This is a genomic window from Gorillibacterium terrae, assembly GCF_051594785.1.
GTDB lineage: Bacteria > Bacillota > Bacilli > Paenibacillales > NBRC-103111 > Gorillibacterium.
In genome coordinates this window covers 170,111-285,453 of record NZ_JBPPGI010000003.1, presented here as the reverse complement: position 1 = coordinate 285,453, position 115,343 = coordinate 170,111, and the positions used below count along the sequence as shown (strand labels likewise).

Genomic DNA, 115,343 nt, shown 5'->3' with positions numbered 1-115,343 from the left:
TTCACCTCGCGGAGCCAAACCATGTGAGCGGAATCCGGTCCCCAGAAGTCGGGGACGACCCGATACGGCTCGCCGAACTTTCGCCGCCACCGCTGCTGTGCTTCCTTGTATCCGCTGTCCAGGCAGAACCGCCGGATTTCGCGCGCCTTCAGCAAAGCGATCAGCTCGCCGATCAGCGCGGAGCCGATCCCCCGGTTCTGTTCGCTCGGACGCACGTAGAGGCTGCCGAGTTCCCCCACTTCGTCCAACTCATGATCGGTACAGACCTGAATTTCATGCCCGCAGGGGCCAAACGAAATCGTGCCGACGACCTCCCCGCCGCGCTTGGCGACCAGAAAGGCAACGGGGGCATCCGGTTCCAGCGATTGCCGGACCAGCCGCTTCTTCTCTTCGATCTCCCCGGCGATCCACTCCTTATCGTCGGCGAGTCCCTGCCGCGCGAAGGCGTCGGGAATCGCCTCTTCAAATACCCGGAAGGCGGCCGGCTGATCTTCCGGAGCCAGGGGATGAACGGTAATCGTTGGTTGCATAATCGAGTCCTCCATCAAAAAACAGCAGCGGACCGCCGACTCCGATGGCGAGGCGGGCCGCTGCTGCTGAGTAGTAAATCCGCTTGGCGGGGACGCGCTCCGAAGAGGAAGCGCTGCCTTGCCGCCAAGCGTTGATCGCCGGGTAAATCGGCTGGCGATCGGCCACCGGTCATCGGCGGAGCGTCCGCAGCGCGATTAGCGGTCCGTCTCAGGCAGAGGCGTAACGGACGGAGCCGGAACGACCGGAGCGGGAGCCGCCGGGGCGGGTTTGCTTACCGGCGCCGCGGCAGGAGCGGGAACCGCAGCCACCGGGGCCTTCCTGTGCATGAGGCCTTGGATCAGGCCGTTCACGTCGATGCCGGAAACATCCTTCAGCATCGCCGGGGCGGTCGCCATCAGCTCGGTCACGTAGTTGCTGACGCGGGCCGCGCCTTCGCCCTTGCCGGTATCGACGACGGTCAGCGTGTCGATCGAGGCGATCGGCTGGGCGATCTTGCCGGCCAGCTCCGGCAGCATCTTCACGATGATGTCGAGCACGGCCGCTTCGCCGAACTTCTGGAACGCTTCGGCCAGCTTCTCCTTCGCCTCGGCCTCGGCCAGACCGCGCAGCCGGATGACCTCCGCCTCCGCCGTACCTTTGGCCCGTTCCGCGTCAGCGGTAGCGACGCCTTCGAGGCGCTTCTGCTCGGCATTCGCCTTCGCTTCCCGCTCGATGGCGTAGGACAGCGCGTCCGCTTCGCGCATCTTGCGCGCCTTGTCCGCTTCCGCCGCCTGCTCGACCGCGTAACGGTCGGCATCGGCCTTCTTCTTCACTTCCGCGTCGTACTGCTTCTCGCGGACCTGAATTTCTTTCTGCTGCAGGTCGATCTCCCGTTCCTTGCGGACGAGTTCGACCTTCATCTGTTCCTCGACGGCGATCTGCTTCGCCTTGGCTTCCTGGATGAAATACGCCTGGTCGGCTTCCGCCTTCGCCGTATCCTGCTCCTTCTTGAAGGCCGCGACCTTCAGCTCGCGCTCCTTCTCGGCTTCCGCGATGTTGGTGTCGCGCAGCAGCTCGGCCTTCTGGCCTTCTTCCGACGCCTTTGCCTTCTGAATCCGCGCATCTCGCACGGCTTCGGCTTCGGCGATCTCGGCGTCGCGCTTGACGGCGGCGATCCGCGGCTTGCCGAGCGCGTCGAGGTAGCCCTGCTTGTCGCGGACGTCCTTGATCGTGAACGAGACGATCTGCAGGCCCATCTTCTTCAGGTCCTTGGCTGCAACGCCCTGAACTTCCTGGGCGAACCGGTCGCGGTTGCGGTACACCTCTTCCACCGTCATCGTCCCGAGGATGGCACGCAGATGGCCTTCCAGCACTTCCTGCGCCTCGCCCTTCAGGGCTTCGATCGGCTTGCCCATGAACTGCTCGGCCGCCGTGGCGACGTCTTCCACCGAGCCGCCGATCTTGATGATTGCCACGCCGTCGGCGATGACCGGTACGCCCTGCTCCGTATACACTTCCGGGGTCGAGACGTCGAGCTTGTGGGACAGCAGCGATAAGTATTCCGCCTGCTGGAAGATCGGCCAGATGAAGGCGCCGCCCCCGCGGACGATCTTGATTTTGCGGCCCGTGTTGGTGGCTTCCGCCGTATCGGTGGTGACGTTCTTGCTGCCGAGGAAGGAGCCCGTGACGATCATCGCCTCATCCGGTCCCACCGTCTTGTACCTCGCCATGAAAGCGATACCAAGCAACACGATGACCGCGACGACGACGACGGGAATCACCCATACCCCGCTGATTGCAAAATCCGGCATTCTCTTACTCTCCTTTAGGTTTATTTTCAAAACGGGAGACGTACACCGCGCCATCCTTGACTTCCACGATGACCACCCGGTCTCCCGCCTGAATGTCTGTCCGGTCGAAGCTGGCGGCGATCTGATTCGAATTCCCCGCGCTGCTGCGCACCAGCACCTCGCCGTAGCCGCTCGCCGGAATCGGCACGAGCACCTCGGCGACCTTGCCCGGTAGGCCGCTCATCGAGTAGCCGGTCGAATTCTCGCTGTTCTTCATCGGCTTCACGTAGAAGAGATGAATCAGCGTCCCCCCCGCCGCCCCTGCTGCGATCGAGAGAATCAGCGCCGCCGCCGTTCCCAGGCCGGAATACCAGCTCAGCATGATGCCCGCTCCGCCGAAGATGGTGATGAAGGTGGCGAGCACGGTGGGATTCAGGTAGTCGGCGGACAGGAAATCCAGCGCTCCGTCCAAGGCAGTGCTAAGCACATCCCCGATTAGAACCGATACAACCGCAAATAGGGCGCCAAAGATCAAACATCCGGTATAAAAGGGCAGCATGCAGCGTCTTCCTCCTCTTCTCTCGGGATCGCTCCGACTTGCGCTCTCGGTTCTTATCCGGTAGTACGCAGCAGCATCCCAAATGTTTCATAAATTGCAAATCCGCTTACTTTCAGCATACCCCATTTCGCGGAAGGCCGGAACCCCCTATCCGGCGTCCGATTCGGATGCCGTCTCTGGTTCGACGGCAGGCATGGCAAATAGAGCCGGGTCCCCCCGGCTCTCAAACGTACCTATGCCCATTCCTGCAACGAACGCTTGTGCTGCTCCTGCAACAGATCACCGTTTGCTGCAGCTGCCGTCTCCAGACGCCTGGGTTCGAACCGCTTGGGGCCGCTCCTGCGTCTGTCGCGTCCTAGGCCTTGCCCTTTACTTCCCGCGGGCCTCCGTCGGTTCAAAGGCGGGTTCCCGGCTCATCCGCTTCCCGGTCTCCCGGGGCGGGGCCGGACTTCTCCGCCGGTTCCGCCTCCAGATACCGCCCCAGCGCCGCCAGCTTGTTGTCCCAGAACCGCTCGTAGAAAGCGATCCATTCCTTCACCTCGCGCAAGGGGTCGGGATCAAGCCGGTAGCGGGTCTCGCGCCCGGCCTTGCGCTCGCGAACGAGCCCTGCGTCGGCCAAGACCCGCAGGTGCTTGGAGACCGCCGTGCGGCTGATCCCGAAGCGGCCGCTCAAGGCGTTCAGCGGCCGCTCCCCTTCGGCCAGCAGCTCCAGCAGCCGCCGGCGCGTCGGGTCGGCAAGCGCCTGGAAGACATCGGGCTTAGGGGCGTTCGGGTCCGAAGTGGCGTGAGCCGCCACCCTAAGCCTCGAACGAGCGGGCCAGTTTGGCGACGATGCCGCTCCAGCCGCCCGCCATGTTCTCGCGGATAACGGTATGCGGTTGGCCAAATTCGGTGACCTGGCCTTCCGACCAGCCGGAATGAATCACCGTAAACTCGGTCCTGGCGGCATCCAGCTCGCGCAGCTCGAAGGTGAGCTGCCAGTCTTTGCCCCAACGGAAGGACAACCGGTTGGGCGGCTCCACTTCGGTGACCCGGCAGGGAGACTTGCCGAACGGGCCGGCCTCCAGGATGAATTCGTGGCCGACGACCGGCTCGAGGCTGCTCGGCATGAACCAGGCCGCCATGCCTTCGGCGGTGGAGACGGCTGTCCAGGCCCGGTCGATCGGGGCATTTAACGTGACGGTGCGGCGAATATCGGGCAGCGGCTGGCCGGCGGCACCGGCAGCGGAAGGGTTCGGAGAATCGGTTGGCTGCATCTTCGTTGCTCCTTTTCATGGAATCCCGTTGCCGGGGAATAGCGAAAACACTCGCAATAGGAAACCATTAGGTTTCCTATTGCGAGTGTAAGTCAGACGGTCCGCCGCGTCAAGCGGTTGAGATTGGTATGCCCCGGCGGAGCCGGTTTATTCCCGGTTCTGCGCTTGCGGCCGATCTTTTCCCATAGGAAGGAAGGCGCGCCTTTTTAGCGTTCTCAGTCCCCTAGGAAGGACGGCAAGCCCTTTTAACCGTCCTCAGCCATGGCCGCTTCGTCCAGAGCCGAGCCCGCTTACTTCTTCCACTGGTCGAGCGACTTGTCGTACGTCCAGGTGCGGCCCGAATCCTCGCTCGTCAGATAGACGGTGGCGACGATGTTGTCGGCTCCGTCCCGGCTGAGCTGAACCGGCAGGGTGCCCTTCTTCCCATCGAAGACGGGCGACAGCGGCGTTTTGCTGTAGGCTTTCAGCTCCTCCGGCAGGTTGACCGTCAGCTTGCTCCAGGTCTTGCCGCCGTCCTCGGTCCGGATTAACGCCGGCTGGAATTCCGTCTCATAGCGGAACCCCATGAATCCGATATCCTTCGTGGCAAAACCCGCTCCCGTCGCTACCCGCGGGTAGACCTCGTTCAGGTTGCCGTCCACGCGCGCCCAGCTCTTGCCGCCGTCCTCCGTGGTATAGAGCAGATGGTCCTCGCGGCCCATGCCCATAAAGCGGCAGACGACGAGCCAGCCCTCCTTCCGGGTGCGGAAGCCGATGAACTCGGGAGCCCCGTACGAGTTCTCGTCCAAGCGAACGGTGCGCCAATCCTTGCCTTGGTTCTCGCTGATGCGGACCTCCACCGGGCGTTTTCCCGGGCCTCCCGAGGCGATGGCCGTCAGCCGGTCGGCGAGGAAAAAGCCGCTGTCGTATTCGGTGGGATCATCGCTGCCAGGGGTGCCTTCCCCGCTTTCCGGCCGGAGCCGCTGGGGAGCCTCCACCTGGACGCGCCCCCCGTCGTAGCGAACCTGCACCAGGCCGTCGGCACCGATGGCATAGGAATGGCCCGCATCGTAAGCCACGACCGGCTTGCCGCCGGAGGTGCGGGAATAGACGGTGCCCTTTAGAGTTCCGGACTCGTCGCCCGATGGGGCGCAGGCGGTCAGCAGACCGGCCACGGCAGCATGAATCAGAAGCCGCTTGAAGGCTCCAGTTGATTTCATATTCATTCTCGCTCCTCTCCCGACGGGGCCCGGCCGCGAAGCCGAATCACCGCCGTCCCAGAGAAGACGGATGGGCAAGCGCAGAAGTTGCCGCATTCATCCCGAACTGCCGGACAGAGCAGAAGGGCGAATCCGATTCATCTGCAAGTACATTACCGCTGCTGCCCGACGATGTCCGTCAGGTACGCCATCAGCTTATCCTTCAGCTCTTCGTTCTGCAGGGCATACGCAATCGTGGTCTCGATGAAGCCGAGCTTCTCGCCCACGTCATGGCGGGTGCCGGCGAAGTGATAAGCCAGCACCGGTTCCTCCTCGGCCAGCCGGGCGAGTGCGTCGGTCAACTGAATTTCCCCGCCGACCCCCGGGGTCTGCTCGCCCAGGATGTCGAAGATGCGCGGGGTGAGGATATACCGGCCCAGGATGGCCAGGTTGGAGGGGGCGTCTTCCCGCTTGGGCTTTTCCACGAAGCGCTTCGCCTTGAACACCCGCTCGTCTATCGGCTCGCCGTCCACCAGCCCGTAGCGCGATACTTCATCCCACGGAACCGGTTGAACCCCGATGACCGAAGCCTCATGCCGGTCGTAGACGTCGATCATCTGCTTCAGGCAGGGCGGCTTCGCCTGGACAATATCGTCGCCCAGCATCACCGCGAACGGCTCGTTGCCGGCGAACTTGCGGGCGCACCAGATGGCGTGTCCGAGCCCCTTCGGCTCCCCTTGGCGGATGAAATGGATGTCCGCCATTTCCGACGGACGCCGTACCTCGTCGAGCAGCTCCCACTTGCGTTTTTCCGCCAGGGAGTGTTCCAGCTCGAAGAAGTTGTCGAAATGATCCTCGATTGCCCGCTTGCTCTTGCCCGTCACGATGATGATGTCCTCGATCCCGGACGCTACAGCTTCTTCCACAATGTATTGAATCGTCGGCTTGTCGACGATGGGCAGCATTTCCTTCGGCATGGCTTTGGTGGCCGGAAGGAAGCGGGTGCCCATGCCGGCGGCCGGTATAATCGCTTTGCGTATTTTCATGTACCCGTTCTCCTCTCTTCGTCAGGTGCCCGTCGGGCGGCGGTCCGCCGCTTGCTGCTCCGCTGTTCCGGCTTCGGCCAGCTTCTTGAGCAACTGCCGCAATTCTTTGTAGGACTTCAATTGATACCGTGCGCCGGTTGAGCCTTTGCCTACCTTGATGGAATACGCTCCTTCCGGCAGGGCCGCGAACAAATCCTCGTCGGTCAGGTCGTCTCCCGCGCCGAGAATGAAGTCGTACTCTTCGTCCCGGGTCATGAGCTGCACGCCGCTGCCCTTGTTGACCCGGCTGTCCTTGACCTCCAGCACCTTGTTGCCCTCCAGGACGCCGATGCTCATCGACCGGGTGAGGGACAGGAGCGCCTCGCGCAGCTCGTCCTTCTTCATCGCCACCATGTCGGGCTCGCATTGCCGGTAATGCCAGGCGAGCGAGTATTCCTTCTCTTCGATGAGGGAGCCCGGCATGCGGTCCGTGTACATCTCGAGGATGTGGCGCACCGGCTCCATCCATTCCTTGTCTACCTTGATGGCGCTCTGCCAGTCGCCGCCCGGCTTGCGCAGCCAGAGCCCATGCGAGGCGACGATCGGCAGGTCCAGCTCGCCCAGCCACTGCTCGATCACCGGGCGGTCGCGCCCGGTCACGATGACGACGGTGTTGCGGGGATCGTCCCGGAGAGCGGTCAGGAGCTTTTTCAGCTCCGCGTCCGGCTTGGCGAGTCCGGGGACGGATTTCAAGCCGACCAGCGTCCCGTCGTAGTCCAGCAGCAGAAGCCGCTTGCCCGCCTGCCGGTAGGCCGTCTGGATCGCCGGAAAGTCCGAAGCGTTCGCGAGCGGCTTCGACGGGGTCGGCTCCGATTCCGCGTTCTGCAGCGTCTGAATGAACTCTTCCGCCCAGAACTTGACGTTATAGCGAGACAACCGGCGGTGAATCTGCCGGTTGCGTTCGATCTTCTCGTGATCCGGCATGTCGAGGGCTGTTTTGAGCCCGGCCGCGATGGCCCCGTGGTCGTTGGCGTTGACGATGACCGCTTCGCCCAGCTCGCTCGCCGCGCCCGCCGTCTCGCTCAGCACGAGCATGCCTTTGCAGTCGCTGCGGGACGCTAGGTATTCCTTGGCCACCAGGTTCATGCCGTCGCGAAGCGGGGTGACGAGCAGCACGTCGCTGTGCCGGTAAAAGGCGATCAAATCTTCCTGGCTGAACGACCGGAAGAAGAACCAGATGGGCATCCAGTTGACCGTTCCGAATTCGCCGTTCACCTGGCTCACCAGCACCTCGATTTGCTTTTTCAGCCTATCGTAGGTCTCGACCTCGACCCGCGAAGGGGCCACGATCAGATTCAGGCGGACCTTCTCCCGGTATTCGGGATAGGCGGCGAGGAACCGCCGAAAGGCCTTGATCCGGTCGGGAATGCCCTTGGTGTAATCGAGCCGGTCGATGGAGAGGATGTTCTGAAGATGGCCCGTGTTGGCGATAAAGTCGGCCAGCTCCGCAGAGAGCCCGTCCGCGGAGGGGCTTTTGGCGAAGAAATCGTAATCGATTCCCATGGGAAACGCGTCCACGCGGACGGTGTGCGTCTCGCAGTTCACCCGGTACAAGTTGTGCTCGATGCCCAGGATGCGGCTGACGCTGCTCATGAAGTGGCGGACGTAGTCGTAGGTATGGAAGCCGATGAGGTTCGCTCCCAAGAGACCCTGCAGAATTTCCTCCCGCCAGATCAAGAGCCGGAAGATCTCGAAGGACGGGAAGGGGATATGCAGGAAGAATCCGATCTTCGCTTCGGGGAAGCGGTCGCGGATGATCTTGGGCAGCAGCATCAGCTGATAGTCGTGAATCCAGATGGTGTCGCCGGGCTCGATCACCGGCTCCAGCGCGTCGAAGAACGCATGGTTGACCCGCTTATAAGCCTCCCAGGTCTCGGAGCTGTATTCGGTATGGTTGGTGAAGTAGTGGAACAGCGGCCAGATTGTCTCGTTGCTGAACCCGTGATAATACTGGTCGATGTCCGCCTTGGTGAGAAAAATGGGCAGGCAGTTGTAGGTATCGCGCAACTCCTGCTCGACCGTTCCGGCCTCGCCTTCTCCCAGCTCTTCCGAGGAAATGCCCGGCCAGCCGGCCCACACGCTGCCTCCTTGCTCATGGTAGCTCTTGAGCCCGGTGGCGAGCCCTCCGATGCTCTTCTGATACTCGAGCTCCGAGCCGGCTTTCTTGACCGTTACCGGCAGGCGGTTGGAAACAAAAATGAGTTTGCTCACGGGAATCTCCTTTCCTTACCGTATTTGGGAACACAAAAAGAACCATGGAACTTGGGGCCATGGTCCCGCTTGTTTGTATTTACCCAATTTGGGCCCGGTGAAGCAGCGCCGTCCCCGGTCGGAGGCCACTGAAAACGACAGCGCTTCGCAGACGGATCGTCCTTCCAATCGCTGTTGCCCCCGAATTTCTTAGATTTCGTTAGCGGTCCAAATCCGGGGGCAAAGGCGACCGCTGCCGCTTTTCCAGGACGATTCCGTCCCCTTCGCTTCGTTTATCCGTTGCCTTTCCCGCTTCAGACGCCGATATCCCGCCTGCGGTAGCCCCGGAACGCCGCCAGCGTGAGCAGGAGGATCAGCACGGCGGCCAGTGCGAGCGGCCAGACCGAAAGTCCGCCGCCGCTCAGCACCCGGTGGGCATCCACGTATTGAAACGGCGTCAGCGCCCTCAGCGCGCCGATCCGGCCGCTCAAATCGACCAGCAGGGACAGCAGGAAGGTCGCGAGCATCGCGCCTGACGATAAGGACACCGCCCGTTTCGGCCGGCGGCCGACTGCGGCGAAGCAGGCTCCCGCCGCCAGGAAGACGAACTGAACGAGCAGCATGCCGAGCATGAGCAGCGCGATCCGCCCGCCGAGCGCCTCCTCCTTGGCATACAGCGCCATGCCGAGCGCGGAGCTGAGCCAGGAGGCGAGCGTGAAGAGAAGCGTCTGCGCGGCCCCGGCCGCCAGCTTGCCGGCCATGACGGCTTCCCGGCTGACCGGCTTCGCCAAGAGGAACTCCGACGTCCTATCCCTCTCCTCCTTGGCGACGAGCGCCGCGCCGAGCAGGCTCGCATGCACCGCCCCCATCAGCAGCACATAGAAGAACATCGCCCCGTAGTACCCGCTTCCCGTGGACAGGTCAAAGCCGTTGGTGCCGAAGATCACCTGGAGCGACTTTGGCATTTTGTCCAGCAGCTCGCTCGTGGCCTGACCGCCGCCCTTCAACATTTGGAATTTGTTCATGCCGGCGATCATCAGGAAGAACACGCCGACGCACCAGAGAATGAGCCCCTTGCGGGAGGCCCTCATTTCCCGCCAAAAAATCGTCATCGCTAGCCGCCCCTTTCCGAATTTCAATCGCCTTGCGGCTCGGCTATACCGCATGAATGTCCTTCCGCCGGTAGAGAAGGTATGCGCCTGCCGTAAGCAGCAGGACGAGCGCCGCCGTAAGCAGCGCGAATTCGCTCTCGTAGCTGCCGTGCCCAAGGATATACGACCGGTCGTAATACCGGAAGGGCGACAGGTATCGGCCCGCCCGTTCGCCGACAATGGAATCGACCATGCCGATCACAAAGAACCCGAGCACCAGCCCGAGCGACAGCGTCAGCACGCTGCGGATTCGGGGCAGCGCCGCGGCGAGGATGAAGCCGAGCGCGAAGAAAACCAATTGAATCAGCGGCAAAGTAAGCGTGAGCAGCGCATAGGTGCCATAGTCGATGCGGTCGGCGACGGACGCGGCCATGGCGAGCGCTGCCGCCTGGTAACCGAGGTTGGTGACGAGGAGAGCGAGTAGCGCCGCGCCGAGCTTGGCCGTGACCACGCGACTCCGCGTCACCGGCTTCGTCAGGAGGAAATCCGCCGTCTTCTCGCGGGTTTCCCGGGACAAAAGGCCGAGGCCGAGGTTCATCGCCTGGATCGCTCCCGCGAGGCTCACGTAGAGCAGGACGAACGCATAATAGCCGGTCAGCGTGGTCATGGTATCCACGGTTACGCCGAGCGCCTTGCGAACCGCTTCGGGATACGAGTCGAGCATGCGGCTGAAATCGGCCGCGTCCCGGGAGAAGCCGGGGAAGAGTGCGAGCAGCAGCACGGCCGTGGCGGCAAGGGACAAGGTCCAAGTCAGCGTGGACCGGCCGAGCGACCGCCATTCCTGGCGAAGCATATTCATGCCCGCACCTCCTCCGCGGAATCCTTCTGGTAATAATGGAGGAAGATTTCCTCCAGATCGGGTTCTTCGATGTACAAGCTGATCAGCTTCATGGCGGCGAGCTTGGCCGTAAGCGCCGCCAGGTCGCCGCGGAACAGGAAGCGGATCTCGCCGCCCTGCCGCTCTTCGCGGCTCGCGCCGGGCATCGCGAAATAATCGGCGGGAACGGGAACCGCCGACTCCAGCCGGACGCGCTTGTTCGCATTTGCCATGAGCGAACGGATCTGCTCCAGCCGGATGAGCTTGCCCTCCCTCAGGATCGCCACCCGGTCGCACAGCCGCTGCACCTCGCTTAAGATGTGCGAGGAGAAGAAGATCGTCGTCCCCTTCGCCCGCTCCTCCTCCAGCAGCTCGAAGAACCGCTGCTGCATGAGCGGATCAAGGCCGCTCGTCGGCTCGTCGAGGATCACCAGCTTCGGCTCGTGCAGGAGCCCCTGAACGATGCCGACCTTCTTCTTGTTGCCGAAGGACAGGTCGTCGATCCGCCGCGACAGGTCGAGCTCCATCCGCTCGGCCAGTTCCTTCATCCGCTTCGTGCAATCCTTCTTGTAGAAGCTGGCGGAATAGGCGAGCAGGTCCTTCACCCGCATGTTGTCGTAGTAGAACACCTCGGACGGCAGGTAGCCGATCTCCCGCTTGATCGCCGCCGATTCGCGGATGCAGTCCTTGCCGAATATCGACGCGCTTCCCCGGGTCGGGTAGATCAGCGCGAGCAGCGTCCGGATGGTCGTCGACTTGCCGGCCCCGTTCGGACCGATGAAGCCGAAGGTCTCTCCCTCCTCCACCGAGAAGGTGACATCCTCGATTCCCCGCGCGCTTCCATAGGTCTTGGTGAGCCCGTTCAATTCCATGATCTTCATCGCCGGCATCTCCCTTATGGCTTGGTATAAAACGCCTGCCTCAGCAGGTCCAGATACGTCTCCGCTTCCGCCGCCATCTCCTCGTAACGGGGTTCCCCGGCTTCCGTCGGCTTGTAGTTCTCCAGCAGATAATCGCCCAGCTTCTCCACGGACCAGACAATCACCTGCAGCGTCTTTCCGGTATCGAGCTCGGGGCGAAACGGCGACAGGTCGAGCCCTTTGAACAGCAAGGGCTCCCGGTCGGCGTACAGGCGCTTGATCCGCTCCTCCATCTCCGGCTTCACCTCGCCCGCCATCTCCAGATAGGCGGTCTCCATGAAGCGGAACAGCTCCGGATGCCGCTTCCAGACGACCAGCTTGGTCTGCATCGCGAGCCGCATCCGCTGAAACAGATCGGGTTCGCTCCAAGCCGGAGCCCGGGCGAACTCCTCCATCACCAGAGCGGCCCCGTAATCGAAGAGATAGAGGAACAGCTGCTTCTTGTTGGCAAAATAGTGAAACAGCAGCCCCTTGGAGATCCCCGCCTCCTTGACGATGGCGTTGGTGGACGCCCGCCCGAACCCGTTCGCGGCGAATTCCTTCATCGCCGCGTTGATGATACGGTCCTGCTTTTCCCGTTCCAGCGCGTGAAATTTCTCAAACATCACATTCCGCCTTTCATTGACCACGGTGGTCAATACGATTGTAGGAGAAGGCGTCCTCCCCGGTCAATTGGCCGCTGCCCGGTTAACGGGCGTTATCGCCGGTTTTGAGCCCTGGGGACGGATTTCGCCGCATGCGGCCGCCTCGCTCCGGGCTGTTTGCTCCTTCCGCTCGGGCGGGCGGAGGATTGCGCGGTGGGAGTAGTTGGCGCAGGGAGCGGTTGCGAGCCCGGTGGCGCAGGAGGCGGTTGCAGTGTCCGGTGGCGCAGGGGATTATGCTGCCCAGGTGAGGCACTTACCGCAATACCGCCTGGCTCCCTGTCGGTTGAACCAGCATCTGTCCAGCGCCCGATACTCCCGCCCGCTTGCCTTGCATGCCACTCGCCGGTTCATGCTACAATAAGGGAAAGAAAGGGAGATGATCTTGCCGCATGAAACAGGAACTGATTGAACGCTTGATCCGCTATGCCAAAGTAGAGACCCAATCCGCCTACGAAGGCGAGACTTGTCCTTCCACGCCGGGACAGCTTGACCTCGGCCGCCTCTTGGTCGAAGAGCTGAAGGAGCTGGGGCTGTCCGACGCCGCGATGGACGCGAACGGCTATGTCATGGCCACCCTTCCCGCCAACACGGACAAGCCGGTGCCGGTGATCGGCTTTCTCGCCCATGTGGACACCGCCACCGATTTCACCGGAACCGGCGTGAATCCGCAGGTGGTGGACTCGTATGACGGCGGGGACCTCGTCCTGAACGCCGGACTGAACGTGGTCCTCTCGCCGAAGGAATTCCCCGAGCTGGCCGGCTACAAAGGGCACACCCTCATCACCACCGACGGCACCACGCTGCTCGGCGCAGACGACAAGGCCGGAATCGCCAATATCATGACCGCCCTGCACCACCTGACCCGCCACCCCGAGATCAAGCACGGAGCGGTTCGGGTCGCTTTTACCCCGGACGAGGAGATCGGGCGCGGTCCGCACAAATTCGACGTCGCCGCCTTCGGCGCCAAGTTCGCCTACACCGTGGACGGCGGACCGCTCGGCGAGCTGGAGTACGAGAGCTTCAACGCCGCCTCCGCCAGCATTGCGATCAAGGGCAAGAGCGTCCATCCCGGCACCGCCAAGAACAAGATGGTCAACTCGCTCAAGATCGCGATGGAGCTGAACGCCAAGCTGCCGGTGAACGAAGCACCCGAGCATACGGAAGGCTATGAAGGCTTCTATCACCTCAACCAGCTTCAAGGCGACGTCGAGGACACCAAGCTGCGCATCTTCATCCGCGACTTTGACCGCACGAGCTTCGAGGCCCGCAAAGCGAACGTTCAGCGCATCGTCGCCGAGCTGAACGCCGTCTACGGCGAAGGGACGGTCAACCTCAAGCTGGAGGACCAATACTACAACATGCGCGAGAAGATCGAGCAGGTCATCGAAGTGGTCGACATCGCCAAAGAAGCGATGAAGGGACTCGGCATCGAGCCGGTGATCAAGCCGATCCGCGGCGGCACCGACGGCTCGCAGCTCTCCTACATGGGCCTGCCGACGCCGAACCTGTTCACCGGCGGCGAGAACTACCACGGCAAGTACGAGTACGCCTCCGTCGACGTCATGGAGCAATCGGCCAAGACGATCGTCGAGATCATCCGGCTGTATGCGGAGAAGGCTTAACGCTTAACGCTTCACGTTTAACGCTTCACGCCAAACAGCCCCTTTCGCCTCTCCGTCATTCGTGGAGCCGGGCGAAGAGGGCTGTTTTTTTATGGACTTACCGCCGAACCGTTCAAATCTGCCTACCTATGCTCATACTTGTATTTCAGCCACTCGTCGATCTCCGCCTTATTGAATCGAATGGCTCCTCCAAAGAGCTTGATGTAAGGAATAAGAACGTATTTGTCGTGGATGCCGGGACCGAATTGCTTCTCGAGTTCCCCATCCGCATTTAACTGATTCTGAATCTCTTGGGGAGAGACTTGCAGGTACTCGGCCAAGTCCTCGATCGTCATAACGGTGCGTCCCGTATAGGAACCGGAGGGTTCCTGGGAATCGGTCAACGAAACAGGACGGTTGGACGCTGGGGCATTTCCGTGACGTTCAATCGCTCCTTTCAAAAGATAGGCGGAACCGACGAACGAAGCGCAAATCAACAAACAGCAGAGCAGCACGGTCGCATGGATTTTTTGCAAAAAGAACCCTCCCACCAAATTCGGCTACAAACTAGTTGAATTATATCCATATAAATCCAAGATGGGAACCCTTATTCGGGAACACTCGACTGCTTGAACCTATTGACTATTTCCCTTAATCCGTGATAATAATGGTAATCTTTACTGGGAAATCTTCTTCGCCAATTCAAGCCAACGAATCTACCAACGGACGGGGTGGCTCCTATGCTTCAAGCGCTTGATCGGAACATCGGTACGGACTCCTTGATGTGGCTGTTCCTCGCCTTCTTCATCCTCCACGATTTCGAAGAGATCCTGGCCATCGAGCCGTGGATGAAGCGGCACGCCCAGGAGATTGCCGGGCGGGTGCCGCAGCCGCTTCGGCCGGTATTTGCCCGCATGAGCGGTCTCAAGAGCTACCAATTCGCCGTCGCGGTGCTGTTCGAGTTCCTGGTGTTCATCCCCGTCACCTATGCCGCCGTGGAGAAGGGTTGGATGGCCGCTTTCCTCGGCATCAACATCCTCATGTTCCTGCATGTCTTCACCCACCTGGGGCAGAGCTTGCTGCTGCGCCGCTATACGATCGGCGTCATCACGGCCGTCCTGCTCGCCCTTCCCTACTCTCTGTATCTGTTCTATCGGCTGACCTCGGAGCACCTGGTCACTTGGCATCAGCTTTACGCCAGCCTGCCTTACGCCCTGATTCCCCTGCCGCTCGTCCTTCTCGGACAGGTCGCCGGGAAGAGGTGGCTCCCCTGATCCGCCTGAATCCCGGTATCGACATAGGCGGCTCCCCCCCCTCGCGAGGAGCAAAAAAGGCGGCAGTCCGGAAGCTCCGGGCTGTCGCCTTTTGAATGGGTTAGGGTCAAGAATGTCCACCGGGTGATAACCGCCGGTCAGAATTCATCCGGCACGTACTCGATGTTGGACCGGGCGTAGATGGTGAGCTCCTCCGTCTCCGCATTGTAGCGGACCGCATTTTCCCGAATATAGAACCAATGCTTCTCGGTAGGCTGGTCGCGGTATTCATAGAACCGGAACACGTTCAGCTCGTCCTTCCAGCGGAGAATGTTCTCCAGAGCCTCGGCGGGCGGCTTTCGGATCACGAACAGCCAGCCGTCGCCCTCCGGCACCACCTCGTAGTACACGGGCGTCTGGCTGCTGTCGAGGAAGGTTCGTCCTCCCACCGCGTGCTTGATCAGCAGCTTTTCCTGCTCGGGCACGCCCTCTTCCTGCATCGCATGTTCGTTCGGCTCGCTCATTGCACGGTCTCCTCTCCGGGTAGGTCGATCAGCATCACATAGCTGTCGGTGCGGCTTGCCAGCGTGAGCTCCGGGGTATGGCTGATTCGGGCGGCATCTCCCCGCTCCAGTTCCACTCCGTTCGCCTTCAGTTCTCCGTCGATGACGAACAGGTAGATCAAGCGGCCGGGCTCCTGACGGAAGACGAGCTCGCGGCCCGCCCGAGGGCGTCCGAGGCAGAGCGTCAGGTCTTGATGGATGGATACTTGGCCCGGCCCGCCCTCGCGGGAGACGACGGGCACCAACCGGTCCGTCAGCTCCTCCTCGCGGAACCCGCAGGTTTCAAAGGACGGCTCCCGTCCCCGCTCGTCGGGCATGAACCAGAGCTGGAGGATTCGCATCGGTTCGGAGGCCGACGCGTTGTATTCGGCATGGACCACGCCGCTGCCCGCGGTCATCCGCTGAATGCCGCCCGCCTTCGTCTCCACGGTATGACCGAGGCTGTCCTGATGGCGGATCGCCCCCGCAAGAACGACGGATACGATCTCCATGTCGCAGTGGGGATGCGGACCGAAGCCCTCGCCGCCCGCGACGGTATCGTCATTCATCACCCGCATCACGCCGAAGCTCGTGTTGTGGGGATCGAAGTAATCGCCGAAGGAGAAGCTGGCATGGCTTTTCAGCCAGCCCCGGTCGACGAAATGCCGGGAATCGGACGGATACACATGAATCATGGTTCTCCCTCCCTCTGTCTGCTTCCTCCCCCAGTGTACCACTGCCGCCCTACGGGTTCAAAATCCCCGGACGAATCCTTGGCCTAATCGGTTTTCGCCCTATCCCCGATGCAGAGTGGGGCGTTATGATGCAGGTAGAGTATGAGGACTGCGGAGGGATTGGGATGGACGTGTTTCGCATCGCCGACCGTTTGATCGCTTATGTAAAGGAGCGGTATCCGGACGACATCGCGCTGGTTGCTTATTACGGTTCCTATGTGTCGGGCAAGCAGACCGCCCGGTCGGATTTGGACCTGTTCTTTATCCCCGCGACCCCTCGCGGCTATGAAGCGGCGCGCACCTTCCTGATCGACGGGCTGTCGTTCGATTTTTGGCCGATGGGGTGGGACCGGGCGGAGCGGATCGCCGCGTTTGAAGAGCCGCTGGCTTCGGTTCTGGCCGATTGCAGGGTGCTGTATGCGCACTCCGACGCGGACCGCAGCCGCCTGGACCGGCTTCGGCAGACCATCGCGGAGGGGCTGGCGCCGGAACGCAAGGGAGATCTGCTGAAGAAGGACCTTCGGGAGCTCGAGCGCTGTTATCCTCCGCTCCACCGCCTCGGCCGCTCCCCGGCATGCTCTCTGTCTTCTGCGAGGCGGGAGGTTTATTCACTCGTCACCTCGCTCTTGTACAGTCTGTCGCTGGCCAACCGGACGTATTATCGCCGCGGCTGGGGTCAAAACATGAACGAGGTGGAGGCGCTCCGCTTGCAGCCCCAGAATCTGGCGGACCGAATCCGGCAGTTGGTGACCGAGCGGAACTTAGATCGGTTGGAGTCGGCCTGTGCCGGGCTGGTGGAGGAGACCCGCCTCCTTCTGCTCAAGGAGAGAAGACCTTCTTCCCCGAGCCGTCTGTTTGCGGATGTGTTCGCCGGGTTTTATGAGGAGTGGAAGGGACTGATCAACAAGGCGCTCACCGCTTGCGAGCGCGGAGATTCAGCCACGGCCTTCTTCGCCGTCCTGAGCGCGGACGACGAGCTTCGCCGCCACCTGCTGCTGGCGGAGGAGGGAATCTGGCCGACGGCCCTGCACGAGCTGACGGCGGCGGAACCGGACGGGGACAGCGCGGACCTCGTCGATCGCTTCGGACAGGACGACCTGGGCGTCATTCACGCCGCGATCCGGGAATGGGACCGGCGGGTGAGGCACCAGCTGCAAGCCCGCGGGGTTCAGATTCGGGACTATTCCACCGTAGAGGAGTTTGCGTCCAGCCTGTCTTAGGACCATTAGACCGAACCGGAAGGGCGATGCCGACTCGCAAGCGAACGCCCGGTGCAATAAGCGTTTCTGCCGAAAATCGGGTATCATGAAAGGTGAACGCCAATTCGCGGAAGGCTATCCTCCCGCACCAGGAGGTCACTGTTCATGTACCCATCCGTCATCCAATCGGCCGACGGCCGTTACCATGCCCCCTTCTCCGTGCTGGATCTTGCGCCCATCGTCAAGGGGAGCAACGCTTCCATCGCGCTCGCCCGGTCGCTCGAGCTGGCGCGCAAAGCGGAGGAGCTCGGCTACCTCCGCTTCTGGCTGGCCGAGCACCACAACATGGCCGGGGTTGCCAGCTCGGCGACCGCCGTCGTCATCGGCCACATCGCCGCCGGTACGCGCACGATCCGCGTCGGCTCCGGCGGCATCATGCTGCCCAACCACGCGCCGCTCATGGTCGCTGAGCAGTTCGGCACGCTCGAGTCGCTCTTCCCCGGCCGTATCGACCTCGGCCTCGGCCGGGCGCCCGGCTCCGATCAGCCCGCCGCCCGGGCGATCCGCCGCGGCCTGACCAGCTCGGGCCAGGACTTCCCCGAGCTGCTCGCCGAGCTGCGCACGTACCTCGACGGCACGAGCGCCGGCGTGCAGGCGGTGCCGGGCCGCGGGCTCGCCATCCCCATCTGGCTGCTCGGCTCGAGCGGCTTCAGCGCCGAGCTGGCCGGCCGGCTCGGACTGCCGTTCGCCTTCGCCAGCCATTTCTCGCCGGAGTACCTGCTTCCGGCGCTGGAGCTGTACCGGTCGAGCTTCCGGCCCTCGGCCGTGCTCGACAAGCCGCATGCGATGGTGGCGATCAACGTCTTCGCCGCCGACACGGACGAGGAGGCGCGGAAGCTCGCCACCTCGCAGCAGATCCAGTTCCTCCGCCTGATCCGCGGCGGAGGCGGTCCGCTTGAGCCGCCCGTCGATACCATGGACGGGCTCTGGCCAAGCGAGCAGGAGCGGACCCTCGTCGAGGGCCAGCTGCGCTTTGCCGCCATCGGCTCGAAGGAGACGGTCCGCGCCAAGCTGCGCGAGTTCCAGGAGCTGACTCGGGCCGACGAATGGATCGCCGCCGGCCAGATTTACGATCATGCCGCGCGTCTGCGCTCCTACGAGCTCTTGGCCGAGGTCGTGCGCGAGGGCTATTGATCGGACGGAGTCGCCCGATATGCCGCTTTAACGCAGGCGCATCTTCGCGGCACCGTCTTGCCGACTCGCGGTCGTCTGGAATATAATGGTTATAGGATTGGACAATCCTTTTGCCATGACGGAGTAAAGTAAGCGGAAGACGCCCTGACAGGGACGGCCAGCCACCGATTGAGAGCTGGCCGAAGCGAGCGATCCGCCGAAGTTCCCTCCCGAGCTGACCTCTGAACGGCTGCCAACAGGAGCCCGGTAGGAAGGTCCGGCGGCACGCCGTTACCCGTGCGGAAGCGAGAGGCTTGGAAGCAAGCCGTCTAACAAGGCTGGTACCGCGGTGTTGAAGCCGTCCCTTGGTGGACGGCTTTTTTGGGTTCCATCCGGTATTATTCGATCAGAGCATCGCCATTACACGAAGGAGGGGTTGGCATGGAAAACCTGGAGACGCTCCGGGAACGGCTGGACGAGGTCAATTCGCGGCTGCTCGGCCTGCTGAACGAGCGCGCTTCGCTCGTCCGGGACATCGGCAAGATCAAAGAAGAGATGGGGGTGCCGAAGTTTGACCCGATCCGCGAGCGGGAGATGCTCGACGGCCTGGTTCGGCAGAACCGGGGTCCCTTCGAGGATGCCGCCATCCAGCACCTCTTCAAGGAAATTTTCAAGGCCTCCGTCGGCTTGCAGGAGAAGGAGCACAAGAAGCATCTGCTCGTGAGCCGCAAGAGCCAGCAGGAGAACACCGTCGTCACCGTCAAGGGCGTTGCCATCGGCGGCCCGTCCCAGGTGATGATCGCCGGGCCCTGCTCCGTGGAATCCTACGAGCAGGTGCGCACCGTCGCCGCCGCCCTGAAGGCGGCGGGCGTCCGCATCATGCGCGGCGGGGCTTACAAGCCGCGCACCTCGCCCTATGACTTTCAGGGGCTGGGCGAAGAAGGCCTGCGCCTCCTTAAGGAAGCGGCCGACGAGTTCGGCCTGATCACGATCAGCGAGATCGTCAACCCGGCGCATCTGGAGATGGCTGCGAAGTACATCGACATCGTCCAGATCGGTGCCCGCAACATGCAGAACTTCGAGCTGCTGAAGGCGGCGGGCGAAGCGCGGATTCCCGTCGTGCTGAAGCGCGGCCTCTCCGCCACCATGGAGGAATTCGTGTTCGCCGCCGAGTACATCTATTCCGGCGGCAACGGCCAAATCATCCTCATCGAGCGCGGCATCCGCACCTACGAGAAGTGGACGCGCAACACGCTCGATATCTCGGCGGTGCCGATCCTGAAGCAGGAGACTCACCTGCCCGTGCTGGTCGACGTCAGCCACTCCACCGGGCGCAAGGACATTCTCGTCCCCTGCGCCAAAGCCGCTCTCGCCGCCGGCGCCGACGGCATCATGGTGGAGGTGCACCCCGATCCGCCCACCGCCCTGTCCGACGCCGATCAGCAGTTGACGATCGAGCAGTTCAACGCCTTCTACCGCCAGGTCGCGGAATCCGGGCTGCTGAAGCCGGCCGAGTGATGCCGGGGAACGGGCGGATCTGCCGGAAACGTCCGGCTTAAATCGGTGCAACCGGGCCGCAGCCGGCCGAGTGATGCCGGACAGACCGGCGATAGCCGCCGGATCGTTAGCGCCGGACAGCCGGCCGATCCCTGCCAAAAAACGCCTTTCCCGCCCGCACCAAGCGGAGGAAAAGGCGTTTTTGCTTAGATAGAGGATTCCGCTGCCTGCATAGCAGCCTCGGCGGGCCATGCCGAGAAGATGGCCTTCCGGGATAGGGCCGCGAAGCAGGATGCCGGCTTACCCTCGTCTTTCCATTGCGGCCCCGGATGCCGTTCTACACGTCGTATTCCAGTTGCCGCTGTGCCTGGGCGACGAAGTCGATGGCCGATTCGACCTTGCTTTTGTCATAGGCGACCGCACCGATCTTCAAGTTCAGCTGTACCTTGTACTTGTCTGCAAAATCCTGCGTATTGAACTGCGTCAGGCTCGAGCGGATGCGCTCCATGACGACCTTGGCCCCCTCGCGGTCGGTGAACAGGAGCAGGCCCCAGGTGACGTTCTCCCGATCGAGCAGGTAGAGCGTATCGTTCGTGCGAATGCTGGCCTGGCTGATCTTGGAGATGTCGAGAATCGCATCCGAGAGCTGATCGGCGCGGATGAACCGGCGCATCTCGTTCCAGTATTTTACCCGGATGACGACCAGCGTCAGCGGAATGCCGTAGCGCTCCGAGATTCCCGCGAAGACGCTGAGGTCCTTCTGAAACGCCAAGGTCGTTTTCAAGTCCGTGCTTTCGTCGAGGGTGGCCAGCCGTTCCTTTTGCTCCTTCAGGTCGTCGTTCTCCTCCTGCAGCTGCCGGCTCTCCCAGGTGAACAGCCAGACCGCGAGCGTGAGCAGCGGCGCCAGCAGCATCCAGTAGTAGCTGCCGGTTCCGATCGCCTCGCCCCCCGTCACCGAGCGGTAGAGGATATAGCCGCCGTACGCGAAAATGAACGCCACGTTGAGCACGAGTCCCGCCGTCACGTTGGTAAAATACGTGATGACGGCGAGCAGGAAGGCGATGTTCAGGAAGAACAGGTTCTCCATGTAGCGGTTCGGGTCTCCCGCCACATACAGGATCGTCACGTAACAGAGCACCAGGAAGAAGAGAAAGGCGACGTCCGACCAAAGGCTGCTGCGTCTTCTTCTCATGCTATCTCCTCCTCTTCTTGCCGTGCTTGCGGATGAGCAGCAGGAGCGCAACGAGCACCAGCGCCAGGACGGTTACGGCGGCCAGGGTGAAGGTCAACGCGTCGGGCCGGTTCAGGATCTCCCGAACGACGGAGGTCTGCTCGCTTCCGGTCTCCTGCTTGAAGCGAAACGCCTGAACGGTGCCGTCCTTGTCGGTCAGCACCCCGTCCCCCCAGATCCGCCAGCGCATCCGGTCGCTGCCGAGCAGCTCGGCCGCGAGAACGTAGCCCTCCGGACGGGGGCCCGTTACCGCCAGCATCCCCTTGCCCGCCCCGAAGGGCGAGTCGATCAGCTGCAGCGTGCCGACGGTTTCGCCGTAGCCCGCTTCGATGCTCAGCTTCTCGTTCGGCTCGATGCGCTTGCCGTCGGCGCCGAATTTGAAATACAGTTTGTCGTTCGCGCTGCGGATGAGCGGGTTGTCGGCATAGGTGCCGATGGCGATCAGGTTGCGGTCCGCCAGCTCCTTCTCGCCCGCATCGGGGCCGAATACCCGGATTTCTCCGGCATTGCCCTGCGAATAGCGCCCGAGCAGGTGAAACAGCTCGGATACAGCCGCGTAGACCGTGGCGGTCCGTTCTGCGGGAAGCACCACGCCGACTTGGTTGAAAAGGCCGTCCCGCAGGAACGGATAGGGGTAGCTGTTGAACAGCAGCTCGGTGTTCTCGCGGGTGTTCAACTGCAATACCGAATCCGGGCTGACGTAAGCCCAGGGCATCTGCTGCTGGCCCTTGATGCAGGAGGAGCCCTTCAGCTCCAGGTCAAACGCGATGGTAAAGCTTAAACTGCCGGATGCCGTCAGGTTCTTCGGAATCGCGAAGGTGGCGGTATCGCCGTTCGCGAGCGCGGCGGTCAGCTTCTTGCTGCCGATCGGCGTGCCGCCTGCGAGCACCGTTACCATCGATCGGTCAAAATCAAGGTTCGCCGCATAGCGGAAATCGAGCCGCAGCTTGCCGGAATCGGCCAAGGCTCGCCCGGCGGGCAGCGGAATGGAATACGCCAGCTCCTGGTGACGGCTGCCCGTCACCTTGTCTCCCTGCGAAGTGAGGGCCGTGAGCCGGATATTCGCGACCGCCGGCGTCTCTACCCGCGTGTCCGCCTGGATAGTTACGGACGCACCTTGCGATTCCTGCATGAGCTGAGGATTGGCGAGGAAGCGTCCGGCCTTCACCAGGAGCTCGGGGCTCTTCGAGGTCGCGACGAGCACCGAGGCCGATCCGCTCTGCACGACTTGCAGGCGGGCCGCCCGGTCGAGGCCGTCCGCGCTGATGCGGGACTGCCATTCCGTCGGAAGCTTGTCGTAGAGCGCGAGGAACACGGCGCTGTCGGCCGAAGCTTCCTTGCCCGCCGTATACGGCTGCAGGGGGATCGCCTTGTCGGCGCGGGTGTCCGCCCGCGAGAAGCCGGCCACCGCGTGCAGCGCCGCTTCCCACTCCTCCGCGCCTGCCGCGGAAGGAAGGAAGACGAGGCTGCGCCCGTTCTCCAGCTTGTCGAAGCCGGTGAGCCGCTCGTAAAAGTCCCGGATCGAGCCGTCCGGCTTCGCTTCGCGGTAGGCGATCTTGAGGCTCGAGGTCGGATAGAGGTGAATCCACTCGGCCGGGCTCGCCTCTTCATCCAGGCAGATCTCCTCGTTCGTCTCCGTCCGCAGCGATCCCTCCAGGCGGAGCAGGTTGTCGCCTGCGATCAGCAGCTCCTTGGGAACGGACACGGTAAGCCGCTGCTTGCCGGAGACCCCGGCCTTCGGCCGCATGGAATAGAACGGATGGCCGTTGACGGAGACCGTCAGGGTAGCGGTGCCGGGCAGCGCCAGTGGAGTGAACCGGTAATCGAGCGCCAGCGTGACGGCGTCCGTGCGCCAATAGGCCGGCAGGTTAAAATAATCCTGCCGGATGGTCAGCGGACCCGTGAGGGAGACATCCGCGCGAAGAAAGCGGACGTCCTGCACCTGCAACGGGCCGGCCGGATCGGCGACGCCGGTCGTCGACCCCGGCGTCATGGTCTTCTGGACCGCGGCGCCGGAGCCGGCGCTTCCCGTCGGCGATACGGACGGGGTGGCCGAAGGCGACGCGGACGGTCCGTCCGATTTCCCCGGCTGAGCGCTGGCGGACGGGGACGTTCCCGCGGCGGCGGCCTGCAGCCCGCCCATTCCCGCCGCGGCAGGACAAACGATTGCGGCGACCAAGAGGATGGTGAACAGTTTGCGGATTCTGCGGATCATGATGCACCCCTTTTTTTATCAAGTACCGATGAAGGACAGGCCCTAAGGGCTTTACCCCGAACGTCCCGACGGGCCGGCGGCTTTAGAAGCGCTCGGTCTTGTACCATTTGGTCTCGCGCTTGAACAGCGCATCCTTGGCATACTGGAACAGGCCGTTCGCTGCTACCACCATCCAGAGCTGACAGTACGAGATGTACATCAGCACGATCAGCCAGGCGTTGGAGAGCGTGAGCTCGCCTTTCTCGGTGGTGACCGTCACGAAGGTGCCGACCACGAACAGCAGGATGGCCAGAATCCAGAGGAAGGTGCTGAGACCGGCAATGGACGTATGCACCAGCCCGAGCGCATGCAGCACGAGCAGCGTGTCCGAGGTGACGAGCGCGGTAACGAGCAGGAAATAGATCGAGACGTAGTACAGAATATCGAAGCTGATCCGCCGCGCCGACCATTTGAACAGCAGCGGCAGGTTTTTGATGATGACATAAATGTTGCCCTTGACCCAGCGCGTCCGCTGCTTGAACCAGACCCGCAGGGTCTGCGGTTCCTGCTCCCAGGTAACGGAATGCGGCTGGAATTTGATCCGGTAGCCCATCAAGTAGATGCGGAAGCTGATCTCGGTGTCCTCGGCGATGGCTTTGGTATCCCAACCGCCGATCTTCTCGATGATCGAGCGGCGGAGGACAAAGTTCGTCCCCGGGATGGTGCACAGGCGGAACAATTGCCAGCGGCCCGCCTGAGCCATCCACTGATACGACAGCGTCTCAATGTTGATGAAGCGCGTCAGCCAGCTCGCGTCGCGGTTGCGGGTGCGGAACTTGCCGATCACCGCGCCGAGCGACGGGTCGTGGACGATCTCCGCCACCAGATGGCGCAGGGCCGGCTTCTCCGGCGTATTGTCCGCGTCGTAGATGGCGATCAGTTCGCCCCGGCTCTGGGCGAAGCCGAGGTTGAGCGCATTGGACTTGCCTTTGCCGCCGGTGACGGCGTCGGTGTTCAGCACGATCAACTGCCGGTGCGGATGGCGCGCCTGCAAATCGGCGAGCAGCCGGGCGCTGTTGTCCGAGGAGTTGTCGTTGACGACGATGATCTCGTACCGGTCTTGAGGGTAGTCCAGCGTCAGCAGCGCCTCGACCGTCTGCCCGATCACCTTCTCCTCGTTGTGCGCGGGCACCAGCACGGAGACGAACGGTACCTCCGGCCCAAGCTGCGGCGGACGTTCCCGCTCGCAGCGGATGTAGTACAAGTATCCGGCAATAATAAGTGCCACATTCACCAGCAGGAGCGACCAGATGCTGACGACGGCGATGACCATAAGCAGGTCGGCTGCTTCCATCGGGTTTCCCTCATTTCAGGAATTTCTTCTTGTTGAGCCGCCGGCCTACGGCGATAAACAGGGCGAACACGACGAGCGCGGCCGAGATGATGTACAAGAAAAACCGGTTCTGCGCGCGGAACAGCTTGGCGAAGCTGACGGGATCGCGCCGGGTGTATTCGAACCCGCCGCTTACCGTCTTGGGCACGTAATCGGTGCTGAGCGTCCTGCCGTCGATCACGAGCCGCCCGCCCTCCGAGGCGGAGGTATGCTTCGCAGTCCGCACCGTATGGGCGGCATCCTTGTAATCGGCGAAGGACAGCCAGGAGGAACGGAGCTTGTCCAGCAGCGAATTCATGTCCTCCTCCGTCTCCGGCAGGTCATAGACTAGCGCGAGGTCCGTCGGCGGCGCAGCGGGGGCTTGCTCTTCGAGCGGGTACTCCCCGGGAAGAAAGGCATACGGGCTGGAGGCAAACCGGGCGGACCGGGCCATCCGGTCCTGGTAAAGCGGGTTCTCGTCCGGCAGCAGCACGGCGGAATCGAAGAACCCGAGCCCGTCCGCCGAATACACACCGTCGAAGCTCCAATACGCCTCCGAGACGATGCCGAGCGGAGCTAGACCGCTGTCGATCAGAACCTCGAGAAAGCCGTTCATCTTGGCGCGCAGGCTTGCATCCGAACGGGTAGCCGCCAGCTTGACGACCGGCGTCTGCACGAGCAGGGAGGCTCCGTCGGATTGAGCCTGCTTGAGCGCCTCCAGGTAACGCAGCATTGCCGGGTAATCGGTATTGCTGAACACGGGACGGGTGGCGAGGGCAAACGGAAGGCCCGCCTCCTGCAAACGGCCCGAGAAGGCCCTCAGCAGATCGAGGTCCGAGAACGGATAGACCTCCTTGAAGACGAGGTAGACCTTCCCGCTCGGCTGTTTCCCGAGCCAAGCACCAAGAGCCTCGCCCAGCGGGAGCACCCCTTCCGTCCCCGCAGGCGGAGCGTCGATCCGGCTGCCGCCTGCCGCCCACTCGTCCAGCGGGTCGGCGGCCCTATTGTCCCGTTCGGCATAAGCGCTCCCGGTCTCGAGGAAGCGGTCGCCGCGGTAATCGGTCAACTCGGCGAGCAGCCCGGCCGGGAGGGCCAGATCGGGCCGGTTGCGGAGCACGACGAGGCGCGGATGCTGCGCAAGCGTTCCCGGCTCGTAGCGGTCGAAGCCGACGGCCTCCACCGATTGCCCGAAGCTCGCCAACAGCCGCTCCAGCCTCGGCAGGCTGCCTTCGTCGGCCGTGCCTTTGGCGAGACTGTCGTAGAGCACGAGCACGGAATCGCCGGGCGTCCCCGCCTCGGCGGCAAACGCCCGGGCCGCCGGAGTAAGGCCGGCCAAGAGCAGGACCACGCAGAGCCCCAGCCTCACCGCCGAACGGACCTGCCAAATCGACTGCCTCTTCATCTCGCCTCCTCCCCCTTCCGGACGGGGCTTCCCGCAGGAGCCGGAGCAGGAGTAGGCGCAGGTGCAGGAGTCGGAGCAGGCGCGATAGGCGCCCCCGGCCGGACCGCTGTGCCCGGCTGCAGCAGGCGGCGGGCGATCGCGTCCGCCAACGTAATGAACGTTACCAGGTCGAAGGACAGCGTGAAGAGGAACTCGTGCTTGGCCAGATCGGCGTCGCCCGCGCCGATGATCGAGACCACGATGCCGGAGAGGCCGGTCAGGATGAGCGCCGCCATCAGCACCAGCTTTTGCACCCCGCGCATGTCCCGCTTTTTCCAAGCGGAGACGAAGCCGGGCAGATGCAGGCCGACGATCAACGCCGCCCACAGCCCGATAAAGCCGAAGGTTTTCGGCGTTCCTTGCTTTTTCAGCAGGCTGTACACGGTAAAGAAGCGCGTCTGCGCCCCGAAGGGCTTGCCCGCCGACAGCTCGTAGTTGCCCATCGCCGCCGGGCGGATGGTAAACGCCTGCTTGGCCGCCACGTTGAGAATCTGGCCCAGCTTGTCGGGGTGGGTCAGGTAGTAGCCGAGCACGGAGCCGAAGCCGTAGCGGCTGTAAAAGTCCTGTTCCAACAGCGGCGAGTCCACGTCGACGGTCGAATACTGCTCATAGTAGATGCTGTCCTTCAGGATGGCGTACTGCTTGTCGATACCGAAGGCGTCCAGCGTTTTCTCCGGTTCCGAGGAATTCAGCAGCACCCCGCGGGTCATGGCGTGGTACTGGTTGATGTGCACGAACTGCTGGGGAATGAGCACGTACGTCCCCACCCCCGCCAGCAGCATGGCTCCGAGAGCCGCCAGCGTCAGCTGCCGGAAGGGCCGAGGCCGATCCCGGCGCAGGAACAGGAGCGAGAGGCCGAACAGCCCGAGCAGGACGCCGACCGGGGCATTCTGCTGCTTGGAGGTGGTGAGTAGAAGCGAGGCCGCCGCGAACAAACCGAGCATGGCGTAATCGTTGAACCTGCCCCGGCAGAGCAGCAGCCAGGAAGCGGCCGCCGTCAGCAGCGAGAGCAGCACGACGCTCTCCCCGAAGAAGGATTGAAAATAGGCCGTATACGCGGTATCGGCAAAAATGAACACGGCGAGCGCTGCGATGATCAGCGCCCGGGTCCGCTCGACCTTCCAGGTCAGCCCTTCCACCAGCAGATAGACCGCGCCCGAATACAGCACCGTAAAGAGGCCGGCCTGAAAACGCAGGTCGAACACCGTCCGGCTGTAGATCCATTGGTTCAAGGCCAGAGCGGCTCGAATGAACAGCGACTGCGAGGTGAAGATCATCTGGCTGTTCTCGTTGTAATAGTGAAAGATGCCGTACGTCCGGACAAAATAGCCGAAATAGCGGCTGTCGTAATCGGGCAGATGAAAGTACAGCCCGCTCGGATACAGGATGCGGAAATAATCGCCGTTATCCGCCATGCCGATGTAAGGAGGTACGAACAGCGCCCAGCCCGTGATGAGAAAGACACCGATTGCGGCCAGCCAGGCGGGCGGCACCGCCCGCAGGAGGCGGACGGGTATGGACCGAATCCGCGACCGCTTCCTCCGCTCCGCCGCTTCCAGTTTGTCGCTCATCGCCGAAAGGTCCCTCCTAATCCCAGGTGTCAATATGTATAAGCAAGGAGAGCCATCAGATTGTCGAAGGAGTAGGCCTCCTGCGTCGGTTCGTTGCCGAACGCGCCGTTCAGGGGACTGGCCGGGTCTTCGATTTGAAAACCCTTCATCCGATTCAGGCTGTTTCGGTACAGCTCTCCATCCTTCCGTTCGGCGCCGATCATCGCGGTCAGGGCGTAGATCGCCGTCGACTCGACCTTCGACAGCGGCTCGCCCTCCCGGCTGTAGGCGCCGTAGAGCGTCCCGTCCGCCACCCGCTCTCGGATGAAGCGAATACTCGCCTCCCGTTCGCGGCCGATCTCGGTCAGATGAAGCACCGTGAGCAGCGATTCGACGGTGTTGATCCGTTCGGACCGGTATCCCTTCTCTCCGTATACATACCGCGTTTCATAGAAAGGGAAACGGTCGGACAAATAGCCGTTCTCCACCGTCGTGAGCGCAGTCGCTGCCACCGCCTTCGGGCCCGCCGTTTCCGGCAGCCTCAGCAGCGTGCGGAAATCGGCGTAGCACAGGGTGAGGAAGCCGTTCGCGAGCCCGGCGGCTCCGTCGTAGAAATCCCGTAGCTCGCCGTCCGGGGCGTTGTAGCGGAGCAGCCGCTCGCCGTATCGGTCCGCCTCGCGGGTGTACGAGCGGTCCTCGAACGCCTCGCCCGCTTCGTAGAGAGCCCGGATCAGCCGCAGATCGTCCACGGCGGCGTTCACGGTATAAGCCTTCCCGAGCTTGGGGCTGTAGCGGTAGCTGAAGCCCCAAGCCCGGTCGAAGGTCGCCTTCGCCGTCTGCCAGGCGGCGGCAAAGCCGGCGGCATCGCCGGAGCGGGCGGCGATCCGCAGGGAGAGCGAGGCGGACTCGCTCAGCACTTCGTGCCCGGTCGCCTGCTCGGCCGACTGTTCGGTGTCGAGGTAGTTGGTATACACGCCGGAGGGGCCGGTCATCGCCTCCCGGACAAATCGGCGTACGGCCTCCGCCCCGCTCTGGACGCCGCCGACCGTCGTTCCGAAGCGGGCAGCAAGGAGCGGGCCCGGCGCAGGCAGGGCGGTTGCCGCCTCGTCAGGTCCTGGCGAAACGGTTTGCGTCGGCCCGACGGCAGGGCCCTCTTCGGACAGGGGAGACGAAGCGGCCAGCGTCGGTTCCGGCGAGGACGTCGAAACCGCCGTCTGCGGGCCTCGGCAGCCCGCGAGCAGCGGCAGCAGAGCGAGCGGCAGGAGCAGCAGCCCGATTCGTTTGATTCGCATGGTCACTCTCCCGGGTTCGCCCATCCGTCAGCGAAGGTTATCCCGCCTCCGTGCCCCCGCGTTCGCCGCAGGAGGCTTGAATCCAGATCGGCACCCGTTCTTCGGGAATGGGCTTGCTGATGTAGTATCCTTGTATTTTATCACAATTCATCCGCTTCAAATCCTCCAACTGCGCCCCCGTCTCCACGCCCTCCGCCGTCACTTCGAGTCCGAGGTTATGCCCGATGGAGACGATCGATTGCGCCAGCGGCTCCCCGCTGTGCTCGCCGCCCAGTGCGTCGATGAACGACTTGTCGATCTTCAGCGAGGTGATCGGCAGCTGCTTCAGGTAGCTGAGCGAGGAATACCCCGTCCCGAAGTCGTCCAGGGCGATCCGCACCCCAAGCTGCTGCAGGAACTCCAGCTTGTTCATGATCGCCTCGAACGATTCCATGAAGATGGATTCGGTGATCTCCAATTGCAGCCGAGAGGGATCCAGGCCCGTATGGGTGAGAACCTTGCCCACCATCTCGAGGAAATCCTCCTGAATGAGCTGAATCAGCGAAATGTTGACGGAGACGATATACGGGCGGTGACCCGTCTCGTGCAGAGAAGTCATGAAGCGGCAGGCCGAGGTCAAGACCCACTCGCCGATCGGAATGATCAGCCGGCAGTCCTCGGCCACTCCGACGAAGGTAAGCGGCGAGACGAAGCCAAGCTCGGGGCTGTCCCAGCGCAGCAGAGCCTCGAAGCCCCAGACCTCGCCGCTCGCGATGTCGGCGATCGGCTGATAGTACAGCTTCAGCTCGTTGCGCCCCATGGCGTCGCGCAGGTGGCGCTCGATGCGCATCCGCTCGTCGAACACATGCTGCATCTCCTGCTCGTACAGCACATAGCCGGCCTTGCCCGCTTCCTTCGCGCGGTACATGGCGACGTCGGCCTTTTGCAGCAGCTCGTCCGCCGTCGTGCCGTTCTCGGGAAAGCAGGCGATGCCGATGCTGACCGACACGTGGAGCAGGCTTCCGTGCAGGACGAACGGCTCCTTCACCGCCTGCAGGAGACGCTCGGCCAGGTCAAGCGCCTCCTGCTTGGAGGCGATGTCGCGCATGAAGATGACGTATTCGTCCCCGCCGAAGCGGTAGTGGTCCTGGCGCGGGCCGGCCAGCCCCGCGATCCGTTCGCTAAAGGCGGCGAGCAGCTGGTCGCCGATCGAGTGGCCCATCGTATCGTTGATGTACTTGAAGTTGTCCAGGTCAAGGAACAGAAGCGCCGCCGCAGCCCGCTTGTTCTCTTCGGTGAAGCGGGCGAGCGCCTCGATCAGCGACCGCTTGTTGGGCAGACCGCTCAAGGTATCGTTGTAGGCGAGCTCGCGGTACTTTTCCTCGCTGCGGATCAGCATCGTCTGGTTCTCCACCAGCTTGTTGTACTGCTCCAGAAGCTCGGCCTGCACGGCGGTCAGCTCCTCATAGGTGGACTCCAGCTCCTGATAGCTGTCTTGAAGCCTCACCTCGAAGTCCTTGCGGTCGGAGACATCGGTCATCGACCCGGCAAACCGGATCGGCACGCCGTGATCGTCGCGCAGCACCTTGCCCTTGACCTGGAACCATTTGTAAATGCCCGCCTTGGATAGCAAGCGATATTCGCAGAAGTAATAAGGCGTCTTCCCGTTCAGATGCTCGCGCTTGTTCCTCGCCTCGACGGGCCGGTCGTCGGGATGGATGATCTCCCGCCAGCCCCCCCGCTCCTCGTCCAGCTCCCCGCGTTCGTACCCCAGCAGCTCGTACCAGATCTCCGAGAAATAGTATTGCTGCTTCATCATATCCAGGTCCCAGATGACGGCGGCCGACCCGTTTGTGGCCAGGGCGAACCGTTCGTTGCTCTGCTCCAGCTTCCGCCTAATGCGGCGGACCTGATCGACATAGAATAGCAGAATCGCGATGAACAGCAGCAGCACGGCAAACGCGGCGACCGTGCCGATGACGAGCGTTCGGTAGGTTCGGTAAAAGGAAAAGGGACGGTTGAGAATCTCGCTGCCCTCGGGCAGCCGGGACACCGGGACGCCGAATCGCTTCAGCTCCTTGTAATCGAACGCGAGCCGGTTTGTGTAACCGGCATTGAACGGGATGCCGGACGCCGGTTCCCCGTTCAGGATGCGCAGCCCCAGGTTGGCCGCGGCCTCTCCCTGCCGATCGCCGCTGATCAGGCTGCCGCCGAAGCCTCCATTGTCCATTCCGAAATTGTAGATGTGGTAGACGGGCACCTTGCTCACCCGGCTGAGGTCCTTGACGAGCGCATCGAATTCGAGCGGAGTTCCCGTCGAGTCCTGAAAATACGTGGTGGCGAGCACGATGCTGTCGCCGGGCAGCGTCTTCGCCAGATCGAGAAGCTCCGTGCGCGTGAGCCCGTTCATGGGGATGCCGGTCAGTTGGGGAAATTGCTTGCGGAGGGTGTTCAGAACAATCTCGCCGGTGGATGCCCCGCTCTCGGAGTTATCGAACAGGACGTAGACCTTCTTCAGCTTCGGATTTACTTGGAGGGCCGCCTTCAGCGTACCCGTCGGGTCGATTGTCTCCAGAACCCCCGTCACGTTGGAATAGCCCCGGGTCAGCCGTTCGGCGCTGACCTCGTTGATGCCGCTGAAGACAATCGGCGCTCCGCTGAACAGGCGAGAGCGGTTTTTGAGCGCGAACTCCAAGGCGACGTCGTCGGTGGCCATAACCAGATCGAGAGGAACCGATTGATATTTCGCCTGCATCCGTTCGAAGAAGAAATCGAGGTTAAGGAGATCGGGATATCGCTTCCAGTCCATGTATTCCGTATACAGGACCGCATAGCCCTTGCTCTGCTTGATCCGCTTGGAGAAGCCCTCCGTCTGTTCATCCGTCCATTCCAGGCCCTTGTGGTAGGAATTGAGGATCAGGATCCGGGGGGTCTCGGGAAGGTCCGATTCCGCAGCCGCGTGAGGCAAAAGCAGGAGGAGGCTCGGCAGGAGCAGGGCCGCGAGCAGGATCGCAGGCTTAAGGAATCGCAAGGTTCTTTTCACTCCGATGGCACCTCCCGGGCGTGGCTCTCTGGGGTAAAAAAACGATTCGTTTCGACAATATTCTTTAATTCGCTGTCTGGCCGCATCCTCCTTCCGCTTGTTTAAAATTACTCTATTTTTTCGAATAGCTTCGGGAACCGGGTATAATCTCCGCCTTAGGACATACCTTGGAACAAAAAGGAGGAATCCGCCATGCCCTATGAGTACAGCGTCGCTCTGATCGCCGTCGCGTTTGCCGCATTGGCCGTGTTTGCCATTCTCGCCATCCGGCGGATGATGAGATCGCTTGACGAAACCAGCAAGACCTTGAGCGAGGTGCGGGCCGCCGTATCGGGACTGTCCCGGGAAGCCGAAGACATTCTCGGAGAAGCCGCCCTGATCACCGAAGACGTCCGGGGGAAGATCAAAGCGGTCGATCCGATCGTAGCTACCGTCCAGGAGGCGGGAGAGGTTCTGCACACGGTGGCCCATTCGGTGAAGGAAGCCACCGCCTCGCTGGGCTCGGGTCTGGCGGCGGAACGGACAGAAGCTGCAGACCCGGAGCCCGGCGCAGCAAGACCGGGTTCCCGCTCCGTTAACCCTGCGTCCCACGAGGCCAGCCCGGGGTCCGGTTCGGGACCGCAGCGGGTGAACATCCACATCAAATAACGCTCCGCATGGGAACCCCTCCTCCCGTTCATCCTAGGGAGAAAAAGGGGGAATGAACATGAACCGGGTGATTCTCCCGGACGGCGTCGATCCCATGCGGACCGCCGCCTCGAATGTCCTCCTGCTCGAATCGGCCGCGCGGCCGGGCTGGGTGCTGGTGGATGCGGGCATGCCGGGCTTCGCCGCCGCCGTCGCCGACAAGGCGGCCAAGCGGTTCGGCGGCCAAGCGCCGGCGGCCATCGTGCTGACGCACGGCCACTTTGACCACGTCGGTTCGCTAGCCGGTCTGCTGCGGCGGTGGGACGTGCCAGTCTATGCCCACGAGCGCGAGCTGCCCTTCCTCACCGGCCGGGCCGATTACCCGGCCGGTGATGAGATCGGCGGCAGCAGCCTCGTGCTCCGCGTGACGCCCCGCTGCCCCCACCGGGGCATCGACCTCGGCGAACGGGTGAAGCCCTTGCCCGCCGACGGCTCGGTGCCCGGGCTGCCGGACTGGCGGTGGCTGGCCACGCCCGGCCATTCGCCCGGGCACGTCTCGCTGTTCCGTCCGGCGGACCGGACGCTGGCCGCAGGCGACGCCCTGTTGACGGTGAAGCCGGAGGCGGCTTTCACCGTGCTTCCGGCGGAGGGCGGGCTGAACGGCCCGCCGCTGCCCTTCACCGACGATTGGGACGAAGCGGCGGAATCGATTCTCCGGCTCGTCGGGCTGAAGCCCCGGCTGGTTCTGCCCGGACACGGCCTGCCGCTCGGCGGCCGGCTCCTGCGCGAGAGCCTCCGCCGTCTCGAAGCGGACGGCTGGCGACGGCCTCAACCGATCCCTTAGCGGAAATACTCCGACCGACGAGCCGCCCTCTCCGATTTTGGGAGATGGGCGGCTCGTTTCGGGGCGGCTTCGGGCCGCTTCTTCGGAAAAAGGAGGAAAGCGAGCGCCCGCGGCGAAATTCTCCTTAAGAGAGCAGCTTTCATGCATAAGGAGGTGGACTTGCCGATGATTGCGCAGATCAGCGCGGCCGTTGCGGCGGTGAGCCTGGCGGCCGTGTCGTGGTTTCTGATCGGACTCCTCCGGCAAGCCCGGTCGTCGATCGGCCGAATGGAGCAAACAGTAGCCCGGCTGGAACAGCAGGTCGGAAGCTTGAGCGAGGAATCGGTGAAGCTGGTGCAGCAGGTTCAAGCCATCACCGACAACGTGCAGGCGAAGCTGAACGCCGCCGACGCTCTGTTCCGCTCGATGGAGCAGGTCGGAGCGGCGGTGTCGCAGGCGGCGGGCAGCGTCCGCCAGGTTTCGGCCGCGGTGACAAGCGCCGCCGAGGAGGCCGACAAGCGGGTGCGCAGCAACCGCTCGCGGGTAACCGCCGCGCTGGAGTGGACCTCCGCCGGCGTTCGGCTGTGGCGCGGCTGGCAGGCGGAGCGCAAGGAACGGGCCATCGCCCGGGAAGAACGGGAGGAGAGGAACGGATGACGGAGGATAACCGGAAAGGCGGCGGCTTCCTGCTGGGAGTCGCCATCGGCGCAGCGGTCGGAGCGGCGGCCGCTCTGCTGTTCGCCCCCAAGGCGGGCAAGGATTTGCGGCGGGACGCGGCCGACACCGTCCGATCGGCCGGCGAGAAGACGCGCGAGCTGGCGGCGGAGGCCGGCCACAAGGCGAAGGAAACCGCCAAGCTGGCCGGCGAGACGGCCGTCGACCTCGGCGGCAAGGCCGTGGACGTCGCCGTGCAGGCGGCGCATACCGCGGCGGCCGTCAAGAGCAACGTCCAGGGCTGGGTCAAGGACCTGCGGTCGCCCGGCCTGATCGACATCACCCCGCCGCGGCCGTCCGGCGCGGCGGCGACAGGGCCCGCACCCGGCGGAGCAGCCGACGCCGCACTCGGTGCGACGCCTCCGGCGGACGCCGCCGTTGCGGAGCCGTCGTCTGCGGCATCGCCGGAAGCGGCTGAGTCCGATCCTTCCTGACGCAGCGGAATCACAGCGCAAGCAAGCCCTGTCCTCCCCTCGGAGACACAGGGCTTGCTTTTGTTTGCGGCTGTTCAATTTCCCGTCCCCGCGCGGTTCCCGCGACTCCCGGTTTCTGCTACAATGATGAAAATATCCGCGAGGACTAGGGGGTAACGGTTCATGAAATACAAAAGCACGCGGGGCGGGGTCTCGGGAATCGGCTTCATCGACGCGGTCCTGATGGGGCTTGCCGACGACGGCGGCCTGCTCGTTCCCGAATCGATTCCCCAGGTGGGAGAAGAGACGCTCCGGCAGTGGCGGGGTCTGAGCTACCCGGAGCTGGCGCTGGAGGTGCTCTCGCTCTTTATCGGCGACGAAATTCCCCGGCCGGAGCTCAAGGCGCTCCTCGACGCCAGCTACGGAACGTTCCGCGACCCGGAGGTCACGCCGCTCGTCCGGCTTCGCGAGGACCTGGCGGTGCTGGAGCTGTTTCATGGCCCGACCTTCGCGTTCAAGGACGTCGCCCTGCAATTTCTCGGCCAGCTCTATGCCTACATCGCCCGCAAGACCGGGTCGGTGATTCACATCCTCGGCGCAACCTCCGGGGATACCGGGGCTTCCGCCATCGAGGGCGTGCGCGGCAAGGAAGGCATCCGCATCTGCGTGCTCCATCCCGACGGCAAGGTCAGCCGGGTGCAGGAGCTGCAGATGACCACGGTCAACGACGCCAACGTGCTCAACCTGGCCGTCGACGGCACCTTCGACGACTGCCAGCGGATCATCAAGGAGTTGTTCGCCGATGTGGAGTTTAAACGCAGCTATCACCTGCGGGCGATCAATTCGATCAACATCGCGCGCCTGTTGGCGCAGACCGTCTATTATTTCTATGCGGCGCTGAAGCTGACCGGCGAGGGAGCCGCCGCCCCCCGCTTCAGCGTGCCGACGGGCAATTTCGGCGATATCTTCGCCGGTTACCTCGCCGAACGCATGGGGCTCGCCGTCGGCAAGCTGATTCTCGCCACCAACGAGAACAACATCCTCGAGCGCTTCGTCCGCGAGGGTGTGTACCGGCCCGGCGAGTTCCGCAGCACCCACAGCCCGTCGATGGACATCCAGGTGGCGAGCAATTTCGAGCGGTTCCTCTATTACCTCTACGAGGAGGATGCCGCAGCGGTCTCTGCCTTCATGGCGCGGCTGAAGACGGACGGCGAGATCGCCATTCCGGCGGACAAGCGCGCCGCCGTTCAGGGAATCTTCGACGCCTACGGGGTACAGAACCAGGAGTGCCTCGACGCGATCCGGGAATGCCATGCAAGCACCGGCTATCTGCTCGATCCGCATACCGCCTGCGGCGTCGCGGCGGCGGAGCGGCTGGCGAAGGGAGAACTCACCGTAGCGCTGGCGACCGCCCACCCGGCCAAATTCGACGAGTCCATCCGCCTCACCGGCATCGGCCAGACCTTCCCGCCCGCCATCTCCGGACTCTTCGATAAATCCCGGCACGTGACCCGGGCCGACGGCTCCGAGGAAGCGGTCAAGGCCGAGCTGCTCCGCTTCTTCTAAACGGCTGAACGGCGGAAAGCCGGCGGCTCCCGTTCCATAAACGCACCGCCCCCGTTCCGGCAGGAAACGGGGCCGGTGCGTTTGGCAATACCGGCCTGTCGGGCAGGCCGCCGGCCGGGAAGCGGAGGGCGGCCGCTGCCTGCGCAGTCCGTTTGGTGCAGGCGTTAAGCCGTCGGCGGGATAACCGGCAGTTCGGCCGCCTGCGGGCGGACCGAGCCGGATTTGCGCAGGTCGGCGATAAGCCAGACAACCGCAGCGAGCAGCGCGGCGACGACGAGGCTGTCGAACAGGACGGAGGCTTGATCTTTCACGAGGAACTGCGTGAAGTCATGCAGGAAGTGGAAGGCCATGAGCGGCAGCAGGCTCCGGTGCTTGACGAACAACAGCGCGAGCGCCAGACCGACAAGCAGCGCGTAAGCGAGCTGGAGCAGGGTCGCGGGCAGGCTCTGGCCGCCCACCAGATTGAGCAGATGCGTCAGCGAGAACAGCAGGGCGGAGCCGAGAACGGCCGTGCGGACCCCGCGGGGCAGCAGAAGATTCAGGATCAGCCCCCGGTAGATCGTCTCCTCGACGAAGGCGACCAACAGCGCCAGACCGCAGAGAGACAGCACGGCGAAGGCGGATCGGGGCTCGAAGCCGTTCACCAAACCATTGGTTAAGACCACGAGGACATCGGCCGCGAGCGGCACGTACAGGAGCAGCTCCTTCCGCGGCACGCCGGTCAGCCCGCGAAACCCGAAGCGCAGGTAGCGCTTGCCCGTGAGAAGATAGACGGCGAGCAGCAGTGCGATCGGCACGAAGGCATACGGAACGGGCGACTCATCGGTCTTTCCGCTTATGGAGAGGTAAGCCCCCGCCGAGAATAGAGCTATAAACAAGCCAAGCTCCACGAGGACAACCGTCCAAATCGGATGCTTCGCGGTAAACCCCGGACTTTTCGTTTCCTTCTTCATTTCCTGCTGCGGTGACTTCATCGCTTTTTTTCCCCTTCGTCCCGATTTTCTTGCTCCAGCTCGTGAATCCAATTCTCTACCATATCCAGCAGCCGAATCCCATACGTCAAAACGGAGACTCGGCAGGCATACTGCTGCGGATCCTCCAGGGCCTCGGTCTCCCGGTTGACGATGTCTTTCACCGCGCCGAGCTTGCCCTGTTCCGCCTTCAGCTGTCCCCGGAAGGCGGCGAGGCGGAGAAGCCTTTGTTCCTTCTCCAAATAATCGTAGAAGAAAATCTTGATCATGTGATCGTTGCGCGCGCGGGAGAGCGGTTCGCTCAGCCAGGCGAGAAAACGATCCCGGCCTTCCGGCAGCAGGGTATAAATCTTCTTGTTCTTGCTGTCCCCCGCTTCGTTCATCGCAAGCAGCCCCTGCCCGGACAGCCGGCGGAGCGCCGGGTACAAGCTGCCGAAGCTCGCCGTGTAAAAGAATCCGATCGACAGGTCGATGGTCCGCTTAATCTCGTATCCCGTCTGAGGCCCTTCCATCAGGATGCCCAGCACGACTTCGTCCATCATGGGCGTGTCCCCCTTGTATCGTTACGATATATCGAGTTGATACATTGATTATGGCTCAGCCCGTTGGAATTGTCAACCATTATGTGAACGCAAAAAAACCGGAGGCTGTCCGCCCCCGGTCCCTGCCGGATTCTATTTCAACGACCCTCCGAAGGTGTCTCCGTCCTCCAGCCGACCCGAATCGAAGCCCTTGCGAAACCAGCTCATCCGCTGCTCGGAGGTGCCGTGGGTGAAGCTGTCGGGCACGGCGTAGCCCCGGGCTTTCTTCTGAATGGTGTCGTCTCCGACGGCGCTCGCCGCCGTCATGGCCTCCTCCAGGTCGCCCGCTTCCAGCAGGTTCTTCCCTTGGGCGTAATGGGCCCACACCCCGGCGTAATAGTCCGCCTGCAGCTCCAGCTTGACCGAATACTTGTTGTATTCCGTCTCGCTCAGCTTGTTCCGAAGCGCGTTCACCTGCCCGCTTGTCCCCAGCAGGTTCTGAACGTGATGGCCGACCTCGTGAGCGATGACATACGCCATGGCGAAATCTCCCGGAGCCTGGAATTGGTCCTTCAACTCCTGATAGAAGCTGAGGTCGATATACAGCTTCTCGTCCGCCGAGCAGTAAAAGGGCCCGACCGCCGAACTCGCCGTCCCGCAGCCCGATTGCACCGAGTCCCGGTAAAGCACCAGAGTCGGATCGGTGTAGGTGCGGTTGTAGCGGGTGAATACCTCCGACCAGACATCCTCGGTATCCGCCAGCACGACCGACACGAACTGGGCCAGCTCCTTCTCCTCGGCGCTTTCTGTATAAGGCTGACTCGCCTGGCTGCCGGTGCCGCCCGTAGACAGAACCCCGCTCAGAATATCGAGCGGGTTGCCGCCGCTCAGCAGCGTGACCAGCAGGATGACGATGATCCCGCCGGCTCCTCCCCCTGCAAGCTTGCCGAAGCCGCCCAACCCCGCACCGCCCGATGCCCGGCGATCCTCCACATTCCCGCTTGCCCGCCTGCCCTGCCATCTCATCTCCAACGCCCCCTGGTCCCAGAATCTTGGGCGCCCGCCGCTTCCGCGAGAGAAGAGACGGACGCCGCCGTTATTCTCCTATACCCGTTATTGCCGGTTTGATAGCAGGAGGCCTTGCGCCTTTCCAGGTAACGATAGGCGTCCAGGCTGCCCTTGAAGCGCGTCCTGATTTAGGCTGCTGCGGTTCGTTCCCATACGAGACCCCACACATTCCCAGCTAAAAAGAGAAGATTGCACTCCCTGCGCACGCATTCGCTTTCGCCCGAAGCGGACGAAAAGGCACTAGGAATTTTCGTTCAAGGAAGTTTCGTTCAAGCAATTTTCACTAGACCGACCGTCGGTCTGGAGCATACAATGAGGGTGCGCAGGGATATTTTACCGAGCGCCAAGAGGAGGAATTCCATGAGCCGCGTCGTCAAAACGTCCGAATCCCGTAAAGCCGAGATTATGGACGCCGCCGAGGCCTTATTCGTGCAAAAGGGCTTCGAACGCGTTCCCGTCCAGGAGCTGCTGGAGTCGGTCGGAATCGCCAAGGGCACCTTCTATCACCATTTCGCTTCCAAGGAAGAGCTGCTGAACGCCATTCTCGAGCGGACGCTGGAGGGGATCGGCGAGCTGGCGGAGGCGGTAGCCGCCAACCCCGACATGACGGCCCCGGCCAAGCTGCAGGCCATGCTCGGCGTGATTTTCTCGACCGGCGGCGAGCGCCGGGGAATGACGCTCGATCCGGACGACGACCGCCATCTGGTCATGCACCTCAAGCTGACCCGCCTGTTCTACGCCAAGCTGGAGCCGGCGCTTGCCGCGGTCACCCGGCAGGGAATCGCCGAGGGCGTCTTCCGCACCGGAGACCCGGACGACGTCACCGCCATCCTGCTGCGCGGCATCACCGGCTTCATCCATCTCCACTTCCGGGAGATGGCCGACCCCGGGACCGCCGCCCGCTGCATGGCCAGCGTCAAGCTCGTCCTTGACCGCGTGCTCGGCATGCACGGCGAACCGCCGCAGCTGCAAGCGGCGCCCGCTCCAACGCCCAATAAGGAGGCTCGCCCATGAAGGCCCAACGCATCCGTCGCGGCCTCTTATGGCTGTCTTTTGTCCTCCTGCCGGTTACGCTGAATTATTTCTCGCCCTACCTCATCCTCGACGGCCTGTTCCGGGGAATCCTCGCCGGAGCGTTCCTCGTCTGGGCCGGATTTGCCGTTACCTCGCTGTTCGTGGGGCGGGCCGCCTGCGCGTACATCTGCCCGTACGGCGGCTTGCAGATGACGATGGACCGGGCCTTCGGCCGTCCGCTCAGGCAGGTTCGCTGGCTTCGCTCCTTCCGGTACCTCCTGGGCTTGGTCTGGGCAGCCCTTATTCTCTATCCGCTCATCGAAGGAGCGGTTCGGGACACGCTGACCCTCTCGCCGCTCTACCTGACGGAGCATATCATCTCCGCCGACAGCGCGTCGAAGCTGATCTTCTGTTATGTCATCATCGCCCTCCTGGCGGTTCTTCCGCTTTTTCTCGGCAAGCGGGCCACCTGCCATTACCTCTGCCCGATGTCCATCCTGAACGTCGCGGGCAGCCGGCTGAAGAACCGCCTTAATCTGCCGTCCCTGCGCCTCATGGCCGATCAGGACCGCTGCGTCTCCTGCCGCAAATGCGACAAGGTCTGCGCCATGAGCCTTCCCGTCTCGGAGATGGTCCGCTGCGGACGGCCCGACCACCCGGACTGCATCCTCTGCGGGGAATGCTCCGCCGCCTGCGGTACGGGCGCCGTGAAGCGGACTTGGGCTCCCCGTTCGGCCGAGGAACGGCAGCGCGCCGCCGCCGGACGAACGGCTATCGCGCCTGTCCGGCGCGGGCAAAGCCGGTAAGCCGCCGGAACCCGCGCAGACCGGCCAATAGGGCCGACGGCGACCGTGCCGCTCCTTCGCTCCGCTGACGCCGCCGCTCTTCGCCATCCGCTGACGCCGCACTCTTCGCCACCCGCAAATCTGCCGCCTGTTCCCGGGCGGCTTTTTCCCGTCCAGGCCCGTGCCCCCTCACCGGCATCCGCCGGAAATTCCCAGCATCTAGAAAAAACAAACCTAACATCTAAAGTTTCCCGCCTTGTCGAAAGCGGTTTCGCCAGTAATAATGAAACCATACTTCTTCTAGGGGGTTATGAAGTTGGCTCATTCCGCCAAGCGTCTCACTGCGTTGGTCCTCACCGGCGCGCTCGCCGTCGGGCTCGCCGCCTGCGGCAACACGAAGGAAGCCTCTCCGTCCGCATCGTCGGGCGGTGACTCTTCCAAGGATTCCGGCAAGAAAATCACGATTACCTTCCAGAACATCTACACCGATCCCGCCACCCCGTCCTACAAAATGCTTCACGCCCTCGTCGACGACTACCAGAAGCAGCATCCCAACATCCACATCGAGCTGGACAGCCTGAACACCGACCAGCAGAAGACCAAGCTGAAGACGCAGGCCGCCTCCAAGGAAGTGCCGGACATCACCATCGTCAACCCGTCGGCCCAGATGAAGCCGTTCGTCGATGCGGGCCTGCTCGCTCCGCTGAACGACATCCTCGACCAGAACGGCCTGAAGGACACCTACCAATCCGGCCTGCTGGATTACTACAGCTTCAACGGAAACGTGTATGGGCTTCCCGACGGCAATAACATCGAGGTCGTGTATTACAACAAGGACCTGTTCGCCCAGGCGGGCATCGACAAGACTCCGGCGACCTTCGAAGAAATGCTGCAGGATGTGAAGACGCTCAAGGCCAAGGGGATCACCCCGCTCGCCATCGGCGAAAAGGATTCCTGGACCGGCTCTTTCCTGTTTATGAACATCCTGCTGCGCACGAACGGCGGCCCCGGCTTCCTGAAGGACGTCGTCGACGGCAAGAAGAAATTCGACGATCCCGCCTTCGTCGCCGCCGTGAACGCCTTCCAGGACCTGGTGCAGGCGGGAGCCTTCCCGGATGGGGCGACCTCCATCGACGCCACCGCCGGCGGCAACATCTTCAAGACCGGCAAGGCGGCCATGTGGGTCATCGGCTCCTGGGAAACCGGCGCGATCGACGCTTCCTCCGTGGCCGGCAAGGTCGGCGCCTTCCAGTTCCCGACCGTCGGCGGCAAGGGCGACCCGAATGAATTCATGCTCGCCCCCGGCAGCGCCTTCGCGGTATCGGCCGGCAGCGCCCATCTGAAGGAAACCAAGGAATTCCTGAGCTACTTCGCGCTCAACCTGCCGAAGAAGCAGTTCGAGCTGAAGAACGCGGTCGGCCTCGGCCAGAAGGTCGACGGCGATCTGAAGGCGGCCGGGTACTCCGACCTCGCCATCACCATCGCCGGTCTGTTCAATAACGTCAAGGGCGGCGACATCGCCTTCGACAATACGATGAACCCGGCCACCGCTCAGGCTCACCTGAACAGCATCCAGAACCTGTTCGTTCAGAAGACCGATCCGGCGCAGGTGGTCAGCGAGCATCAAACCGCTTTCGACGCCAACAACAAATAACCCGACCGGGCAGGCCGTGCCTTCTACCCGTGGCCTCCATCCGCTCCTCCCTGCGAATGGACGACAGCCATACGGGCGGAGGGACGGCCTGCATGCGGCAACCCCGGAGCTGCCGGGCTGCCGGGCTGTTGGGCTGTTGCAACCCGATCCCGCAAGGAGGCGCTAGCCGTGAAAGTGTTGAAGGTCTCCGCCGGTACGATAGCCGTATTCGTGCTGCCGTGCCTCTTGCTCTACCTCTGCCTGGTCTTTGTCCCGATTCTGGTCTCCCTGTTCATCGGCCTCTTCGACTGGAACGGCATCGCCAGCTTTTCGACCGCCAAATTCGTCGGGTTGGGCAATTTCAACACGATGTTTTTCCATGACGCCAATTTCTGGCCGTCCGTTCGCCGGACGCTGCTCTACGCCGTCGCCTCGATGGTGGAGATCCCCCTCTGCCTGCTGATGGCCATTCTCCTGAACCGCTTCGTGCGCCGGGGCAACACGCTCGTCACGATCTATTTCACGCCGGTCATCCTGTCGGTCGTCATCATCGGCCAGCTGTGGAAAACCATCTACAACCCGGTCTCCATGGGCGGCATGCTGAACGGCGTGCTGACGTGGCTCGGTCTCGGCGCTTACACGCACAACTGGATCACGGAGCCGAAGATCGCCATGTACGCCCTGTATTTCGTCTCGCTGTGGCAGTATTTTGGCTACCACCTGCTGATTCAGTTCACCGGCATTCAGAACCTTCCCGCGGAAATCTACGAGGCGGCCCGGATCGACGGGGCGGACGGCTTCAAGGCCGACCGGTACATCACGCTTCCCCTGATCGTGCCGATCTTCAAAATATCGATCGTGCTGGCCTTCATCGGCTCGCTGCAGGCGTTCGATCTGGTCATGGTCATGACGGCGGGCGGCCCGGCCCACGCCACGGACGTCATCTCAACGCACATGTACAACAGCTCCTTCCTGTCCCAAAAGTACGGATACGGAAGCGCCATGGCGCTGTTCCTGGTCGGCGTCTGCCTGGTCTTCACCTCGATCATCAACGGAATCTTCAACCGGATCGACCGCAAAGTTAGCTAGAGAGGAGCCTAGCCATGAGCGCTTTGAACCCATCCCCCGCAGCCCCGCCCGTTCGGCGGGAAAAGGCCGCCAACCCCGGCGAAGCCGTCAAGAAGGGCCTCGTCTGGCTGTTGTTCGCGGTCCCGGTGGTCACGCAGCTCTACCCGCTGTTCTGGCTGCTGCTCTACTCGCTCAAGACCAACGAAGAGATTTTGGACGGCCGCTTCTTCTCCCTGCCGAAAAGCTACCGGTGGCAAAATTACACGGAAGCGTTCCACTCCGGCCATTACCTGAAATACCTCTCCAACAGCGTCTTCGTCACCGGCATCACGATGGTCTGCGTCATTCTGCTCGCTTCCATGGTCGCCTACGCCATCTCCCGCTTCCGCTGGAAATTCGGCGGCGCCGTCATGCTCGTCTTCCTGATCGGCATGATGATCCCGATGCAGACGACGCTCCTGCCGCTCATGATCCTGTTCAGCAAGGCGCACATCATGAACACGCACGCCTCCCTGATCCTGCCGTACATCGCCTTCTCGCTGCCGATCGCCATCTTCATCCTGAGCGGCTTCATGCGCGGCATCCCCCACGAGATCGAGGAATCGGCCTTTGTCGACGGAGCGAGCGTCTTCCGGATTTTCCGCGAGATCATCCTGCCGATCTCGATTCCTCCGGTGATGACGGTCTGCATCCTGACCTTCATCTCCATCTGGAACGAGTACATTCTGGCAGCCACGTTTATTTCCAAGGAGAGCCTGAAGACGCTGCCGTTCGGCGTGTATACCTTCGTCAGCCAGTATTCGGCCAACTACGGCGACATCGGCGCGTTCCTGGTCATGGGCGCCCTGCCGGTCATCCTGATCTACTTCTTCCTGTCGAGCCAGATTACCAAGGGCATGGTCGCCGGCGCGGTCAAGGGATAAACGCGGAGGCTTCATGCAGACGAGAGGCAACGCAGCGATGCCCAACCGTCGGAAGCCTGCTCACCGAAAAGCAATTCCAAGGCACTCGGGGAGGGGCTCTGCGGAGCCTCTTTCGCCGCTCTGTCCGGGATGGGCGTATAATGGAGGTATCTCGAATGGAGGTATCTTGAACGGAGGAAGCGCCTTGATCCCATTTAAGCGGAAGGGCTACCAGACCATCCATCGACGGCTGTTCCTGCTGTTTCTGTTCGGAGCGGCCAGCAGTCTGCTCGTGCTGAGCCTGCTGTTCTACAACCGCACCTCGGAGCAGTTTCAGCGCAAGATCGGCGACCTGGCCGAGAAGAACATCGCCCAGACGGTCGGTCTGTTCGACCTGATGTTCGGCGGCTACGACAGCTTGTCCAAATCGCTCGTCAACAATTTCGAGCTGGCCCGGCTCCTCCATGAGCCGAGCCGCGAGCCGGCCGTACAGTTCATCAACGAGCAGTCGATCACGACGATCCTCGGGGCGATCTTCTATTCCCGCCGGGATGTGATCGGCATTCACGTCATCACCGACAAGGGCAAAATCTACAATTACGGCAATTCGATGAATGTGGTCGATCCCGATTACCGCGAACGGGACTGGTACAAGCAGATTCATTCCTCTTCCGGCCAGATGGTCTGGCTGGGCGTTCATCCCCGCTCGCTGATCGACGAAGCGGAGACCCGGCCCGTATTTGCCTTCGGACGGCAGATCTACGACCTCAACGAGCACAAGCCGATCGCGGTCGCCTTGTATGAAACCGAGCCCGGCCCCGTGCTGGACGCCTTGGATAATCTGAAGCTGGGGGCGCACAGCCAGGTCTACCTTCTCGACAAGGACAATCTGGTCCTGTCGTCCACGGTCTTGGGAGCGGCGGGCTTCGAAGCCGCGACGCCGAACGCCTCTCCCTCGCCGTTTCCTCTCGCGGAGACGGCGATTCCCGCTGCCTCGCCGGTGAATCCCCCGTTCCCTTATCCGCTGGAAGCCTCGGATTCGGTCACCGTCCAGCGCGGGAAGGAGCACCTGCTCGTCGCCTCCCGGCTGCCCTTTGCCGATTGGTCGGTGGCGAGTGTCACGCCGAACCGCGACCTGAACGTCGAGCTGGTCGAGATGAAGCGCTACCTCTATCTCGTCGTCTCCATCCTGATCGCGGTTTCGGCGCTGATCGGCTCCGCGGTGTCCCTCACCATATCGAAGCCGATCAAGCAATTGATCCGCGAGATGAAACTGGTGGAGATCGGGAATTTCCGGCGGGTCAAGGCGACCGGCTCCTACCAGGAAATCCGGATACTCGTCGGCTCGTTCAATGCGATGGTGCTGCGCATCGAAGAGCTGATCGAGCGGGTGAAGATTTCCTCCGTCAGCGAGAAGAACGCCGAGCTGCAAGCGCTCCAGTCGCAGGTGAACCCGCATTTTCTCTACAACACGCTCGATATGATCTATTGGATGCTCGACGAGAAGGGCAACGACCGGCTCGGCGATATCGTCCTCTCGCTCTCTCACCTGTTCCGCTACAGCAGCCACTGGGAGGAGGGCGCGGCGGTGACGCTCGCCGAGGAGGTCGAGCAGATGCGCCACTACCTGACGATCATCACCGCCCGGCTGGAAGGCCGGCTGACGGTGGAGATCGACATCGACGAACGCTGGATGAACGTTCCGCTGCCGCGCATGACCCTGCAGCCGATCATCGAGAATGCGGTGAAACACGGGTTGGAGGCGTTGAACGACCGTCCCGGCTTCCTCCGGGTCTCGGCGCAGGCAGAGCGGCAAGCCCTGCTCATCCGAATGGAGGACAACGGCGAGGGGATGAGCGGCGAGCAGCTTGCCCGCCTGACGGACGCCCTGCGGCATCCCTCCCCCTCCGGCGCGGCCCAGGGCGGCATCGGCCTGCAAAACCTTCAGCTGCGGCTGATTCACATGTTCGGGGAAGGCTACGGCCTCTGTGTGGAAAGCGCGCCCGGCGAGGGCACGACAGTGTTCGTGCGCCTGCCTCTGTCTGGGAAAGGAGACGGGAACCCATGAATCTCTTGATAGCGGACGACGAGCCCGCCATCCGGTCCGGCATCGGCCGGGCCATCGAGCAGCTTTTTCCGGACTCGACGGTGCATACCGCCGCTTCGGCCAGCGAAGCGGTGCAGATTCTGGACGCCGAGCGGATCGACATCGTGCTGACCGACATCCTCATGCCGGGCATGAGCGGCCTGGAGCTCATGCGCATCACCAAGCGCAAGTACCCGCGCATCCAGTGGGTCGTCATCTCGGCGCACAGCGAATTCCGCTATGCTCAGGAGGCGGTCCGCCTCGGCGCGCGCGATTACCTGTTGAAGCCGATCGGCCGGAGCCGCCTCCAAGAGCTGATCCGGGACCTAGCGGAAGAGGTCCGGCAGGACGACCGGCGCGTCAAGGAAAGCGAGCGGCTGAAGGCCAGCCAGCGCTTCCTGCGGGAAGGGGTATTTCAGCGCCTTGCACTCGGACTCGATACGGGCAACCTCGACATCGGCTCGTTCATGGAGGAGTACGGGGGCTTTTACCTGATTCTCGTGCAGTTCGAGGCGGAGGACCGGGATGTGCACCTGGAGCATTTTATCGTCGAGAATGTGCTCTCGGAGCTGATCGAGTCGCGGGGAAAGGGGTTCGTCACCAGCTGCGGCCGGGAAGCGCTGCTCGCATTGGCCGAACTGAACGAAGGGGAGGAAATCGACGCTCTGCTTCAAGAAGCGGAGCGCCACATCAAGCGCTATGTGAAGCTTCCGTTCCACCTGGCCGGCACCGGGCGAAACACCGATGCCGCCCGCATTGCGGAGCAGGTTGCCCTGCTGAAGAGGGCCTCCCGGCTCGCAGCGGCGCGGGAAGCGACGGAGCCGCAGCTGAAGGGCAGCGGAGAAGCCGCCATCGAGGTCGCGCTAGCCTTCATCCGGGAGCATTACAGCGAGGACCTCTCGCTGGAGAAGGTGGCGTCGATCGTTTACCTGAATCCGGTCTACTTCAGCCAGCTGTTCAAGCAGAAGACCGGCCAGGGCTACAAGGATTACGTGATTCAACTGCGGCTTACGCGCGCCAAGGAGCTACTGCTCGACCCTCGCCTTCGCCTGGCGGAAATCGCGGCCCGGGTCGGCTATCAGGACGTGCGCCATTTCACCACGCTGTTCCGCAAGCGGTTCGAGCTGACGCCCGGCGAATACCGCCAGCAGCAGGAGGTTAAGGTTCTGTTTTGAACGCGATCTGAGGTGCTAGTCCGCCCTTATTGCTTTTGAAGAAGCCGGATTAGCCCGTTGATCTGGGAATCGATACCGTTTCGGATATCTTGCGCCGTGGTGTCGATGACGATATCCGGCCATACGGTCCGTTCCCCGGAGGAATCTCTATCGGGACGCGTCCAAGCTGTCTGGGAGACCGAGACGGTTATACCGGATTCGGGAAGGGTGTAAACATTGATATCTCCAAAGCTGGTAGGTTGGTTTCCCGTCGGTTCGCCCACCACTGTACCCAGATGATTATCTTGGACTAGGGTTGCCAGCCAATTGGCCGAGCTGAAGGTTTGGTTGGAGGTGAGGATATACAGATGTCCGCTGAACGGGGATATGCCCTTAGCTGGAATTACTGAAGTCCGCGATGCAAGCGTTCTCTCGGGTTTTCCACTGACCTGGTCCACGCCGCTGAACCCCATGTAATGCTTTATCGTCGTATAGGAGAACAGTTCCTTGATAACTGCCGAATTCCCACCGCCGTTTCGACGGACATCAATCGCCACATTTCGAAGGTGATTGGCATCAACGGCCTGGAAGAATTCGCGAATGGCCTGTTGAGTCGGTTCGTCGACGGCGCAGTTGTCCAGCCGGAACACGGCGAGCGATTCGTCGGGGAATAATCGGTACGACAAGGCCTGCACCTCATCGACCGGCGAAGCTTGATAGAGTTTAACAACATGCTTCCATGAGGTCGTGAAGGGGATCCTCGCCTGCCTGGTCTTTCCCTCCCGGTTGATCGTTGCTTTCAATACCGACTTCGATTTACGCATAAGCCCGGCTTCCACCAGGTAGGGCTCCCAAACAATCAACTGGGCCGCTCTTGCTTTTACCCAATATTCGTTTTCGGCAGGCACAAGCTGTTGAAATCGGTTCAGAATCTGTTCTTCCGTCTTCCCCCCGATTGAAACGATCCGGTCTCCTTTGCGAAGTTGACCTGTGTCTTCCACAACCATCATCCCATCGTCTCCCCAGAATATCGGCAGTTCTGCAAATCGATCTCCCGGCCTAATTCCAAGCCGAGCCGAGCTGTGTGCATCATGGAGAGTCATCAGCAACGCATTTATTTTGAAGTAGAACCCCTCAACCGGCATTCGCTTGGGAAGACCTCGTTTAATCTCCTCCAACCGCTGCTTCTGTTCGGGCAACCAGCCGCTTTTGACCTGAGGATGTACGGTCTTTAGAATATAGGACAAATAGTTAATGTCGCTTAGCATGTTCTCGCGGGTAATCGATTGTTCTGTAGAAGAAGAGGTTTGCAGAAGGCTCAGACAGAGCGCCGCCAAGAGAAATCTATAAGTTAATTTGAAAAGACCCTTCATGTCGGATATCTCCTTGACCGCTCGCAGCCGCCAGTTTTTGCTAATCTTAACAGCAATCCAACACCAAATATGTAAAACAATTCACATATTCTACTTTCATCGTTTCCGAGTTCTCTCGGAGTCGCTCTCCCTTCCCAAGCCCCACAAAAAAGCGCTTGCAAACGCCTTCCCCTCATGGTAAGCTAAAGCCGTCAAAATAAAAACGTTTTTTATGGAGATTACAGCTTATGCCGCGTGTCACGATCAAGGACGTTGCCAAAGAGGCGGGCGTGTCCATTTCCACCGTCTCGAATGCCCTGAACGATGTCGATGTCCTGAATCCGGAAACGAAGAAGCATATCCTCGAGGTCGCCCACCGGCTCGGCTACGTGCCCAACCTGAACGGCAAGCAGCTGAAGTCGGGCAAGACGCATATGCTCGGCTTTTTCACGACCAGCGTCTCCGGCCCTTACTTCTACAAGCTCGTGGAGTCGATGGCCTGGCAGAGCGAGCGGCTCGGGTACGGGCTGAACATCTTCGTGACGACCGACCGGGACATCATTCTCAACAACCTGCTCGGCCACCGGGTCGACGGAGCGATCATCTATGAGGAGCGGAAGATCGACGCCGACGAAGTCGCCCTGATGCGGAAGAACCGGGTCAAAGCGGTCTTTCTCGACCGTCCTCTGGAAGAGGAGCAGATGGGAAGCGTTATCTTCGATTCCTTCGTGGCCGGTTACGAAGCCACGAGCTACCTGCTCAGCCTCGGCCACCAGCGGATCGCCTATCTCTCCGGCGTCGAGACGATGTTCGACAGCACCCAGCGGCGCGACGGCTACCTGGCGGCGATTCGCGATTATGACCTCGCGGCCGATCCCGATTATATCCTGCAGGGCTATTTCGAGGAGGAAGGCTCCTACAACGCCGTCCGCCAGTTCGCCCGCCAGCATCCCGATAAGTTTCCCGACGCGTTCCTCGCCGGCAATGACCTCAGCGCGCTGGGCTGCATCCGGGCGCTCCGTTCGCTCGGGTACCAAGTCCCCGACGATATCAGCGTCATGGGCTTTGACGATATCGACATCGCAGCCTACTATACGCCGCCGCTGACCACGGTGCGCAACCCCATCGCCCGTCAGGGCATCATGGCGGTCGAGCAGCTGGTCGGCATCATCGAACGAGGCGAGGCCGGCTCGCTGCAAAAGCTGGGCGGAGAGCTCATCGTCCGCGGCAGCACCCAGATCAAGCTCCGCCGCAAGCCGGCTCCCTGAAGAGCTCCGCAGGCAAAGGCGGCCGCCAAGCGAAGCCGGACGGCGGGGGACAACTCATTCCGAAGATGTAATCGATTTCACAAAGGGAAGAAGGATCAAAAAATAAAAACGTTTTTACCAACGAGAGGAGCGCAAGCCATGGTCAATACGGAACGATGGCCCACCCCCGGCAAAAAACCGGTGGGCCGCCGGATACGGGACTTCTGGGTCGATTTCGGCCGACAGTGGGGTCTGCAATCGATGGTGCTGCCGGGCATTCTGTTCATGATCGTCTTCAATTTCATCCCGATTTACGGGCTGGCCATCGCCTTCAAGCGGTATACGGTCATCGACACGCTCGATTCCGCGCCTTGGGTCGGCTGGGAAAACTTCAAGATCATTCTGGAGGACCGGTACTTCTGGGATGCCGTCGTCAACACCCTCGGCATCAGCTTCCTGAAGCTGGCGATCGGTTTCGTCATTCCGATCATCCTGGCCATCATGATCTACGAGGTGCCGGCGGGCCGGTTCAAGAAAGCCGTGCAAACGCTGTCTTACCTGCCGCACTTCCTGTCCTGGATCGTACTCGGCGGCATGCTGATCACCTGGATGTCGACGACCGGCCTGTTCAATCAGCTCCTGCTCGATCTCGGCCTCCTCTCCAAGCCGCAGAACATCCTGCTCGACGCGGGCAAGTACTGGTGGATCGCCACCCTGTCGGACATCTGGAAGGAAGCCGGCTGGGGCACGATCCTCTACCTGGCGATCATGTCCAAGATCGACCCGACCTACTACGAGGCGGCCAAGATCGACGGCGCGAGCCGCATCCGGCAGATCTGGCACATCACCATCCCCAACATGAAGATGATGATCGGACTGAACCTGATCCTCACCATCAGCGGCCTGTTCGGTTCGAACCTCGACCAGACGCTCGTGCTGATGAACTCCCAGAACCGGGAGAAGGCCGAGGTCATCAACTCGTACGTCTACCGGATGGGGATGACGCAGGGCGACTTCTCCTACGCCACCGCCGTCGGGCTCGGCGTCTCGATCGTATCGGTCATCCTGCTCGTCGCGGCGAACAAGATCACAAGCAAGCTGAATGACAATCAATCCGTGCTGTAGCAAGGAGGGCCACTACCCATGAGCTCCAAAGCGAGAAAGCTCGACGTCGACAGCCGGGTGTTCAATGCCGTCAACGTTACGCTCCTGATTCTGATTACGATCCTGATCGTCGTTCCGCTCTGGAACGTCGTCGTCTCCTCTTTCACCTCGGGCAAGGCGCTGGCCGAAGGCGGGTTTGTTTTCTGGCCCTCCAAGCTGTCCCTGGAGAACTACCGGGCCGTCTTCCGCGACGACCACATCTACCAAGCCTTCTTCATCTCCGTAGCCAAAACGGTGCTCGGCGTTCTCACCCACGTCTTCTTCTGCGCCATGGTGGGGTACGGACTCAGCAAAAGGCACCTGCGCGGCCGCAAGCTGTACGTGGCGATGGGCGTCATTACCATGTTCTTCTCCGGCGGCATGATCCCGACTTACCTGCTGATCAAGTCGCTGAACCTGCTCGATACCTTCTGGGTGTACATCATTCCCGCCCTGCTCAGCTATTACGACGTGGTCATTCTGATGAACTTTTTCCGCAATGTCCCGGACTCCCTGGAGGAATCGGCCAAGATCGACGGCGCCGGAGATTGGAAAATCTTCCTTCGCATCTTCATCCCGCTCTCCATGCCGGCGATGGCGACCATCGCCCTGTTCAACGGCGTCGGCCAGTGGAACGACTTCATGACCACCAAGCTGTACATCACCAACGAAGCGCTGTATCCGTTGCAGATGATGCTCTATGAGATCATCGTCCAGTCGCAGACCCAAACCATGCAGAACACCGCGGGCTCGGCGATCATCGAGACCACCACCAAAGGGGTGCAACTCGCGACAATCGTCATCACGACGCTGCCGATTGTTGTGGTTTATCCATTGCTTCAACGCTATTTCATCTCCGGTATGATGCTGGGCGCCGTCAAGGAATAAGCAGCCCCGGCATCATCCGGGAACCAACAGGCTCGACCATATAAGGAGGGTACGTCGATGAGCAAAAAAACCGGAACATCTTCCCGCAAAGGGATCGCCGTCGCTTCGGCGGTGCTTGCCACGGCACTGGCTGTAAGCGGTTGCGGCGGAGGCGGCAAAACGGGTTCGAAGGGGAGCGACCTCCCCACTCTGGACGGAAGGTACACGCCGAGCGCAGAGCAGCCGGCCTGGAAGGCGGATACGAAGGACAACACCGAGCTGACCTGGTATGTCAACGCCGACTGGTGGAACACCGACTTCGGCAAGGACGTGGTGACGAAGAAAATCAAGGAAGACCTGAAGATCAACATCAAGTTCATCACCGGCGACGATACGAAGCTGAACACGATCTTCGCGGGCAAGGATAAACCCGACCTGATCACCATCTTCGACGGCAACTCCGCCGTGGCGCAAAAGGCTTCGACCTGGGCGCTGCCGCTGAACCAGCTGGCCGATGCCTACGACCCCTATTTCAACAAGGTCGCCGCCAAGGACACGCTGAACTGGTTCAAGCAAGCCGACGGCAACACCTACGGCTATCCCAACTATTCCAACACCCAAGCCGACTATGACAGCGGCCAGATTCCGGCGACGAGCGCCTTCATCATCCGCAAGGATGTCTACGAAGCGATCGGCAAGCCCTCGATGAAGACGCAGGATGAATTCAAGAGCGCCATGGACCAGATCAAGTCCAAGTTCCCGGCTCTCGTTCCGTTCGGCTTCAACGCCATCGGCACCGGCACCGGCTCGCTCGGCGACGCGCTCCAGGATTATCTCGGCGTGCCGCTGGAAGACAAGGACGGCAACTACTACAACCGCAACCTCGACGAGGACTACCTCTCCTGGGTGAAGACGCTGAACCAGGTCTACCGCGCCGGCAACATCAGCGACGACAGCTTCGCCGACGACGGAACCGCCTTCGAGGAGAAGGTCAAGTCCGGCAAATACGCCACCATCTTCATGTCCGGCACGCCGCAGATGAGCGGTAGCCTGCAGACGTTCCTGTCCGCCAACGCCGGCAAGGAATACATGGCCGTCGACGGACCGGCCAGCACGGTCGGCAACGCGCCGACGCTGAACCAATCCGGCATCTCCGGCTGGATGATCTCCTACATCACCAAGGACTGCAAGGACCCGGCCAAGGCCATCCAGATCTTCACCTACCTGCTCAGCGACGAAGGCCAGATGCTGATGAACTACGGCATCGAGAGCGAAACTTATCAGGTCAATGCCGACAAGACGGTCTCGTTCCTGCCGGAGATCAAGAAGCTGCAGCAAGAGAACGCCGACAAGTTCAAGAAGGAATACCGCATGGGCGAGTTCATGTTCTTCGGCCACGACCGCTACAAGGCCATCAGCCAGGACGCGTTCGCCGATTCGATCAAGCAGATGATCGAGTGGGGCAAGGGCAAGCTGAAGCCGCACTTCATCCTGGAGAACACCGCTCCGGCCACCGGCACCCCGGAAGCCCGCTCGCTGACGGCGATCGACGCCAAGTGGAACACGACGCTGGTCAGCCTGATCCGCTCCAAGGACGACAATGCCTTCAACGGCACGCTCGAAGCCTACAAGAGCTTCCTGAAGGACAACAACTGGGATAAGATCGCCGAGGTCCGCACCGCCAAGATGAAGGAGAACAAAGAGAAGCTGGGCCTGAAATAAGCCCGGACCGGAGGAGGAACCATCTATGAAAGACCCCGTTCTGTACCGTTCCGCCGGGGAAGAGGCGCTGTTCGTCTGCCTCTCTCCCGCAGGGGAGGCCACCCCCGGCTCCGAGAGGGGTCGGGCGGCCGATCCGGGCACGAAGCCGCTGTCCGTCGTGCTGCGGGAGGACTCGCTGCACCAGGAGCTCGACGGCTTCGGCGCCTCCTTCACCGATTCGGCCGCGTACCTGATTCACCAAAAGCTAACCGAGGACGTGCGCCGGGACTTAATGGAGAAGCTGTTTCATCCGGAGAAGGGCATCGGCCTGTCCGTGGTGCGCAACCCGATGGGCGCGAGCGACTTCGCCCGCGACTTCTACAGCTACGACGACATGCCGCCGGGCGAATCCGATCCCGAGCTGAGGCGGTTCTCCATCGCCCATGACGAAGCCGACATCATCCCGCTCATGCAGGAAGCGCTCGCGCTGAATCCCGAGCTGAAGCTGTTCGCCTCGCCCTGGAGCCCGCCGGGCTGGATGAAGACGACCGATTCGATGATCGGCGGCGAGCTGAAGCCCGACTGCTACTCCGTGTACGCCGAGTATTTCGCCCGCTTTGCGGAGGCGTACCGGCAGGCGGGGCTCCCCGTCTACGCGTTCACGCCGCAGAACGAATCGCTGTTCGTGCCGCCGCATTACCCGGGCATGCTGATGCCCGCCGAAGCCCAGGCGGTATTCATCCGCGATTACCTGAAGCCCGCCCTGCGGGCGCGTGGCATCGCCGCCAAGGTGTTCTGCTACGACCACAACTGGGACCGGCCCGATTACCCGCTCGCCGTGCTGCAAGCAGCCGAGGCGGAGGTAGACGGCGTGGCCTGGCATTGGTACGGCGGCGAGCCGGCCGTTCAAAGCGAGGTCGCCCGGGCGTTCCCCGGCAAGGAGGTTCACTTCACCGAGGGCTCGGGCGGCGAGTGGATTCCGCCCTTCGAGCAGGCCTTCTCGCACATCATCCGAATGGGCATCGAGGTGCTGAACCACGGCAGCAAGTCATTCGTCCTCTGGAACATGGCGCTCGACGAGGAGAACGGCCCGGCGGTTCCCGGCTTCGGCCGCAGTACCTGCCGCGGGATCGTCCTGGTCAACCAAACGACCGGAGAATTGGACTACAACCTGGACTATTACGCCTTGGCCCACTTCAGCAAGGTCATCCGCCCGGGCGCGCGCCGCATGGAGATCGAGACCGGCGATTCCGGACTCGCCGCCACCGCGGCCCTCAACCCGGACGGCACCATCGGCGCGGTGCTGTTCAACGACAGCGACCGGCCGATCCCGGTCTCGCTCGTCCGGCGGGGCGAAGAGGCCGCCGCCTTCGTTTTGGAGCCCGGACAGGTCATTTCGGCGCTCCTGGCAGAGCTGGCGTAGCGTACGCATAGCGCCGCCAAGCATAGCGGCATTCCCCGAATTGAAAAAGGCTGCTCCTTGCGTCCCGCGAACAGCGGGAGCTTGGAGCAGCCTTTTTGCTGGGGGTGCCGGCCACAACAGCTGCTGCGACTCCCTCTGTATCCGTGAGCCGGGTACACCGGGTATCCCGTGAGCCGTGCTCACCGGGTCGCCGCGAGTCATGAGAACCGCCGCGAGTCATGCGCACCGGGCAGTCGGGCGCACCGGGCACCGCCTGGGATCGGTCTCGCTTATCCGGCTACAGGGCTTTCCTCTGCCCCGTCCACCGGACGCGGGCGGCCGAAGCGATAGCCCTGGAACAGCCGATAGCCCCGGTCGCGCAGCCAGACGAAGTCGGCCTCCTCCTCGACCCCTTCGGCCAAGGGAACCGCCTCGACCGATGCGGCGGCCGCCAGGAACGCCAGCGCGGTCTCTTGCTTGGCCGCATCCTGCGCTACCCCGTGGACAAATCGCATCGCCAGCTTCATGACATGCGGGCGAATGTCCGCCAGCAGCTCGCGGGTGCTTGCGCCCTCGCCCGCATCGTCCAGCGCATTGCGAAAGCCGTGGCCGCCGTAATAGTGGAGGATCGCGTTCAGGTGCTCCACATTCCGCACCTGCTCCGATTCCACCACCTCGAACACGAGGCGGCCCGGATCGATGCCGAATTCGCGGACGGCCGCAAGCGTCGTCCGCAGGCAGTGCTCGGGCGCGTAGATCGAATTGGGCGTGAAATTGATGAAGACGGAGCCGGGAAGCCGGGCAGCGCTGCGCACGCCGGCCACCCGGCAGAGCCGGTCGAGGGCATACAGCCGGTTCCGCTCCCGGGCCGCGCCGAACACCTCGTCGGGACCGGCCAGGCTGCCGTCCGGACGGCGGAACCGGGACAGCACCTCGTGAGCCACCACCCGCTCCTCTGCGTCGACGATGGGCTGGCAGTACGAAACAATGGACTCGGCCTTCAGGATGGGCTCCACCCAATCCGCGCCGAGCACCCGATCCAGCTCGGCGAGCGGCCGCCAGCGGCCCCCGTCGATGCGAAATGTTTGATTCTCCAGCTCCAGATGATCGCGGCCGAAATCCAGGTAATCGGCCACGCCCTCTTCCCGGATGGCAACGACGGTCTCGCTCCGTTTCTCCCCTAATCCCAAGCCCTTCACAAAACGCTCCAACGCGGGAAGCAAGTCCGCGTTTCGCGCCCCGTCCAGCTTGAATTCGTAAACCAAGCCGGGATTCGTACAAAGCCGGCAAGCGTCCATCCGATCCTCTCCTCGTTCCGGTCTGCGGTGCGTAAGCTCTCCCCTACTTCTTCGCCTTCCGGAAGAAATCCCCTCTTCGGGATGGGTAAAGCAGACTGGAACGCGGCTTCCCCGGCTCGGAGCAATCGGATGGGACTTTCAATCTAGCGGAAGAACGCCGGCAAGTATGGGCGGTTCTGCTCCAGCATTTCCTCCAGCAGCGCTTTGGCTGCCCTCACGGACGGCACCAGCGGATGGCTCGCCATCGCCTGCAAGGCGATCTGCCTATCGCCGGTGACAGCCGCTTCGATCGTCAGCCGTTCATAGGTCTTCACGGCATGGATCAAGCCCTTCACCTGCTCCGGCACAACCGTCACCGGCAGCGGCAGCGGACCTGCGCCGGTGACGACGCAATTGACCTCGATGGAGGCATCCTCGGGCAGGAAATCGAGCGTTCGGCCGTTGCGGACGTTCAACGTCTGAATGTCCCGCCGGTCGTTGTGGAGCGAGACCATCAGGTTGACGGCCGCTTCGGAATAATAGGCTCCCCCCCGCTGCTCCAGCTGCTTCGGCTTCTCGTTCAGATCCGGGTCCCGGTACAGCTCGAACAGCTCATCCTCGACCCGCTTCACGACCTCGGCGCGCGTTCCGTTCGCGGCCAGCGAGGCCAATTGCTCCTCCAGCATGGCGTCGGTCAGGTAATAGTATTTCAGGTAATAGGACGGCAGGCCGCCGAGTCCGCGGAGGAAATCCGGGTCCCATTCCGTCGCCGGAACGTTCTGGGCCGAATATTCCTCCCGCTTGTCGAGCAGCTCCGGCAGCTTGTTAACGCCCTCCACCTCGATCCGCGTCACCCAGTGGAGATGGTTCAGCCCGACAAACTCGGTATACAGCTTCTCCGGCGTTGTCCCGTACTTCTCGCACAGCCACTTCTGCAGGCCGATGGGCGCATTGCACAGCCCGATGCTCTTCACCCGCGAATGCCGCGAGATCGCTTCGGTAACCATTCCCGCCGGGTTGGTGAAATTGAGCAGCCAGGCGTCCGGAGCCAGCTCCTCGATGTCCCGGCACAGGTCGAGCAGCACCGGAATGGTCCGCAGTGCCTTCATCATACCGCCCGGGCCGGTCGTCTCCTGCCCGATGACCCCGTGCCGGTTCGGGATATGCTCATCCCACTTGCGGGCTTCGAGCAGCCCGACGCGCATCTGGGTCGAGATGAAGTCCGCGCCGGCGATCGCTTCGCGCCGGTCAAGCGTCAACCGCACGTCGATCGGAAGGCCCGACTTCCGCACCATCCGCTTCGCCAGTTCGCCGACGATCTCCAGCTTATGCCGCCCCTCCTCGATATCGACGAGCCACAGCTCGCGGATCGGCAGCCGCTCATAATGGCGGATGAAGCCTTCCACGATCTCCGGCGTATACGACGAGCCGCCGCCGATCACCGCAATCTTTAATCCTGTCTTTTCTGCCATCGCTTCCCATTCCCCTCTCCCGATGAAGGTTTAATTCTCCGGCTGAACGGCCTGCGGTTGAACGTGCCCGAATTCCGATACGGAGCGCAAGCGCTCATAGACGGGCACCGGCAGCGGAACGCCCGTTGCCTCCACCGCCAGCCAGACGGCTCCCACCACCGGCTCCACCTGCAGCCGGACCAGCCGGGCGGCGGGAGCGGCCATCTTCACCGCTTCCCGCACGGGGTCGAGCACAAAGTCCCCCTCTCCCCGGGTCAGAATGCTGCCGGCCAGAACCACGTCGAAGCTCTCGCCCGCCATGCCGAGCCGCTCGATCACCGCCTTCGCGCTCAGACCCAGCTCGGCGCCCTGCCCGCGAAGAATCTCCCGGGCGACGGCATCTCCCTGCTTCGCCGCTTCGAACAACAGCTTGGCGAGGCGTAGCGGCGGCGTTCGGCCGTGGTCGAGGTAATCCTCGAACATCGCGTCCACGCTTGCGTACCCAAGGTCCTTCAATACCAGCGGGGTCAGCCGCGTCGGCCGCCCGCGCCCGTCCCAGGCGCGGATGACCGCCCGGAACGCTTCCACGCACAAGGAGCCGCCGCCGCCGAAGTCGCCGAACAGGTACGAGAATCCGCCGCATTGATAGCTCTCTCCCGACGGGCTCACTCCGGCACTGTTGGTTCCCGTGCCGCAGATCAGGACGACGCCGTAAGGGCGGTCGGTTCCCGCCCTCAGCGCGGTCATCGTATCGCAGACGATCGCATGCCGCGGGAAGCCGAGCTCGGCGATCATCGGCCGGAGGATCGTGTAGTCGGCCTCCCGGTCGGCTCCGGCCAAGCCGAAGCAGGCGAACGCAATCGCCTCTCTCGTCAGACCGGCCTGCTCCAGCGCCATCTCCGCCGCCGCGCGGATATTCCGCTTGGCCTCCGGGTATCCGGTCTGATGGTTGCCGTTGCCGCTCTGCCCCTTGCCCACGACGGTTCCTTGCTCATCGACGATCAGCGTGTAGGTTTTGCTTCCCCCGCCGTCGACGCCCAAATAATAGTTCAACGGTTTCACTCCTGCGTTGGTCAGATTCGCTTAGAGAGGCCGCCCCCGGCATTGGTTACTTGTTTACCCGGTCGAGCAGCTCCTTCAGCTTCGTTTGGATCACCGGCAGTACGTCCTCCACCCGCTTATCGCCGTTCTCGACGCCGGACAGCTCATTGATGAACAGCTCGTTGATCTGCGAGTAATTGGAAATGAGGTGATTGTAGGATTCGAAGCCGTACTTGTACGCCCCCTCGAACACCTGCTTGATGCCGTTCGGATCGATGCCTTCGAAGTGGCTGTAGTATTTCTCGGCGGCCGCCTGGTTGATGGGCGGGTTGCCGCCGCTCAGCTCGATCGATTGCTCCTGAATGTCCTTCGAGATCAGGAACTTGATCCACTCCAGCGCTTCCTGCGGATGCTTGGAATCCTTCAGCACGAACAACGGGTCGACGTACAGCACGCTGCGGACCTTCCCGTTCGGGTTGTAGGGAACCGCCGCCACCCCGACCTTGAAGTTGAAGTTGGAGGCCGCGGCGAGGCTCCAGGAGCCGACGACGGACATGCCGATTTTGCCGGAGAGGAACGGATCGCCGTATTGGCCGGATACCGACTGGGAGAACGCCGGCGTCGGGGACACCTTCTTGTCGTAGATCAGGCCGTAGATCGTCTTATACGCGTCCACGACCTCCGGCTTCGTCAGGTTGATCTCCGACGGCTTGCCGCCGTTCGTCCAGGTATCCTCGGAATAGACCTCGGCGCCGAAATACTGCGGCCGCTGGTCGCGCTCGCCGAAGCCGAAGTCGACGCCGTATTGGGCTTCGTTCAGGTTCTTGGAGTCGACCGTCAGCTTCTGGGCGTATTCGACCATCTTGTCGAAGGTCCAGCTCTTGTCCTCGTAGTCGGTCGGCGGGTAAGACAGCCCGGCCTTATCGAACAGGTCCTTGTTGTACAGCATGACGGTGACGTAGCTGTTCAGGGGAATGCCGTAGGTCTTGCCGTCGACCTGATAAATCGACATCACGTCTTCGGGGATGTTGAAATCGGAGGCCTTGAAATCGCCCAGGTACGGCGTCAAATCCATGAGCATGCCCTTGCTGTAATACTCCATGAACCCTCCGTAGCCCCAATGCGAGGTAACGTCCGGGGAATTCTTCGCGGCGATGGACGACTGCAGCTTGGAGTCGAACTGCTCGTACGGCGCTTTGGTGATCTTGACCTTGATGTTCGGATGCAGCTTCTCGAACGCCGGAACCAGCTTCTCGACGAATGTCCGGTCGGGCGAGTCGATGGTGTAATGCGTGATCGTCACCTGCTTTTCCTTGCCGTCTCCCTGCTTGCCCGTGCATCCCGTCGCCGCGAGCGACAGGGCGAGCAGGCTGCCGAAGGCAGCCGGTACCCACTTCTTGATCATCGTTCCCGTTCCCCCTCAAAAAGGATAATGAAAGAGCGAAGCTATGAAGCATGGTTCACTTGATGCCCGTCATGACGATGCCCTGGACGAATTTCTTCTGTGCGGCGGCGAACAGCAGCACGATCGGCAGAACCGACAGAATCGAGGCGGCCATCAGCAAATGCCAAGGCGCCAGGCGGAATTTCGAAGACAGCATCGCCGCCATACCGACGGGAAGCGTGAAGTTCTCCTTGGAATCCAGGTACAGCACAGGGCTCAGCAGATCGTTCCAGCTCCAGATGAAGGAGAAGATCGCCACGGTTGCCAGGGCCGGCCCGGCGAGCGGCAGCGTCAAATTCCAGTACAGGCGAAACTCGCTGCAGCCGTCGATGCGACCGGCGTCGTAGAGCTCCTCCGGCATCGTCGAGAAGAACTGCTTCAGCAGGAAGATCATGTAGGCCGATCCGAAGAAGGACGGCAGGATGAGCGGCACCAGGGAATCATGCAGCCCCAGGTTCATGAACAGCAGGAATTGCGGGATCATGATGGCCGGGTAAGGAAGCATGAGGGTGCTGAGCACCAGCAGGAACAGGATGCCGCTGCTTCTCACCCGGTAGCGGGCAAACCCGAAGGCGACGAAGGAGGATGACAGGAGCGTGCCGATCACGGTACCGGCGGCGACGATCAAGCTGTTCTTGTATTGCTGGCCGAACATGATGTCGCTGTTCGTGAACAGCTCGCGGAAATTCCCCCAGGCGTATTCCTTCGGCAGGAACGTCGGCGGAAACACCAGCAGCTCCTTCGGATTCTTCAGCGAGGTGGTGATCATGAACCAGACCGGCGACAGCATAATGATCGTCGTCGCGAGCAGGATCAGGAAGCCGGCCAGCTTCGCCGGGTCCACCCGCCGTTTTTTTCCCGCCGGGACGGTTACGGGATACCCTTGGTCGGGATGCGCCTTTCTCGCAGCCGTTCGCATCAATCGCGTCCCCCCTCGTAATAGACAAACCGGTTTGACGTGCGCATGATCAGATAAGTAACGAGCATTACCGCTACGAGCAGCAGCCAGGCCATGGCCGAGGCATAGCCGTAACGGAAGTTCTTGAAAGCGTTGATGTAGATGTCGTAGACGTAGAACCAGGTGGAGTAGCTCGGTCCGCCCTTCGTGATCGTATACGCCTGCGTGAACACCTGGAACGAATCGATGATGCCGATGATCATCTGGAATAGGAAGACGGGCGAGATCATGGGGAATGTGACGTTCCAGAACGTTTTCCAACGGCCGGCGCCGTCCAGCCTTGCGGCTTCGAGCAGCGGAGCCGGCACGCCCTGCAGGCCCGCCAGGAAGATCAGCATCCCGCCGCCCATGCCCCAGAACGACATGATGATCAGCGCCCAGAGCGCAAACCGGGCATCGAGGAACCAATGAATCGGGTCGACGCCGAACAGCGATAGCACGTAATTGAACAGCCCGGCTTGCGGATTGAACACCCAGAACCAGAGCAGAGACATGGACACGCCGGAGATCATGCTGGGAAAATACATCGCCGTCCGGAAAAACCCGCGAAACGGGACCTTCTGATTGATCAACAGCGCGAACAGGAGAGACAGGAACAGCGTAATCGGGACGCTGATGAAGGTGTACTTCAGCGTCACGGTGACGGAATTCCAGAAGTGACCGTCGCCGAACAGCTCCTTGAAGTTGGCCAGCCCCACGAACACCGGCGCGTGGATGATGTCGTAATCGGTGAAGCTGTAATAGAAGGATGCGAGAATCGGATACAACGCAAAGACGAGAAACCCGATGATCCAGGGCGAGACAAAAAAATAGAAATGCCTGCTTTCGCGCCGCTGACCCCTGCTGCGCTTCATGGAAAGCCCCCCTCCGGTTGATGTGCGTCTTATGGCGGTACCGCTTTCAAAGAAAGATGCAGATGGAACTCGCCCTCCCTGGGCCGGGCCATCGGATGGAGAGGATGGGGCGGCGATATCCGTATGCGATCTTCCTTGAAAGTTAAAGCGTTTTAACTTTAAGGCAAGTTTACCGCATCCCGCCCGCCTGCGCAAGCCCAATTGCAGCCTTTTTGCGGCTGCCTGCTGCGGTCCTGTCCGCAGGCAAAAAAGGCCTTCCTTCGTACCGGAACGAATTCCGGCGGAAGGAAGGCCTATCGCTTCTGGCCTCAAGCTCCCGGCGAGCGGGGAGCGGCGGTGGATTCCCGTTCGATCAGCTCGGGATCGAACTCCAGGGTAACCTGGCGCGAGCCGGGCTCGCGAATCCGCTTCAGCAGCAGGTCCACGCCGTGCTTGCCGATGTTCTCGAACGGCTGGCGCACGGTGGTCAGGCGCGGGCGGAACTCCGACGCGTACACCTGATCGTCGAAGCCGACGATCGAGATCTCGTCCGGCACGCGAATTCCCGCATTCTTGCAGGCGTCCATCGCGCCCAAGGCGATGAAATCGTCGGCGGCGAACAAGGCCGTCGGCAGCCGGCCCGCGGCGATCCATTCGCTCGCCGCGCTGTAGCCCGAGGGGATATCGAATTCCCTCCGCTCGACCCCGAACGGCGTCAGGCCGGCCTCAGCGAGCGCCGCGAGGAAGCCCCGTTCGCGTTCCCGGCTGCTGAGGAAGGACTTCGGTCCGCCGATGAACGCAATCTCCCGGTGCCCGAGGCCGATCAGATGCCGGGTCGCGTCGTAGCCGCCCTTGAAGTTGTTGACGAATACCATGGAGGCGGCCGGGTAACGCTCCTGGCTGTCGAGGATCACGAACGGAATTTTTCGCTTCTTCAGCTCCATGACGTACAGGTCCGCGTTCATGGGAGACAGCAGAATGACCCCGTCCACCCGATCCTCCTGGAACATGGAGCGGCGGAAGGCCTCCTCGTCCCCCTGCGAGATCGAGAGCGCGAGAAAATAGCCCTGGTCCATCAAGCATTCGTTGACTTCCTTGACGATGGCGTCGAGGACGGAGTCATGCAGCGTCGTCAGGGTCAGCCCGATGATGCCCGTCCTGCCGCTCGCCAGGCTGCGGGCCGAGGCGTTCGGGTGGTAATTCAGCTCCCTCATGGCCTGCAGCACCTTTTCCCGGTTCTTCGGGCGAACGGACGCCGATTGATTCAGCACCCTCGACACCGTCACCACCGACAAGCCCGATTTTTTGGCAACATCCATTATACTGACCTTCATGAGCCACCCGTCTCCCGTGAGTCCTTAGTTAAGAGTAACGTTACCACAATATCCGGCAAAATTCATCAGGGACGCTCCGGCCTCTCCGTCGTGATTCGGAGTTGGAAAGGGGCTTAGAATCCAGTAAAAAGGAGAGGCCGCGGCCCCTCCCTGTTCTCCGTGCTCGCTTGCGCTAGTTCTTCCAAATCACCGACTTGCTGAGCGCCGTCCAATCCGGCTGCAGGAACCCGATCCGCCAGATCGCGATCCCCTTCAGGCCGTAGCGCTTGGCGAGGCCCACCTTGGCCCCGATGGTCGAGCCGGTCTCGTTCCACGAAGAGATGCCGAGCAGCAGCTTGTCCTTCGGTACTTCCTTCAGCGCAAGCCGGATGGCTTCATCCACCTTGCCCAGCGGTTCCGGCGTCTTGTCCTGTCCGTAATCGTACGCCATGAGCACCAGCCGGTCGGCCGTCTGTCCGAGCGTCTTGTAGTCATATCCCTTGAACGAGCTGTTGAGCGGGTGCAGGACGATCGTCAGGTCGAGCCCGGCCGCATGGGCCCGGACAGCCAACTTCTTCACGAACGCGTTATAATCCGTCCGCGCCTTGGCGATGTCGCCGCTTAAGCCGAGCCCCTCCAGATCGAGCGTAATGCCGCCGAAGCCCTTGGAGGTCGCCGTCTCCAGGATGGAGGCGATGGTGCGCTCCTGGAGCGCGGCATCCTCCAGGTTCTTGGTCAATTCGCCCTGTCCGTCGACGGAATAGACCATCAGCGAGGCTTCCGTTCCGCCCGCTTCCGCCCCCTGAACGATCGCCTCCGGCGTCGTATCCCCGTCCGGCTGCGGCCAGCGGAAGTCCGTTCCCTTCGTCGTAAACTCGCCGCTGCGGTCGATTTGGCTCCAACCGAAGGACACCTCGTCGAAGCTCGGCAGATACCCGATTTCGCTATAAGAAGAGATGGCGTAATAGGCCATGGTGTACAGGTCCTTCTTCGGCGACGTGATCGTCACGGTCTGGGTACTTTGCGTCCAGGACACCGCCGCGCCGAATTGCTGGCTGAAGAAGCTGAGCGGAATCAGCGTGCTGCCTCCCACCACGGACGGCGCTTGCAGCAGCGCCACGGCCTTGCCGTTCACCAGCGCCTGCTTGCTGCCGACGGTGAGCACCACCGTCTTCGTCCCCGCGGCATCCGACTTGGCCGCCGTGATCCGGTTGGTCTTCTGCTCCCATTGAACCGTAATCCCCAGCGCCTCGGAGATGGCCCGGAACGGCACGAGCGTCGTTCCCTTGACCACGATCGGCGCCACCGGAAATGGCAGCGGGTAGCCGTCCAGCAGAATGGTCACGTCGGCCTTTGCGGTTGCCGAAGCGGCCGCGACCGGCGCCGCCGCCTGCGGCAGAATGGCGGCCGCGGCCACGCTGAGCGCCAATGCTATGCGTCCCCTATGGTTCAAACGTATCCTCTCCGTTTCCTTTGGATTCATGTCGGGCTCGGAGCGAGCCGCTTTATTCTAAGCCGACGGTTCGCTCTCGCAATCTGGGAATCTAGCGGGTCTTCCGTTGCTAGTTTACCATAAAACAGACGGCCGAAGCCGGTCAAAGGTTCCAGCCCCTGGAAGCGACGGACCGGATGGCGCGTCGTTTGCCGCTTGGAGCTCCGGTCCCTTCGGGTCCATCGGATACCTTAAGATACGAAAAAACCCTCGAAGGGCGGGCCCCGAGGCCGCTTCGAAGGTTATGGTCTTGGCTTGCTTGCTGAAGGCCGGCGTGTCTCAGCCAAACTGCCAGGCGGTCAGGCTGAGGCTCCCCCATTGGTAGCTGCGATGGAGCAGCCGGGCCTGCCGATCCGCGTCCGCGCTGCCCATGGCCAGAAGCAGCGGGATAAAGTGCTCGTTCGTCGGAACCGCCAGCTCGGCGTGCGGGGCGAGCTGCTCATACTGAAACAGCTCCTCCGTATTCCAGGCCGTGAGCCTCTCTTCCATCCAGCGGTCAAACTCCAACGCCCAGGGGGCAATGGCATCCGGCCCCGCTCCCCAGGAGATGCGCCGCAGGTTGTGAACGACGCCCCCGCTGCCGATCACCAGGATGTCCCGCTCCCGCAATTGGCCGATGGCCCGGCCGAGCTCGTACTGCTCCCGGTTGGTCCGATGCCGGTTGACCGACAGGGCGACGACCGGAATATCGGCCTCCGGGAAGATCAGCTTGAGCACGGCCCAAGCGCCGTGGTCCAGCCCGCGCACGGCATTAAGCCGGCTGGGCACGTTCGCGTCGGACAGCAGACCCGCGATCTCGGCGGCCAGCTCCGGCGCTCCGGGCGCCGGGTAGGTCATCTGATACAGCTCGTCGGGAAATCCCGAGAAATCGTAAACGGTGCCGTATGTCTCGGGAGCTCCCACTTCCTGGACCGGGCTCTCGTAATGGGCCGAGAAGAGGACGATCCCCTTCGGCCTTGCCGGAAGCGTAGAAGCGAAGCTTTTCAGATACTGCGTGTAAGCATGGTCCTCGATCACGAGAGAGGGTGCCCCGTGGGCGAAGAAATAAGCGGGCATCATGGCCGTTCACTCCTTTATTTTGTGATGGATGGTTCAGGGCTTACGGCGAACCGGTTCACCCGTTAGGGAGCGGGTTAGCGCCCCTTGCTGCCAAAAAGCAGGTGGTCGACCGACCAGCGGGACCGATCGGCAAAGACCAGATAGAAAGCGACAAGCGCGAACGCCACATCCAGCTCGTAGCCGGGGGACTGCCCGTCGCCCAGCAGCCCCGCGGACAGCTTCGTGGTCAACACCGCCCCAGCCAGGACGCCGATCAGGACGACGGATACGGTGCGGGTGAACAAGCCGAGGATCAGGAGCAGCCCGCCTGCCAGCTCGACGGCGACCACTCCGTAAACGGAGAAGGCGGGAAGGCCGAGGCTCTCGAACGATTGCCCGACGGAGCCGAGGCCGGTCTGCAGCTTGTCGATTCCGTGCGCCAAAAACAGGATTCCGAGAACAATTCTCATTACCGCGGTAACGAGGTCCATCTTCATGGCTTTATCTCCTCGCTTTATAACTTATAGGAATGATTTATTTGTAAATATTATAGATTTTCCGCTGGATTGTCAACTGAATTATTGCTAATATAGATATAAATTCGGAAATACTAATAAAACCAATCCTCAAATCGAGGGAAAGGGGGAGCGCTCATGGACATCGGTTCCTCCATCCGAGCCATCCGCAAGCGCAAGAATATCACCATCGCCCAAATTTGCGAACGAACCGGCTTGTCCCAGGGCTTTATGAGCCAGGTGGAGACGAATAAAACCTCTCCGTCCATCGGCACGCTGGAAAACATCGCCGAGGCGCTGGAGGTTCCGCTCGCCTACCTCCTGCTGCGCAAGGAGGAGCGGATGAGCGTGGTGCGGGCCGGGGAGCGAAAGGAGACAACAAGCGGCCCGGACCGCTTACGCGTATCCCAGCTCGGCTCGACCCGCCACGTCCGCCTGGTACTGGTGGACCTTCCGCCGGGCCAATCGACGGGGGATGAGCCGCGGGCCCATGAAGGCGAGGAGGTGCATCTCGTCCTGGCGGGCCGCGTTTTGGCCGAGCAAGGAGAGGACCGCGCCGAGCTGGAAGCGGGCGATTCGTTCAGCTGGCACGCCTGTACGCCGCACCGGGTCAGCAACCCGGGAAGCGAGACGGCCCGGGTGCTGATCGCGGTATATACCGAGGAGCCCCAGGACACGGCTTGGTAAGGGAAAGCGAGAAGCCGAGGTCTCTTCGACCCTTAAGCAGAATCCGAAAAGCCGAGGGATGCCGTTATGGGAACGGTATGCCTCGGCTTTTTCTAGTTCAGTTGGTAGGTTGCAGGTTTAAGGGAAAAGAAGTTCCTCCGACAGGCGTCACCCGCTATCAACCCTTGACGGCCGCTTTTGCCGTCGCAAGCGCCGCGATCACCTTGTCGCACCACTCGTCGAACACCGGGTCCTCCGTCTGCAGCTCGGGGTGCGCGAGCACATAAGCGACGGTCTCCTTCAGCCCCTGATCGAGCCGGGTAGTGGCGGTGAAGCCGGGAACGAGCCGCTTCAGCTTGGCGTTATCGAATACGACGCTGTTCGCCTTGTCTCCGTGCAGCGGTCCCCAGAAGTCGCCGGGCCAGCATTCGGCCAGAAAATCGGACGCCACGTGCACGGCGTTCAGCTTCACGCCGAGCGCGTCGGCCAGAATGGAATAGATCTGATTCCAGGTCACCGACTCGTCGGACGTGATCTGGACCGCTTCGCCGATGGCGTGGATATTGCCCATGAGGCCGATGAATCCCTTGGCAAAATCGCGGTTGTGCGTCATCGTCCAAAGCGCCGTGCCGTCGCCGTGAATGAGCACCGGCTTACCGTCGAGGAGCCGCTTGGCGTTCTGCCAGGAGCCCTTGTCGCCGTGCAGGCCGAGCGGAATCGACCGCTCGTCGTAGGTGTGGCTCGGACGGACGATAGTTACCGGGAAGCCCGTTTCGCGGTACTGCTTCATCAGATATTCCTCGCAGGCGATCTTGTTGCGGGAATACTCCCAATAAGGGTTAGCAAGCGGCGTCGACTCTGTGATCCGGTAGTCGGACAGCGGCTTCTGGTAAGCGGAGGCCGAGCTGATGAAGATATACTGCTTGGTCTTGTCCTTGAACAAGCGGTAATCCCGCTCGAGATGGGCCGGCTCGAAGGCGATAAAGTCAGCCACGACATCGAATTCCAGGTCCCGGATCAACTCCGCAACCGCCGCTTCATCATAAATGTCTCCGGTCAGAACGCGAACGCCCTCCGGAATCCGATCCGTGCGGTTGCCCCGGTTCAGAAGATACAGTTCCCAATCGGTGTCGGCCAATTGCCGGGTGATGGCAGAGCTGATGATGCCGGTGCCGCCGATGAAAAGCGCTTTCAATTCATTCCACCTCCGTTGTGTTGTCCCTCTTCCTACTACGATAGCATGGACATGCTGGGAAGACAAACCACCAAGGTCCGCCAATGAACGGCAACCCATTTTCTCCCAAGGATTCCTCAGAGGTGAAATAAGAGATCGGGCAAACGCCCGATCTCATGAAGCAACAGAATATTGGATTGAGCGTTATGGAAACAAAACCCTTGTCGTCAACCGGTATAATAGCAGCGCGCTTTCTTGGCGACTGGTCGACTGATTCGTCCCGAAGACGAAAACATCGCCGGACTGCCCGAACAGCTGGGCTTTTTTCGCAAGCTCGTAGGAGGCCTTCGCCCATGAAGCGATTTCGGCGGGATCGGGGTCCGTGTTCGCGGTCTCGTTCGTCCCTTTATATCCGGCATAAGTTAGCGCTCGCGCCAGCATCACAACCATTTCCTGATGGCTGATCGTCTGATTCGGTTTGAATTCACTTCCGGTATAGCCGGTAATGATTCCGGCCTCCACGGCGGCATTCACATAGCGCTCATACCAGGATCCTCGAGGTACATCTTTGAAATGAATCGCAGCCGTATCGGAAACCATTAATCCCAGAGCCTTATCCAGCATGACGGCGAACTCTGCCCGCGTCACGGTCCTTTCCGGCCGGAAGGTACCGTCCCCATAGCCGGTAATGACCGATCGTCCTATGAGGGCTTGAATGCTTTCAGAATACGCTGCGGTTTGCGGCAAATCCTTCACCGCATGCTTTTCCCGTACAATGGCATATACCGAATTGCCTTTCCGGAACAAGGAAGCGGTGAGGACTCCGCCTTTTACCTCAAACTTGGCAGGGACGGGTGTGAAGGCTTTACTTACCGGATCATACACCATCCCGGCCAATTCGCCGATATCCAGATTTTCCACATTCGGGACTTGCAGGGTATGCTCCACATATCCATCGAAGGATTTCAGTTCTCGGGAACTTGACCCGGTAAGCTTAATCGTGAACTCCGTGGGTGCACCCACTGCGCTGCTTTTGCTGGGAAACTGCTTCTTCAGCTTATCGGAATAGCCGTTGTCAGCTTGTCCGATCGTGATGACAAGGCTGGAAGAGGTGTCGGTCGATTGGACTCTTGCCAATAGCTGAGAAACCTCTAGCGTTAAGGCCGCGCTTCCGGTTTCCAGGCGAAGATTGCCCGTTGGAAGCTTTGATTTAACATATTGAATAGTCTCCATTGGCAAGCGGAAGGAGAGCGTCTCCTCCTTGCCAGTTGCCGATAATGTAAGCATACCAGCCTTAATGGCTTCTTCGCTCAACTGCTGCTTGACGTATTCTGTGGAAACGTCCACTAATCCGATAGTCCTTCCGTCGCTTGCTGTATCCGATACAACCGACAATTGGGGGCTGGGACTGGCGACAGGCGGAATAAAGATGGGGCCGGCAGCAGGGCTATCCGGGTTCGAGGAGCCCGTCGGACTGGGACTGGGGCTTGCTCCAGGCCTAGGACTCGGACTTGGGCTGGGGCTTGCTCCAGGGCTGGGGCTCGGACTTGGGCTTGCTTCAGGGCTGGGACTCGGACTGGCCGTCGCCCCCCCGTTTCCGCTATCATCGGTGATTTCCGGTATGGTCACGGCGGTTAGATCGCTTTCGTATTTGCCCTGTACTTTTCGGCTAACCAAGATTTTCGATTTGGGCGGGCCGACATCGGCAATTTCCATGGTCACCTGATTGGCATTCGTTACCGTGACGGCTTGACTAAGCTGAAACCCATAAGGGGAGTAGACGGTAATTTGATCGCCCGGAGCAACGTTCCGAACCGTAACCTCATCGCTCTTTACCTTGTATTTGATGATGGACACGTCCTTGACTTCGATAACAGGCGATTTGAACCTCTTAAAATATTGCATGGTTCTCACCGGAGCCGCGGAATACTTGTCCGTGATAGTCAGTGCAAGCCCTACGCATCCGTTGGGAAGCGGCGTGCGTGGAAGCTCGATCGTGTAATCGGACCGTCCCGATGCAACCTGAACCAGCGGGTCGCCTACAACGGCGCTGCCATTATAGAACGATAGGGTATACATGGCATCCGTGCGGGTAAAGTCGCTCTTCCAGGTTGCCGTTCCTCCGATATAGCCGGGCTCGGAAATTTTATCCTCAAAGCGCAATGATCCGGGGGAGTAATCCGGCATATCCCAGAGCGACCCCAGACCGGGAATGGTATTCTCCGGCGTATCCTTGTTCGTAAGGGCATAGAGCCCGAGGTGCGTAGCAGCGGCCGGCACTTGAACCGGCTGAAGGTTGAAGTAGCGGAGCATCGTCCCCGTCGTGTATACAAATGGACCATCACCAGTTGGTATGGAAGCCAGACGATTGCCCTGCGCATCCAGGAAGAACAGCTGGTAGCTCTTTACGTTCCCTTCATTTTCATCTACATGAAAGCTCAAGATCCCGGAAACCCAGCCTGCTCTTCCGTCGGTGTCCGATAGAGAGACGTTTTGAGGAATCGTTCCAGAGGAGCCATATCCCATTAAATCGGACAAGCCATTAAATTTGAACAGCTTTTGTGAAGCGCCCAAAAAGAAAGTCGGATCACCGCTCACTGGATCGCTCTGAACAAACACCGAGCTGGGAGAAAACGGAAGAGTCGCTATCTTTTCCTGCGTATCCCGGTTATAGATGCCCGTCTTGCCCATGACCATCCCATCGGAATCGGCCATGATCGTCTCGGGAAAGCTGCCCACTACACGATCAAGGTCCGTCGTCTGGCGGCGCTGATCGTTTAGGTATAAGTCCGAACCTTGCACGAAGAGGCTTGCGGTTAATTGAGCTCCAACCTCTACTTGCCTTTCCTCAGACAAGTTATCTCCTCGCAATTGACGGAGAGTTCCATAATTCTCTATGTAAAACAGTTTATCCGTCAAAGAATCATAATCGGCCGCGAGTACATTCTTATTCTCCTCAAACAGGACATACCGTTCGGTCTGTCCGTTCGCAGCGGAGAATCGATCCTTTTCAGGCCAATAGAAAGTCCAATCCTTCGCCGGAAGGACCCGGGTCGGATATCCCTTTACCACGAGCCGACTGATTGGGGCGGTTTGGATATCATGGGTGTCGACAATGCCGATAGCCGTTTCTCCCTGCAAGGCGATATACAGCTTTCCTTCGTAGAGTGCAACATGGACCGGCCGGGAACCGACAAACCGCTTCGCCGCTACGGAAAGATCGCTTTTGTTGAGAGCAACCAGTTCGTCGGTAGCCGAAGAAACCCCGTACAGGAAAGCGGAACTCTTGTCGGTCGTCCAACTATCAATGGGATAATTGCTGTCCACGCGGTGATTGTTCGCCGTGAACTGGAGCGAAGGCAAGGGCTGCGAGCGAACGAGCGCGTACGCTTCAATGGTTTGATCCGCTGTGCGCTGAAGATAGGTCAATCCGTTGTCGCCAATGAGCGCCCGGTTTGCCGGATAAGGATACGCTGTCACCATCTGATAGCGGTCCCGGTCGAACAAACCGCTTTCCGTAGCCACGAGTCCGCCCCTCACATCCAACACTTGAGCATCGTATTGGTAGGGAACCGTCGTCGGATAAGTGCCAATCGTATCCGCAACGTTGGCCGCGTTCAAACGGGAACCTCCGTAGAACACGGAAGCTCCCTCTAAAATAGGGGGACTATCGATGTTGTTAACTCCATAACCGCCATGAAAGGCGCTCTTGGCCAGTGTTTCTTTGGTAACGTAATTAATTGCGGTGATATTGCTGCCGGTGCTCCCCGTTTCCCCCATATACAAGGTGTTCGTCAGAGGATCCACCAGAAGAGCAGGGTTGATTAACCAAGCCTTGCTGAAGCCTTCGTTTTGGCCGCTGGACCGGTCGAACCGGAAGACCGAATAGCCATTCTCCCTATTGAGGGGGGCATAAAAAATCGCATCCTCGGTAACCGCCAGATAACGGGGATTGCCTATTGTATCAATAGCTTGGATCAGGCTACCGCTCCGGGGATCGACGACCTTAATCTTAGCTTCCCCGGACAAAGCGATGAACAGCAAGCCGTCGAACAATTCGATGTCGGTCGGCTTGTTGCCGATTGCGATCTGGTTGTTTACCGTCAAGTCGTCCGCGTTAAGGATCACAAGCTGATTGGAATCGCGGGTTACGGCATTGATGGTCCCCGCTTCCCGATCGTAAACCCAATCCGTGACAGAAGCATTCAAGGTCACGGAATGAATAGCCGACAAGATTGGTATGGGAGGAGCCGAGGAAATGGAAATTCTCGCTTCCGCCGAAGCAGACGATCTTTGACTCGGTATAAACGGATTAACAACGAGCATAACAAGCAACGCCAGCAAGAATTGGTTGAGCTTGCGATTCAATGGCCGCATCCTTCCCATCCCCCGATACCTAGTATCAAAGCTCTATGTATCTTCGTCGCCCACTATATTTTTCCTTTTCAGCATATGGAAAAAAATATTTTTTACAGAAAAATCCCCCTGAGAGTTGCGACTCGCTCTCTCAGAGGGATTTCCGGTTTCCCCCTTGCTATATATAGGTGTGCTGCCGATCCTCGTTCAGCTCAGCTTCCAAAGCGCCGGCACATTGGCCGGCTCCCAGCCGACGAGGGAAGTGTGCGGCTGCAGGCAGATGTACGTCTTGCTGCCATAGGTCACTTGGTCGCCCGCCTTATAGGCGACGCCCGCCGCCCATGCGGTTACGCCCGGGGTAGCGGTCGGAGCCACCGTGGGGGTGGCGGTAGGCGTCGCGCTCGGCGTCGGCGTCACGGTCGGCGAAGAGGTAACGTTCGGCGTAGGGGTCGCCGAGCCGCCAGGGCCGACCGTCTTCCACGGACCGTAAGCGCCGCTCAGATCGGGCCGGTCGCCCTGCGTCCACCACTTGGCCTCGTAGATGACGCCGTTGTAGCTCACCTGCTGGCCCTGCGTATAGACGGCCGTCGCGCTCCAGGCAGGGATGCCGCCCGTCGGTGTCGGTGTGGCCGTAGCCGTCGGCGTCGGCGTAGTGGTTGCCGTCGGCGTCGGCGTTGCGGTTGCCGTCGGCGTCGGCGTTGCGGTTGCCGTCGGCGTGGCGGTAGCCGTCGGCGTCGGCGTCGGGGTTGACGTCCCTCCGCCCAGATCGGCGTTCAGTTTGTTCAGCAGCGTCCCGTTGCGGTCGCTGCTCGTCTCCCAGAACATGGCTCCGGCGAGGCCCTTGGTCTTCACATAAGCCGTCTTGGCACCGATGGACTGAGCGTCGTCGTAGGTGATGAACGTCTGAGCGGTCGGATTATACAGATAGGGAACCTTCGCCGTATCGTTCCAGTACCGGGTATAGCCGTTCTTGTTGATGTAATTGTTCTCCAGATCGTAGAAGTCGTAGCTGCCCTTCTCCCACGTGCCCGTAGACGAGACGCCGGCAGCTTTTTGATATTGGCCGCCGTTCGTCGCATTCGTTACGCCGCCCCAGCCCCGGCCGTAGAACGGCAGGCCGAGCACCAGCTTGGAAGCGGGGACGCCGTTCGCGAGATAGGCGGCAACGGCCGCGTCGATGTTGAAGTGCTGCGGGTCCTCCAGCCCGGTCCCGGCAGCGGCCGGATCGTAATAGAGCGGCGCATTGTGGCCGGTGGTCGTGCTCCAGCCGCCGTTGAAGTCATAGGTCATGATGTTGATCCAGTCGACCACGGCTGCGATGCCGCTCAGGCTGTTGTTCTGGATATAGGTTGGGCCGGCGCCCGAGGCGATGGTCAGAAGATAGGTTTTGCCATCCGCCTGACCGGCCGCATTCAGCTTCTCGCGAATTTTCTGCAGGAGCAGCACATAGTTCTGGCCATCCTGCGGGCGGTAGCTGTTACCGGCGAGGCCGCCGCTGACCGGGTATTCCCAGTCAAGGTCAACCCCGTCCATCTGGTATTTGCGGATGAAGTCCACGGCGGAGTTGGCGAACGTCTCGCGGGTAGCGGCGGAGGCCGCGACATCGGAGAAGCGGTTCGACCAGGTCCAGCCGCCGACCGAGATGACCGTCTTCAGGTTCGGATTCCGCTCCTTGAGCTTCCACAGCTGCTTCAGGTTGCCTTTGATCGGGTCGTCCCACTTGTCGTCGCCGAAGCTCTTCTGCGCGTCGATCCAAGGGTCGCCGAGAACGACGGTGCCGTTCGGAACCGAAATCGTCTGGCCCTGCTCGTTCTGACAGGACCATGTGACGGGATTGGGGCCGGTCGGATCGGGGTTGCCATGCTTGCCGTCCCAACAAATGTCGGCAAACGCATAGTTGATCACGTTCATCTTGGTCGGATCGATGTCGGTGACGTTATAGGCCCGGCCATAAGCGGCCCACGAGGCGTAATAGCCGACGAGCTTGTAGTTGGCGGCGGCCTGTGCCGGCCTCTGGTTGGCGCCAAGCGAGGAAATGAGAGCGACGAGCAGCGCGGCGATGAGAACGACAGACCAAGTGCGGCGAAGTTTTCTTTTTTGCGGCATTGCGAATTTCCCTCCTTCAGAATGGATGTGGGTCGAAGCTGCATTTGTTGCCATCGGTGCGAACGTCCGACAACCGCCTATGGCCTGACCTGGAGTCCTCTCGATGATTCGGGAAACGATCCGCCCTCCCTTCTCCTCCCTCTTATCTCCCAGCGAATGGTAGAATAGATCGCCAGACGCAGAAGAGATACTTCTATTTTTATACAAATTATGTAAAATTGCTAGGGATAAAATTGAAGATAAGAGGGATAGAATCCTCTGGTAGTAGAGGATTTTCTCCTAGGACAAAAGCGGGTTTATCTCCAAGCAGCAGAGCTTCCGCCGGTTATTCCCGCGCCCGGCGCCAGTGCCGCGGGCTCTCTCGCCAATCTCGCAGAGCTCGATAGGGAACTCGATAGGGAACTCGAGGCGACACTCTGATTTCACATATTTGTGTCATGATTCCTGACACCTCTGCCCAGCGTACACGCTTCGTTAGGCAACGATGCTTGCATGCGGCTTTCTCTCCGCTCCCGGGCGCACAAAAAAAAGCCATGCCCGCGGCATGGCTCTCAGTGAACTCCATTCATGCGAGGATCGGCGGCTATTCGAAGACTCCGCCCGCCGCCTCCCAGCGTGCGACCTCTTCCCGTACCCGCGGCGCTACCTCCTTGCCCAGCAGCTCAATGGCCGCCATGACCTCCGCATGCGGCATCGAGCCGAGCGGCATGTGCAGGAAGAAGCGGGTAACCCCGACGTTTTTGCGCAGGTGAATGATCTTCTCCGCCACCGTCTCGGGGTCGCCGACATAGAGCGCACCCTCCAGGCTGCGGGCGGCATCGAAGGTCGCCCGGGTGTACGGAGCCCAGCCCCGCTCGCGGCCGATGACGTTCATGCTCGCCTGGGTCGAAGGGAAGAAGCGGTCGGCCGCCGCTTCCGTATTCCGGCCGACGAAGCCGTGCGAATGCGAGGCTATGGCCAGCTTGGCCGGGTCGTGGCCGGCCTTAGCCGCCGCCTGCTTGTACAGCCGCGTGAGCGGCGCAAACTGCTTCGGGCTGCCGCCGATGATGGCGAGAGCGAGCGGCAGCCCGAGCAGCCCGGCGCGGATGACCGACTCCGTATTGCCGCCGCTCGCAATCCAGACGGGCAGTGGATTCTGTACCGGACGCGGGTATACCCCGAGTCCCGGGATGGCAGGACGGTGGCCGCCCCGCCACTCGACCTTTTCCGACTCGCGCAGCTTGAGCAGCAGCTCCAGGCTCTCGTCGAACAACTCATCGTAGTCGTTCAGATCAAATCCGAACAGCGGGAACGATTCAATGAAGGACCCGCGCCCCGCCATGATCTCCGCCCTTCCGCCGGACAGCCCGTCCAGGGTGGCAAAATCCTGAAACACCCGGACCGGGTCCGCCGACGACAGCACCGTCACCGCGCTGGTCAGCCGAATCCGGCTCGTCTCGTGAGCCGCCGCGGCCAGCACGACGGCAGGCGAGGACGCCGCATAATCCTTGCGGTGATGCTCCCCGACCCCGTACACGTCGAGTCCGACCCGGTCGGCCAGGATAATCTCCTCCACCACCTCCCGAAGCCGCTCGGCATGGCCGATCACCTTACCGGTGTCCATATCCGGCGTCGTTTCCACAAACGTGCTGATTCCGATCTCCATTGCCCTTCCTCCTTCGCTTAAGTCCTGTGAGGAATCCTCACCCCGCGCGGACGGACGCCTTCCAGCATGGCCCGCTTCCTCTCCTCAGTTTACCCGCTCGCCGCCCGAATACCAAATCGGCCGAGCCCGGTCCTCCCCGATTCGCGGTACTTTGTTAGATTGCCTTTCATATTCTGGAAAAGGAGAGCCTTCGGCGAGTCTTCGAGAAAGGGGACGGCGATATGGAAATGTGGGCGGAAATGGAGAAAGCGGGCTGTGAGCAGCTTGTCTTCGCTCATGACGCGGACAGCGGTCTGAAAGCGGTGGTGGCCATTCATAACACGAAGCTGGGACCGGCGCTCGGGGGCTGCCGGATGAAGAGCTACCCCTCCCAGGACGAGGCCGTGCGCGACGCCCTACGGCTCGCCCGGGGAATGACCTATAAATCGGCTATGGCCGGCCTGCCCTTCGGCGGAGGCAAAGCCGTGTTGCTGGAGCTGCCCGATCCGCAGAAGCGGGCGGCGGGCTTCCGCGCCTTCGGTCGGTTCCTGGAAAAGCTGAACGGCGCCTATGTGACCGGACTCGACCTCGGAACGACGGTCGCCGACATGGACCGCATCCGGGAAGAGACCGATTATGTCACCGATACCTCCGGCTCGCTTGGCGCGGCCGGCGACTTCACCGCCCGGATGACGGCGTACGGCGTCTTTCTGGCGATCCGCGAGGGGCTGGCTTACCGGAAGCCGACCGCCGGAAGTCCTTATGGAGGACCGGCTTCGGCAGCCGGAATGCCCTCATCCGCCGCGGCTGCAAGCCTGGCGGCTTCGGCCGCCGGACCGAATCCGTCGCCTGCGCCTGCTCCTCGGCTGGACGGGACAACGGTCGCCGTACAGGGGGCGGGCAAGGTCGGTTATTTTCTCTGCCGGTACCTGCATGAAGCCGGGGCCCGGCTGTTCGTCTCCGATGTCGACGCGTTCCGGCTCGATCGGGTCGTGCGCGAGTTCGGCGCTGTTCCCGTCTGGCCCGAGCGCATTCACGAGACGGAGTGCGAGGTGTTCGCGCCTTGTGCAGTGGGCGGGGTTCTGAACGACGCCACTCTCCCGGCCCTGAACTGCGGCCTCGTCGCCGGAGCCGCCAACAACCAACTGCTCGAGCCGCGCCACGATGCGCTCCTTCGGGAGCGGGGCATTCTGTACCTTCCCGATTACGTCATCAACGCCGGCGGCATCATCGTGACCGCCGCCGAGCTGGAGGGCCGAGACGCGGAATCGGCGAAGCGCCACGTCGAGCGGATTCCCGGCACGCTGCGCCGGGTCCTGCAGCATGCGGACGCGCAGGCTCTTCCGCCCTCCGAGGCGGCGGATCGGCTGGCGGAGAAGATATTGGCTCGCGGATTCTTCCGAGAATAGGCGAGAAGACGCCCCATTCCGTTGGTCCCCGTTCTTCTGTCCAAAGCGGGAAGAAGACGGCTCTTTCGCCTGGCCCGACCGATGGTAGCCTGACCGATGGGAGCCCGGCTGAAGAAGGCGCCTTGGGGGAGATTCCGCTTGCTCCCCCTCCGGGCCTCGGATCGGGCCCCGCACAGCCGCCGCTCCCCGCACTGTTCGTTCCGCCTTGAAATGCGGCGGCCGGCTGTGCGAGAATAAGGGCGACGATCCGGCGCGATACCGCTTTCACGAGTAGGAGCCGGATTCCACCTAAGGAGGAATTTCATCATGAGAACCATCAAGCTCGGCACCAGCTCGCTGGAGGTGCCGGTTCTTGCGGTCGGCTGCATGCGTCTCGACTCGCTGGACAAGCCGGAGGCGGAGCGGTTCGTCCAGACTGCACTGGACGAAGGCGCCAACTTCTTCGACCATGCCGATATTTACGGCGGCGGCCGCTGCGAGGAAATCTTCGCGGACGCCATCCACATGAGCCCTTCCGTGCGCGAGAAGATCATCCTGCAATCCAAATGCGGCATCCGGCAGGGCCAATTCGACTTTTCCAAGGAGCATATCCTCGAAGCGGTGGACGGTATCCTGGCCCGGCTGAAGACCGAGTATCTCGACGTGCTGCTCCTGCACCGCCCGGATGCGCTGGTCGAGCCCGAAGAGGTCGCCGAAGCGTTCGACCGGTTGGAGAGCGCCGGCAAGGTCCGCCACTTCGGCGTATCCAATCAGAAGCCGATGCAGATCGAGCTGCTCAAAAAGCACGTCACGCAGCCGCTCGTCGCCAACCAGCTCCAGCTCAGCATCACCAATGCGACCATGATCTCAAACGGCATCAACGTCAACATGGAAAATGCGGCGGCGGTCGACCGCGACGGCAGCATTCTCGATTATTGCCGGCTGCACGACATCACCATTCAGCCCTGGTCTCCGTTCCAATACGGGTTCTTCGAAGGCGTGTTCCTCGGCAGCGACAAGTTCCCCGAGCTGAACCGCAAGATCGATGAAATCGCCGAAAAGTACCGGGTTGCCAACACCACCATCGCCATCGCCTGGCTCCTGCGGCATCCGGCCGGCATGCAGCCGGTGACGGGTACGATGAACACGGAGCGGCTTAAGGACTGCTGCAAAGCGGCCGATATCCGCCTCTCCCGCGAGGAATGGTACGCCATTTACCGCGCGGCGGGCAATGTTCTGCCCTAAGCCGCGAGCCCGGCGGCCAGCCCGGCATCCACGCCGGCAGACGCAAAAAGGCAACTCCATCCAGAGCGGATCGGAGTTGCCTTTTTGCGTGTTGATCTAGGTGCGGACGCCGGCAGGCTCAAACGCGAGCGGTCAGCGACTTGGCGAACTTCGCCGCCAGTCGGCGCGGCACGAGCAGGGCCGCGACCCTGCCGAGGCGATTGGTCGCGCCGGTAATGAGGACACGCCGGCCCCGGTGCATGACGGCAATCCCGAGCCGGGCGACCCGCTCGGCGGTCATGACGCGTCCGCCGAACATCTTCGTGCCCTCCGCCCCCGCCGCCGCTCCGAAGCCTGTTTTCGTCGGGCCGGGACAAAGCGCAGTAACCGTGACGCCGGTTCCGGCGAGTTCCTCCGCCAACGCTTCGGACAGGGAGAGGACATACGCCTTCGACGCGCAGTAGACGGCCATTCTCGGCCCCGGCACGAACGCCGCCATGCTGGCGACCTGAAGAATCCGGCCCCGCCTGCGGACCTTCATACCGGGAAGCACCAGGCGGGTCAGTTCGGTGAGCGCACCGATGTTGAGCTGGACCATCTCTACTTGGCGGTCTGCCCCGAGCTCGTCGAAATCGCCGACCAGACCGAAGCCGGCGTTGTTGATGAGCACGTCCGCCGCCCATCCCCGCTTCTCCAGCTCCTCGAACACCTCGCGCGCCGCATGCGGACGGCTCAGGTCCTTTGGCAGAAGAAGCATCTCCCATTCCGGATGTTCCGCCTGAATTTCCTTCAGCCTCTCCTCGTTCCTCGCCACCAGGACCAGCCGATAGCCGTCCTGGCCCAGCAGCTTGGCGAACTCGTAGCCGAGCCCGCTCGTCGCACCCGTAATGACCGCCGTACCGCCCATAGAATCGTCCTCCCGCCCTTACTTGCCTGCTTTGCTCCCATCATAGAAGCATCAGACTTCCAAATCAAGCTCCAGCGCCGCGTTCAGCAGGCGGAGGATCAGAACGGCCGCTTCGGCCCGCGTAGCCGGAGCATCCGGCTCGAAGCGGCCGCCGCCCTTGCCGGTCACAATCTGCGATGCCGCGAAAGCGGCGATCGCATCCTTGGCCCAATGGCGGCCGATGTCCGTGAAGGCCGGAGCGGTTCCGCCCCCCTTCGGAACGGCGACCCGTGCCATCACGGTGACGATCTCGGCGCGCGTGATCCGCTGGTCGGGCCGGAACGAGCCGTCGGCATAGCCGGTGACGATCCCCTTGTCCGCCAGCGCGGCGATCGGCTCCGCCGCCCAATGGCCCCGCGTGTCGCGGAAGCCGGAGACGGCCGAATCGGCGGCGGGCACATGCAGCGCCGAGGCCAGCATGCGGGCGAATTCCGCCCGCGTGACGCCAGCTTCCGGCCGGAAGGTGCCGTCTCCGTAACCGCCGACTACGCCGAGCCGGGCCGCGGTGCGGATGCCCTTATAGCTCCACAGCGACGCCGGAACGTCGCGGAAGGACGGAGCCGCGGCATCGGCCTTCTGGCCGACGGCCAAGCGGACCGCCTCCGCGTTTGCGGCGCTGCCGATCAGTGAGGCCGACGGGCTACCCGTCGTCGCCGATGCTTCAGGCAGAGGCGACGGAGAGACGGATACCGCCGGCTGCGGAACCGGCACGCCGCCGCCCGGGAACGGCAGCGAGCCGCCCGGCGGGAACGGCCCCGGCACTCCTCCCGGCACAGCGGAAGGCGAAGGCGCCGGATCGGGGTTCGGCTGAGCCGATTGTCCGGGCGACGGGCTGACCGCAGGCGTCGGCGATGCGCCGCCCGCGCCGGGCGAAGGCGTTACCGCCGGTGCGGACGGACTCGGCGTGGCTGTGCCCGACGGCGTCGGAGTGACGCCCGGCGACACACTGGCGGCGGGCGATGGCGACGCACCGGTTACGGGACTCGGCGAGGGTGTTGCCGTCGCCGGTGCAGAAGCGCTCGCAGAGGGCGTCGACGAAGCCGAAGGCTTCGGCGTTGGGTTCGACGAAGAGCCCGGTTCGGGCGAATAGGACGGGCTCGGAAGCGGGCTGGAGTCCGGTCCGTTCCCGCCCTCGGAGCCCGAACCGCCCCCGCCCCGGACGGACACGGCTGTCGTCAAGGTGACGCCGCCATAAGCGAAGCTTACGGTCGTCTCGCCTTCCCCGGCGAACCGAACGATTCCTTTGCGGCTCACGGCGGCAACCGATTCGTCCCCGCTCGTCCACAGCCCCAGATCGGTCGCATCGACAAACGAGCCGTCGGTCATCCGGGCATTGACGGCGATGGCGATCTGGCCGTCCCCCGCCTGAACGTCCAACCGGTCTCGGCTGGGCAGCAGTTCTTCTACCCGAACATCGCCCGGGTTCGCCGCCTTGACGGTCAGCACGAAGTCCTTGCGGTCGAGTGCGCTGTTATAGCTGATGAAGGCCGAGAAGACCACGGTCGAATCCACGGCGGAAGGCGGAGTTACGGTGCCGTCGTCGGCGACGATGGCCGGGTTGCCGCTGCGGTAGGTGATCGTCGAGCCCCGTTCTCCCTGGGTCAACAGCCCGAAGGAGCGGGTAACCGACGCCGCATTGTCCGGCTCGGCAAAGTACAACTGCACCTGCTGCTTATCGAAGGCGACCCGGTCGGCATCCGACTCTATCTGCTTCAGCACCACCAAGTCAAAAGAACGCACAAGCGGAGGCTGAGCCGCCACGTCGAGGGCAGCCGTCAGCCGGACCGCTGCATCCCCGAGCAAATAACCGGGACGAACCACCTTGCCGTTTGTTCCGAGAATTTCGGGGTTGCTGCTCGTCCAGACGATCGGGGCCCCCACCGCTTCCGCCGGAAGCGACAGGTCCTGCGTTATCGCAGACGCCGCGTCCCCGGCGGCAAACCCGAGGGCAAGACCGTCCAGCGCCCCGCGAAGACGCGAAATGAGCTCCGCATCCGGGGTCGGGGATACGGCCGCGACCGTCACCTTATAAGCTGCGGACAGCCCTTGGTACACCGCGGTGATGACCGAGCTGCCGGCGGCGAGCCCGGTTACCGTTCCTCCCGCGGCCGACGCCGCCGCAGGGTTGCTGGAGGACCAATCGGCCCAGGCGGGATCGATCGCTTCCGCCTGCTCCGTGCCGAGGTCGGCCCGTCCGCTCAGCGTCAGCTTCAAGCTTTCCCCGGGGGCAAGCAAATTCCGCTCGGCGGATAATTCCAGCAGCGAGTAAGCCGGAGGACCGCCGTCCGTCCGCTCAGCCGCAGACGGCGAAAATAGCCCCACGTCGTTTGAAGCGGGACTATCGGCAACAGCGATGCCCGCAAACGACGTGAGGAGCAAAACAAGCGGCAGGAGCTGCGACAGGATGCGGTGAATTCGTCTGGATGTCATTTCCGTGATTCCTCCTGGCTGGTGAATCGATTCGATCATGGTACACATGTCGCTCCATAATCTACCATAATTCTACAAGAGTCAACCCCCGCTACCTGTTAGAAATCTCCCTTTTTCGGGACAAATCGCAGAATTGTCGCAAATTTGTTCGTTTTTACGCACATCTGGGCGACAGGGCGGCGGATCGGTATCCGCTTGCTCCATGCGCTCTGGCCGCATCGGGGTTCTCGGCCGGGACGCCTGGGTCGGAACCGACAGATTTTAGCCGACGCTGCGCCTTACCGACCGTTGGGTGATGCCTGCGCCGCTCGCGGACGCTTTGCCTTCCACACCGCGAGTGTCTTACCCCGTCGCGAATGAATCGCCTGTCCTGCTCACGGACATTTCGCTGCCGGCAGGCGCAAATAACCCCTCTTCCGGCGCTCCGGAAGAGGGGTTCGTTTTAACGATTTTACTTCGTTGCGCCGCTGCCGGAGCCCGAGCCCCCGGTATCTGTACTCTGCGGGGTGGTGCCGCCTCCGGAGCGGGTGCCGCGCCCTGCGCCTCCCTGCGGCCGCTGCCCGCCGCCGCGATTGCCGCCGCCCGGTCCCATTCCGGTCTTCGCCTCGGTTACGCCCGACTCGTTCGCCCACGTGGTGACGGTCGCCGCCTCGAACGTAACGACCTTGGTTCCGCCCGAGTAAGTGCCGTCGGCGTACACGCCATTCTTCGCTGTCCCGGTGGAAGACCCGCCGGTGAAGATTGTGTAGCTATCCCCCTTCTTCATAGCGGGAGTGCTCACTACCACCGTCTGGAACTGCTTCGACGGGGCAAAGGTCGCAATCGTTTTGCCGTCGCCGTCTTCGATATGGACCAGGGTATCGGCCTTCTGCGCCGACGTGAAGCTCATGGCGATGGAAGCCTGGGTAGAAGCATCCCCCGGCGCCTGGGCCATGCCGGAGCTGCCCGCAGCGATCAGCGTACCGCCGCTCTGCGTGAAGGAGACGTCGTAGTCCAGCGCCCCGTTGCCGTCGTTCGTCGGTCCATAGACGATCACGGTGCCGCCGGAAATCGCGATCGAGCCGTTGGCGTCCAGCCCGTCGCCCGCGGCGTCGACACTCAGGTAACCGCCGCTGACGGCGAGCTGATTACTGCCGTCGCTCGCACCGGCGGCGTTGATTCCGTCGTCCGATGAGATGACGCGGGTTTCGCCGCCGCTGATCGTGATGAGCCGGCCCTCGATGCCTTCATAGCTCTTGGCGATGGCCACGGTGCCGCCGCTTATCGTCACCGACGCGTCGGCGTGGATGCCGTCGTCGCCCGACTGAATCGCGAAGGTGCCGCCCGCCAGGGTCAGATTGCCGTTCGTGTGCAGGGAATCGTCGGCCGAGTCGATGGCGAAGCTGCCGCCGTGGATCACCAAGTCGCCGCCCGCCTTGATCGCCTTGGCGCTGGTCGATTCCGTCCCCTCCGCGGCGGAAGAATCGTTTGCGGAGGCGGAGCCGCCTGTGTCCGAGGACGGCTGTGCCGCATCCGGAGCCTTTTCCGACGGCTGCGCGTCGGCATCGTTCGGAGCCTGCCCGTCTGCAGGAGGCTGCGGCATCTCCCCGTTCTCTCCCTGCCAGTCTGCGGGAGGCTGTGGCATCTCGCCGTTTTCTCCCTGCCAGTCTGCGGGAGGCTGCGGCATTTCGCCGTTCTCTCCCGGCTGGCCGCCGTCCGGGCGCTGGCCGCCGAAGCCTCCGCCCCCAAACCCGCCGGGACCGCCCTTGTCGCCGGTCTTCGGCTCGGCATTGGCGCTGCCGCCGTTCGTCGTCAGCTTGTAGGTGCCGCCGTCGATGACGAGCGACGTCTCGGCTTGAATGCCGTCCTTGGCCGCCTGGATATCGTAGGTGCCTCCGGCCAGCGCGACGACGCCTTTGTCCGCGTCGGTATCGTTGGTCGCTTTCATGCCGTCGCCCTCGGCCTTGACGGCGATCGTGCCGTCCTGAACGGCGACCCGGTCCTTGCCGACCAGCCCATCGTCGGCCGCGGTCACCTTTACGGTCCCGGACATGATCTTGAGGTCGTCCTTGCTCTTCACGCCGTCCTTGTAATTTGCCGTTACCGTGAGCTTGCCGGTGCCGTTGATCGTCAGGTCGGCCTTGCTGAAGATCGCAGCATCCGGCTCGTCCTCGGAGGCGTCGGCGAAGGTGTAGGTCTTGCCGTCGGTCACCGTGTTGTCCGTTCCGTCCGCCAGCGTCAGGATCACCTTTTTGGCTTCCTTGATGTAGATCGGCGCGCTGTCGCTATCGTGCAGGACCGTCCCGTTCAGCACCAGCTGCACCTTCTCGTCCTTGGTCGCTTCGACGACGATCTGGCCGTCGGTCAGCTCGCCGCTCAGCACATAGGTACCGGCCTTGGTGATCGTAACGGTCCCGTCCTTCGCCGCGGCTCCCGATCCGCTGATCGCGGCAGTCTTGCCGGTAAGTGCAATCGCCGTCGAACCTTCCGCGCTCCAGGCGGCGTCCGCATCGTCGTCGTCGAATTTGGCCAGATCCTTCAGGACCAGCTCCGCCTGCTTGATCGTCACCGAGGCGGTGGTGTTGCCGCTTGCCGTCTTCCCGGCCGCGGTCGTGGCGGCAGCCGTTCCTTTCGTCGCCGAAGAGTCCGTGCTGCATGCCGCGAGAAGCGTGGCGCTCAGCGCCAGTATGCCGAGGGTTGAACCCATTCGTCCCATCGCAATCCTTCCTTTCCGTCTTTCCTTTTTTGGGGAGTGCCGGTTGATTCAAAAAACCAAAAGCGTCAATACTCCGCAGCCGTCGGAGCCATCGTCAGCGAGATGTCCAGGTTGCCGTTGCGGCAGCGGATGTCGTCCAGAAAGGCCTTCTGATTGGTCAGTTGGTCGATCGAGACCGCGTAGACCAGCTCATAGAGACTGCCCAGCTCGGTGGTGCGGATTTTCTTCAGCTCGTAAGCGATGTTGTGCTTGCGGAACACCTCCGCGAACGCCTCATCGTAGCCGAGGTTCTCGGGAATGGTGACCTTGAGCGTCTTCTGCAGGGTCTTGCGGGCGCCGAAGTTCACCCGGCTTAAGAGGGCCATCAAGCCGCAGAGGAGAAGGGTGAACAGCACGGCGTAGCCGAAGGAGCCTACCCCGCAAGCGAGGCCCGCCGCCATCGTGAACAGCACGTAGGCGATGTCCTTGGGATCGCCGGGGGCGCTGCGGAAGCGGATGATCGAGAACGCTCCCGCCAGGCTGAAAGCGCGGGCGATGTTGCTGCCGATGAGCAGGATGATGACGGCGACGATCGAAGGCAGGAGAATCAGGGTCAGCGTGAAATTCTGCGAATACCCCTGCGGATTGGTCAACATGTAGGTATAGCTGATGATGCCGCCCATCGCGATGGCGACGAGCACGGTGAGCAGCGCGCTCAAGAAGCTGAAGTCCGTCACCGTCAGGGTCGAGTTGAACAGGGTGTCAAGCATAGCGAACACGCTCCATTTCTTGTTCGGGAACCGGGGCGGCGGCGCCGTCCCTCAGCATTTTTTTGTATTCGTTGCCGTACTTCGAGAAGCTCGTGCGGTACATGCGGTGCTCCGAGAGCAGCCGGGCCAGCCATACCGGGATGGTGTTCTCGGCCTTGACCTCCATCAGCCAGCGGTTGCCCTCGACGAGCGGCTCGCCGTAATCGCCCAGCTCCAGCCTGAGGTCGTACCGGCGGCTGCGGATATTGGTGTCGAAGGTGATCCGCAGGTCGCGGTTTTCTTTGCTGAACAGCGCTTTCCGCTCGTAAGCCAGGTACACCCGGGGGGCCAGGTCGTAGCAATCGAGGAAATAGTCGATCTCGTGCAGCACCTGGCGGTTCATGTACTCCCGAAAGGCGGGCTCGCGTCCGGTGCTCACGAAGGCATAGGCTTCCTCCAGCGTGAGGGCCGTGCGCCGCTTGTTGACCAGCCCGACGACCTTCTTTTTGATCTCCAGGTAGACCTTGTCGTCCCGCTTGGGAACGCCGTAGGCGCGCAGCCGCAGCTTCTCTTTGTATTTGGGCTTGGACAGGCTGGCCCGGATGAGCGTATTGTGCGGCGTGTCATAATACAGGTTGGTGATCGTATAGAATTCGTGCCGCTTGTTGTAATCGTCGAGCTCCATGTGCTCCAGAAGCTCGCCGTAGAACCGGCGGTAGGCCGCATCGTCCAGCAGGTATTTGTTCTCGTATCGGTTGAAGACTTCAATGGCCATAGGGGGATTCGTCCTTTCCTCGGGATTTCCGGTTGCGCTTTGGCGTTGCTCGGGTCTTGCGGTTCCTGCCTGTATCTTACCGAACGAACCTTTAGCGAAACTTAAATGGCTTTACATTCCGTTAACATTTCTTTCGCCTTCCTCTATAGTCGGCCGGAAGAGCCGGTTAAGGTTGGTTAAAGGTAGGGCTGCTATACTAAGGGAAAGGCATGTCACTCCCCCTTTACCGGGATGAAAAAGAGGTTGGCTCCCATGAGACTGTTGATTGTCGAGGACGAGGTTCATCTGGCGGAGGCGCTGTCGCAGATCCTGCGCAAGCAACATTATTCGGTCGACGTCGTCCACGACGGCCGCTCCGGACTCGAATACGCCCAGAGCGGCATCTACGACCTGCTCTTGCTCGATATCATGATGCCGGAAATGGATGGCTTCCGCGTCCTGCAGCAGCTCCGCCGCGAAGGCGTCTGTACCCCGGCGATCTTCCTGACCGCCAAAGGCGAAGTGGACGACCGGGTCATGGGACTCGACTGCGGCGCCGACGATTACATTGCGAAGCCTTTCTCGACGGAAGAGCTGCTCGCCCGCATCCGGGCCGCCCTGCGCCGCAAGGGAGAAACGATACCCGACGATACGCTTCGGTTCGGGGACGTGGAGCTCACCCCGTCCAGCCTGAAGCTGGCGGTCGGAGGCAAGGACATGAAGCTTAATCTGAAGGAGAGCGAGCTGCTCGAGCTGCTGCTGACGAGAAAAACCGCCGTCACCTCGAAGGAGCAGATCATCGAGAAGCTCTGGGGCTTCGATTCGGAGGTCGAACACAATAACGTGGAGGTGTACGTTTCCTTCCTGCGCAAAAAGCTGGCTTTTCTCCATTCCAAGGTGCGGATCGCCACGATCCGGGGAGTCGGCTATCTGCTGGAGGTGACGGACTGATGATGTTCACCCGGCTCCGCAACCGGTTCCTGCTGGTCAATCTGGCAACGATCTCCGTGCTGATGCTGATCGCCTTCGCAGCCATCTACACCATCACCTACCGGAACGTCCAGAACGACATCTCCATGGAGCTGCACCGCATCCTCGACACGCAGAAAAAGAACCCGCACGACGTCCGTCAGCCGAACGCCGCCGCACCCGGCGGTCTGCCGGGCAGCGGGCAGCCGTCCTCGGACGGATCGCTGACCGGCCAGCCGGGCGTCGGCAGGCCCGGCGTCGGCAGCGGGCTTCCGCCGGAGCGCTCGGTCTCCTTCGTGCTGCTGACGAGCCCTGCGGGAGAGCTCACCGTCCGCTCCCAGCTATCCCTGGACGCCTCCGTATACCGGGAGGCGCAGCAGACCGCCGAAGCGGCCAAGCGGGAGAGCGGCCGGGCCGTTCTGGACGGCAGCCCTTGGGCCTACCTGGTCCAGCAGACCGCAGAAGGCGAACTGATCGCCTTCACGAACATTTCGACGCAGCGAAAATTCCTGCTGAGCCTGATCTACACCTTCGCTGCGGTCGCCGCCGTGATGCTGGTGGTGCTCTATTTTGTCAGCCGCTACTTCGCCAACCGGTCGATCCGCCCCGTCCGGGAAGCCTTCGACAAGCAGCGGCAGTTCATCGCGGACGCCTCGCACGAGCTGAAGACGCCGCTTGCGGTGATCAACACCAATTCCGACGTGCTGCTCGCCCACGCCGACGACACGATCGCCAGCCAGGCCAAATGGCTGCAATACATCAAGTCGGAGACGACGCGCATGGCCAAGCTGACGAACGATCTGCTCTACCTGACGGAGATGGACGACGTCCGGCCCCGCGTGCTGTTCTCCCGCTTCAACCTGAGCGAAGCGGTGGAGACGGCGCTGCTTCCCATGGAGGCCGTCATCTACGAGCGGGAGCTGGCGCTCGAATACGAGATCGAGCCGGGCCTTACGGTGTTCGGCAGCGGCGAGCAGATCACACAGGTGGCGATGATCCTGCTCGACAACGCCGTCAAATACGCCAACCCGCGCGGCCGGATCGCCCTCAGCCTGCATAAGCAGCACGGCGCTGCGGTGCTCGCGGTCACCAACACCGGCGAAGGGATCGCGCCGGAGCATCTCCCCCGCGTCTTCGACCGCTTCTACCGCACGGACGCCTCGCGCTCGCGCAAGCAGGGCGGCTACGGCCTCGGCCTCGCCATCGCGAGGTCGATCGTCGAGCAGCACAAGGGGCGCATCGCCGTGAAGAGCGTCCCCGGCGAGAGCACCACCTTCTCGGTTCAGCTCCCGCTGGCCTAACAGCAAAAGTCCCGCCTGCCGGACGAACCGGCGGGGCGGGACTTTTGCATGGAATGGAGTCAAAACGAGGAGGAATCTCCCTCCTCGTAAGGCCGCTCTATTCGCAAGCCCGATTCATTGGCTCGATTCAATACGGGCTCATGAACGCTCTCCGATTCGGCAACGGCCGCAGGCAGCGCTGACGCTATCCGCTTTTATCGGGAGGCCTCGCGAGCACGGAGCTTAAGGTATTGCTGCTCCTTCGCCGCGAAGCGGTCGCTGACCGCGGTGTTGCCGTTGCGCTCGTCAAAGCGCCGAAGCTGCTCCTTCACCTCGCGATCGGCCCATTCCTCGCTCACCCGGTCCGAGAGAGCGAGCCGTTTGCGGCGGCGGGTCTTGTGCCATTCCCGGAGAAACTGCCGCACGGCATAGAAATAATGGAGCCGGGTCCAGCCGAGGCGGCATTCCACTGCATAGCCGATCGTCCGGTCGTAGAGCTTGGCTGCCTTCGGCAGATCGGTCAAGGCGAGGTATTCCAGCAGCACAGCGTATTCCTCCAAATATTCCGGCCCCTGAAGCTCGCGGAACGCCTTCCTTGCCACCTCCGCCGCTTTCTCCGTATCGCCCTGGACGAAATACGGAAACAGCACGAGGCTGTAGGTATTTTGCGGCAGCGCGTGACAGCGCATTCTCCCGTCGAGAATCGGCTTCAGGGCCTGCATGCCCCGCTTGAGGTGGCCGATGGTAAAGTGGTAGTCTCCGAACAGGTTTTGCTCGCAGGCCCGGCAATCCGCCAGCTGGTCGCGCGGCGTCGCGCGCCAAAGCCTGTACGCCTCCTGCGCCTCGGCGGGCTGTCCCTGAGAGAGGCGGTAATTGACGAGCTGCTGATAATACGGGCGCAGGCTGTAGCCGTGCGATTCATATCGCGTTCGGAAGTCCTCGAATACCCCGTCCACCTGCCCGAGGCTGAGCTCCGGCAGCTTCCAGATCATGTTCAGAATCCATTTGTAATACCACAAGAGCGAAAACTCCGAATGCTTGTCCGGATGCTGCTCGAATTGGGCGAGGCACCAGGCGAACGAGACCAGCATCCGTTCGGAACGCCCCGCATCCGAGGCCGCCTGGGTATAATCCATCCGGATGTCATAGGCATCCTCCTCCGTCAAATAGAGGTCGGCGATGCGGATCATCTCTTCGAGCACCGCCAGCTTCTGCATACCGGCCGGAAGGTTCCAGCTCGCCCGCCTCAGCTCGTCGTAGCGGTCCTTCATCGCTCCGCCTCCGTCCGGCCGAGCCCGAGGTTCAGGAAGTACAGCAGCGATCGGTTCATCATCGCGAGCTCGTCCGCGCTCATCGGCTGGTTGCCCAGCAGGAGCGCCTGCGTATAGAACAGCTCGATGGCGGCCTTCTGCAGCTCTTCGCTGCCCGACTCGGCCGCCTTGCGCACGAGCGGATTGTTGTAGTTGTAGCAGAGTTGGGCCAAGGGCCGCTCGTACAATTCGTCCTTGACGACCCGAATCACCTCGGCGAAGAGGGGATCTGCCACTTCCTCGCTCTCGTCTGCGAGACGGAAGAAATTGACCTCCGGGTTGGTGTTGTACAGCACCGGCAGGTCGGCCGGTTCGAACCACCGAAGGAGGGAGCGGCACTGAAAGCCCGCCAGCAGCCCATCGGACAACAGCCGGAACGGCTCGGCGGCAAGTGCGTCCTCCTTGTCCAGCTCCTGGAATCGGGCGGCGAATTCCAACGTATCGAGAAGGCTCACTTGAACCTTCTCTACCGCTTGCGGCAGGCGTCTGACCAGGTCGAGGTCGTGCACGTAGCCGCCGTTGATCACCAAGCGGTTCTCCGCTTTGGCGACGCGGGCAATCTGCCGGAACTCGTCCACGGTGGGAGCGACGAGGATTTCCCGATGCCGTTCCAGAAGCTCGCCCATCGTCCGGTCGCCGAAGGTGGTCTCGAAGGTCAGGTGGCGGATGAACAGGGCGTACAGATCGGCGTCCTCGATCGCCATTGCCTTGATCGATTCGCGATGGATTCGCACGAGCCGGCGAAACAGCTCCGGGTCGCGCTCCGCCAGCTCCAGGAGATACCGCTTGATGCATTCGCCGAGCTCATCGCGTGCAGCGAAGAACCATTCATTCTCCTGGAAGGCCTCGCGGGAGGCGGTCGGCCGCAGGCTGTCCGTATTCAGAATGCCGTTCACGAAGAAGGCCCAGGCCGGCAGAATGCTGCTCATCTTGTCGGAGAGCAGCATGTTCTTCAGGTAGACCCGATGCTTCTTCTCATCCTGGAGGCTAACCGCATAGGGCAGCACATGGGCGACGCCGCGGATGCCGCCGACGGCGGAGACGAGCGGAATGACATCCATCGGCCGCGAGCCGGTCGTCTCCTCGACGTAATCGAAGAGTTCCTCCCGCGATAACTCCCAGGGAGCGGCAGCGGAATTGATGCGAGTCTCGTACCCGTCCACCTTTAAAAGGATCGGAACGGGCAAGAATTCGCCGTATTTGGCGAGCAGCTCCTCCATGCGGTACCCATCGAAATATTCTTCGTAATCCGGCTTGGCCTTGAGGTAGACGGTCGTGCCGATCGGCACTTCCCGCTCCAGCTTCTTCACCGCATACGTCCCGTCCGGGCGGCCGCGCCATTCCAGCGAATCCCCATCGAGCGCGGAGCGGGTGATCAGCACAATTTCATCGCTGACCACGAAGCACGACAGCAGCCCGACTCCGAACTGGCCGATGTAATCGTCCGCCAGGTCCAGCTCGCCCCGCTTGGCGCTGCTCCCGATCTCGGCGAGAAACGCCTGGATGTCCGACTCCGTGAGCCCGCTGCCGTTATCGGTGAAGGCGAGGGTATGGCTGGATTCGAACAGCTCGACGAGGACGGCGCCGTCGAATGCCTGTCCGAGCCGCCTGCGCGCGGTGACGGCGTCCACGCCGTTCTGAAGAAGCTCCCGGACGAATACGTCCGGATCGGAATACAGGTGCTGGGATAATAGATCAATCATTCCCCGAAGGTTTACCTGAAAATTCATGCGTCCCTTCCCTCCGGCCTCACCGGCCCTGGATATCGTATATGAATGTATGGCTTCTTACCCCATATTCGGCTTCCTGCACGGGAAGCCGGCATTACCGAGCGGCAAAGCCGGTCTGCAGCTCCCGCAGGAACCGCTTGGCCGCTTCCGTCGGCCGTCGGCCCCGGTACAGCAGCCATCCGTAATCGAGCGGCGCCATTCCCTCCGCCGCGAGCTCCACCGGTACAATACCGGCGTTCTTGTCCGTGAAGGAATAGTCGATCCCCACGGTCCAGGCGAGTCCGCGGCCCACCGCGTCCTGAATCGCCTTCGTGTTGTTGGTGGTGAACAGGATCTCCGCCCCGCCGCAAGCGGCGAGAAGCGCCTGAAGCTCCGCCTTCAGATCCGGATCGTCGTAAAGCACGAGCGTCCGCCCGGCGAGCTGCTCCGGACGGATCGCCCGCAGCCGGGCGGACGGAGAACGGCGGGGAACGCCGACGACCCGTTTGCCCTTCAGGAGCGAACGAAACAGGAACTGCCCGCGGCGCTCGCGCACCTCGTCGGTCTCGACCATCAGCCCGAAATCGATCCGGCCGGATTCCGCCTCCTCCAGAATCTCGCCGCTGCTCATTTCCCGAATCTCGATCTTCACCTCCGGGTACTCCTGCTTGAACGTCCGGATGGAATCGACCAGGAGGTGCATGGGACCGGGAATGGTCGCGATTCTCAGCTTGCCGCCGACCGTTCCCGCCGTATGGAGCGCCTGCTCCCGCAGCTCGGCCACCTTGTCCAGCACCTCTTCCGCCTTCCGGATGAGCTGCATGCCCTCGGCGGTCGGCACCGCTCCGGCTCCCCTGCCCCGGGTAAACAGCGCCACGCCGAGCTCCGCCTCCAGCTGCGACACCGATTGGCTGATCGCCGACAGCGAGACATGACAGCTCTGGGCGGCTGCGGTAAACGAGCCTTCGGCCGCCACCGCCGTCACGTATTCCATCTGCTCCAGGTTCATGATCATCCTCCTTAAGCCCAGCTTAAGTGATGCACAGAAATATTAAATTTTATCTTATTTTATAATCATTATAATTAAAGCTGTAAGAGCTATACTTCCATTCTACCTTTCCAAAGGAGGAATCACCATATGAACGAAAAGCGGGTAGCGGTCATCACGGGCGGAGCGAGCGGCATCGGCCGGGCGACCGCCATCAAATTCGCAGCCAAGGGCGATCGTGTCGTCGTGGCCGATTTCAACGAACAGGACGGAAAGGAAACTGTGGAGAGCATCCGCGCGAACGGCGGAGAAGCTCTCTTCGTCAAAACGGATGTCTCCCAATACGAGCAGGTCGAGGCGCTGATCGAGGAAGCCGTCAAGGCCTATGGCCGCATCGACGTCATGTTCAACAACGCCGGCATTGGCCGGGTCACGCCGGTCCTCGATCAGAAGCTGAGCGATTACCACAGTGTCATCAACGTGAACCAGCACGGCGTCGCGTACGGCATCATCGCCGCCGGACGAAAGATGCGCGAGCTGGGCATTCCCGGCGTCATCCTGAACACCGCATCGGTATTCGGGTTCCTCGCCTCCCCCGGCACCTTCGCTTATCACGCCTCCAAGGGAGCGGTCATCATGATGACCAAGTCGGCGGCGCTGGAGCTGTCGCCCTACGGCATTCGCGTCGTCGCGGTTGCGCCGGGCGCCGTCGACACCCCGATCATCCAAGGCTACAAGGATAAGGGCATGATCGAGTCGATGAAGGCCAAGGTCATCGGCAACAAGCTGACCACGCCGGAGCAGGTGGCCGATTCCGTGTACCTGCTGTCTCTGCCGGAAGCGAGCGCGATCAACGGCAGCGTCGTCATGGCCGACGAGGGCTACGCCTCGTTTAAATAACGGCATAGAACCCGGCACGTTAAGCAAAGGCACTATCCCTCTGCTGGCGTGCCGGGTTTTTGCTCCGGTGCAAAAGTAAAGGTGGAAACGGACTTTCAACGGGCCTTTTCTTTTCTCGTTGATCGCCGTCGTCCTTCTCGCCGTGTCGGCAATGCGAAAAATCGTCGTATAAGCCGCGCAAGTGTGAGTGCTGGTTGCCCGTGACCGTCAGAAAATGACTTACTCTGGCTTACTTGGGCGTGGACGTATTCGGACTACAAAATTAGACATCATCTATCTGACTCAAACGTGTTATGCCCTGATTCTTGGAGGGCATTTAGCTCCTATGCGAATTCAAAAGGCATGACTCATTGCCGATTCAAGTCCGACGGAAAACAAGTTGCAACAAGTATTTGCAGAATTACTTGGCGTGGTTTCGTTGCTTAGACAGCAAGGAATATGAGAATACCGCATCGAATAAGAAAAATATGTTGGTCAAAGCGTGCCTGTTTACTGTGACCGACACGAACACCAAACTTCGGCTTTCTGCTTATTCTTGTTAAGCCAATGGACAGTTGTGCGTAACTACCAAGGAATGTAAACCTCTAAATAACGTAAGGAACGGGAGACAGACAATTCATGGGAGGAACGAATGTATGGGATGCGGAGTGGGAGGTTAACGAAGAGCAGGCGCGGACGCTGATCGGCAGACAATTCCCTCAGCTGTCATCGAAGCAAGTGAAGCGATTGGGCTGGGGCTGGGACAATACGGTTTTTCTCATCGGTGACGAGTACGTGTTCCGGTTTCCAAGAAGAACGATTGCCGTTGGCTCGATTCGCATGGAAGGGAAGCTGCTGCCGAAGCTTGAGGCCTATATGACCATCCCCTATCCTAAACCGTTGTTTTATGGAGAAGCAAGTGACGAATACCCAGCACCATTTCTTGGCTATGCCTACGTGCCAGGAGATTTTCCAATCGGTTTGACGGAAGAACGCCGGGCTTTATCGGCAGAGAAGCTGGCGAAATTTTTGCGGAGATTGCATGAGTTTCCGGTGCAGGCGGCGCTGAAGTGCGGAGTTCAGCAAGATCATCGAAACTTGACGGACATAGCATCGCGCAAAGTGAAGTTGGAGGGCTTTCTATCGAAGGTGGTTGAATACTTGTCGCCGGAGGAGTCCGGTGTGATCGAAGCGTATATTAGCAGGCTGCAAAAGGACCGTGTCGAGGCGGTGAATGTACTGCTACATGGCGATCTTCATTTCAAAAATATGCTTGTGAATGAGGACGGGATCGTTTCCGGCATCATTGATTGGGGCGATCTGAGCGTAGGGCATCCGGCTTGCGATTTGAGCGTTGCTTATAGCTTTTTACCACCTTACGCTCGCGGCGTGTTTTTCAAAACGTACGGAGGAGCGGACGAGGAAACGAAGCTGCTGGCGCAGCTGATCGCGGTATACATCCCCATACTGATCTTAATGCAAGCGGTCGATGACGGGAATGAAGCGATTGCGGCAGAGGCGAAATCCAACATCATGCGGGCACTGTCCCGATGAATAACAAACGGCCGTTCCCCGATTAAGGGGATAGCGGCCGTTTTTGCTTGGTTGAACGTTTCCCTGCGCACTTGCGGATGCGTTACTTGCGGATGCGTTACTTGCGGATGCGTTACTTGCGAAGGCCAAACGAATCGTAGAGCCGCGAGGCTTCCTTCTTCCCCGTCGTATACACCCGTACGGACAGCGTATCCTCGGCAACGGCGATGCCGCCGAACATCTCCTGCCCCGGGTGGCCGGAGCGGTACGCATAAGGAAAAGGGCCGCTCTTCGCCGGGTAGCGCTTGGTCCCGGCCGAGCCCATGGCGACATAAACCGTCCCCTTCGGCTTCGTCAGAACGCCGTCCGCATTCGGCTTCGCGGTTTGGTCCGGCCGGTTGCCGGCCATCGGATACGTCCGGGCATAGGTGTGGTCGTGTCCGCCCAGCACCAGGTCGATCCCGAGCTGATCGAAGACCCCGGTCAGCTTCTGCCGGAAGAACAGGATGTCCTTATCGGCCGAGTGGCTGGCAATCGAGTACGGCGAGCGGTGAAGCAGCACGATCTTCCACTTCTTCGCCGTGGCGGAAGCCTCCGCCCGCAGCCAGTTCATTTGCTTCTCGTACACGGCGTCCGTCCCGAGTGCCTCGTTGTATTCGGTATTGATCACGAAGAAACGGGCCGGCCCATAATCGAAAGCATACACCGAGCCGTCCGGCTTGGCCCCGGTGCCGGAAACATTCGGCAAGGCGAAGTGGTAGGAGAAATTCTCCTTCGCCTTGCCCTCGTGATTGCCGACGACCGGCACGAGGGGCATCTCCGCAAGCAGAGGCGCCGGCTTCTCCAGGAACCAGGTCCACTGGCTCTCGAGATCGCCATTATCCACCAAGTCGCCGGTAACGGCCAGGAAGCGGGCCAACGGGAACGTCTTCCTCGCCTCTTCCGCCGTATGCTTCCAGGTGTCATAATCCTTCGAGGTCGCGCCTTGCGGATCGGTCGCGAAGAGGAACGTGAAGCTCTCGGCTGCCGCAGGCTTGTCTTCCGCAGGCCCGGGAGCTGTCGTAAAAGAACCGACGGCGCTCCAGCCGCCGTCCGAGCCGTCTCCGACCCGGTACCGGTAGACCGTGCCGGGCGTTAGTCCGCTGGCCACCGCCTTGTGGTCGCGGTAAGCCGTCCGAACCTCCGCCCGCTTGTCGGCGGCGGAAGCATAGACCGAAACCGGCGCCGACGATCCGGCGTAGGTGACCGCACCGCGGGCGGGCCAGGCTCCGCCCGCCAACCGCGAAGCCTCCGCCACCTGCAGCTTCGTGCCGGTAACGCCGGGAGCGGTGTACCAGGCGAAGCCCATCGAGGTGGCGGGATCGCCCGTGACCGTCATCGCCAGGTCGCGGGGGGTTCTTTCCCCCGAGCGGTCTGCAGCGCCTGCGGCCGCAGCGGTCGATGCCGTCATGCTGCCCGCGCGTCCGGTACGCTCAGCCGCCGGGTCCGTCGCTCCGGCGAGCGGAGCTTGAAGCAGCAGGACTAGCGCCAGTGCCGCGGCCGCCTTCCTTCCAGGAACGAATGCCATGCCGGCCGCCTCCGTTTCGATGGGTTGGCGGCATCTTTTAAGAATTGCCGCCGCTTCTTACCTTTCGCCAGGCGGCGGTCTTTTATGAGCGCCTTGCCGTCTTGCCGCCCTGCAGCAGAATCGTCCGACCCCGACCTTGCCGCCAAATCGCGGTTTTCTTAGCCCTTGACCGTTACCGGGGGAAGAAGCTCCTTCAGGTAGCCGGTCAAATCCCGCGCCGCCCGCTCATGCGCCAGCGCTCCGGGGTGGCTCCGGGAGCCAACCGTTTCCTCGGTCGTATTCGGAAGCTGGAACACGGATACCTTGCGGTCGCCCGAGTTCGCCCGGTAGGCGTCCACCGCCCGGTAAATGGCCGGCATCATCGGCAGCCCCAGCATGCCGTAAACCCATACCAGCTGCGCCTTCGGGTTACACGCCCTCAGCTTGACCAGGAACCGCTCCACGGCCGCTTCGAAGGCTTTAAGGTCTTCCCGGTTAAAGCTTCCGTCCTCGTTCAGCCGCTGCTTGTGCGTCTCCCCGGTCGCCTCATCCGTCCACGCCGGCGAATGGAACGCGCCGCCGTCGTTCGTCCCCAGGTTGATCACCACCGCGTCCGGCTGCCAAGCGGCGAAATCGTTCGGCTCCAAGGCGCCCAGCTCCCGGTTTTTCTCACCCGTCAACAGGCCGCAGATCTGCTCGTAATACCGCGGCAGATTGGCGTTCGGGTTGTTGTCCCAGCTCGTCAGAACGCCCCAGCCGCTCTGGGAGAGAATCCGATAGTCGGCGTCCAGCGCTCCCGCCGTCAGCGCGGCGTAGTTCTGGACCGCGCTGAACCACATCGGAATCCAATCCTCCTCCGCCTTCGCGCCGATGACCCCTTCCCCGGAGGTGATGCTGTCGCCGATAAATTCGATTCTATAGGGCTTGTCCTCGACCGGAAGAAAGTCCCCGTCCGTCTTTACCGCGTGAAGCTGCAGGCGGCAGGCCGAATCTCCGCTCATCGCCTGCACATCCTTGACGATGCGGACGTTCTTCGCAACCTCGGCGTTCATGCCCCGGAATACGCAGATCCAGTGGCGACCGGCCGTAACCATCTGCCGGCTGACCCATTCGCCGTTGACCAGGATGCTGATCCAAGGCTCGTATTGATCATACGCGGCTTCCGCCTCGATCCACAGCTCGGACCCGCGGACGTTCCATTCCACTCCGCTGCCCGTCCAAAAAAGCGTAAGCGGGGAGCGTTCCCCCGTCGTGCGTCCATGTACTTTTTGATGCTCAATGTTCTCTAGTTCAATCACCCTTGCGCCTTCCTTCGCCACCATCGGTTCCTCCTCGGTTCATCCTGCTTGTATGTTCTTACTATACACCGAAGAAGCGCTTACCGGTAAGGGCGGGCTTGAGCGGAGGATTTCCTGAAGCACGGGCTTGTTTTCGCTAACGGCTATTTGCTTACCACCATCCAAACGCCTTCGGCACAGGCGGCGGGATTCTCCGGCGGGTTCAACACGCCCTGCTCGATCGCCAGTTCGATGGTTTGGTTGATAAGCTCATTCATCGTCATCTGTACGAACTGGTAATAGTCGCCGAGGAGATGGCGGGGCACATAGCGCTGAACGAAGCCGTGCATGGCATCGGCCTGCGGATCGATCAGGTCTTCCACATCAGCAGCGAAGTCGGTAGAGAGTGCATAGAAGGCTTCCTCCTGCTCCCCGTCCAATACAAGAATGCCGGGGACGAGCAGTTCCCCTTCCCGTTTCAGAAAGCCTGCCTCGATCGCTTTCGCCGCCTGTTCTTTTTCATCCTCTGCCAAATGATCCAACGTCAGTCCGCCGATCGCTCGAATGATCAGCATCCAGAGGGGCGACATGGAGAGGTTCATTCCGACGTCAAACCGTTTTTGAATTCGCAGCCCGTAAATATTCGCCGCCATGATATGGGAATATCCGAGCAAATTACGGGCGTGAACGCCGTCGCAGCCGTAGAATCCGGCATTCGGCCATTCACCATTCTCTCCCGCAAAACCAAACACATAATAAGCGGGCGGGGTAATGTCCACCCCGGGATAATGCTTTTCCGAGACCCGCAGCCTCACCTGCTCCTCGAACATCCAGATCATCCGCGAGATCAGCGACCAAGCGACGAAGGCTGTGCTTTCAGGTCGATGCCGAAACGGAAAGTTCAAAATCCGCTCACGGTTGCGGGCCAAGTAGTCTCTCAACCGGGTTACCAATTGGACAGCGAGCTCACGGTGCACCGCCTCCATCTGTCGGTAACCGGCCATGTCCAGCATGATGAAGTTGGAGAGGTACTTGCCGTTTCCGCTCTGCTTCAGAAGGCCGTACCATCCATTTTCGCCGCGACATTGAATCTCCAGCTCTTCCTCAACGAACGGCATAGGAACGTTCAGCAGCTCAGACAGCTCCTTGGCGCTGCGGGCGGTGTCCTTGCATAAGTACACTAGGTTTTGCGAAAACAACCGTTCCGCTTTGCTCCCCGGATTATTGCCAACATTGCTGCCAGTTCCAACAAAACGCAATCGGACCGGCTTTAGGGTCAAACTTGTCGTCTCCATCTTAGTGACCTCTTTTCGAATCGTTTGTCGTGCCGAGAACAACCGCTGCTTGACTGTCGTTTCCTGAATGTCCAACTGCCGCGCGATGTCCGCGGTCTTCTTCCCGTCCAGGTAGTACAGGATCATGACCTCCCGGTACGTCTTCGACAGGAAGGCCATCTCCCGCCGGATTCGCCGAAGGGCGTCCGCTTCGTTCTGCCGATCGATCCAGTCCTCGATCGGGTTGACGGCCGGGGTCTGGCGCTCCTCTTCGTAGACGGCTGTCCGGGCTTGACGGCTCCGCCGTTTCTCGCAAAAGTCGGCATACACCCGTCGAGCCACCGTCCAGGAGAACGCATAAAGCTGATCGATCTCGTCTTGCTTGCGGAGGGCGCTCACCAGCGCCACGAGAATATCCGAGCACAGCTCCTCGGCCTCGTAGGAGCTGGCGCATCGCTTATAGGCGAAGCCGAACAGCTTTTCCAGGAAATCGGGGTTATCCAATTGAGAAATGGCTTCTTCTGCGCGCATGGAACACCTGTCTTCTTGAATTCATTCGCGGATGATTCACCTGTATAGTCGGATCAGGCCGGGGGAGGTTAGCGGATCTGCAAAAAAGGTTCAGGATTCTATAAGTACGTTGTTGCCAATCCCTTCCTTGCCTGCTATTCTGAGAGCATAATCCAAGGGCCATGCTTCCCTGGCGGCTTGCCGCTCGCCAGAGACAACCCCGCTGAATCCTCAGCGGGGTTTTTCGTTGTCCTTGGACCAAGAGGAGGAGACGATGGTGACGATGGCCAATGAAATCCGTAAACCGCTGATCCGGGAGGAGCTGGTAGAGGCTCTGAGAGGCAGCGGGCTCGACCGCGGTCAGCAGGTGATCGCCCATATTTCGCTCAGCAAGCTGGGGTATGTGGTTGGAGGGGCCGAAACGGTGCTGCGCGCCCTGCTGGAGGTGCTCGGGGAAGAGGGCACACTGATGATGCCAGCCCAGACCTGGAAGAACCTAGATCCGGAAATCGGCGTCCACTGGGAGGCCGATCCGGCATGGTGGCCGATCATCCGCGAGCACTGGCCCGCGTACGACAAGGCCGTGACGCCCGCCATCGGCATGGGCGTCGTCGCCGAGATGCTGCGCTCCTGGCCGGGGGCGAAGCGGTCGGACCACCCCGCCCGTTCCTTCGCGGCCGTCGGCCGACACGCCGAGCACCTGACGGAGGGCCATGACCTCCGCAACATCTTCGGCGACGGCTCGCCGCTGGGTAAGCTGTACGAGCTGGATGGACGCATCCTGCTGCTTGGCGTCGGCTACGACAAGAACACGTCGCTGCACCTGGCCGAATCGCGCGCCGATTATCCCGGCAAGAAGCTCGCCACGGAGCACAGCGCCGTGCTCGTAGACGGCAAGCGGGAATGGGTCGCCTACGAAACGCTGGCGGTGGACGACGCCGACTTCGTCCCGCTCGGCGAAACCTACGACCGGGAAGGCTCCGTCCCGGTTCACCGGATCGGCCAGGCCGAGGTGCGGCTCTTGGAGCAGCGGCCGTTCGTGGACTGGGCCGTGCGCTGGTTCGAGCAGAACCGGCATTAGTAGAGCGGCTCCGGTGCTTCTAGCCGCGGGCAGCCTGCGGCTAACGCAGCCGCTCGCGGAGCGCTTCCCGCGCGACCTCCCGGTCGTCGAACGGAATGGACCCTTCGGCCAGCACCTGGTACGTCTCATGCCCCTTGCCGGCCAGCATCACGATATCCCCCGGCCGAGCGAGACGAATCGCCTGCCGGATGGCCTGCCCGCGATCGGGGACTGACGCATACGAATCGGCCGGGGCCTGCGCCTCGCGCAAGCCCTGCTCGATATCGGTCAGAATGCCCCCGAGGTCTTCGCTCCGCGGATTATCCGCCGTCAGAATCACAAAGTCGCTGTAACGCGCCGCCAGTTGCCCCATGACCGGCCGCTTGGTCCGGTCGCGGTTGCCGCCGCAGCCGAATACGGTAATAATCCGGCCTCCGGCGAATTCCCGAAGCGTGGAGAGCGCCTTTTCCAACCCGTCGGGGGTATGCGCATAGTCGGCCAGCACCAGGAAATCCTGGCCCTCGTCGATCGCTTCCATCCGCCCCGGCACGCTGGCCAGCGCCGACAGTCCCCGGCGGATTTCCTCCAGCGAGAGGCCCTCCGCAAGAGCTGCGCCCGCGGCGGCAAGCGCATTCGAAACGTTGAATTTTCCGATCAGCTGCAGCTCCACGGCGATCTCCCCCGCATCGGTCGCCAAGATGAAAGCCGTTCCCCGCGGGGTGAGCCGGATATCGCGGGCCCTCACGTCGGCCGGACGGTCAATGCCGTAGGTGATCGTCTGCGCGGCGGTTACCTCCCGCAGGTAGGCCGAAGCCTCATCGTCGGCGTTCAGAACCGCGAACTTGCGCTTCGCCGGGTCCGGCGAGAAGCCGTTGCCAAGCCCGGAAAAGAGCAGCCCCTTCGCCGCCCGATAGCGCTCCATCGTTCCGTGGTAATCCAGGTGATCCTGAGTCAGGTTGGTGAAGACGGCGGTGCGAAACTCGCAGCCCAGCACCCTGCCCATGTGGATGCCCTGCGACGAAACCTCCATCACGGCATATTCGGCCGACCGGTCCCGCATCATCCGCAGGTTCCCCTGCAGCCGGGGCGGGTCCTGGGTGTTGAGATCGGTCTCGAACAGCTCGTCACCGATCTTGGTGCCGATGTTTCCCATGAGGCCGGTCCGCCGTCCCGCCTGGGTGAGAATCGACTCGATCAGGTAGCTGGTGGTCGTTTTGCCGTTGGTTCCGGTCACGCCGATCAGCCGAAGCTCCGAGCTGGGATAGCCGTAAAAGTGGGCCGCGAGGACCGCCAGCGCATACCGGGCGTCCGGCACCTGAACCGTTGGCACCGCCGCCTGAATTTCCCGCTCAACGACCAGAGCCGCCGCGCCCGCCGCGACGGCTTCTTCCGCATAGGGATGCCGGTCCTCCTGAAAGCCGGGAATCCCCGGGATGCAGACAAACAGCTCCCCCGGTTTCACCTTCCGGGAATGGATGCTGATGCCAGTTATGGTAACCTCCGCATTCCCCTGAACGCGGGCGATGGCCAATTGGTCGACAAGCTTCTGTAAATGCACGATTTGCTCCCCCTGACCGAGATTAACGATTTTTGCCTTATATAAAAAAGACTTCCCCCGCCGCCCAAAAGTTCCTGCCTGTGAAGCGTCGCGCCCACTCGTCCCTACAAATCCGGTTTGGAGGCCGAGCCGCTTAAAGGCACTTACTCTTCGTCTGGTCCACGCGGGCTGACCCAGTCCGAGCTTGGATCGCGCTTGATTACCCCTCCATTGTAAGCGTAAACAAACGCAATGCCAACGGTACCGTACGAAGCAAGCAGCCGGAACCCGTCCCGCGCCAATCCGATTCTCCTTGTCCAGACGGTGCGAGAAAAAATATCCATGCCTGATTTTCGGCCGCAGCAACCCGCGCATCCCGGTATAATCAAGTTATCCCAGTACCGCGGAGGCGAACATGAAACCGGAAGACCGCAGGAAGGAATACTACCAGGCGCTGATTGCCAAGAAGTCCGAGTACGAGGGCATCTTCTATGTGGGCGTCAAGACCACCGGCGTGTTCTGCCGGCCCACCTGCCCGGCCCGCAAGCCGAAGCCGGAGAACTGCGAGTTCTTTGACACCGCGCAACAGGCGCTTTTGGCTTCCTATCGTCCTTGCCGGCGCTGCCAGCCCCTGTCGCATCCGAATCAGGTCTCGGAGGTAGTGCGGCTGCTGGTGGAGGCCGTGGAACAGAACCCGGAAAAGCGCTGGAAAACCCGGGATTTTCAAGCGCTCGCCATCGACGAGTCCACGGCCCGCAGGCAGTTCAAGAAGCGCTTCGGCATGACCTTCGTGGAATATGCGCGGGCCCGCCGAATGGGCCTCGCGCTCAAAACTATCCGATCGGGGGAGAATCTCATTCAAACGCAACTGGCTGCAGGCTATGAATCCAGCAGCGGCTTCCGCGACGCCTTCTCGCGCATTCTGGGGTCGCCGCCCACGCGGCTCGACGACAACCGGGTCCTGAAGGCCGCCTGGCTGGACACCCCGCTCGGCCCGATGATGGCCGTCTCCGACGAAGAACGGCTCCATCTCCTGGAATTCGTCGATCGCCGGGGTTTGGAGCGAGAGGTGGAACGGCTGCGCCTGCGGATGAAGGCGGCCATCATTCCCGGAGAAACGGAGCCGCTCCGCTCCATCGAGCGGGAGCTCGCCCGCTATTTCGCCGGAACGCTGACGGCGTTCGAGACCCCGCTGTTCCGGTTCGGATCGCCCTTTCAACAGAGCGTCTGGGACGAGCTCGTGAAGATTCCTCCCGGCGAGACCCGCTCCTACGGGGAGCTGGCCCGTTCGCTCGGGAAACCGGGCGCCTTCCGCGCCGTCGCCCAGGCGAACGGAGCCAATACGCTCGCCATCGTCATTCCCTGCCACCGGGTGATCAACTCGGACGGCGGACTCGGCGGGTACGGCGGCGGACTCGCCCGCAAAGAATGGCTGCTGGCGCATGAAAACCAAACGAGGCGGATGCAACCGTAACGAGCGCCGGCCAACAGCCCTGCTCCTTTCTTCGGGGAGTTAGGGCTGTTTTGCGATTTTCGGCAGGAAGAAAGAATCGCCCTCCCTCTCCTTTTAAGCGGCAACCTATCCCCCTGCGAGGTCTCCTGCCATTCTCCCCGTGTAAGAAGCAGATGTTTCCATCCTCCGCCCCGGTCAACTTCGTTCATCCTCTGTACAAATCTCCTTGACAATCCTCCTGACTGTTGGACAATAGAGTTGGAAACGCTGTCAGAAAAGGGGGCTTCCGCATGCGCGTCCGATTCCGCGAACTGAACACCCTGCGCAATCAGATTTTCCTCGGCTTTCTGCTTGTCATGCTGGTCATCATCGCCGTCTCCGGAGCGTTCGTCTACGACCGGGTCTCGTCGCTGCTGAAGGACAGCGCCGAGCGGCACATCCAGCAGACCGCCGTGCAGGCCAACGGGCGGCTGGACGCGCTGATCGGCCAGATCGACAGCCTGACCGAGCAGGTGGCGAACCACCCGACCGTTCAGCGCCTGCTTCAGGAGGAGCTGGACGGCCAAGCCGTCTCGTTCAACCAGCGGCAGTCGCTGCAGCAGATCATCTCCAGCTACCAGGCGTATCTGCCGAGCGTCGGATCGCTGGAGCTGTACACCGCCGACTTCCGGCTGCTGTTCCCGCTCAAGGACGGCAACCTGCGGATGCGGACCAGCGAACGCTCCATCAACGAAGCCAATCTCCAGAAGGGGCGGATGGTCTGGATTGGCGTCGATCCGACCGACAGCCAGAGCCTGCTCGCCATTCGCCGGGTCAGCCTGATGGACCGCGGCTTCTCCCGCGGCGGCTACCTGATGGCCCGTATCCAGCGCAGCTACTTTCAGCTCAATGACCCGCTCACCGACGGCGAGAGCGGCGAGTCGATCCTGCTGGTGAGCGACGACGGACAGCTGATCGGGTCAAGCGAAGCCGCTTCCGCCGAGCTTCTGCCTCTTCTCCAGAGCAGCGAGCAGACGGTCCGCTACTTCGGCAAAGAATATGTACAGGTCAAGCAGCGCTCGGACAAGGCCGCCTGGACGCTCATCGTACTGACGCCCGTCCGCTACGTGACCAAGGGCATCTCCGTGCTGCGGACGGTGCTGCTGGTCTCGGGCGGCATCGGGACGCTCCTGTTCCTGCTGCTCTCGTTCGGCCTGTCCACCATGATCACCCGGCCGCTTTTGCACCTGATCCGGGCCATGCGCAAATCGCGGCTCGGCGTCCTCACCCCCAACGCCCAAGAGGCGTCCACGGTAGAGATGCGCGAGCTGAACAACACCTACAACGGCATGATCGCGGGCATGAACGAGCTGATCCGCGTCGTTTACGAGAAGGAAGTGCTGCAGAGCCGCACCGAGCTCAAGGCGCTGCAGGCGCAGATTAACCCGCATTTTCTGTTCAACACGCTGGAAGCCTTCCATTGGTCCCTGGAGGAAAAAGGCGAGGAAGAGCTGGCGCAGCTCGTCGTCGTGCTGTCTCGGTTGTTCCGCTACCTGATCGGCAAGCCGGACCGGGACGAATGGGTCACGCTCGGCGAAGAGATCGAGCAGGTCCGGCGCTATCTCCAGATCATGGCGATGCGCCTCGGCGACCGGCTTACCTGGTCGATCGAGCTCCCAGACCGGGAAGCCGCCGTCCCGGTGCCGAAGTTGCTGGTCCAGCCGCTCGTCGAGAACGCCATTCGGCACGGTGTCGAGAGCCGGGTCGGCAGCGGCACGGTCCGCGTCGTCGTCGAGCCGGCCGACCGCGAAGGCTGGACCCGCGTTACCGTCAGCGACGACGGTCCCGGCATGGATGAGGAGACGCTGCGGGCGCTGTACCGCACCCTGGAGGGCGGACCGCCGCTCTCCTCCAAGGGGACCGGAGTCGGGCTCGTCAACGTCCACCGCCGGCTGCTGCTCTATTACGGCGGCGGGACCGCCGGAGCGCAGGGACTGAGCATCGAGAGCAAGCCGTCGCAGGGAACGGTCGTGCAATTCGAACTACCCAATGAAGGAGGGGGAACGCCATGACGTGGAGCCGCCGCACGATTCTGGTCGTGGACGATGAGCCGCGGACGCGGCAGGGCATTAAGCAGACGCTGGAGGCTTGGGCCGCGGGCCGCTTCGACGTCGCCGTGGAGACGGCGGACAACGGCGTCGATGCCCTGGAGCGGCTGAAGCGGGAACGGGTGCACCTCCTGATCACCGACGTCCGCATGCCGGAGGTAAGCGGGCTCGATCTGATCCGCTCCCTGGAGGGCAACGCCCGGCGGCCGGTGGCCGTCGTCATCTCCGGCTACGCCGAGTTTGACTACGTGCAGCAGGCGCTTCGGCTCGGCGCGATGAACTACCTGCTCAAGCCGCTCGACAAAGCCGAGCTCATCCAGGTGACGGAGGAAGCCTTGAAGCGCGCCGAGGAAGAGGAACAGCGCGGCAAGCTGGAAAAGCTGGTCGACCCCAAGCTGCTGAGCGCCGATCCTACGGACGAGGGGATAAGCGAACCGGTACGGGAAGCGCTCGCCTACGTGGAGGCCCATCTGCATGAGCCGCTCACCCTGGCCGAGATCGCCGGGCTCATCCACCTGAACGCCAGCTACTTCAGCGTGCTGTTCAAGGAGCAGACCGGCCTGCCCTTCAGCGAATTCGTGTCCCGCCTCCGCATCCAGCGGGCCAAGGAGCTGCTCGTGCACTCGCGGCTGCCGGTCGGCGAGATCGGCGAGCGGGTCGGCTACCGGACGGACAAATATTTTATTAAGGTGTTCAAGGCCCTGGAAGGCGTGAGTCCGAGCCGCTACCGGCAGCAGATGCGGGAAACGCCGCCGGAAATTGGTTGATCGCCTCCGTCGGACCGACTCCCCCGCTTCGGGCGTCCGGATAACCAATGGTTAATTCCGAAAAATCATCGGCCGCCGCCATTACCCAATGAGAGTGGACTTTTTGCCAATGGGCGTGATCTTATAAACCTCCGGACGGGATGCTAGACTAACGTTGAGAGCGGTTACAAAGCCGCCTATCCAAGACAAATGGAGGTTATCGCAATGCCCAGGAACGCCTTGACCAAGGGGATCATGCTGACGTTCGGCCTCGCGCTCGTCCTCTCCGGCTGCGGCTCGAAGAGCAGCGGCACCGCATCCGACAGCCCGTCCGCATCCGCCCCCGCGGCGGAGAAGACCGCAGCCCCCACCAAGACTCCCGACGAGAAAGTCACCATCAACCTGATGCATCTATGGCCGGCCGGCAGCTCGGCACAGCAGAATAAACTGGTCACCCAAATCATCGATCAGTACACGCAGGAACACCCGAACGTCACCATCAAGCAAGAAGTGTTGGAGAACGAGCAGTACAAGAACAAGATGAAGGTGCTGTCCGCCTCCAACAAGCTGCCCGACGTCGGCATCACCTGGGCCGCGGGCTATATGCAGCCCTACGTGGAAGGCGGGCTGTTTACCCCGCTCGACGACATCTTGAACGGCTCCGCGCTCAAGGACAAATTCGTTCCCGGCACAACCGAAGCCTACGCCGTGAACGGCAAGACCTACGCCCTGCCGATCGAGCTGAACATCGCTCCGATTTACTACAACAAGGATATTTTCGCCAAGTACAACCTCCAGGTGCCCACGACCTACGACCAGTTCAAGCAGGTGGTGAAGACGCTGTCCGACAACGGCGTAGCCCCGATCGCCCTCGGCAACAAGGACCGCTGGACCGGCTCGCTCTGGTACATGTACCTGGCCGACCGGATCGCCGGCAGCGAGACGCTGAAGAACGCCACCGGCGGCACCGGCTCCTTCGAAGATCCCGGTCTCGTCAAGGCCGCCGCCGAAGTCCAGACGTTGGTCGGCATGAACGCGTTCAACAAGGGCTTCAATGGCCTGTCGAACGACGAAGGCAAATCGGAATTCATGAACGAGAAGGCCGCCATGTACCTCATGGGTACGTGGGAGCTGCCAAACTTCACGACCAACCCCGACATTCCGCAGGCGTTCAAGGATAAGGTCGGCTTCTTCAAATTCCCGACCGTCGAAGGTGGCAAGGGCAACATCAACAGCTGGGTCGGCGGCCCGGGCGTCGGACTCTTCGTCGCCGAATCCTCCAAAGTGAAGGAGCAGGCCAAGGCGTTCGTCGAATACTTCGTCTCCAAATGGGGCGAGGAATCCGTCACCACGGCGGGCGTCATCCCCGCCACCAAGGTCGACACCTCGAGCGGCAAGCTCCCTCCGCTCTACGTCGAGCTGCTGAACGAGCTGAACAACGCGAGCAGCATCACCCTCTACGCGGACGTGCAGATGAAGCCCGGCGCGGCCCAGGTCCATCTCGATATGATCCAGGCGCTGTTCGGCAAGGCCGTTACCCCCGAGCAGTTCGCCGCCAAGCACAAGGAAGCCGTCGAGAAAGGCAACTGATCCAACCGGATGAAGCGGAGGCCCTTCGCAGGCTGCGAGGACTCCGCTTCTCTCTTCCCCATGTCATCCAATACGTCTAGGAGGGATGCAAGCATGGATAAAGTCATGTCCAACAAGTGGGTAATCGCGCTGTACGTGCTGCCTTCCCTGCTGCTTATGATGGGCATTGTGTTCATCCCGATCGTTCTGACCGGCTACTACGGGCTGAACGACTGGGACGGCATCGGCAAAATGACGTTCATCGGCCTCGACAATTACAAGGATCTGCTGCGCGACGGCGCTTTCTGGAAGAGCGCCCTGCACTCGCTGCTCCTCGCGCTGTTCTCGGCCGTGAGCCTGATCGGCTACCTGGCGATCGCGCTCGTCCTCTCGGGCCGGATCAAGGGCGCCAACCTGCTGCGCAAGATCTACCTGATCCCGATGCTGCTGTCCTCGGTGGCCATCGCCCAGCTTTGGCTGAAGATCTACCACCCGACGAACGGCGTGCTGAACAGCCTGCTCGCCTCCCTCGGCGTGGCCAACCCGCCGTCGTGGTTGGCCGAGCCCTCGATGGTGCTCGTCGCCCTGTTCATCCCGATCATCTGGCAGTATGCGGGCTTCTACATCCTGATCTACTACGCCGCCCTTAAGAACATTCCCGAATCCCTGCTCGAAGCCGCGCGGATCGACGGAGCCAGCCCCTGGCGGATCGCCACCCGGATCAAGCTGCCGCTGATCAGCGAGGTCATCAAGGTGACGGTGGTGCTGTCGGTGGTCGGGTCGCTCAAGTACTTCGACCTGATCTACGTCATGACCGACGGCGGCCCCAACGGCTCAAGCGAGGTCATGGCCTCCTACATGTACCACCAGGCGTTCCGAAGCTACGACTTCGGCTACGGCAGCGCGGTCGGGTTCTTCCTCCTGCTCATCTGCCTGATCGCCACCTACCTGATCCGCAAAGCCACCGCCAGCAAGGATACGATCCAGTATGCTTAACCCCAACCCGTCCGAAAGGAGGAGTAACCGATGAGCGTTTCCGCCGTCAGCCGCTTTTCGTCGCCGCGCCGCAGGAGCAAGCTCCACCCGCTGCATAAGGCCGGTTACGCCCTCTTGTATCTGGTGCTCGGCCTCGTCGCCGCCATCCAGGTGCTGCCGCTCGTATGGCTGATGATCTTCTCGCTGAAGAACAACCAGGAAGTCTTCAACATGGCGCCCTTCGCCATCCCGGCGCATCCGCACTGGAGCAATTACGAGAACGTCTGGGTGAACGGCAACATCGGGGTGTATTTTCTCAACAGCGTCTGGATCACCGCCGTCGCCCTCGTCGCCACCGTGCTGCTCGGCAGCTTCGTCACTTACGCCGTTACCCGGATGCTGTGGAAAGGCCGCTCCCTCGTGCTCGGCTTGTTCATGCTCGGCCTGATGATTCCCGTCCATTCCACGCTGATCCCGCTGTTCAGCATGTTCCTGAAGCTGCACCTGACCGACAATCCGCTGTCGATCATCCTGGCCTACATCGCCTTCAACCTGCCGACGACGATCATGATCCTGCTCGGCTTCTACTACGCGCTGCCCCGGGAGGTCGAGGAAGCCGCCGTCATGGACGGCTGCTCGGTGAACCGGATGTTCCTGCGCATCGTGCTGCCGATGACCTCGTCCGTGCTGGCCACGACCGGGATCATCAACATGATCTACAACTGGAACGAGTTTATCTTCGTCAACACGTTCATCAGCTCGGACCGGCACAAGACGCTCACCGTCGGCGTGCAGAACTTCATCGGCCAGTACACCACCGACTGGGGCGCCATCGGCGCGACGCTGATGATCAGCATCCTGCCGATCCTGCTCGTGTTCCTGGTCATGAGCGACCGCATTGTCGAGGGCATCGCCGCCGGCTCGGTCAAGGGATGAACGCGAGCAGCGGCCCCTGCCCGTCCACGCACGCAGGCTCGGGCGCAGGTTCGACCACACGTATAGACATCAAGCCCCCGAAGCCCGCAATCTGCGGGAGGCGGGGGCTTGTCATTTTAGGTTAACCTCAATTGAACTTCTGAACCAAGACAAAAAGAAATAGGCCGCCCCCGTCGAAGGAATGCAGGCCTATTCCTGCTCACTGATCGAAGCCAACCGCCCTTAAAAGCGGCTACTGCGCCCGACCGTAGGTGTTCTCAGCACCTGCGGTCTTTCTCATTCTACGCAAATCCCGTATTGTCAATACCTCACTTGTATTGTAGTACTTTATTTGGCCTTAAGCAACTACGGGTAACGGTGGCGGCGTCGGATTCAGGCTTTGAACATTGCACCGGGCTTGAGGCTTGGGGGTCGGCGGGGCGTCCCCAAGCTTTACCGCCCCATCTCGGACAACCGCTTGCCCTGCAGCCAAACCTCTCGGATCGACAAAGTATCCGAGATGGTCCGGGTCGGATCGCCGTCGACCAGCAGCAGGTCCGCCCGAGCGCCCACCGCGATTCGTCCGCGATCCTCCAGGCCGAACCGCCGCGCCGGGGTAGACGTCGCCGCCCGGAGCGCTTCCACCGGCGTGAAGCCCGCTTCCACCAGAAGCTGCAGCTCGTGGTGAACGCTCGCTCCGTGCGCAAGTCCGCCCAGGGTCGGAACCGGCACGGAGACATCCGTCCCCACCAGGATATCGACGCCGGCCCGGTGCAGATCCATCACATTGCGGTAATTGTCCTCCAGGCTCCCTTGCGGGTACGTGCCGAAGCAAGCGTTCAGCGTGTCGAGCCAGTCCAGACTCAGCCTGGAGCTTACCCGAGGGTCCCGGGCCAGCGCCGAGGCGGGGTTGCCGAGGATCGACGAATTGAGCACGAGGCACGGCGTGACGAACGCCCCGGCTGCCGCGATCCGGTCCACCAGCTCCGACGTGTTCTCCGGACGGTCGATGAACAGGTGGGCCAAGCCGTCCGCGCCGATGGCGATCGCCTGCGAGGCCGTGTCCGCCGTCAGCACATGCGCGATTGCCAGCTTGCCGCCGCGATGGGCCTCTTCCACAGCGGCGCGGAGAATGTCCTCATCGAGCACGGGCAGTCCCGGCGCAGCCAGCACCGACCCTTCCTCGATCATCAGCTTAATGTAGTCGGCGCCCTGGCGAATCTGTTCCCGGACGAACGCCACCGCTTCTTCCCGGCTGGTCACCGCAGGCGATTCGCCGTGCTCGTGGGCATGGGCGGCCAGCTTGGCGGCCCGTTCCTCCTCGCTCAGCTTCTCTAACTCTTTAAGCACAAAATCGGGAATCTCCCCGTCCCCGGGCATGAGCTCGTCCGGGTGCCCGCCGGGAGGCGTAACCCCCATCCCGGCAGACCGCACATCGGCGATGTCCTCGATGCCCGCAAGCTCCTGCTCCCGCCCCTGTTTGGTGTACCCGCCCATCATCTCCAGCTCCGTCGTCACGCCGAACCGGAGGGCATCGCGCAGGCCTTCTTCCGACGTATGGACGTGGGCGTCGATCAGCCCCGGCAGCAGCGTCCCCCCTTTTGCATCGATCAAGACCGCATCCTCCGGAACCGGCCCGCCCACCGAGACAATCCTTCCGTCCTCGATCAGAACCGTCGCCGCATCCAGTACCGTCTCGCCGTCAAAGATTCTCGCATTCGCAATTGCCGTTTTCATCCCTGTTCCCTCCCGCGAAAAAGTTAATAATTGAACTGTAACTGTTAGATATCTAACTGTCAAGCGAATCCGCTCACCTTTTCAGGAAATTGACAGCCGCTGTTCCAATCTTTACGATGGACTTAACGACAAAAACGCACGAAAAGCAAGGGAGCCGGACGACAAATGGACAAGGATACGCTCTACACCCCTTACTCGGACCTGTTCCGGGATATCGGCATGAAGATTCGGCGGTTGGCCGATCAACGGTTGGCGGAGCTCGGGCTGAACACGCAGCAGGGGCATATTATGGGCTATATTTACGAGCATCAGGACCGGGGAGTCATCCAGAAGGAGCTGGCCGATCACTTCGACCGGCGGGGCGCCACCATCACCAGCATGCTTCAGGGACTGGAGAAGAAGGGCTACATCCGACGGGTCATCCCCGAGAACAACGAACGGCAGAAGAACATCTTTTTGCTGCAAAAGGGCGAGGACCTCGTGGAGGAATTCAACGAGATCTTCCGGAGCGTGGAGCACCGTCTGGTCGGCGGGCTGTCCGAGGAAGAGCGCCAGGACCTCATGCAGCTGTTGAAGAAGCTGAAAGCGAGCCTGTAAGGAAAAGAACCGATTAGGACCAACAAAGAAAGGACCGCCCGGCGGAAGCTTTCGCTGAACGGTCCTCTGTTCACTTTGCCGGCTCGATTACACCGCGCGTTTCTACTTGGCCGCTTCCCTCACCGAAGCCACCTCGTAGGTGGTGATCTCGCTGCCCAGAATCGGCGATTCCTGCCCGCCGTGCGAGCCGGGCTCCGGCCGCTGATGGGCCGCCTTGAAGGCGTCGCTGTTCCGCCATGCGGCGAAATCTTCCTGGCTGTCCCAGTACATGTGGACGTTTAGCTCGTCATGGTCCTCCAGGTTCTGGGTGAGCCACACCTCCACTTTGCGGAAGCCCTGGAACGTATCGAGCGCCCCCGGGGCGGTGAAACGCGGCGCCATGGCGGCGGCCATCCCTTTTTTGACCTGGATTCGGTTGGTTACGATAATCACGATATCCCTCTCCTTTGCTGGGAAAATGAAGCTTTCTCCGGCTCGCCGTTCGCTTGTCCGCAAGGTCTCCCGACGAAAATTCCAAAAAAGCCTCCAACCTTTCTTTTACCCATCGAAGCCCCGTCCTAATCAAAACGCGTAAGAGGATAACCAGACAGATACGCATGGAGGAATCCCATGAAACGACCTTTTGGACTCCCGATCGCCTTCTGCGGCATAGTCCTGGCCCTGTTCCTGATCGCCATCTCCGGCTGTACGTCCGGCGGAAGCTCTTCCGCCGTCTTCCCCACCGTCTCGCCTTCCGGCAAATCCGGCTCCACGGACACGCTGTACCTCGCCACGGACCTGCATTACCTGGCTCCTTCCCTGCACGACGACGGGAAAGCATTTCAAGACTATATCGCGGGCGGCGATTCCAAGCTGCTGAATTACTCCGACGAGCTGGTTGAAGCCTGGATCGCCCAGGTGCTGCGGGATAGACCCCGCGCCGTCGTCCTGAGCGGCGACATCACGAACAACGGCGAGAAGGCCAGCCATCAGACGCTGGCGAAGAAGCTCCAGACGATCAAGGACGCGGGAATCGGCGTGTATGTCGTGCCCGGCAACCACGATATCCTGAACCCGTGGGCCCGGAGCTTCAAGGACGACAAGCAGCTCGTGACCGACTACATCACGCCGCAGGAGTTCAAGACGCTCTACGCTCCCTTCGGCTACGAAGAGGCCGGGGCTCACGACGACAGCTCGCTCAGCTATGTGGCCAAGCTGTCGGACCGCCTCTGGCTGCTCATGCTCGACACCTGCGATTACACCTACAACGTCGACAACGGTGCGCCGGAGACGGGCGGCTTCCTCGCCGACTCCACCCTGCGTTGGATCACGGAGCAGGGAACGGCTGCAAAGCAGGCCGGAGCGAACGTCATCGCCGTCATGCACCACAATCTGCTCGATCACAGCGACTACTCCTACCTCGGCTTCACCATCACCCGCAGCGAGAAGGTCCTGACCACCCTGAAGGCCGCCGGCATCCGGCTTACGCTGACCGGCCATATCCACGTTCAGGATATCCGCTCCCAGGACGGCGTCACCGACATTGCGACCGGCGCCTTCGAGGTCTACCCGCACTCGTTCGGGGTGCTGGATTATTCTCCGGACGCGTCCACCGCCCAATACCGGACCGAGCGGACCGACGTGGAGGCCTGGGCCAAGACATCGGGATCGAAGAATCCGGATCTGCTGCACTTCGCCAAGTATGCGGAAGCCTTCTTCCGCGACAGCTCCTACGGCAAGGCGTACCGCTCCCTGGACGGCAAAGGCTACACCGAGGCCCAGCGGCAGAGCATGGCGAATACCATGGCGGAGATCAACTCCCATTACTTCGCCGGGACCACCGACCGGATTTCATCGAAGGTCCTGAATTCCGAAGCCATGACCTTATGGAAAAAGGCCGAGCCCCAGTTCACCAAGAGCTACGTGCTGAGCATGATCGAGAATCCCAAGGACAACACGCGGGTGACGGTTTCCTTGTCCTCCGAACGATGAAGGTCGAATCGTTCGGACGATCATTGGTTTAATAATCGGCTGCTGAGCTCGGACAGCTTATTTGCAGCTTCTGGATTTACCGGATTCTCATGCATTTGCTTCAGGGCTTCCCGCAGGGGTTGAAGGGTCGCCGGATTTGCCATTTCCTGCTTATTTTCAGGTTTGAGAAGAGCCATATACAGACTATAGAGAGACCCGTTTAGAGGCATATTCTTATCAGCATAGGAGGTTAGGCTCGATAAAGCCGATAAAGCGGATAATTGGGAAACCAATTTGGGGTACTCGCTTGGTTCAGATAAGTCTCTGTTAAGCGCAGCCTCAGTCTCCCCCACTTGGTAAACAAAGGTCTGATCAATTCGACTCTGAAGCTCATGCCGCTTTTTGTTATTTTGATGATCGGATAACATAAAAAAGAGCGACAGACCGGCTAAGGCAACAATGAGGAAAAGAACCAAGATTTTCTGATTTCGGCTGTTCAACGTATCAGCTCCTGCAAATCGGATATTTTCCACAATGGAATACTTAAATTTTACCACGTAAGGGTCATAGTGGGAAAAAATGCCTGGAGGGGAAAGGATGTTTTTATATCATTATTTTGATAACTCGATAGGCCCGTTTGTCAGCTTGTCCGATGTGCCGATCGATCAAGCCAAATCGGTGCTCGATACGATAAAACGAACCAAACCCCAAGCCCAAAGCTCGCAAAGGCA

94 protein-coding genes and 1 pseudogene (2 of these 95 running past the window's edge) are annotated in these 115,343 nt (G+C 61.7%); 40 read left to right on the top strand and 55 right to left on the bottom strand.

Annotation, left to right across the window (positions count from 1 at the left end; all coding sequences use genetic code 11):
- From ACSEXS_RS13915 to ACSEXS_RS13860, 12 genes are all read right to left on the bottom strand, one after another.
- Positions 1-530 carry the 5' portion of a GNAT family N-acetyltransferase gene (locus ACSEXS_RS13915; RefSeq protein ID WP_438433837.1) on the bottom strand. The gene continues 10 nt to the left of window position 1, outside the view, so the window shows 530 of its 540 coding nt (coding positions 1-530); its start codon is at positions 528-530; its stop codon lies off the left edge, out of view.
- Positions 531-725: 195 nt separating this feature from the next.
- Positions 726-2,321, bottom strand: coding sequence for a flotillin lipid rafts scaffold protein FloT (gene floT / locus ACSEXS_RS13910; protein WP_438433836.1), 1,596 nt, complete (start codon positions 2,319-2,321; stop codon positions 726-728).
- Positions 2,322-2,325: 4 nt separating this feature from the next.
- On the bottom strand, positions 2,326-2,859 hold the full coding sequence (locus ACSEXS_RS13905) for an NfeD family membrane protein (RefSeq protein WP_438433835.1): 534 nt from the start codon (positions 2,857-2,859) through the stop codon (positions 2,326-2,328).
- A 394-nt stretch (positions 2,860-3,253) separates the two neighbouring features.
- Complete coding sequence (locus ACSEXS_RS13900) at positions 3,254-3,655, bottom strand: ArsR/SmtB family transcription factor (protein ID WP_438433834.1); 402 nt, start codon at positions 3,653-3,655, stop codon at positions 3,254-3,256.
- Between the two features lies 1 nt (position 3,656).
- The gene (locus tag ACSEXS_RS13895) at positions 3,657-4,115 is read right to left on the bottom strand and encodes an SRPBCC family protein (protein ID WP_438433833.1); all 459 of its coding nucleotides are present in this window, start codon (positions 4,113-4,115) and stop codon (positions 3,657-3,659) included.
- Between the two features lie 290 nt (positions 4,116-4,405).
- Positions 4,406-5,314: a WD40/YVTN/BNR-like repeat-containing protein gene (locus ACSEXS_RS13890; RefSeq protein WP_438433832.1), complete on the bottom strand. Its 909-nt coding sequence runs from the start codon at positions 5,312-5,314 to the stop codon at positions 4,406-4,408.
- Between the two features lie 152 nt (positions 5,315-5,466).
- Positions 5,467-6,339, bottom strand: a complete 873-nt coding sequence (galU, locus tag ACSEXS_RS13885; RefSeq protein WP_438433831.1) for a UTP--glucose-1-phosphate uridylyltransferase GalU — start codon at positions 6,337-6,339, stop codon at positions 5,467-5,469.
- Positions 6,340-6,360: 21 nt separating this feature from the next.
- Positions 6,361-8,589, bottom strand: coding sequence for a bifunctional alpha,alpha-trehalose-phosphate synthase (UDP-forming)/trehalose-phosphatase (locus ACSEXS_RS13880; protein ID WP_438433830.1), 2,229 nt, complete (start codon positions 8,587-8,589; stop codon positions 6,361-6,363).
- A gap of 293 nt (positions 8,590-8,882) precedes the next feature.
- Positions 8,883-9,680, bottom strand: a complete 798-nt coding sequence (locus ACSEXS_RS13875) for an ABC transporter permease subunit (RefSeq protein WP_438433829.1) — start codon at positions 9,678-9,680, stop codon at positions 8,883-8,885.
- 43 nt (positions 9,681-9,723) lie between these two features.
- A complete protein-coding gene (locus tag ACSEXS_RS13870) occupies positions 9,724-10,518 on the bottom strand; it encodes an ABC transporter permease subunit (RefSeq protein ID WP_438433828.1) in 795 nt (264 codons plus the stop codon).
- Complete coding sequence (locus ACSEXS_RS13865) at positions 10,515-11,417, bottom strand: ABC transporter ATP-binding protein (protein WP_438433827.1); 903 nt, start codon at positions 11,415-11,417, stop codon at positions 10,515-10,517. The genes ACSEXS_RS13870 and ACSEXS_RS13865 overlap by 4 nt, the downstream gene beginning before the upstream one ends.
- A gap of 14 nt (positions 11,418-11,431) precedes the next feature.
- Positions 11,432-12,061: a TetR/AcrR family transcriptional regulator gene (locus ACSEXS_RS13860; protein WP_438433826.1), complete on the bottom strand. Its 630-nt coding sequence runs from the start codon at positions 12,059-12,061 to the stop codon at positions 11,432-11,434.
- A 428-nt stretch (positions 12,062-12,489) separates the two neighbouring features.
- On the opposite strand from ACSEXS_RS13860, the gene pepT reads away from it, so the two are divergent.
- On the top strand, positions 12,490-13,722 hold the full coding sequence (pepT, locus tag ACSEXS_RS13855) for a peptidase T (RefSeq protein WP_438433825.1): 1,233 nt from the start codon (positions 12,490-12,492) through the stop codon (positions 13,720-13,722).
- 122 nt (positions 13,723-13,844) lie between these two features.
- Here pepT and ACSEXS_RS13850 read toward each other — a convergent pair whose 3' ends face one another.
- Entirely contained in the window at positions 13,845-14,237 is a 393-nt protein-coding gene (locus ACSEXS_RS13850; protein ID WP_438433824.1) for a helix-turn-helix domain-containing protein, read from the bottom strand.
- A gap of 204 nt (positions 14,238-14,441) precedes the next feature.
- On the opposite strand from ACSEXS_RS13850, the gene ACSEXS_RS13845 reads away from it, so the two are divergent.
- Positions 14,442-14,975 carry an HXXEE domain-containing protein gene (locus ACSEXS_RS13845; protein ID WP_438433823.1) on the top strand — a complete coding sequence of 178 codons (534 nt, stop codon included), beginning with the start codon at positions 14,442-14,444 and terminating at the stop codon, positions 14,973-14,975.
- A 137-nt stretch (positions 14,976-15,112) separates the two neighbouring features.
- Here ACSEXS_RS13845 and ACSEXS_RS13840 read toward each other — a convergent pair whose 3' ends face one another.
- Together ACSEXS_RS13840 and ACSEXS_RS13835 are read right to left on the bottom strand one after the other, a co-directional pair.
- On the bottom strand, positions 15,113-15,478 hold the full coding sequence (locus ACSEXS_RS13840) for a hypothetical protein (protein WP_438433822.1): 366 nt from the start codon (positions 15,476-15,478) through the stop codon (positions 15,113-15,115).
- Positions 15,475-16,191: a pirin family protein gene (locus tag ACSEXS_RS13835; protein ID WP_438433821.1), complete on the bottom strand. Its 717-nt coding sequence runs from the start codon at positions 16,189-16,191 to the stop codon at positions 15,475-15,477. Before ACSEXS_RS13835 ends, ACSEXS_RS13840 begins: the two co-directional genes overlap by 4 nt.
- A gap of 164 nt (positions 16,192-16,355) precedes the next feature.
- Here ACSEXS_RS13835 and ACSEXS_RS13830 point away from each other — a divergent pair, with 164 nt between their 5' ends.
- The 3 genes from ACSEXS_RS13830 to ACSEXS_RS13820 all read left to right on the top strand — a co-directional run bounded on the left by ACSEXS_RS13830 (position 16,356) and on the right by ACSEXS_RS13820 (position 20,120).
- A complete protein-coding gene (locus ACSEXS_RS13830; RefSeq protein WP_438433820.1) occupies positions 16,356-17,450 on the top strand; it encodes a nucleotidyltransferase domain-containing protein in 1,095 nt (364 codons plus the stop codon).
- Positions 17,451-17,594: 144 nt separating this feature from the next.
- Positions 17,595-18,623 carry an LLM class flavin-dependent oxidoreductase gene (locus tag ACSEXS_RS13825; protein ID WP_438433819.1) on the top strand — a complete coding sequence of 343 codons (1,029 nt, stop codon included), beginning with the start codon at positions 17,595-17,597 and terminating at the stop codon, positions 18,621-18,623.
- A 420-nt stretch (positions 18,624-19,043) separates the two neighbouring features.
- Positions 19,044-20,120 (top strand): bifunctional 3-deoxy-7-phosphoheptulonate synthase/chorismate mutase, encoded by a 1,077-nt coding sequence (locus tag ACSEXS_RS13820; protein WP_438433818.1) that lies wholly within the window; start codon positions 19,044-19,046, stop codon positions 20,118-20,120.
- A 316-nt stretch (positions 20,121-20,436) separates the two neighbouring features.
- Here ACSEXS_RS13820 and ACSEXS_RS13815 read toward each other — a convergent pair whose 3' ends face one another.
- The 7 genes from ACSEXS_RS13815 to ACSEXS_RS13785 form a co-directional block, all read right to left on the bottom strand.
- On the bottom strand, positions 20,437-21,291 hold the full coding sequence (locus ACSEXS_RS13815; protein WP_438433817.1) for a diguanylate cyclase domain-containing protein: 855 nt from the start codon (positions 21,289-21,291) through the stop codon (positions 20,437-20,439).
- Position 21,292: 1 nt separating this feature from the next.
- Entirely contained in the window at positions 21,293-23,545 is a 2,253-nt protein-coding gene (locus ACSEXS_RS13810) for a cellulose biosynthesis cyclic di-GMP-binding regulatory protein BcsB (RefSeq protein ID WP_438433816.1), read from the bottom strand.
- An 82-nt stretch (positions 23,546-23,627) separates the two neighbouring features.
- The gene (locus ACSEXS_RS13805) at positions 23,628-24,878 is read right to left on the bottom strand and encodes a glycosyltransferase family 2 protein (protein ID WP_438433815.1); all 1,251 of its coding nucleotides are present in this window, start codon (positions 24,876-24,878) and stop codon (positions 23,628-23,630) included.
- Positions 24,879-24,888: 10 nt separating this feature from the next.
- Positions 24,889-26,298: a hypothetical protein gene (locus ACSEXS_RS13800; protein ID WP_438433814.1), complete on the bottom strand. Its 1,410-nt coding sequence runs from the start codon at positions 26,296-26,298 to the stop codon at positions 24,889-24,891.
- On the bottom strand, positions 26,295-27,908 hold the full coding sequence (gene wsfD, locus ACSEXS_RS13795; RefSeq protein WP_438433813.1) for a glycan biosynthesis hexose transferase WsfD: 1,614 nt from the start codon (positions 27,906-27,908) through the stop codon (positions 26,295-26,297). Before wsfD ends, ACSEXS_RS13800 begins: the two co-directional genes overlap by 4 nt.
- Before the next feature lie 29 nt (positions 27,909-27,937).
- The gene (locus ACSEXS_RS13790; RefSeq protein ID WP_438433812.1) at positions 27,938-29,179 is read right to left on the bottom strand and encodes a hypothetical protein; all 1,242 of its coding nucleotides are present in this window, start codon (positions 29,177-29,179) and stop codon (positions 27,938-27,940) included.
- Between the two features lie 37 nt (positions 29,180-29,216).
- Positions 29,217-32,201: an ABC transporter substrate binding protein gene (locus ACSEXS_RS13785; RefSeq protein WP_438433811.1), complete on the bottom strand. Its 2,985-nt coding sequence runs from the start codon at positions 32,199-32,201 to the stop codon at positions 29,217-29,219.
- A gap of 192 nt (positions 32,202-32,393) precedes the next feature.
- Between ACSEXS_RS13785 and ACSEXS_RS13780 the strand changes: the two genes are divergently transcribed.
- From ACSEXS_RS13780 to thrC, 5 genes are all read left to right on the top strand, one after another.
- The gene (locus ACSEXS_RS13780) at positions 32,394-32,849 is read left to right on the top strand and encodes a DUF948 domain-containing protein (protein ID WP_438433810.1); all 456 of its coding nucleotides are present in this window, start codon (positions 32,394-32,396) and stop codon (positions 32,847-32,849) included.
- 58 nt (positions 32,850-32,907) lie between these two features.
- Complete coding sequence (locus ACSEXS_RS13775; protein ID WP_438433809.1) at positions 32,908-33,672, top strand: MBL fold metallo-hydrolase; 765 nt, start codon at positions 32,908-32,910, stop codon at positions 33,670-33,672.
- 141 nt (positions 33,673-33,813) lie between these two features.
- On the top strand, positions 33,814-34,308 hold the full coding sequence (locus ACSEXS_RS13770; protein ID WP_438433808.1) for a DUF948 domain-containing protein: 495 nt from the start codon (positions 33,814-33,816) through the stop codon (positions 34,306-34,308).
- Positions 34,305-34,799 (top strand): YtxH domain-containing protein, encoded by a 495-nt coding sequence (locus tag ACSEXS_RS13765; protein ID WP_438433807.1) that lies wholly within the window; start codon positions 34,305-34,307, stop codon positions 34,797-34,799. The genes ACSEXS_RS13770 and ACSEXS_RS13765 overlap by 4 nt, the downstream gene beginning before the upstream one ends.
- Before the next feature lie 162 nt (positions 34,800-34,961).
- Entirely contained in the window at positions 34,962-36,344 is a 1,383-nt protein-coding gene (gene thrC, locus ACSEXS_RS13760; protein ID WP_438433806.1) for a threonine synthase, read from the top strand.
- A 164-nt stretch (positions 36,345-36,508) separates the two neighbouring features.
- On the opposite strand, the gene ACSEXS_RS13755 is transcribed toward thrC, so the two are convergent.
- From ACSEXS_RS13755 to ypfJ, 3 genes are all read right to left on the bottom strand, one after another.
- Positions 36,509-37,318, bottom strand: a complete 810-nt coding sequence (locus ACSEXS_RS13755; RefSeq protein ID WP_438433805.1) for a CPBP family intramembrane glutamic endopeptidase — start codon at positions 37,316-37,318, stop codon at positions 36,509-36,511.
- Complete coding sequence (locus ACSEXS_RS13750) at positions 37,315-37,857, bottom strand: PadR family transcriptional regulator (protein ID WP_438433804.1); 543 nt, start codon at positions 37,855-37,857, stop codon at positions 37,315-37,317. Before ACSEXS_RS13750 ends, ACSEXS_RS13755 begins: the two co-directional genes overlap by 4 nt.
- A 132-nt stretch (positions 37,858-37,989) precedes the next feature.
- A complete protein-coding gene (gene ypfJ, locus ACSEXS_RS13745; RefSeq protein WP_438433803.1) occupies positions 37,990-38,862 on the bottom strand; it encodes a KPN_02809 family neutral zinc metallopeptidase in 873 nt (290 codons plus the stop codon).
- A 402-nt stretch (positions 38,863-39,264) separates the two neighbouring features.
- Here ypfJ and ACSEXS_RS13740 point away from each other — a divergent pair, with 402 nt between their 5' ends.
- From ACSEXS_RS13740 to ACSEXS_RS13710, 7 genes are all read left to right on the top strand, one after another.
- Positions 39,265-39,918 (top strand): TetR/AcrR family transcriptional regulator, encoded by a 654-nt coding sequence (locus ACSEXS_RS13740; protein WP_438433802.1) that lies wholly within the window; start codon positions 39,265-39,267, stop codon positions 39,916-39,918.
- On the top strand, positions 39,915-40,724 hold the full coding sequence (locus ACSEXS_RS13735; RefSeq protein ID WP_438433801.1) for a 4Fe-4S binding protein: 810 nt from the start codon (positions 39,915-39,917) through the stop codon (positions 40,722-40,724). The genes ACSEXS_RS13740 and ACSEXS_RS13735 overlap by 4 nt, the downstream gene beginning before the upstream one ends.
- A gap of 295 nt (positions 40,725-41,019) precedes the next feature.
- On the top strand, positions 41,020-42,357 hold the full coding sequence (locus ACSEXS_RS13730) for a sugar ABC transporter substrate-binding protein (protein WP_438433800.1): 1,338 nt from the start codon (positions 41,020-41,022) through the stop codon (positions 42,355-42,357).
- Positions 42,358-42,525: 168 nt separating this feature from the next.
- Positions 42,526-43,425 (top strand): carbohydrate ABC transporter permease, encoded by a 900-nt coding sequence (locus ACSEXS_RS13725; RefSeq protein WP_438433799.1) that lies wholly within the window; start codon positions 42,526-42,528, stop codon positions 43,423-43,425.
- A gap of 14 nt (positions 43,426-43,439) precedes the next feature.
- Positions 43,440-44,327 carry a carbohydrate ABC transporter permease gene (locus tag ACSEXS_RS13720; protein ID WP_438433798.1) on the top strand — a complete coding sequence of 296 codons (888 nt, stop codon included), beginning with the start codon at positions 43,440-43,442 and terminating at the stop codon, positions 44,325-44,327.
- Between the two features lie 184 nt (positions 44,328-44,511).
- Entirely contained in the window at positions 44,512-46,374 is a 1,863-nt protein-coding gene (locus ACSEXS_RS13715) for a cache domain-containing sensor histidine kinase (protein ID WP_438433797.1), read from the top strand.
- Positions 46,371-47,567 carry a response regulator gene (locus ACSEXS_RS13710; RefSeq protein WP_438433796.1) on the top strand — a complete coding sequence of 399 codons (1,197 nt, stop codon included), beginning with the start codon at positions 46,371-46,373 and terminating at the stop codon, positions 47,565-47,567. The genes ACSEXS_RS13715 and ACSEXS_RS13710 overlap by 4 nt, the downstream gene beginning before the upstream one ends.
- Positions 47,568-47,593: 26 nt before the next feature.
- Here ACSEXS_RS13710 and ACSEXS_RS13705 read toward each other — a convergent pair whose 3' ends face one another.
- Positions 47,594-48,919: a S41 family peptidase gene (locus tag ACSEXS_RS13705; protein ID WP_438433795.1), complete on the bottom strand. Its 1,326-nt coding sequence runs from the start codon at positions 48,917-48,919 to the stop codon at positions 47,594-47,596.
- Between the two features lie 227 nt (positions 48,920-49,146).
- On the opposite strand from ACSEXS_RS13705, the gene ACSEXS_RS13700 reads away from it, so the two are divergent.
- The 5 genes from ACSEXS_RS13700 to ACSEXS_RS13680 all read left to right on the top strand — a co-directional run bounded on the left by ACSEXS_RS13700 (position 49,147) and on the right by ACSEXS_RS13680 (position 55,279).
- Positions 49,147-50,166: a LacI family DNA-binding transcriptional regulator gene (locus ACSEXS_RS13700; protein WP_438433794.1), complete on the top strand. Its 1,020-nt coding sequence runs from the start codon at positions 49,147-49,149 to the stop codon at positions 50,164-50,166.
- 138 nt (positions 50,167-50,304) lie between these two features.
- Complete coding sequence (locus ACSEXS_RS13695; protein WP_438433793.1) at positions 50,305-51,270, top strand: ABC transporter permease; 966 nt, start codon at positions 50,305-50,307, stop codon at positions 51,268-51,270.
- Positions 51,271-51,288: 18 nt separating this feature from the next.
- Positions 51,289-52,176, top strand: coding sequence for a carbohydrate ABC transporter permease (locus tag ACSEXS_RS13690; protein ID WP_438433792.1), 888 nt, complete (start codon positions 51,289-51,291; stop codon positions 52,174-52,176).
- Positions 52,177-52,233: 57 nt separating this feature from the next.
- Positions 52,234-53,877, top strand: coding sequence for a type 2 periplasmic-binding domain-containing protein (locus tag ACSEXS_RS13685; protein WP_438433791.1), 1,644 nt, complete (start codon positions 52,234-52,236; stop codon positions 53,875-53,877).
- 25 nt (positions 53,878-53,902) lie between these two features.
- A complete protein-coding gene (locus tag ACSEXS_RS13680) occupies positions 53,903-55,279 on the top strand; it encodes a glycoside hydrolase family 30 protein (protein WP_438433790.1) in 1,377 nt (458 codons plus the stop codon).
- Between the two features lie 269 nt (positions 55,280-55,548).
- Here the strand turns inward: ACSEXS_RS13680 and ACSEXS_RS13675 are convergent, their stop codons facing one another.
- The 10 genes from ACSEXS_RS13675 to ACSEXS_RS13630 all read right to left on the bottom strand — a co-directional run bounded on the left by ACSEXS_RS13675 (position 55,549) and on the right by ACSEXS_RS13630 (position 66,602).
- Positions 55,549-56,556 (bottom strand): EAL domain-containing protein, encoded by a 1,008-nt coding sequence (locus ACSEXS_RS13675; protein WP_438433789.1) that lies wholly within the window; start codon positions 56,554-56,556, stop codon positions 55,549-55,551.
- Positions 56,557-56,699: 143 nt separating this feature from the next.
- Positions 56,700-58,007 (bottom strand): 6-phospho-beta-glucosidase, encoded by a 1,308-nt coding sequence (locus tag ACSEXS_RS13670; protein ID WP_438433788.1) that lies wholly within the window; start codon positions 58,005-58,007, stop codon positions 56,700-56,702.
- A 30-nt stretch (positions 58,008-58,037) separates the two neighbouring features.
- Positions 58,038-59,039 carry an N-acetylglucosamine kinase gene (locus tag ACSEXS_RS13665; protein ID WP_438433787.1) on the bottom strand — a complete coding sequence of 334 codons (1,002 nt, stop codon included), beginning with the start codon at positions 59,037-59,039 and terminating at the stop codon, positions 58,038-58,040.
- Between the two features lie 55 nt (positions 59,040-59,094).
- Positions 59,095-60,432: an ABC transporter substrate-binding protein gene (locus ACSEXS_RS13660; RefSeq protein ID WP_438433786.1), complete on the bottom strand. Its 1,338-nt coding sequence runs from the start codon at positions 60,430-60,432 to the stop codon at positions 59,095-59,097.
- Positions 60,433-60,487: 55 nt separating this feature from the next.
- Positions 60,488-61,390 carry a carbohydrate ABC transporter permease gene (locus tag ACSEXS_RS13655; RefSeq protein WP_438434043.1) on the bottom strand — a complete coding sequence of 301 codons (903 nt, stop codon included), beginning with the start codon at positions 61,388-61,390 and terminating at the stop codon, positions 60,488-60,490.
- Positions 61,390-62,283, bottom strand: coding sequence for a carbohydrate ABC transporter permease (locus ACSEXS_RS13650; protein WP_438433785.1), 894 nt, complete (start codon positions 62,281-62,283; stop codon positions 61,390-61,392). Before ACSEXS_RS13650 ends, ACSEXS_RS13655 begins: the two co-directional genes overlap by 1 nt.
- Before the next feature lie 308 nt (positions 62,284-62,591).
- Complete coding sequence (locus tag ACSEXS_RS13645) at positions 62,592-63,596, bottom strand: LacI family DNA-binding transcriptional regulator (protein WP_438433784.1); 1,005 nt, start codon at positions 63,594-63,596, stop codon at positions 62,592-62,594.
- A 172-nt stretch (positions 63,597-63,768) separates the two neighbouring features.
- Entirely contained in the window at positions 63,769-65,028 is a 1,260-nt protein-coding gene (locus ACSEXS_RS13640) for a stalk domain-containing protein (RefSeq protein ID WP_438433783.1), read from the bottom strand.
- A gap of 318 nt (positions 65,029-65,346) precedes the next feature.
- Entirely contained in the window at positions 65,347-66,126 is a 780-nt protein-coding gene (locus ACSEXS_RS13635) for a dioxygenase family protein (RefSeq protein WP_438433782.1), read from the bottom strand.
- A gap of 74 nt (positions 66,127-66,200) precedes the next feature.
- Positions 66,201-66,602, bottom strand: a complete 402-nt coding sequence (locus ACSEXS_RS13630; protein ID WP_438433781.1) for a DoxX family protein — start codon at positions 66,600-66,602, stop codon at positions 66,201-66,203.
- A gap of 156 nt (positions 66,603-66,758) precedes the next feature.
- Here ACSEXS_RS13630 and ACSEXS_RS13625 point away from each other — a divergent pair, with 156 nt between their 5' ends.
- On the top strand, positions 66,759-67,307 hold the full coding sequence (locus ACSEXS_RS13625; protein WP_438433780.1) for a helix-turn-helix domain-containing protein: 549 nt from the start codon (positions 66,759-66,761) through the stop codon (positions 67,305-67,307).
- 157 nt (positions 67,308-67,464) lie between these two features.
- Here ACSEXS_RS13625 and ACSEXS_RS13620 read toward each other — a convergent pair whose 3' ends face one another.
- From ACSEXS_RS13620 to ACSEXS_RS13605, 4 genes are all read right to left on the bottom strand, one after another.
- Positions 67,465-68,481: an SDR family oxidoreductase gene (locus ACSEXS_RS13620; RefSeq protein WP_438433779.1), complete on the bottom strand. Its 1,017-nt coding sequence runs from the start codon at positions 68,479-68,481 to the stop codon at positions 67,465-67,467.
- Positions 68,482-68,664: 183 nt separating this feature from the next.
- Positions 68,665-72,828 (bottom strand): S-layer homology domain-containing protein, encoded by a 4,164-nt coding sequence (locus tag ACSEXS_RS13615; protein WP_438433778.1) that lies wholly within the window; start codon positions 72,826-72,828, stop codon positions 68,665-68,667.
- Positions 72,829-73,023: 195 nt separating this feature from the next.
- The gene (locus tag ACSEXS_RS13610) at positions 73,024-74,922 is read right to left on the bottom strand and encodes a glycosyl hydrolase family 18 protein (RefSeq protein ID WP_438433777.1); all 1,899 of its coding nucleotides are present in this window, start codon (positions 74,920-74,922) and stop codon (positions 73,024-73,026) included.
- A gap of 583 nt (positions 74,923-75,505) precedes the next feature.
- Entirely contained in the window at positions 75,506-76,567 is a 1,062-nt protein-coding gene (locus ACSEXS_RS13605; protein ID WP_438433776.1) for an LLM class flavin-dependent oxidoreductase, read from the bottom strand.
- A gap of 221 nt (positions 76,568-76,788) precedes the next feature.
- On the opposite strand from ACSEXS_RS13605, the gene ACSEXS_RS13600 reads away from it, so the two are divergent.
- Together ACSEXS_RS13600 and ACSEXS_RS13595 are read left to right on the top strand one after the other, a co-directional pair.
- Positions 76,789-77,955 carry a Leu/Phe/Val dehydrogenase gene (locus tag ACSEXS_RS13600; protein ID WP_438433775.1) on the top strand — a complete coding sequence of 389 codons (1,167 nt, stop codon included), beginning with the start codon at positions 76,789-76,791 and terminating at the stop codon, positions 77,953-77,955.
- Between the two features lie 306 nt (positions 77,956-78,261).
- A complete protein-coding gene (locus ACSEXS_RS13595; RefSeq protein ID WP_438433774.1) occupies positions 78,262-79,179 on the top strand; it encodes an aldo/keto reductase in 918 nt (305 codons plus the stop codon).
- 118 nt (positions 79,180-79,297) lie between these two features.
- Here ACSEXS_RS13595 and ACSEXS_RS13590 read toward each other — a convergent pair whose 3' ends face one another.
- The 5 genes from ACSEXS_RS13590 to ACSEXS_RS13570 all read right to left on the bottom strand — a co-directional run bounded on the left by ACSEXS_RS13590 (position 79,298) and on the right by ACSEXS_RS13570 (position 86,732).
- Complete coding sequence (locus ACSEXS_RS13590) at positions 79,298-80,065, bottom strand: SDR family NAD(P)-dependent oxidoreductase (protein WP_438433773.1); 768 nt, start codon at positions 80,063-80,065, stop codon at positions 79,298-79,300.
- A 51-nt stretch (positions 80,066-80,116) separates the two neighbouring features.
- The gene (locus ACSEXS_RS13585; RefSeq protein WP_438433772.1) at positions 80,117-82,534 is read right to left on the bottom strand and encodes an S-layer homology domain-containing protein; all 2,418 of its coding nucleotides are present in this window, start codon (positions 82,532-82,534) and stop codon (positions 80,117-80,119) included.
- A gap of 451 nt (positions 82,535-82,985) precedes the next feature.
- Entirely contained in the window at positions 82,986-85,229 is a 2,244-nt protein-coding gene (locus ACSEXS_RS13580) for a carbohydrate-binding domain-containing protein (RefSeq protein ID WP_438433771.1), read from the bottom strand.
- A 65-nt stretch (positions 85,230-85,294) separates the two neighbouring features.
- Positions 85,295-85,978, bottom strand: a complete 684-nt coding sequence (locus ACSEXS_RS13575; protein WP_438433770.1) for a DUF4956 domain-containing protein — start codon at positions 85,976-85,978, stop codon at positions 85,295-85,297.
- Positions 85,971-86,732 carry a polyphosphate polymerase domain-containing protein gene (locus tag ACSEXS_RS13570; protein ID WP_438433769.1) on the bottom strand — a complete coding sequence of 254 codons (762 nt, stop codon included), beginning with the start codon at positions 86,730-86,732 and terminating at the stop codon, positions 85,971-85,973. Before ACSEXS_RS13570 ends, ACSEXS_RS13575 begins: the two co-directional genes overlap by 8 nt.
- Before the next feature lie 252 nt (positions 86,733-86,984).
- On the opposite strand from ACSEXS_RS13570, the gene ACSEXS_RS13565 reads away from it, so the two are divergent.
- Together ACSEXS_RS13565 and ACSEXS_RS13560 are read left to right on the top strand one after the other, a co-directional pair.
- Positions 86,985-87,662: a response regulator transcription factor gene (locus ACSEXS_RS13565; RefSeq protein ID WP_438433768.1), complete on the top strand. Its 678-nt coding sequence runs from the start codon at positions 86,985-86,987 to the stop codon at positions 87,660-87,662.
- A gap of 2 nt (positions 87,663-87,664) precedes the next feature.
- Positions 87,665-88,981 (top strand): sensor histidine kinase, encoded by a 1,317-nt coding sequence (locus ACSEXS_RS13560; protein ID WP_438434042.1) that lies wholly within the window; start codon positions 87,665-87,667, stop codon positions 88,979-88,981.
- A 194-nt stretch (positions 88,982-89,175) separates the two neighbouring features.
- On the opposite strand, the gene ACSEXS_RS13555 is transcribed toward ACSEXS_RS13560, so the two are convergent.
- The 3 genes from ACSEXS_RS13555 to ACSEXS_RS13545 form a co-directional block, all read right to left on the bottom strand.
- Entirely contained in the window at positions 89,176-90,231 is a 1,056-nt protein-coding gene (locus ACSEXS_RS13555) for a hypothetical protein (protein ID WP_438433767.1), read from the bottom strand.
- Positions 90,228-92,000: an HSP90 family protein gene (locus ACSEXS_RS13550; protein ID WP_438433766.1), complete on the bottom strand. Its 1,773-nt coding sequence runs from the start codon at positions 91,998-92,000 to the stop codon at positions 90,228-90,230. Before ACSEXS_RS13550 ends, ACSEXS_RS13555 begins: the two co-directional genes overlap by 4 nt.
- 94 nt (positions 92,001-92,094) lie before the next feature.
- Entirely contained in the window at positions 92,095-92,988 is an 894-nt protein-coding gene (locus ACSEXS_RS13545) for a LysR family transcriptional regulator (RefSeq protein WP_438433765.1), read from the bottom strand.
- A 129-nt stretch (positions 92,989-93,117) separates the two neighbouring features.
- On the opposite strand from ACSEXS_RS13545, the gene ACSEXS_RS13540 reads away from it, so the two are divergent.
- The 3 genes and pseudogenes from ACSEXS_RS13540 (at position 93,118) to ACSEXS_RS13530 (ending at position 95,400) form a co-directional block, all read left to right on the top strand.
- Positions 93,118-93,867, top strand: coding sequence for an SDR family NAD(P)-dependent oxidoreductase (locus tag ACSEXS_RS13540; protein WP_438433764.1), 750 nt, complete (start codon positions 93,118-93,120; stop codon positions 93,865-93,867).
- A 126-nt stretch (positions 93,868-93,993) separates the two neighbouring features.
- A pseudogene (locus tag ACSEXS_RS13535) lies at positions 93,994-94,365 on the top strand (IS1595 family transposase); the annotation flags it as partial.
- Positions 94,366-94,485: 120 nt separating this feature from the next.
- Positions 94,486-95,400: a phosphotransferase gene (locus tag ACSEXS_RS13530; protein WP_438433763.1), complete on the top strand. Its 915-nt coding sequence runs from the start codon at positions 94,486-94,488 to the stop codon at positions 95,398-95,400.
- Positions 95,401-95,512: 112 nt separating this feature from the next.
- Here ACSEXS_RS13530 and ACSEXS_RS13525 read toward each other — a convergent pair whose 3' ends face one another.
- The 3 genes from ACSEXS_RS13525 to ACSEXS_RS13515 all read right to left on the bottom strand — a co-directional run bounded on the left by ACSEXS_RS13525 (position 95,513) and on the right by ACSEXS_RS13515 (position 100,007).
- Positions 95,513-96,946, bottom strand: coding sequence for a purple acid phosphatase family protein (locus tag ACSEXS_RS13525; protein WP_438433762.1), 1,434 nt, complete (start codon positions 96,944-96,946; stop codon positions 95,513-95,515).
- A gap of 158 nt (positions 96,947-97,104) precedes the next feature.
- Positions 97,105-98,247: an SGNH/GDSL hydrolase family protein gene (locus ACSEXS_RS13520; protein ID WP_438433761.1), complete on the bottom strand. Its 1,143-nt coding sequence runs from the start codon at positions 98,245-98,247 to the stop codon at positions 97,105-97,107.
- Positions 98,248-98,366: 119 nt separating this feature from the next.
- Positions 98,367-100,007: an RNA polymerase sigma factor gene (locus tag ACSEXS_RS13515; protein WP_438433760.1), complete on the bottom strand. Its 1,641-nt coding sequence runs from the start codon at positions 100,005-100,007 to the stop codon at positions 98,367-98,369.
- Between the two features lie 226 nt (positions 100,008-100,233).
- Here ACSEXS_RS13515 and ACSEXS_RS13510 point away from each other — a divergent pair, with 226 nt between their 5' ends.
- A complete protein-coding gene (locus ACSEXS_RS13510; RefSeq protein ID WP_438433759.1) occupies positions 100,234-101,067 on the top strand; it encodes an AAC(3) family N-acetyltransferase in 834 nt (277 codons plus the stop codon).
- Positions 101,068-101,107: 40 nt separating this feature from the next.
- Here the strand turns inward: ACSEXS_RS13510 and ACSEXS_RS13505 are convergent, their stop codons facing one another.
- Positions 101,108-102,604, bottom strand: a complete 1,497-nt coding sequence (locus ACSEXS_RS13505; RefSeq protein ID WP_438433758.1) for a UDP-N-acetylmuramoyl-L-alanyl-D-glutamate--2,6-diaminopimelate ligase — start codon at positions 102,602-102,604, stop codon at positions 101,108-101,110.
- Positions 102,605-102,998: 394 nt separating this feature from the next.
- On the opposite strand from ACSEXS_RS13505, the gene ACSEXS_RS13500 reads away from it, so the two are divergent.
- From ACSEXS_RS13500 to ACSEXS_RS13475, 6 genes are all read left to right on the top strand, one after another.
- Entirely contained in the window at positions 102,999-104,057 is a 1,059-nt protein-coding gene (locus ACSEXS_RS13500; protein WP_438433757.1) for a bifunctional transcriptional activator/DNA repair enzyme AdaA, read from the top strand.
- Positions 104,058-104,326: 269 nt separating this feature from the next.
- Positions 104,327-106,087, top strand: a complete 1,761-nt coding sequence (locus ACSEXS_RS13495) for a sensor histidine kinase (protein WP_438433756.1) — start codon at positions 104,327-104,329, stop codon at positions 106,085-106,087.
- Positions 106,084-106,890, top strand: coding sequence for a response regulator (locus ACSEXS_RS13490; protein ID WP_438433755.1), 807 nt, complete (start codon positions 106,084-106,086; stop codon positions 106,888-106,890). Before ACSEXS_RS13495 ends, ACSEXS_RS13490 begins: the two co-directional genes overlap by 4 nt.
- Before the next feature lie 204 nt (positions 106,891-107,094).
- Positions 107,095-108,459, top strand: a complete 1,365-nt coding sequence (locus ACSEXS_RS13485; RefSeq protein WP_438433754.1) for an extracellular solute-binding protein — start codon at positions 107,095-107,097, stop codon at positions 108,457-108,459.
- Positions 108,460-108,552: 93 nt separating this feature from the next.
- Entirely contained in the window at positions 108,553-109,434 is an 882-nt protein-coding gene (locus ACSEXS_RS13480) for a carbohydrate ABC transporter permease (protein WP_438433753.1), read from the top strand.
- A gap of 30 nt (positions 109,435-109,464) precedes the next feature.
- A complete protein-coding gene (locus ACSEXS_RS13475; RefSeq protein ID WP_438433752.1) occupies positions 109,465-110,349 on the top strand; it encodes a carbohydrate ABC transporter permease in 885 nt (294 codons plus the stop codon).
- A 432-nt stretch (positions 110,350-110,781) separates the two neighbouring features.
- Here ACSEXS_RS13475 and ACSEXS_RS13470 read toward each other — a convergent pair whose 3' ends face one another.
- Positions 110,782-112,065: an amidohydrolase family protein gene (locus ACSEXS_RS13470; protein WP_438433751.1), complete on the bottom strand. Its 1,284-nt coding sequence runs from the start codon at positions 112,063-112,065 to the stop codon at positions 110,782-110,784.
- Between the two features lie 165 nt (positions 112,066-112,230).
- Between ACSEXS_RS13470 and ACSEXS_RS13465 the strand changes: the two genes are divergently transcribed.
- Positions 112,231-112,662 carry a MarR family winged helix-turn-helix transcriptional regulator gene (locus tag ACSEXS_RS13465; protein WP_438433750.1) on the top strand — a complete coding sequence of 144 codons (432 nt, stop codon included), beginning with the start codon at positions 112,231-112,233 and terminating at the stop codon, positions 112,660-112,662.
- A gap of 102 nt (positions 112,663-112,764) precedes the next feature.
- Here the strand turns inward: ACSEXS_RS13465 and ACSEXS_RS13460 are convergent, their stop codons facing one another.
- Complete coding sequence (locus tag ACSEXS_RS13460) at positions 112,765-113,094, bottom strand: heme oxygenase (RefSeq protein ID WP_438433749.1); 330 nt, start codon at positions 113,092-113,094, stop codon at positions 112,765-112,767.
- Positions 113,095-113,271: 177 nt separating this feature from the next.
- Here ACSEXS_RS13460 and ACSEXS_RS13455 point away from each other — a divergent pair, with 177 nt between their 5' ends.
- A complete protein-coding gene (locus ACSEXS_RS13455) occupies positions 113,272-114,633 on the top strand; it encodes a metallophosphoesterase (protein ID WP_438433748.1) in 1,362 nt (453 codons plus the stop codon).
- 20 nt (positions 114,634-114,653) lie between these two features.
- On the opposite strand, the gene ACSEXS_RS13450 is transcribed toward ACSEXS_RS13455, so the two are convergent.
- Positions 114,654-115,112 (bottom strand): hypothetical protein, encoded by a 459-nt coding sequence (locus tag ACSEXS_RS13450; RefSeq protein ID WP_438433747.1) that lies wholly within the window; start codon positions 115,110-115,112, stop codon positions 114,654-114,656.
- Between the two features lie 97 nt (positions 115,113-115,209).
- On the opposite strand from ACSEXS_RS13450, the gene ACSEXS_RS13445 reads away from it, so the two are divergent.
- On the top strand, positions 115,210-115,343 hold the 5' end (the start) of the coding sequence (locus ACSEXS_RS13445) for a hypothetical protein (protein ID WP_438433746.1). 409 nt of this gene lie beyond the right edge of the window; only the first 134 of its 543 coding nucleotides appear in the window; it begins with the start codon at positions 115,210-115,212; its stop codon lies off the right edge, out of view.

Bases quoted from the DNA above. Each gene is read 5' to 3' on its own strand.
- ACSEXS_RS13675 (WP_438433789.1), bottom strand. From the start codon at position 56,556: ATGGACGCTTGCCGGCTTTGTACGAATCCCGGCTTGGTTTACGAATTC.
- ACSEXS_RS13870 (WP_438433828.1), bottom strand. From the start codon at position 10,518: ATGAATATGCTTCGCCAGGAATGGCGGTCGCTCGGCCGGTCCACGCTG.
- pepT (WP_438433825.1), top strand. From the start codon at position 12,490: ATGAAACAGGAACTGATTGAACGCTTGATCCGCTATGCCAAAGTAGAG.
- ACSEXS_RS13705 (WP_438433795.1), bottom strand. From the start codon at position 48,919: ATGAAGGGTCTTTTCAAATTAACTTATAGATTTCTCTTGGCGGCGCTC.
- ACSEXS_RS13710 (WP_438433796.1), top strand. From the start codon at position 46,371: ATGAATCTCTTGATAGCGGACGACGAGCCCGCCATCCGGTCCGGCATC.
- ACSEXS_RS13530 (WP_438433763.1), top strand. From the start codon at position 94,486: ATGGGAGGAACGAATGTATGGGATGCGGAGTGGGAGGTTAACGAAGAG.
- ACSEXS_RS13480 (WP_438433753.1), top strand. From the start codon at position 108,553: ATGGATAAAGTCATGTCCAACAAGTGGGTAATCGCGCTGTACGTGCTG.
- ACSEXS_RS13815 (WP_438433817.1), bottom strand. From the start codon at position 21,291: ATGAGAAGAAGACGCAGCAGCCTTTGGTCGGACGTCGCCTTTCTCTTC.
- ACSEXS_RS13570 (WP_438433769.1), bottom strand. From the start codon at position 86,732: ATGGCCATTGAAGTCTTCAACCGATACGAGAACAAATACCTGCTGGAC.
- ACSEXS_RS13585 (WP_438433772.1), bottom strand. From the start codon at position 82,534: ATGACATCCAGACGAATTCACCGCATCCTGTCGCAGCTCCTGCCGCTT.
- ACSEXS_RS13575 (WP_438433770.1), bottom strand. From the start codon at position 85,978: ATGCTTGACACCCTGTTCAACTCGACCCTGACGGTGACGGACTTCAGC.
- ACSEXS_RS13845 (WP_438433823.1), top strand. From the start codon at position 14,442: ATGCTTCAAGCGCTTGATCGGAACATCGGTACGGACTCCTTGATGTGG.
- ACSEXS_RS13645 (WP_438433784.1), bottom strand. From the start codon at position 63,596: ATGAAGGTCAGTATAATGGATGTTGCCAAAAAATCGGGCTTGTCGGTG.
- ACSEXS_RS13875 (WP_438433829.1), bottom strand. From the start codon at position 9,680: ATGACGATTTTTTGGCGGGAAATGAGGGCCTCCCGCAAGGGGCTCATT.
- ACSEXS_RS13810 (WP_438433816.1), bottom strand. From the start codon at position 23,545: ATGATCCGCAGAATCCGCAAACTGTTCACCATCCTCTTGGTCGCCGCA.
- ACSEXS_RS13485 (WP_438433754.1), top strand. From the start codon at position 107,095: ATGCCCAGGAACGCCTTGACCAAGGGGATCATGCTGACGTTCGGCCTC.
- ACSEXS_RS13490 (WP_438433755.1), top strand. From the start codon at position 106,084: ATGACGTGGAGCCGCCGCACGATTCTGGTCGTGGACGATGAGCCGCGG.
- ACSEXS_RS13550 (WP_438433766.1), bottom strand. From the start codon at position 92,000: ATGAATTTTCAGGTAAACCTTCGGGGAATGATTGATCTATTATCCCAG.
- galU (WP_438433831.1), bottom strand. From the start codon at position 6,339: ATGAAAATACGCAAAGCGATTATACCGGCCGCCGGCATGGGCACCCGC.
- ACSEXS_RS13545 (WP_438433765.1), bottom strand. From the start codon at position 92,988: ATGAACCTGGAGCAGATGGAATACGTGACGGCGGTGGCGGCCGAAGGC.
- ACSEXS_RS13520 (WP_438433761.1), bottom strand. From the start codon at position 98,247: ATGGTGGCGAAGGAAGGCGCAAGGGTGATTGAACTAGAGAACATTGAG.
- ACSEXS_RS13800 (WP_438433814.1), bottom strand. From the start codon at position 26,298: ATGAAGAGGCAGTCGATTTGGCAGGTCCGTTCGGCGGTGAGGCTGGGG.
- ACSEXS_RS13740 (WP_438433802.1), top strand. From the start codon at position 39,265: ATGAGCCGCGTCGTCAAAACGTCCGAATCCCGTAAAGCCGAGATTATG.
- ACSEXS_RS13720 (WP_438433798.1), top strand. From the start codon at position 43,440: ATGAGCGCTTTGAACCCATCCCCCGCAGCCCCGCCCGTTCGGCGGGAA.
- ACSEXS_RS13775 (WP_438433809.1), top strand. From the start codon at position 32,908: ATGAACCGGGTGATTCTCCCGGACGGCGTCGATCCCATGCGGACCGCC.
- ACSEXS_RS13765 (WP_438433807.1), top strand. From the start codon at position 34,305: ATGACGGAGGATAACCGGAAAGGCGGCGGCTTCCTGCTGGGAGTCGCC.
- ACSEXS_RS13735 (WP_438433801.1), top strand. From the start codon at position 39,915: ATGAAGGCCCAACGCATCCGTCGCGGCCTCTTATGGCTGTCTTTTGTC.
- floT (WP_438433836.1), bottom strand. From the start codon at position 2,321: ATGCCGGATTTTGCAATCAGCGGGGTATGGGTGATTCCCGTCGTCGTC.
- ACSEXS_RS13655 (WP_438434043.1), bottom strand. From the start codon at position 61,390: ATGCGAACGGCTGCGAGAAAGGCGCATCCCGACCAAGGGTATCCCGTA.
- ACSEXS_RS13525 (WP_438433762.1), bottom strand. From the start codon at position 96,946: ATGGCATTCGTTCCTGGAAGGAAGGCGGCCGCGGCACTGGCGCTAGTC.
- ACSEXS_RS13670 (WP_438433788.1), bottom strand. From the start codon at position 58,007: ATGGCAGAAAAGACAGGATTAAAGATTGCGGTGATCGGCGGCGGCTCG.
- ACSEXS_RS13565 (WP_438433768.1), top strand. From the start codon at position 86,985: ATGAGACTGTTGATTGTCGAGGACGAGGTTCATCTGGCGGAGGCGCTG.
- ACSEXS_RS13700 (WP_438433794.1), top strand. From the start codon at position 49,147: ATGCCGCGTGTCACGATCAAGGACGTTGCCAAAGAGGCGGGCGTGTCC.
- ACSEXS_RS13605 (WP_438433776.1), bottom strand. From the start codon at position 76,567: ATGGAGATCGGAATCAGCACGTTTGTGGAAACGACGCCGGATATGGAC.
- ACSEXS_RS13750 (WP_438433804.1), bottom strand. From the start codon at position 37,857: ATGATGGACGAAGTCGTGCTGGGCATCCTGATGGAAGGGCCTCAGACG.
- ACSEXS_RS13500 (WP_438433757.1), top strand. From the start codon at position 102,999: ATGAAACCGGAAGACCGCAGGAAGGAATACTACCAGGCGCTGATTGCC.
- ACSEXS_RS13770 (WP_438433808.1), top strand. From the start codon at position 33,814: ATGCATAAGGAGGTGGACTTGCCGATGATTGCGCAGATCAGCGCGGCC.
- ACSEXS_RS13465 (WP_438433750.1), top strand. From the start codon at position 112,231: ATGGACAAGGATACGCTCTACACCCCTTACTCGGACCTGTTCCGGGAT.
- ACSEXS_RS13905 (WP_438433835.1), bottom strand. From the start codon at position 2,859: ATGCTGCCCTTTTATACCGGATGTTTGATCTTTGGCGCCCTATTTGCG.
- ypfJ (WP_438433803.1), bottom strand. From the start codon at position 38,862: ATGAGATGGCAGGGCAGGCGGGCAAGCGGGAATGTGGAGGATCGCCGG.
- ACSEXS_RS13680 (WP_438433790.1), top strand. From the start codon at position 53,903: ATGAAAGACCCCGTTCTGTACCGTTCCGCCGGGGAAGAGGCGCTGTTC.
- ACSEXS_RS13790 (WP_438433812.1), bottom strand. From the start codon at position 29,179: ATGCGAATCAAACGAATCGGGCTGCTGCTCCTGCCGCTCGCTCTGCTG.
- ACSEXS_RS13475 (WP_438433752.1), top strand. From the start codon at position 109,465: ATGAGCGTTTCCGCCGTCAGCCGCTTTTCGTCGCCGCGCCGCAGGAGC.
- ACSEXS_RS13805 (WP_438433815.1), bottom strand. From the start codon at position 24,878: ATGGAAGCAGCCGACCTGCTTATGGTCATCGCCGTCGTCAGCATCTGG.
- ACSEXS_RS13660 (WP_438433786.1), bottom strand. From the start codon at position 60,432: ATGATCAAGAAGTGGGTACCGGCTGCCTTCGGCAGCCTGCTCGCCCTG.
- ACSEXS_RS13830 (WP_438433820.1), top strand. From the start codon at position 16,356: ATGGACGTGTTTCGCATCGCCGACCGTTTGATCGCTTATGTAAAGGAG.
- ACSEXS_RS13780 (WP_438433810.1), top strand. From the start codon at position 32,394: ATGCCCTATGAGTACAGCGTCGCTCTGATCGCCGTCGCGTTTGCCGCA.
- ACSEXS_RS13595 (WP_438433774.1), top strand. From the start codon at position 78,262: ATGAGAACCATCAAGCTCGGCACCAGCTCGCTGGAGGTGCCGGTTCTT.
- wsfD (WP_438433813.1), bottom strand. From the start codon at position 27,908: ATGAGCGACAAACTGGAAGCGGCGGAGCGGAGGAAGCGGTCGCGGATT.
- ACSEXS_RS13890 (WP_438433832.1), bottom strand. From the start codon at position 5,314: ATGAAATCAACTGGAGCCTTCAAGCGGCTTCTGATTCATGCTGCCGTG.
- thrC (WP_438433806.1), top strand. From the start codon at position 34,962: ATGAAATACAAAAGCACGCGGGGCGGGGTCTCGGGAATCGGCTTCATC.
- ACSEXS_RS13540 (WP_438433764.1), top strand. From the start codon at position 93,118: ATGAACGAAAAGCGGGTAGCGGTCATCACGGGCGGAGCGAGCGGCATC.
- ACSEXS_RS13515 (WP_438433760.1), bottom strand. From the start codon at position 100,007: ATGCGCGCAGAAGAAGCCATTTCTCAATTGGATAACCCCGATTTCCTG.
- ACSEXS_RS13495 (WP_438433756.1), top strand. From the start codon at position 104,327: ATGCGCGTCCGATTCCGCGAACTGAACACCCTGCGCAATCAGATTTTC.
- ACSEXS_RS13865 (WP_438433827.1), bottom strand. From the start codon at position 11,417: ATGAAGATCATGGAATTGAACGGGCTCACCAAGACCTATGGAAGCGCG.
- ACSEXS_RS13590 (WP_438433773.1), bottom strand. From the start codon at position 80,065: ATGGGCGGTACGGCGGTCATTACGGGTGCGACGAGCGGGCTCGGCTAC.
- ACSEXS_RS13470 (WP_438433751.1), bottom strand. From the start codon at position 112,065: ATGAAAACGGCAATTGCGAATGCGAGAATCTTTGACGGCGAGACGGTA.
- ACSEXS_RS13600 (WP_438433775.1), top strand. From the start codon at position 76,789: ATGGAAATGTGGGCGGAAATGGAGAAAGCGGGCTGTGAGCAGCTTGTC.
- ACSEXS_RS13555 (WP_438433767.1), bottom strand. From the start codon at position 90,231: ATGAAGGACCGCTACGACGAGCTGAGGCGGGCGAGCTGGAACCTTCCG.
- ACSEXS_RS13625 (WP_438433780.1), top strand. From the start codon at position 66,759: ATGGACATCGGTTCCTCCATCCGAGCCATCCGCAAGCGCAAGAATATC.
- ACSEXS_RS13835 (WP_438433821.1), bottom strand. From the start codon at position 16,191: ATGATTCATGTGTATCCGTCCGATTCCCGGCATTTCGTCGACCGGGGC.
- ACSEXS_RS13610 (WP_438433777.1), bottom strand. From the start codon at position 74,922: ATGCCGCAAAAAAGAAAACTTCGCCGCACTTGGTCTGTCGTTCTCATC.
- ACSEXS_RS13755 (WP_438433805.1), bottom strand. From the start codon at position 37,318: ATGAAGTCACCGCAGCAGGAAATGAAGAAGGAAACGAAAAGTCCGGGG.
- ACSEXS_RS13650 (WP_438433785.1), bottom strand. From the start codon at position 62,283: ATGAAGCGCAGCAGGGGTCAGCGGCGCGAAAGCAGGCATTTCTATTTT.
- ACSEXS_RS13630 (WP_438433781.1), bottom strand. From the start codon at position 66,602: ATGAAGATGGACCTCGTTACCGCGGTAATGAGAATTGTTCTCGGAATC.
- ACSEXS_RS13560 (WP_438434042.1), top strand. From the start codon at position 87,665: ATGTTCACCCGGCTCCGCAACCGGTTCCTGCTGGTCAATCTGGCAACG.
- ACSEXS_RS13635 (WP_438433782.1), bottom strand. From the start codon at position 66,126: ATGATGCCCGCTTATTTCTTCGCCCACGGGGCACCCTCTCTCGTGATC.
- ACSEXS_RS13690 (WP_438433792.1), top strand. From the start codon at position 51,289: ATGAGCTCCAAAGCGAGAAAGCTCGACGTCGACAGCCGGGTGTTCAAT.
- ACSEXS_RS13825 (WP_438433819.1), top strand. From the start codon at position 17,595: ATGTACCCATCCGTCATCCAATCGGCCGACGGCCGTTACCATGCCCCC.
- ACSEXS_RS13840 (WP_438433822.1), bottom strand. From the start codon at position 15,478: ATGAGCGAGCCGAACGAACATGCGATGCAGGAAGAGGGCGTGCCCGAG.
- ACSEXS_RS13860 (WP_438433826.1), bottom strand. From the start codon at position 12,061: ATGTTTGAGAAATTTCACGCGCTGGAACGGGAAAAGCAGGACCGTATC.
- ACSEXS_RS13455 (WP_438433748.1), top strand. From the start codon at position 113,272: ATGAAACGACCTTTTGGACTCCCGATCGCCTTCTGCGGCATAGTCCTG.
- ACSEXS_RS13695 (WP_438433793.1), top strand. From the start codon at position 50,305: ATGGTCAATACGGAACGATGGCCCACCCCCGGCAAAAAACCGGTGGGC.
- ACSEXS_RS13685 (WP_438433791.1), top strand. From the start codon at position 52,234: ATGAGCAAAAAAACCGGAACATCTTCCCGCAAAGGGATCGCCGTCGCT.
- ACSEXS_RS13580 (WP_438433771.1), bottom strand. From the start codon at position 85,229: ATGGGACGAATGGGTTCAACCCTCGGCATACTGGCGCTGAGCGCCACG.
- ACSEXS_RS13895 (WP_438433833.1), bottom strand. From the start codon at position 4,115: ATGCAGCCAACCGATTCTCCGAACCCTTCCGCTGCCGGTGCCGCCGGC.
- ACSEXS_RS13820 (WP_438433818.1), top strand. From the start codon at position 19,044: ATGGAAAACCTGGAGACGCTCCGGGAACGGCTGGACGAGGTCAATTCG.